125 protein-coding genes, 1 tRNA gene and 4 pseudogenes (1 of these 130 only partly in view) are annotated in these 108,884 nt (G+C 59.9%); 80 read left to right on the top strand and 50 right to left on the bottom strand.

What is annotated here, in order from left to right:
• The 24 genes from fliD to flhB all read left to right on the top strand — a co-directional run.
• Positions 1-1,092, top strand: the 3' portion of a protein-coding gene (gene fliD, locus IF654_RS14780) for a flagellar filament capping protein FliD (RefSeq protein ID WP_047275967.1). It extends 264 nt beyond the left edge of the window; only the last 1,092 of its 1,356 coding nucleotides appear in the window; its start codon lies beyond the left edge, outside the window; the stop codon is at positions 1,090-1,092.
• 99 nt (positions 1,093-1,191) lie between these two features.
• On the top strand, positions 1,192-1,581 hold the full coding sequence (gene fliS, locus IF654_RS14775) for a flagellar export chaperone FliS (protein ID WP_047275965.1): 390 nt from the start codon (positions 1,192-1,194) through the stop codon (positions 1,579-1,581).
• Between the two features lie 25 nt (positions 1,582-1,606).
• Positions 1,607-1,900 (top strand): flagellar protein FliT, encoded by a 294-nt coding sequence (fliT, locus tag IF654_RS14770; protein ID WP_047275964.1) that lies wholly within the window; start codon positions 1,607-1,609, stop codon positions 1,898-1,900.
• Between the two features lie 177 nt (positions 1,901-2,077).
• Complete coding sequence (locus IF654_RS14765; protein ID WP_047275963.1) at positions 2,078-3,553, top strand: sigma-54 dependent transcriptional regulator; 1,476 nt, start codon at positions 2,078-2,080, stop codon at positions 3,551-3,553.
• A gap of 160 nt (positions 3,554-3,713) precedes the next feature.
• Positions 3,714-4,913, top strand: a complete 1,200-nt coding sequence (locus IF654_RS14760) for a sensor histidine kinase (protein ID WP_052892185.1) — start codon at positions 3,714-3,716, stop codon at positions 4,911-4,913.
• A gap of 5 nt (positions 4,914-4,918) precedes the next feature.
• Complete coding sequence (locus tag IF654_RS14755; protein ID WP_095009671.1) at positions 4,919-6,322, top strand: sigma-54-dependent transcriptional regulator; 1,404 nt, start codon at positions 4,919-4,921, stop codon at positions 6,320-6,322.
• A 185-nt stretch (positions 6,323-6,507) separates the two neighbouring features.
• Complete coding sequence (gene fliE / locus IF654_RS14750; RefSeq protein ID WP_047275959.1) at positions 6,508-6,840, top strand: flagellar hook-basal body complex protein FliE; 333 nt, start codon at positions 6,508-6,510, stop codon at positions 6,838-6,840.
• Between the two features lie 14 nt (positions 6,841-6,854).
• On the top strand, positions 6,855-8,648 hold the full coding sequence (gene fliF, locus IF654_RS14745) for a flagellar basal-body MS-ring/collar protein FliF (RefSeq protein ID WP_047275957.1): 1,794 nt from the start codon (positions 6,855-6,857) through the stop codon (positions 8,646-8,648).
• A complete protein-coding gene (gene fliG, locus IF654_RS14740; RefSeq protein WP_047275955.1) occupies positions 8,641-9,663 on the top strand; it encodes a flagellar motor switch protein FliG in 1,023 nt (340 codons plus the stop codon). Before fliF ends, fliG begins: the two co-directional genes overlap by 8 nt.
• Entirely contained in the window at positions 9,664-10,437 is a 774-nt protein-coding gene (fliH, locus tag IF654_RS14735) for a flagellar assembly protein FliH (protein WP_047275953.1), read from the top strand.
• Positions 10,427-11,785 carry a flagellar protein export ATPase FliI gene (gene fliI / locus IF654_RS14730; protein WP_047275952.1) on the top strand — a complete coding sequence of 453 codons (1,359 nt, stop codon included), beginning with the start codon at positions 10,427-10,429 and terminating at the stop codon, positions 11,783-11,785. Before fliH ends, fliI begins: the two co-directional genes overlap by 11 nt.
• 6 nt (positions 11,786-11,791) lie before the next feature.
• A complete protein-coding gene (fliJ, locus tag IF654_RS14725) occupies positions 11,792-12,244 on the top strand; it encodes a flagellar export protein FliJ (RefSeq protein ID WP_047275950.1) in 453 nt (150 codons plus the stop codon).
• Between the two features lie 86 nt (positions 12,245-12,330).
• On the top strand, positions 12,331-12,636 hold the full coding sequence (locus IF654_RS14720) for an STAS domain-containing protein (RefSeq protein ID WP_047275948.1): 306 nt from the start codon (positions 12,331-12,333) through the stop codon (positions 12,634-12,636).
• Entirely contained in the window at positions 12,633-14,348 is a 1,716-nt protein-coding gene (locus tag IF654_RS14715) for an ATP-binding SpoIIE family protein phosphatase (RefSeq protein WP_186348381.1), read from the top strand. The genes IF654_RS14720 and IF654_RS14715 overlap by 4 nt, the downstream gene beginning before the upstream one ends.
• Before the next feature lie 31 nt (positions 14,349-14,379).
• Positions 14,380-14,742 (top strand): Hpt domain-containing protein, encoded by a 363-nt coding sequence (locus IF654_RS14710; RefSeq protein ID WP_094987482.1) that lies wholly within the window; start codon positions 14,380-14,382, stop codon positions 14,740-14,742.
• Positions 14,743-14,819: 77 nt separating this feature from the next.
• On the top strand, positions 14,820-16,160 hold the full coding sequence (locus IF654_RS14705; protein WP_047282784.1) for a flagellar hook-length control protein FliK: 1,341 nt from the start codon (positions 14,820-14,822) through the stop codon (positions 16,158-16,160).
• Positions 16,161-16,356: 196 nt separating this feature from the next.
• A complete protein-coding gene (gene fliL / locus IF654_RS14700) occupies positions 16,357-16,848 on the top strand; it encodes a flagellar basal body-associated protein FliL (RefSeq protein ID WP_047275942.1) in 492 nt (163 codons plus the stop codon).
• 9 nt (positions 16,849-16,857) lie between these two features.
• Entirely contained in the window at positions 16,858-17,826 is a 969-nt protein-coding gene (fliM, locus tag IF654_RS14695) for a flagellar motor switch protein FliM (protein WP_047275940.1), read from the top strand.
• A 56-nt stretch (positions 17,827-17,882) separates the two neighbouring features.
• Positions 17,883-18,350, top strand: coding sequence for a flagellar motor switch protein FliN (gene fliN, locus IF654_RS14690; RefSeq protein ID WP_047275937.1), 468 nt, complete (start codon positions 17,883-17,885; stop codon positions 18,348-18,350).
• Positions 18,351-18,791 (top strand): flagellar biosynthetic protein FliO, encoded by a 441-nt coding sequence (fliO, locus tag IF654_RS14685; RefSeq protein WP_194862279.1) that lies wholly within the window; start codon positions 18,351-18,353, stop codon positions 18,789-18,791.
• Positions 18,791-19,534 carry a flagellar type III secretion system pore protein FliP gene (gene fliP / locus IF654_RS14680; RefSeq protein ID WP_047275934.1) on the top strand — a complete coding sequence of 248 codons (744 nt, stop codon included), beginning with the start codon at positions 18,791-18,793 and terminating at the stop codon, positions 19,532-19,534. Before fliO ends, fliP begins: the two co-directional genes overlap by 1 nt.
• Positions 19,535-19,558: 24 nt before the next feature.
• The gene (gene fliQ, locus IF654_RS14675) at positions 19,559-19,828 is read left to right on the top strand and encodes a flagellar biosynthesis protein FliQ (protein WP_047275932.1); all 270 of its coding nucleotides are present in this window, start codon (positions 19,559-19,561) and stop codon (positions 19,826-19,828) included.
• Positions 19,829-20,611 (top strand): flagellar biosynthetic protein FliR, encoded by a 783-nt coding sequence (gene fliR, locus IF654_RS14670; protein ID WP_047275930.1) that lies wholly within the window; start codon positions 19,829-19,831, stop codon positions 20,609-20,611. It abuts the gene before it with no gap.
• Between the two features lie 2 nt (positions 20,612-20,613).
• Positions 20,614-21,750, top strand: a complete 1,137-nt coding sequence (gene flhB, locus IF654_RS14665) for a flagellar biosynthesis protein FlhB (RefSeq protein ID WP_047280882.1) — start codon at positions 20,614-20,616, stop codon at positions 21,748-21,750.
• A gap of 167 nt (positions 21,751-21,917) precedes the next feature.
• Here flhB and IF654_RS14660 read toward each other — a convergent pair whose 3' ends face one another.
• On the bottom strand, positions 21,918-22,925 hold the full coding sequence (locus IF654_RS14660) for an RHS repeat-associated core domain-containing protein (RefSeq protein ID WP_194862280.1): 1,008 nt from the start codon (positions 22,923-22,925) through the stop codon (positions 21,918-21,920).
• Positions 22,926-23,102: 177 nt separating this feature from the next.
• Between IF654_RS14660 and IF654_RS14655 the strand changes: the two genes are divergently transcribed.
• From IF654_RS14655 to IF654_RS14580, 16 genes are all read left to right on the top strand, one after another.
• Positions 23,103-23,672: a hypothetical protein gene (locus tag IF654_RS14655; protein ID WP_047275926.1), complete on the top strand. Its 570-nt coding sequence runs from the start codon at positions 23,103-23,105 to the stop codon at positions 23,670-23,672.
• 378 nt (positions 23,673-24,050) lie between these two features.
• Positions 24,051-24,320 (top strand): hypothetical protein, encoded by a 270-nt coding sequence (locus tag IF654_RS14650; RefSeq protein WP_047275924.1) that lies wholly within the window; start codon positions 24,051-24,053, stop codon positions 24,318-24,320.
• Between the two features lie 171 nt (positions 24,321-24,491).
• Complete coding sequence (flhA, locus tag IF654_RS14645; RefSeq protein WP_047276200.1) at positions 24,492-26,621, top strand: flagellar biosynthesis protein FlhA; 2,130 nt, start codon at positions 24,492-24,494, stop codon at positions 26,619-26,621.
• A gap of 10 nt (positions 26,622-26,631) precedes the next feature.
• On the top strand, positions 26,632-27,945 hold the full coding sequence (flhF, locus tag IF654_RS14640) for a flagellar biosynthesis protein FlhF (protein ID WP_047275922.1): 1,314 nt from the start codon (positions 26,632-26,634) through the stop codon (positions 27,943-27,945).
• 119 nt (positions 27,946-28,064) lie between these two features.
• The gene (gene fleN / locus IF654_RS14635) at positions 28,065-28,898 is read left to right on the top strand and encodes a flagellar synthesis regulator FleN (protein ID WP_047275920.1); all 834 of its coding nucleotides are present in this window, start codon (positions 28,065-28,067) and stop codon (positions 28,896-28,898) included.
• Complete coding sequence (fliA, locus tag IF654_RS14630; protein ID WP_047275918.1) at positions 28,895-29,635, top strand: RNA polymerase sigma factor FliA; 741 nt, start codon at positions 28,895-28,897, stop codon at positions 29,633-29,635. Before fleN ends, fliA begins: the two co-directional genes overlap by 4 nt.
• Positions 29,636-29,842: 207 nt before the next feature.
• Entirely contained in the window at positions 29,843-30,214 is a 372-nt protein-coding gene (locus tag IF654_RS14625; protein ID WP_162199707.1) for a chemotaxis response regulator CheY, read from the top strand.
• A 21-nt stretch (positions 30,215-30,235) separates the two neighbouring features.
• Positions 30,236-31,024, top strand: a complete 789-nt coding sequence (locus IF654_RS14620) for a protein phosphatase CheZ (protein WP_047275915.1) — start codon at positions 30,236-30,238, stop codon at positions 31,022-31,024.
• Positions 31,025-31,035: 11 nt separating this feature from the next.
• Positions 31,036-33,270, top strand: a complete 2,235-nt coding sequence (locus IF654_RS14615) for a chemotaxis protein CheA (protein ID WP_047280880.1) — start codon at positions 31,036-31,038, stop codon at positions 33,268-33,270.
• Between the two features lie 49 nt (positions 33,271-33,319).
• Positions 33,320-34,465, top strand: a complete 1,146-nt coding sequence (locus IF654_RS14610; protein ID WP_047275911.1) for a protein-glutamate methylesterase/protein-glutamine glutaminase — start codon at positions 33,320-33,322, stop codon at positions 34,463-34,465.
• A complete protein-coding gene (locus tag IF654_RS14605; protein ID WP_047275909.1) occupies positions 34,465-35,205 on the top strand; it encodes a flagellar motor protein in 741 nt (246 codons plus the stop codon). The genes IF654_RS14610 and IF654_RS14605 overlap by 1 nt, the downstream gene beginning before the upstream one ends.
• A gap of 15 nt (positions 35,206-35,220) precedes the next feature.
• Positions 35,221-36,111 (top strand): flagellar motor protein MotD, encoded by an 891-nt coding sequence (motD, locus tag IF654_RS14600; protein ID WP_194862281.1) that lies wholly within the window; start codon positions 35,221-35,223, stop codon positions 36,109-36,111.
• 51 nt (positions 36,112-36,162) lie between these two features.
• Positions 36,163-36,951, top strand: a complete 789-nt coding sequence (locus IF654_RS14595) for a ParA family protein (protein WP_047275905.1) — start codon at positions 36,163-36,165, stop codon at positions 36,949-36,951.
• A gap of 84 nt (positions 36,952-37,035) precedes the next feature.
• A complete protein-coding gene (locus IF654_RS14590; RefSeq protein WP_047275903.1) occupies positions 37,036-37,878 on the top strand; it encodes a CheW domain-containing protein in 843 nt (280 codons plus the stop codon).
• Positions 37,879-37,958: 80 nt separating this feature from the next.
• Entirely contained in the window at positions 37,959-38,441 is a 483-nt protein-coding gene (locus IF654_RS14585) for a chemotaxis protein CheW (RefSeq protein ID WP_047275901.1), read from the top strand.
• Entirely contained in the window at positions 38,442-38,834 is a 393-nt protein-coding gene (locus IF654_RS14580) for a DUF2802 domain-containing protein (RefSeq protein ID WP_047275900.1), read from the top strand.
• Positions 38,835-38,873: 39 nt separating this feature from the next.
• On the opposite strand, the gene idi is transcribed toward IF654_RS14580, so the two are convergent.
• Genes idi through fliK form a run of 3 tightly spaced genes read right to left on the bottom strand, consistent with a single transcriptional unit; the run spans position 38,874 to position 41,353 of the window.
• Entirely contained in the window at positions 38,874-39,449 is a 576-nt protein-coding gene (gene idi / locus IF654_RS14575; protein WP_230683713.1) for an isopentenyl-diphosphate Delta-isomerase, read from the bottom strand.
• A gap of 18 nt (positions 39,450-39,467) precedes the next feature.
• Positions 39,468-39,785 carry an EscU/YscU/HrcU family type III secretion system export apparatus switch protein gene (locus IF654_RS14570; protein WP_047275897.1) on the bottom strand — a complete coding sequence of 106 codons (318 nt, stop codon included), beginning with the start codon at positions 39,783-39,785 and terminating at the stop codon, positions 39,468-39,470.
• On the bottom strand, positions 39,782-41,353 hold the full coding sequence (gene fliK, locus IF654_RS14565) for a flagellar hook-length control protein FliK (protein ID WP_094987484.1): 1,572 nt from the start codon (positions 41,351-41,353) through the stop codon (positions 39,782-39,784). The genes IF654_RS14570 and fliK overlap by 4 nt, the downstream gene beginning before the upstream one ends.
• Before the next feature lie 191 nt (positions 41,354-41,544).
• On the opposite strand from fliK, the gene ccmA reads away from it, so the two are divergent.
• The 10 genes from ccmA to IF654_RS14515 all read left to right on the top strand — a co-directional run bounded on the left by ccmA (position 41,545) and on the right by IF654_RS14515 (position 48,985).
• Entirely contained in the window at positions 41,545-42,180 is a 636-nt protein-coding gene (gene ccmA / locus IF654_RS14560) for a cytochrome c biogenesis heme-transporting ATPase CcmA (RefSeq protein ID WP_047276198.1), read from the top strand.
• Entirely contained in the window at positions 42,177-42,845 is a 669-nt protein-coding gene (gene ccmB / locus IF654_RS14555; protein ID WP_047275893.1) for a heme exporter protein CcmB, read from the top strand. Before ccmA ends, ccmB begins: the two co-directional genes overlap by 4 nt.
• An 85-nt stretch (positions 42,846-42,930) precedes the next feature.
• Positions 42,931-43,689, top strand: a complete 759-nt coding sequence (locus tag IF654_RS14550) for a heme ABC transporter permease (RefSeq protein WP_169835769.1) — start codon at positions 42,931-42,933, stop codon at positions 43,687-43,689.
• On the top strand, positions 43,686-43,862 hold the full coding sequence (ccmD, locus tag IF654_RS14545) for a heme exporter protein CcmD (RefSeq protein ID WP_047275889.1): 177 nt from the start codon (positions 43,686-43,688) through the stop codon (positions 43,860-43,862). The genes IF654_RS14550 and ccmD overlap by 4 nt, the downstream gene beginning before the upstream one ends.
• Entirely contained in the window at positions 43,859-44,317 is a 459-nt protein-coding gene (gene ccmE / locus IF654_RS14540) for a cytochrome c maturation protein CcmE (RefSeq protein ID WP_047275887.1), read from the top strand. The genes ccmD and ccmE overlap by 4 nt, the downstream gene beginning before the upstream one ends.
• Positions 44,317-46,305 (top strand): heme lyase CcmF/NrfE family subunit, encoded by a 1,989-nt coding sequence (locus IF654_RS14535; protein ID WP_194862282.1) that lies wholly within the window; start codon positions 44,317-44,319, stop codon positions 46,303-46,305. The genes ccmE and IF654_RS14535 overlap by 1 nt, the downstream gene beginning before the upstream one ends.
• On the top strand, positions 46,302-46,838 hold the full coding sequence (locus IF654_RS14530; RefSeq protein ID WP_047280876.1) for a DsbE family thiol:disulfide interchange protein: 537 nt from the start codon (positions 46,302-46,304) through the stop codon (positions 46,836-46,838). The genes IF654_RS14535 and IF654_RS14530 overlap by 4 nt, the downstream gene beginning before the upstream one ends.
• Positions 46,835-47,308, top strand: a complete 474-nt coding sequence (locus tag IF654_RS14525; protein WP_047275881.1) for a cytochrome c-type biogenesis protein — start codon at positions 46,835-46,837, stop codon at positions 47,306-47,308. The genes IF654_RS14530 and IF654_RS14525 overlap by 4 nt, the downstream gene beginning before the upstream one ends.
• Positions 47,301-48,503, top strand: coding sequence for a c-type cytochrome biogenesis protein CcmI (ccmI, locus tag IF654_RS14520; protein WP_047275879.1), 1,203 nt, complete (start codon positions 47,301-47,303; stop codon positions 48,501-48,503). The genes IF654_RS14525 and ccmI overlap by 8 nt, the downstream gene beginning before the upstream one ends.
• Positions 48,504-48,586: 83 nt before the next feature.
• Positions 48,587-48,985 carry a hypothetical protein gene (locus IF654_RS14515; RefSeq protein ID WP_047275877.1) on the top strand — a complete coding sequence of 133 codons (399 nt, stop codon included), beginning with the start codon at positions 48,587-48,589 and terminating at the stop codon, positions 48,983-48,985.
• A 41-nt stretch (positions 48,986-49,026) separates the two neighbouring features.
• On the opposite strand, the gene IF654_RS14510 is transcribed toward IF654_RS14515, so the two are convergent.
• The gene (locus tag IF654_RS14510; protein WP_047275876.1) at positions 49,027-49,749 is read right to left on the bottom strand and encodes an SDR family oxidoreductase; all 723 of its coding nucleotides are present in this window, start codon (positions 49,747-49,749) and stop codon (positions 49,027-49,029) included.
• Positions 49,750-49,887: 138 nt separating this feature from the next.
• On the opposite strand from IF654_RS14510, the gene IF654_RS14505 reads away from it, so the two are divergent.
• Complete coding sequence (locus tag IF654_RS14505; protein WP_194862283.1) at positions 49,888-50,730, top strand: PhzF family phenazine biosynthesis protein; 843 nt, start codon at positions 49,888-49,890, stop codon at positions 50,728-50,730.
• Positions 50,731-50,758: 28 nt separating this feature from the next.
• Here IF654_RS14505 and IF654_RS14500 read toward each other — a convergent pair whose 3' ends face one another.
• The 7 genes from IF654_RS14500 to gcl form a co-directional block, all read right to left on the bottom strand.
• Positions 50,759-52,696, bottom strand: coding sequence for a DNA topoisomerase III (locus tag IF654_RS14500; protein ID WP_194862284.1), 1,938 nt, complete (start codon positions 52,694-52,696; stop codon positions 50,759-50,761).
• 130 nt (positions 52,697-52,826) lie between these two features.
• Positions 52,827-53,828, bottom strand: coding sequence for a sulfate ABC transporter substrate-binding protein (locus tag IF654_RS14495; RefSeq protein WP_047280871.1), 1,002 nt, complete (start codon positions 53,826-53,828; stop codon positions 52,827-52,829).
• A gap of 92 nt (positions 53,829-53,920) precedes the next feature.
• Positions 53,921-54,742 carry an ion transporter gene (locus IF654_RS14490; protein ID WP_194862285.1) on the bottom strand — a complete coding sequence of 274 codons (822 nt, stop codon included), beginning with the start codon at positions 54,740-54,742 and terminating at the stop codon, positions 53,921-53,923.
• Positions 54,743-54,781: 39 nt separating this feature from the next.
• Complete coding sequence (locus tag IF654_RS14485; protein WP_194862286.1) at positions 54,782-55,681, bottom strand: urea transporter; 900 nt, start codon at positions 55,679-55,681, stop codon at positions 54,782-54,784.
• A 72-nt stretch (positions 55,682-55,753) separates the two neighbouring features.
• Positions 55,754-56,644 (bottom strand): 2-hydroxy-3-oxopropionate reductase, encoded by an 891-nt coding sequence (locus IF654_RS14480; protein WP_047275864.1) that lies wholly within the window; start codon positions 56,642-56,644, stop codon positions 55,754-55,756.
• 107 nt (positions 56,645-56,751) lie between these two features.
• On the bottom strand, positions 56,752-57,534 hold the full coding sequence (gene hyi, locus IF654_RS14475; RefSeq protein ID WP_047275862.1) for a hydroxypyruvate isomerase: 783 nt from the start codon (positions 57,532-57,534) through the stop codon (positions 56,752-56,754).
• Positions 57,535-57,592: 58 nt separating this feature from the next.
• Positions 57,593-59,368, bottom strand: coding sequence for a glyoxylate carboligase (gcl, locus tag IF654_RS14470; RefSeq protein WP_047275860.1), 1,776 nt, complete (start codon positions 59,366-59,368; stop codon positions 57,593-57,595).
• Positions 59,369-59,635: 267 nt separating this feature from the next.
• On the opposite strand from gcl, the gene IF654_RS14465 reads away from it, so the two are divergent.
• Entirely contained in the window at positions 59,636-60,076 is a 441-nt protein-coding gene (locus IF654_RS14465; RefSeq protein WP_047276203.1) for a GlcG/HbpS family heme-binding protein, read from the top strand.
• 50 nt (positions 60,077-60,126) lie between these two features.
• Here IF654_RS14465 and IF654_RS14460 read toward each other — a convergent pair whose 3' ends face one another.
• Complete coding sequence (locus IF654_RS14460; protein WP_047275856.1) at positions 60,127-60,732, bottom strand: TetR/AcrR family transcriptional regulator; 606 nt, start codon at positions 60,730-60,732, stop codon at positions 60,127-60,129.
• 132 nt (positions 60,733-60,864) lie between these two features.
• On the opposite strand from IF654_RS14460, the gene IF654_RS14455 reads away from it, so the two are divergent.
• Positions 60,865-61,806, top strand: coding sequence for a DUF808 domain-containing protein (locus tag IF654_RS14455; protein WP_047282775.1), 942 nt, complete (start codon positions 60,865-60,867; stop codon positions 61,804-61,806).
• Positions 61,807-61,809: 3 nt separating this feature from the next.
• Here IF654_RS14455 and IF654_RS23305 read toward each other — a convergent pair whose 3' ends face one another.
• The 3 genes and pseudogenes from IF654_RS23305 to IF654_RS14445 all read right to left on the bottom strand — a co-directional run bounded on the left by IF654_RS23305 (position 61,810) and on the right by IF654_RS14445 (position 64,249).
• Positions 61,810-62,172, bottom strand: a complete 363-nt coding sequence (locus IF654_RS23305) for a CZB domain-containing protein (protein ID WP_255163986.1) — start codon at positions 62,170-62,172, stop codon at positions 61,810-61,812.
• Positions 62,173-62,205: 33 nt separating this feature from the next.
• Positions 62,206-62,481, bottom strand: a pseudogene (locus IF654_RS23300) (methyl-accepting chemotaxis protein); the annotation flags it as partial.
• Positions 62,482-63,043: 562 nt separating this feature from the next.
• Positions 63,044-64,249, bottom strand: a complete 1,206-nt coding sequence (locus IF654_RS14445; RefSeq protein WP_047275853.1) for an MFS transporter — start codon at positions 64,247-64,249, stop codon at positions 63,044-63,046.
• A 160-nt stretch (positions 64,250-64,409) separates the two neighbouring features.
• Between IF654_RS14445 and IF654_RS14440 the strand changes: the two genes are divergently transcribed.
• Positions 64,410-65,009, top strand: a complete 600-nt coding sequence (locus tag IF654_RS14440; protein ID WP_047282774.1) for a TetR/AcrR family transcriptional regulator — start codon at positions 64,410-64,412, stop codon at positions 65,007-65,009.
• Positions 65,010-65,030: 21 nt separating this feature from the next.
• Here the strand turns inward: IF654_RS14440 and IF654_RS14435 are convergent, their stop codons facing one another.
• From IF654_RS14435 to puuE, 8 genes are all read right to left on the bottom strand, one after another.
• Positions 65,031-65,816 carry an outer membrane protein OmpK gene (locus IF654_RS14435; protein WP_047275848.1) on the bottom strand — a complete coding sequence of 262 codons (786 nt, stop codon included), beginning with the start codon at positions 65,814-65,816 and terminating at the stop codon, positions 65,031-65,033.
• Positions 65,817-66,162: 346 nt separating this feature from the next.
• Positions 66,163-66,948, bottom strand: coding sequence for an outer membrane protein OmpK (locus IF654_RS14430; RefSeq protein ID WP_047275846.1), 786 nt, complete (start codon positions 66,946-66,948; stop codon positions 66,163-66,165).
• 90 nt (positions 66,949-67,038) lie between these two features.
• Positions 67,039-68,403, bottom strand: coding sequence for a nucleobase:cation symporter-2 family protein (locus tag IF654_RS14425; protein ID WP_047275844.1), 1,365 nt, complete (start codon positions 68,401-68,403; stop codon positions 67,039-67,041).
• 158 nt (positions 68,404-68,561) lie between these two features.
• Positions 68,562-69,860 carry a urate hydroxylase PuuD gene (locus IF654_RS14420; RefSeq protein ID WP_047282772.1) on the bottom strand — a complete coding sequence of 433 codons (1,299 nt, stop codon included), beginning with the start codon at positions 69,858-69,860 and terminating at the stop codon, positions 68,562-68,564.
• 48 nt (positions 69,861-69,908) lie between these two features.
• Entirely contained in the window at positions 69,909-70,412 is a 504-nt protein-coding gene (locus tag IF654_RS14415) for an ureidoglycolate lyase (protein ID WP_047276214.1), read from the bottom strand.
• A gap of 84 nt (positions 70,413-70,496) precedes the next feature.
• Positions 70,497-71,492 (bottom strand): allantoicase, encoded by a 996-nt coding sequence (alc, locus tag IF654_RS14410; RefSeq protein ID WP_047275838.1) that lies wholly within the window; start codon positions 71,490-71,492, stop codon positions 70,497-70,499.
• A 61-nt stretch (positions 71,493-71,553) separates the two neighbouring features.
• The gene (gene uraD / locus IF654_RS14405; protein WP_047275837.1) at positions 71,554-72,069 is read right to left on the bottom strand and encodes a 2-oxo-4-hydroxy-4-carboxy-5-ureidoimidazoline decarboxylase; all 516 of its coding nucleotides are present in this window, start codon (positions 72,067-72,069) and stop codon (positions 71,554-71,556) included.
• Complete coding sequence (gene puuE, locus IF654_RS14400) at positions 72,066-72,995, bottom strand: allantoinase PuuE (protein ID WP_047275835.1); 930 nt, start codon at positions 72,993-72,995, stop codon at positions 72,066-72,068. The genes uraD and puuE overlap by 4 nt, the downstream gene beginning before the upstream one ends.
• 409 nt (positions 72,996-73,404) lie before the next feature.
• On the opposite strand from puuE, the gene uraH reads away from it, so the two are divergent.
• Positions 73,405-73,758 carry a hydroxyisourate hydrolase gene (gene uraH, locus IF654_RS14395; protein WP_047275833.1) on the top strand — a complete coding sequence of 118 codons (354 nt, stop codon included), beginning with the start codon at positions 73,405-73,407 and terminating at the stop codon, positions 73,756-73,758.
• Positions 73,759-73,807: 49 nt separating this feature from the next.
• On the opposite strand, the gene IF654_RS14390 is transcribed toward uraH, so the two are convergent.
• The 4 genes from IF654_RS14390 to IF654_RS14375 all read right to left on the bottom strand — a co-directional run bounded on the left by IF654_RS14390 (position 73,808) and on the right by IF654_RS14375 (position 76,862).
• On the bottom strand, positions 73,808-74,026 hold the full coding sequence (locus IF654_RS14390; RefSeq protein WP_094987492.1) for a hypothetical protein: 219 nt from the start codon (positions 74,024-74,026) through the stop codon (positions 73,808-73,810).
• Positions 74,027-74,190: 164 nt separating this feature from the next.
• Positions 74,191-74,817: a LysE family translocator gene (locus IF654_RS14385; RefSeq protein ID WP_194862287.1), complete on the bottom strand. Its 627-nt coding sequence runs from the start codon at positions 74,815-74,817 to the stop codon at positions 74,191-74,193.
• Positions 74,818-74,876: 59 nt separating this feature from the next.
• Positions 74,877-76,226 (bottom strand): NCS2 family permease, encoded by a 1,350-nt coding sequence (locus IF654_RS14380; protein WP_194862288.1) that lies wholly within the window; start codon positions 76,224-76,226, stop codon positions 74,877-74,879.
• 189 nt (positions 76,227-76,415) lie between these two features.
• Positions 76,416-76,862, bottom strand: a complete 447-nt coding sequence (locus IF654_RS14375; protein WP_194862289.1) for a MarR family winged helix-turn-helix transcriptional regulator — start codon at positions 76,860-76,862, stop codon at positions 76,416-76,418.
• Positions 76,863-76,944: 82 nt separating this feature from the next.
• On the opposite strand from IF654_RS14375, the gene IF654_RS14370 reads away from it, so the two are divergent.
• Both IF654_RS14370 and IF654_RS14365 read left to right on the top strand, forming a co-directional pair.
• Positions 76,945-78,111 carry an aminotransferase-like domain-containing protein gene (locus IF654_RS14370; RefSeq protein WP_047275823.1) on the top strand — a complete coding sequence of 389 codons (1,167 nt, stop codon included), beginning with the start codon at positions 76,945-76,947 and terminating at the stop codon, positions 78,109-78,111.
• A 10-nt stretch (positions 78,112-78,121) separates the two neighbouring features.
• The gene (locus IF654_RS14365) at positions 78,122-78,724 is read left to right on the top strand and encodes a glutathione S-transferase family protein (protein WP_047275822.1); all 603 of its coding nucleotides are present in this window, start codon (positions 78,122-78,124) and stop codon (positions 78,722-78,724) included.
• A 107-nt stretch (positions 78,725-78,831) separates the two neighbouring features.
• On the opposite strand, the gene IF654_RS14360 is transcribed toward IF654_RS14365, so the two are convergent.
• Positions 78,832-79,203, bottom strand: a complete 372-nt coding sequence (locus IF654_RS14360; protein ID WP_047275820.1) for a glutathione S-transferase N-terminal domain-containing protein — start codon at positions 79,201-79,203, stop codon at positions 78,832-78,834.
• A gap of 100 nt (positions 79,204-79,303) precedes the next feature.
• Complete coding sequence (gene folE / locus IF654_RS14355; protein WP_047276193.1) at positions 79,304-79,849, bottom strand: GTP cyclohydrolase I FolE; 546 nt, start codon at positions 79,847-79,849, stop codon at positions 79,304-79,306.
• 216 nt (positions 79,850-80,065) lie between these two features.
• On the opposite strand from folE, the gene IF654_RS14350 reads away from it, so the two are divergent.
• The 8 genes and pseudogenes from IF654_RS14350 to IF654_RS14325 all read left to right on the top strand — a co-directional run bounded on the left by IF654_RS14350 (position 80,066) and on the right by IF654_RS14325 (position 84,689).
• On the top strand, positions 80,066-80,371 hold the full coding sequence (locus IF654_RS14350) for a hypothetical protein (protein WP_194862290.1): 306 nt from the start codon (positions 80,066-80,068) through the stop codon (positions 80,369-80,371).
• Positions 80,368-80,706, top strand: a pseudogene (locus IF654_RS23195) (HNH endonuclease signature motif containing protein). Before IF654_RS14350 ends, IF654_RS23195 begins: the two are co-directional and overlap by 4 nt.
• Before the next feature lie 11 nt (positions 80,707-80,717).
• Entirely contained in the window at positions 80,718-80,999 is a 282-nt protein-coding gene (locus IF654_RS14345; protein ID WP_047280859.1) for a bacteriocin immunity protein, read from the top strand.
• A 259-nt stretch (positions 81,000-81,258) separates the two neighbouring features.
• Positions 81,259-82,572: an S-type pyocin domain-containing protein gene (locus IF654_RS14340; RefSeq protein ID WP_230683712.1), complete on the top strand. Its 1,314-nt coding sequence runs from the start codon at positions 81,259-81,261 to the stop codon at positions 82,570-82,572.
• A gap of 10 nt (positions 82,573-82,582) precedes the next feature.
• Complete coding sequence (locus tag IF654_RS14335) at positions 82,583-82,855, top strand: bacteriocin immunity protein (RefSeq protein ID WP_047282768.1); 273 nt, start codon at positions 82,583-82,585, stop codon at positions 82,853-82,855.
• A 259-nt stretch (positions 82,856-83,114) separates the two neighbouring features.
• Positions 83,115-83,636, top strand: coding sequence for a hypothetical protein (locus IF654_RS23015; RefSeq protein ID WP_230683711.1), 522 nt, complete (start codon positions 83,115-83,117; stop codon positions 83,634-83,636).
• A gap of 27 nt (positions 83,637-83,663) precedes the next feature.
• Positions 83,664-84,428 (top strand): S-type pyocin domain-containing protein, encoded by a 765-nt coding sequence (locus tag IF654_RS23010; protein WP_230683710.1) that lies wholly within the window; start codon positions 83,664-83,666, stop codon positions 84,426-84,428.
• Between the two features lie 3 nt (positions 84,429-84,431).
• Positions 84,432-84,689, top strand: coding sequence for a bacteriocin immunity protein (locus tag IF654_RS14325; RefSeq protein ID WP_047280858.1), 258 nt, complete (start codon positions 84,432-84,434; stop codon positions 84,687-84,689).
• On the opposite strand, the gene IF654_RS14320 is transcribed toward IF654_RS14325, so the two are convergent.
• Genes IF654_RS14320 through IF654_RS23000 form a run of 3 tightly spaced genes read right to left on the bottom strand, consistent with a single transcriptional unit; the run spans position 84,686 to position 85,820 of the window.
• Positions 84,686-85,006, bottom strand: coding sequence for a hypothetical protein (locus IF654_RS14320; protein WP_052892960.1), 321 nt, complete (start codon positions 85,004-85,006; stop codon positions 84,686-84,688). The two genes, IF654_RS14325 and IF654_RS14320, sit on opposite strands and share 4 nt — an antisense overlap.
• A 29-nt stretch (positions 85,007-85,035) precedes the next feature.
• Positions 85,036-85,407: a hypothetical protein gene (locus IF654_RS23005; RefSeq protein WP_052892959.1), complete on the bottom strand. Its 372-nt coding sequence runs from the start codon at positions 85,405-85,407 to the stop codon at positions 85,036-85,038.
• Positions 85,404-85,820: a MobA/MobL family protein gene (locus IF654_RS23000; protein WP_230683709.1), complete on the bottom strand. Its 417-nt coding sequence runs from the start codon at positions 85,818-85,820 to the stop codon at positions 85,404-85,406. Before IF654_RS23000 ends, IF654_RS23005 begins: the two co-directional genes overlap by 4 nt.
• Positions 85,821-86,137: 317 nt before the next feature.
• Here IF654_RS23000 and IF654_RS14310 point away from each other — a divergent pair, with 317 nt between their 5' ends.
• Positions 86,138-86,680 (top strand): hypothetical protein, encoded by a 543-nt coding sequence (locus IF654_RS14310; RefSeq protein ID WP_052892957.1) that lies wholly within the window; start codon positions 86,138-86,140, stop codon positions 86,678-86,680.
• Between the two features lie 15 nt (positions 86,681-86,695).
• On the opposite strand, the gene IF654_RS14305 is transcribed toward IF654_RS14310, so the two are convergent.
• From IF654_RS14305 to IF654_RS14295, 3 genes are all read right to left on the bottom strand, one after another.
• On the bottom strand, positions 86,696-87,253 hold the full coding sequence (locus IF654_RS14305) for a Smr/MutS family protein (protein WP_047275818.1): 558 nt from the start codon (positions 87,251-87,253) through the stop codon (positions 86,696-86,698).
• 63 nt (positions 87,254-87,316) lie between these two features.
• Positions 87,317-87,637: a hypothetical protein gene (locus IF654_RS14300; protein WP_047276221.1), complete on the bottom strand. Its 321-nt coding sequence runs from the start codon at positions 87,635-87,637 to the stop codon at positions 87,317-87,319.
• A gap of 147 nt (positions 87,638-87,784) precedes the next feature.
• Positions 87,785-88,375 carry a cysteine hydrolase family protein gene (locus IF654_RS14295; RefSeq protein WP_047275815.1) on the bottom strand — a complete coding sequence of 197 codons (591 nt, stop codon included), beginning with the start codon at positions 88,373-88,375 and terminating at the stop codon, positions 87,785-87,787.
• Between the two features lie 260 nt (positions 88,376-88,635).
• Between IF654_RS14295 and prmB the strand changes: the two genes are divergently transcribed.
• Positions 88,636-89,544 carry a 50S ribosomal protein L3 N(5)-glutamine methyltransferase gene (prmB, locus tag IF654_RS14290; RefSeq protein ID WP_047280855.1) on the top strand — a complete coding sequence of 303 codons (909 nt, stop codon included), beginning with the start codon at positions 88,636-88,638 and terminating at the stop codon, positions 89,542-89,544.
• Between the two features lie 71 nt (positions 89,545-89,615).
• Here the strand turns inward: prmB and IF654_RS14285 are convergent, their stop codons facing one another.
• On the bottom strand, positions 89,616-90,407 hold the full coding sequence (locus IF654_RS14285) for a hypothetical protein (protein WP_047275812.1): 792 nt from the start codon (positions 90,405-90,407) through the stop codon (positions 89,616-89,618).
• Between the two features lie 97 nt (positions 90,408-90,504).
• Positions 90,505-91,470 (bottom strand): alpha/beta hydrolase, encoded by a 966-nt coding sequence (locus tag IF654_RS14280; RefSeq protein WP_047275810.1) that lies wholly within the window; start codon positions 91,468-91,470, stop codon positions 90,505-90,507.
• Between the two features lie 142 nt (positions 91,471-91,612).
• Between IF654_RS14280 and aroC the strand changes: the two genes are divergently transcribed.
• The 5 genes from aroC to mtnC all read left to right on the top strand — a co-directional run bounded on the left by aroC (position 91,613) and on the right by mtnC (position 95,841).
• Entirely contained in the window at positions 91,613-92,704 is a 1,092-nt protein-coding gene (gene aroC, locus IF654_RS14275; RefSeq protein ID WP_047275808.1) for a chorismate synthase, read from the top strand.
• A gap of 34 nt (positions 92,705-92,738) precedes the next feature.
• Positions 92,739-93,887, top strand: a complete 1,149-nt coding sequence (locus tag IF654_RS14270) for an MFS transporter (RefSeq protein WP_047282766.1) — start codon at positions 92,739-92,741, stop codon at positions 93,885-93,887.
• On the top strand, positions 93,884-94,504 hold the full coding sequence (locus IF654_RS14265) for a methylthioribulose 1-phosphate dehydratase (RefSeq protein ID WP_047275805.1): 621 nt from the start codon (positions 93,884-93,886) through the stop codon (positions 94,502-94,504). Before IF654_RS14270 ends, IF654_RS14265 begins: the two co-directional genes overlap by 4 nt.
• 97 nt (positions 94,505-94,601) lie before the next feature.
• On the top strand, positions 94,602-95,147 hold the full coding sequence (locus tag IF654_RS14260) for a 1,2-dihydroxy-3-keto-5-methylthiopentene dioxygenase (RefSeq protein ID WP_047275802.1): 546 nt from the start codon (positions 94,602-94,604) through the stop codon (positions 95,145-95,147).
• Positions 95,148-95,157: 10 nt separating this feature from the next.
• Positions 95,158-95,841, top strand: coding sequence for an acireductone synthase (gene mtnC / locus IF654_RS14255; protein WP_047282765.1), 684 nt, complete (start codon positions 95,158-95,160; stop codon positions 95,839-95,841).
• A gap of 71 nt (positions 95,842-95,912) precedes the next feature.
• Here the strand turns inward: mtnC and IF654_RS14250 are convergent, their stop codons facing one another.
• Positions 95,913-96,191: a DUF3509 domain-containing protein gene (locus IF654_RS14250; RefSeq protein ID WP_047276189.1), complete on the bottom strand. Its 279-nt coding sequence runs from the start codon at positions 96,189-96,191 to the stop codon at positions 95,913-95,915.
• Between the two features lie 326 nt (positions 96,192-96,517).
• Here IF654_RS14250 and IF654_RS14245 point away from each other — a divergent pair, with 326 nt between their 5' ends.
• The 5 genes from IF654_RS14245 to IF654_RS14225 all read left to right on the top strand — a co-directional run bounded on the left by IF654_RS14245 (position 96,518) and on the right by IF654_RS14225 (position 101,412).
• Positions 96,518-97,051 carry an ankyrin repeat domain-containing protein gene (locus IF654_RS14245; protein WP_047275798.1) on the top strand — a complete coding sequence of 178 codons (534 nt, stop codon included), beginning with the start codon at positions 96,518-96,520 and terminating at the stop codon, positions 97,049-97,051.
• Between the two features lie 70 nt (positions 97,052-97,121).
• On the top strand, positions 97,122-97,652 hold the full coding sequence (locus IF654_RS14240; RefSeq protein ID WP_194862291.1) for a hypothetical protein: 531 nt from the start codon (positions 97,122-97,124) through the stop codon (positions 97,650-97,652).
• A gap of 83 nt (positions 97,653-97,735) precedes the next feature.
• Positions 97,736-97,927 (top strand): PLDc N-terminal domain-containing protein, encoded by a 192-nt coding sequence (locus tag IF654_RS14235; protein ID WP_047275793.1) that lies wholly within the window; start codon positions 97,736-97,738, stop codon positions 97,925-97,927.
• Between the two features lie 204 nt (positions 97,928-98,131).
• On the top strand, positions 98,132-99,004 hold the full coding sequence (speE, locus tag IF654_RS14230) for a polyamine aminopropyltransferase (RefSeq protein ID WP_047275790.1): 873 nt from the start codon (positions 98,132-98,134) through the stop codon (positions 99,002-99,004).
• Positions 99,005-99,333: 329 nt separating this feature from the next.
• A complete protein-coding gene (locus tag IF654_RS14225; RefSeq protein WP_047280850.1) occupies positions 99,334-101,412 on the top strand; it encodes an LTA synthase family protein in 2,079 nt (692 codons plus the stop codon).
• Between the two features lie 66 nt (positions 101,413-101,478).
• Here IF654_RS14225 and IF654_RS14220 read toward each other — a convergent pair whose 3' ends face one another.
• Complete coding sequence (locus tag IF654_RS14220; protein ID WP_047282763.1) at positions 101,479-101,631, bottom strand: DUF3309 family protein; 153 nt, start codon at positions 101,629-101,631, stop codon at positions 101,479-101,481.
• Between the two features lie 207 nt (positions 101,632-101,838).
• Between IF654_RS14220 and IF654_RS14215 the strand changes: the two genes are divergently transcribed.
• Both IF654_RS14215 and csrA read left to right on the top strand, forming a co-directional pair.
• Entirely contained in the window at positions 101,839-102,171 is a 333-nt protein-coding gene (locus tag IF654_RS14215; protein WP_047282762.1) for a YnfA family protein, read from the top strand.
• Between the two features lie 173 nt (positions 102,172-102,344).
• Positions 102,345-102,548, top strand: coding sequence for a carbon storage regulator CsrA (csrA, locus tag IF654_RS14210; protein ID WP_047277029.1), 204 nt, complete (start codon positions 102,345-102,347; stop codon positions 102,546-102,548).
• Here csrA and IF654_RS14205 read toward each other — a convergent pair.
• From IF654_RS14205 to IF654_RS14170, 8 genes are all read right to left on the bottom strand, one after another.
• Positions 102,545-102,772 carry a YheU family protein gene (locus tag IF654_RS14205; RefSeq protein WP_047275783.1) on the bottom strand — a complete coding sequence of 76 codons (228 nt, stop codon included), beginning with the start codon at positions 102,770-102,772 and terminating at the stop codon, positions 102,545-102,547. The two genes, csrA and IF654_RS14205, sit on opposite strands and share 4 nt — an antisense overlap.
• Before the next feature lie 76 nt (positions 102,773-102,848).
• Positions 102,849-103,847, bottom strand: coding sequence for a glutathione S-transferase family protein (locus IF654_RS14200; RefSeq protein ID WP_194862292.1), 999 nt, complete (start codon positions 103,845-103,847; stop codon positions 102,849-102,851).
• 87 nt (positions 103,848-103,934) lie between these two features.
• Complete coding sequence (locus tag IF654_RS14195) at positions 103,935-104,936, bottom strand: glycosyl transferase family protein (protein WP_194862293.1); 1,002 nt, start codon at positions 104,934-104,936, stop codon at positions 103,935-103,937.
• A complete protein-coding gene (locus IF654_RS14190; protein WP_047280847.1) occupies positions 104,933-105,268 on the bottom strand; it encodes a TusE/DsrC/DsvC family sulfur relay protein in 336 nt (111 codons plus the stop codon). The genes IF654_RS14195 and IF654_RS14190 overlap by 4 nt, the downstream gene beginning before the upstream one ends.
• On the bottom strand, positions 105,265-105,564 hold the full coding sequence (gene tusB, locus IF654_RS14185; protein ID WP_047275776.1) for a sulfurtransferase complex subunit TusB: 300 nt from the start codon (positions 105,562-105,564) through the stop codon (positions 105,265-105,267). The genes IF654_RS14190 and tusB overlap by 4 nt, the downstream gene beginning before the upstream one ends.
• Positions 105,564-105,926 (bottom strand): sulfurtransferase complex subunit TusC, encoded by a 363-nt coding sequence (gene tusC / locus IF654_RS14180; RefSeq protein WP_047275774.1) that lies wholly within the window; start codon positions 105,924-105,926, stop codon positions 105,564-105,566. The genes tusB and tusC overlap by 1 nt, the downstream gene beginning before the upstream one ends.
• Before the next feature lies 1 nt (position 105,927).
• Positions 105,928-106,320 carry a sulfurtransferase complex subunit TusD gene (gene tusD, locus IF654_RS14175; RefSeq protein ID WP_047282758.1) on the bottom strand — a complete coding sequence of 131 codons (393 nt, stop codon included), beginning with the start codon at positions 106,318-106,320 and terminating at the stop codon, positions 105,928-105,930.
• A 109-nt stretch (positions 106,321-106,429) separates the two neighbouring features.
• Positions 106,430-107,101: a Bax inhibitor-1/YccA family protein gene (locus IF654_RS14170; RefSeq protein WP_048366141.1), complete on the bottom strand. Its 672-nt coding sequence runs from the start codon at positions 107,099-107,101 to the stop codon at positions 106,430-106,432.
• 123 nt (positions 107,102-107,224) lie between these two features.
• Here IF654_RS14170 and IF654_RS14165 point away from each other — a divergent pair.
• Positions 107,225-107,312 (top strand) — tRNA-Ser (locus IF654_RS14165).
• Positions 107,313-107,419: 107 nt separating this feature from the next.
• Here the strand turns inward: IF654_RS14165 and IF654_RS14160 are convergent.
• A pseudogene (locus IF654_RS14160) lies at positions 107,420-108,118 on the bottom strand (tyrosine-type recombinase/integrase); the annotation flags it as partial.
• A pseudogene (locus IF654_RS14155) lies at positions 108,112-108,618 on the bottom strand (transposase family protein); the annotation flags it as partial. The pseudogenes IF654_RS14160 and IF654_RS14155, both read right to left, overlap by 7 nt.
• Positions 108,619-108,884 lie beyond the last annotated feature (266 nt).

Below are 108,884 nucleotides of genomic sequence, written 5' to 3'. Positions count from 1 at the left end.
GACGCCACCGCGTCGACCGGCAAATACGATCTCGTGGTAGAGCAGTTGGCCACTGCCTCCAAGGTGAGCAGTCCGGTGTACACCGATGGCGCCTCGTCAATCGTCAACACGACCGACGAAGCCACCACGCTGACCATCTCTCAGTCAGGCGTTGACTACAACGTCAACGTGCCCGGCGGCGCAACCCTTAAAGAAATGCGTGAAGCCATCAACACGCAGCTGGGATCTAAAGGGATCAGTGCCAACGTCCTGACAGATGCGTCGGGTTCGCGACTGGTGCTGACGTCCTCGACGATGGGCGAGGGTACTGATATCACCTTGAGCGGCGACTCGGACTTGTCCAAGGGGGCAACCACTCTGATTCATCCGCAGAACGCCAAGTTCACCATCGACGGTTTGGCGATGGAATCAAAGAGCAACAAAGTCGATTCTGCCATCAGCGGTGTGACGCTGGAGCTGTTGGTGGGGGATAAGGCTGCCACAACGATTACCGTGGGTGCCAACACCGACACATTGAAAACCTCGGTTCAAAGCTTTGTCTCGGCGTACAACACGCTGATGACTGCGATCAATACTCAAACGAAAGTCACGGCGACCGGCGATGCGGCAACTACGAAATCGGGCGCCCTGACCGGTGATGCTTCCATGCGTCAGTTGGTCTCCAGCTTGCGCAATGAGCTGCTCAACAGCAGTGGCGGCGGCTTGTCGCAAATGGGTATCAGCACCGACTCTAAAACGGGCCTGTTGACTCTGGATGACAAGGCGTGGACCAAGGCGGTCGCCACGCAGAGTGGCGCAACCAATATTGCCAAAGTGTTCACGGGCGACGCGGGTCTGATTTCACGCATGACCAAATCGACCGCGTCCTATGTCGGTACAACCGGCACACTGGCGCAGCGTTCCACCGACCTGAACAACAAGCTGACCGACCTGACCACCCAGCAAGCCGAGCTGGACCGTCGCATCGATAGCCTGCAAACCTCGTTGTCGGCCAAGTACAACGCCATGGACACCCTGGTAGCGCAGCTCAATGCCAGCAGCTCCAGCATCATGACCACGCTTAACGCGCTGAATAATCCCAAGTCGAATTAAAGCCGGGTGGGCCGGGGCGGTTAAAGTTTTGGCCGGCCCGGTCGACACAGGTTAGTAAGTCCACCTATTTTTGCCGGTCACCTGTTACGAGGTAGAAACATGAACCCGATGCGCGCCCTTCGTCAGTACCAGAAGGTCAATTCCCACGCTCAAATCTCCGAGGCCAGCCCGCACCGGTTGATTCAGATGCTGATGGAAGGTGCTCTGGAACGTATGGCACAAGCCAAAGGTGCCATGGCTCGGGGGGATATTCCTCAGAAGGCTTTGCTGATCACCAAGACCATCGACATCATCACGGGCTTGCGTGCGGGCCTGCGTGAAGAAAATACCGATGACAAAGAAGCGTTGCGTCAGTTGGACAGTCTGTACGAGTACATGACCAAGCAATTGACCTTGGCTAATGCCAAAAACGAGCCAGAACTGATCGACGAAGTCGCCCGCCTGCTGATCACTGTCAAAAGTGGTTGGGATGCAATCGCGCCAGAATAAGCCTGCCGGTCCCGAGGAGTGCGTCATGAGCCAATTGCAACGAATTCAACAAACCCGTGATGCGCTGATCGATGCCCTGGCTGAGCGCAACTGGGAAGCCATCGGCGAGCTGGATACCGCTTGTCGGGATTGTGTCGAGAGCGTGCTTGCCGAAAAGCCGGTGGACGAAGCCGTGCTGCGTGAGAACCTTGAGGGCTTGCTGGTGGTGTATCGCATGCTGCTGGAGGCCGCCACAGGGGAGCGGCAGCTCGTGGTTGACCAGATGGCGCAGATCAATCAAGCAAAAAGTGCTTCAAAGGTTTACCATCTGTTCGGTTAAGACCTAAAAATTTTGTGGTTAAGCGTGTTTGTAGCGCCATAAAATTGACTGCATACAATTTTTTGACTTAACTAGTGCTGTTTTCTGATTTCAGTCGTCTTAAATATCCAAACGGGTCAAGGCGTCTACCTTGCCCCTCAATCAGGGCATTGAGTTGACTAGGGAAGTTGCTATTGCATGTGGCGTGAAACCAAGATTCTGCTAATCGATGACGATAGCGTCCGTCGCCGCGACCTGGCGGTGATTTTAAATTTTCTGGGCGAAGAAAATTTATCCGCCGCGAGTAGCGATTGGCAGCAGGCTGTCGGTTCCTTGGCGTCCAGCCGCGAAGTACTCTGCGTGCTTGTAGGCGACGTGAGCAGTCCGGGCGGGGCTTCGAGCTTGCTTAAGACACTCGCCGTGTGGGATGAGTTCCTTCCCATTTTACTTTTGGGTGATATTTCTTCGGTCGACCTGCCCGAAGACCAGCGCCGCCGCGTGCTGTCCAGCCTTGAAATGCCCCCCAGCTACAGCAAGTTGCTCGATTCGCTGCACCGTGCCCAGGTCTACCGCGAGATGTACGACCAGGCCCGTGAGCGCGGTCGGCACCGTGAACCGAATTTGTTCCGCAGCCTGGTTGGCACCAGCCGAGCGATCCAGCACGTGCGCCAGATGATGCAGCAAGTGGCCGACACCGACGCCAGTGTGTTGATCTTGGGCGAGTCCGGGACCGGTAAGGAAGTGGTCGCGCGCAACCTGCATTACCACTCCAAGCGCCGTGACGCGCCCTTTGTGCCTGTTAACTGCGGGGCGATACCCGCCGAGTTGCTCGAAAGTGAACTGTTCGGCCATGAGAAGGGCGCATTCACCGGCGCCATCACCAGCCGCGCCGGGCGTTTTGAACTGGCCAACGGCGGCACGCTGTTCCTGGATGAAATCGGTGACATGCCGCTGCCTATGCAGGTCAAGCTGCTGCGCGTGTTGCAGGAGCGCACCTTTGAACGTGTGGGCAGCAACAAAACCCAGTGCGCCGACGTGCGCATCATTGCCGCGACCCACAAAAACCTCGAAAGCATGATTGAAGTCGGCGCCTTCCGCGAAGACTTGTACTACCGCCTCAACGTCTTCCCGATTGAAATGGCGCCGTTGCGCGAGCGCGTCGAAGACATCCCGTTGCTGATGAACGAACTGATTTCGCGCATGGAGCACGAAAAACGCGGTTCCATCCGCTTCAATTCAGCCGCCATCATGTCTTTGTGCCGCCACGGCTGGCCGGGCAACGTGCGTGAACTGGCCAACCTCGTGGAGCGCATGGCCATCATGCATCCCTATGGGGTGATCGGCGTGGCCGAGCTGCCGAAGAAATTCCGCTACGTGGACGACGAAGACGAACAATTGGTCGACAGCCTGCGCAGCGACATGGAAGAGCGCGTGGCCATCAACAATGCCACGCCGGATTTCACCGCTACGGCCATGCTGCCGCCCGAAGGGCTGGACCTCAAAGACTACCTCGGTGGTCTGGAGCAGGGCCTGATTCAGCAAGCGCTGGACGACGCCAACGGCATCGTGGCCCGTGCCGCAGAGCGGCTGCGCATCCGTCGAACCACCTTGGTGGAAAAGATGCGCAAGTACGGCATGAGCCGTCGTGAAGGTGAAGAACAGGCGGATGATTGACGCCTGTTTTTTAACTTATTGATTTTCAAGTAATTTTTTTTAGGCACGGGTATTGCTAAGTCTCTGCTAACGAACCGTTTAATGACGGTCAGCCACGCGAGAAAGTCCCATGCCTCAGTCCGCCCCGCAGTCCTCCGTCCCTGATCTCGCAGGGCACGCCATGTCTCTCGCCGTTCAGCCCTTGAACCCGGTTGAACAGGCCAGCCGGGAAGGGCTTGAGCAGGCGTTCTCGCTGTTCAGTCAGATGTCGACTCAATTGACCGATTCCTACAGCCTGCTGGAAGCCCGGGTGACCGAGCTCAAGGGCGAGCTGGCGGTGGTCAGCGCCCAGCGCATGGCCGAACTGGCGGAAAAAGAGCGGCTGGCCAATCGCCTGCAAAACCTGCTGGACCTGCTGCCGGGCGGCGTGATCGTGATCGACGACCGCGGCCGTGTGCGCGAGGCCAACCCGGCCGCCTGCGAGCTGCTGGGGCTGCCGCTCGAAGGCGAACTGTGGCGGCATGTGATCACGCGCTGCTTCGCGCCCCGTGAAGACGACGGCCATGAAATTTCCCTGATTGACGGTCGACGCCTGTCGATTTCCACCCGCTCGCTGGATGCCGAGCCGGGTCAACTGGTGCTGCTCAACGACCTGACAGAAACCCGGCGCTTGCAAGATCAGCTGGCCCGCCATGAGCGCCTGTCTTCCCTGGGTCGCATGGTGGCGTCGCTGGCGCACCAGATCCGCACGCCCTTGTCGGCGGCGTTGATCTACGCCAGTCATTTGACTGAACAACAGTTGCCGGTCGAGACCCAGCAGCGCTTTGCCGGGCGCCTTAAAGAGCGCTTGCATGAGTTGGAGCATCAGGTGCGGGACATGCTGGTGTTTGCCCGCGGAGAACTGCCCCTCACCGACCGCATTGCCCCCAAAGCGCTGATGCAGGCACTGCAGGCCGCCGCGCAACCCCACGTCGAAGGCATTGCGATGCGCTGGCAGTGCGACATCCATGATGGCGAGCTGCTGTGCAATCGCGACACGTTGGTCGGTGCGCTGCTCAATCTGATCGAAAACGCCCTGCAAGCCGGCACGGCGCAGGTGCGCCTTAAAGTGCACGTGTACGCACGGGGCAACACCTTGCGCCTGTGCGTGAGCGACAGCGGCAGCGGCATCGAGCCGCAGGTGCTGGAGCGTTTGGGCGAGCCGTTTTTCACCACCAAAGCCACCGGCACCGGTCTGGGGCTGGCCGTGGTCAAGGCCGTGGTGCGTGCGCATCAGGGCCAATTGCAGCTGCACTCGCGGCGTGGGCGTGGCACCTGCGCGCTGCTCAGCTTGCCGTTGCTCAGCCTGCAGGCGACGGCGTGCGCGGGGGAGGCGAGCTGATGGCAATGCGCATCAATGTGCTGCTGGTGGAAGACGATCGTGCGCTGCGTGAAGCGTTATCCGACACTTTGCTGCTGGCCGGGCATCGGTTTCGCGCCGTGGGGTCTGCTGAAGAAGCGCTGGAGGCGGTCTCGGCCGAAGCGTTCAGTCTGGTGGTCAGCGACGTCAACATGCCGGGCATGGACGGTCACCAATTGCTCGCCCTGTTGCGGGCGCGGCAACCCCAACTGCCGGTGTTGTTGATGACCGCCCACGGCGCGGTGGAGCGCGCGGTGGACGCCATGCGTCAAGGCGCGGCGGATTACCTGGTCAAGCCGTTTGAACCCAAGGCGCTGCTGGAGCTGGTGGCACGCCATGCGCTCGGCAGTGTGAGCGCAGCTGACGCGCAAGGCCCGGTGGCCATCGAACCGGCCAGCGTGCAATTGCTGGAGCTGGCGGCCCGCGTGGCCCGCAGCGATTCCACGGTGCTGATTTCGGGCGAGTCCGGCACCGGTAAAGAAGTCCTGGCGCGTTACATTCATCAGCACTCTCATCGGGCGACTCAGCCCTTTGTCGCGATCAACTGTGCGGCGATTCCGGACAACATGCTGGAAGCGACGCTGTTCGGCCACGAAAAAGGCTCGTTCACCGGGGCGATTGCGGCGCAGGCGGGCAAGTTCGAGCAGGCGGACGGCGGCACGCTGCTGCTGGACGAAATCTCAGAGATGCCGTTGGGCCTTCAGGCCAAACTGTTGCGCGTGTTGCAGGAGCGCGAAGTCGAGCGGGTCGGCGGGCGCAAGCCGATTGCCCTGGATATTCGGGTCGTGGCCACCACCAACCGCGACCTGGCGGGCGAAGTGGCGGCGGGGCGGTTCCGGGAAGATCTGTTCTACCGGCTGTCGGTGTTTCCGCTGGCCTGGCGCCCGTTGCGCGAGCGCACCGCCGATATTCTGCCGCTGGCAGAGCGCCTGCTGGCCAAGCACATCAACAAAATGAAACACACCGCCGTGCGCTTTTCAGCGGATGCGCAAGCGTGCCTGACGGGCTACGGCTGGCCGGGCAATGTGCGTGAGCTGGACAACGCAATTCAGCGTGCCCTGATCCTGCAACACGGCGGGCTGATCGAAGCGGCGGATTTTTGTCTGTCGGGGTCGGTGGCCTGTGCGCCGCTGTCCTCTTCAAGCAGCGCCAGATTGCCGGCGCCTGCTCAAACCTCCAGCGAACTGACCGGGGAGTCGGCGGGGGCCTTGGGCGATGACCTGCGCCGTCGCGAGTTCCAGATGATAATCGACACCTTGCGCGCCGAGCGCGGCCGCCGCAAAGAGGCCGCCGAGCGTTTGGGCATCAGTCCGCGCACCCTGCGCTACAAATTGGCGCAAATGCGCGATGCCGGTATGGATGTCGAGGCGTACCTGTTCGCCACCCCTTGAACGCAGACGCTCATCATCGCGCAGGGTCGTGCTCCTTCGGTGCGACCACGCGCCGCTCATCTGCCTGCGACCTTTTGTAACGCGATTTGTTCCAGATCAATAAATAACTGGCACCCTTGTTGCTAACACCTCAGTAGATGCTGTGTGAGTGTCAAAAAATTGCGGGCCGTCGGAGAGAGTAGTCCATGAGCCAAGGTATTGAATTTAATCGAATGATGTTGGACATGCGGGCCATGCAAATGGACGCCATGGCCCAGCCGAAATCGGCGGTGCAAGCGCCTGCCGAACTGGGCGCCCCCAGCTTCTCCGATATGCTCGGCAACGCGATCAACAAGGTCAGCGAAACCCAGCAGGCGTCGACCCAGTTGTCGAACGCCTTTGAAATCGGCAAGAGCGGTGTTGACCTGACGGACGTGATGATTGCATCGCAGAAAGCCAGTGTTTCTTTTCAGGCATTGACCCAAGTGCGCAACAAGCTGGTTCAGGCGTACCAAGACATCATGCAGATGCCGGTTTAAGGACGTATTAGGTCATGGCAGAAGCAGTCGCTGATAACGTCCCGGCCAAGGCGGGCTCTACAGAAGGCAAACCGCCGCTGTTCGGGCTGTCTTTTCTGGAAAACCTTTCCGAGATGACCATGCTGCGTCAGGTCGGCCTGATGGTCGGCCTGGCCGCGAGCGTGGCGATTGGTTTTGCCGTGGTGCTGTGGTCGCAACAGCCCGATTACCGGCCGCTGTACGGCAGCCTGGCCGGTATGGATGCCAAGCAGGTCATGGAGACCCTGGCCACCGCCGATATTCCCTACACCGTCGAGCCCACATCCGGTGCGTTGCTGGTCAAGGCCGATGACGTCGCCCGTGCCCGCCTCAAGCTGGCCGCCGCCGGTGTCTCACCGACCGACAGCAACATCGGTTTCGAGATTCTGGACAAGGACCAAGGGCTGGGCACCAGCCAGTTCATGGAAGCCACGCGCTATCGCCGCGGCCTCGAAGGCGAGCTGGCACGCACCATTTCCAGCCTGAACAACGTCAAGGGCGCCCGCGTGCACCTGGCGATCCCGAAAAGCTCGGTGTTCGTGCGCGATGAGCGCAAGCCCAGCGCCTCGGTACTGGTAGAGCTGTACTCGGGCCGTTCGCTGGAGCCGGGTCAGGTGCTGGCGATTATCAACCTGGTGGCCACCAGCGTCCCGGAATTGACCAAATCGCAGATCACCGTGGTCGACCAGAAGGGCAACCTGCTGTCGGATCAGGCGGAAAACTCCGAGCTGACCATGGCTGGCAAGCAGTTCGATTACAGCCGCCGCATGGAAAGCATGCTCACCCAGCGCGTGCACAACATCCTGCAGCCGGTCTTGGGCAATGATCGCTACAAGGCCGAAGTGTCCGCGGACGTGGATTTCAGCGCCGTTGAATCGACCTCCGAACAGTTCAACCCGGACCAGCCGGCGTTGCGCAGCGAGCAGTCCACCAACGAACAACGCACCGCCAGCAATGGCCCGCAAGGTGTACCGGGCGCGCTGAGCAATCAGCCACCGGCCCCGGCGTCGGCGCCGCAGCAAACCGGTCAGGCCACCGCCGCCGCTGGCATGGTGCAGCCAGGCCAGCCGCTGCTGGACGCCAACGGTCAGCAGATCATGGACCCGGCCACCGGCCAGCCCATGTTGGCGCCATACCCGGCCGACAAACGTTCGCAATCGACCAAAAACTTTGAGCTGGACCGCTCCATCAGCCACACCAAGCAGCAACAGGGCCGTGTCAATCGCCTGTCGGTTGCCGTGGTGGTGGACGATCAGGTCAAGGTTGACCCGGCCAACGGTGAAGTCACCCGCGAGCCGTGGAGCACCGATCAATTGGCGCGCTTCACGCGTCTGGTGCAAGACGCGGTGGGCTTTGACGCCAGCCGTGGCGACAGCGTGAGCGTGATCAACGTGCCGTTCTCCGCCGAACGTGGCGAAGTGATTGCCGATATCCCGTTCTACTCGCAGCCCTGGTTCTGGGACATCGTCAAACAAGTGCTGGGTGTGTTGTTCATTCTGGTGCTGGTGTTCGGCGTATTGCGCCCGGTGCTCAACAACATCACCGGTCACGGCCGCAACAAACAAATGGCGTTGGGCAGCGATGCCGAGCTGGGCGGTCTGGGCGGCATCGGCGGCCTGGACGGCGAGCTGGCCAACGACCGGGTCAGCCTCGGCGGTCCACAAAGCATTCTGTTGCCGAGCCCGAGCGAAGGCTATGACGCTCAGTTGAACGCAATTAAAAGTCTGGTAGCAGAAGACCCGGGCCGTGTGGCTCAGGTCGTGAAAGAGTGGATCAACGCTGATGAGTGACAACCGAGCCGCCACCAACCTCAAGCTGACCCGGGTCGACAAGGCCGCGATCCTGCTGCTGTCCCTGGGGGAAACCGACGCGGCCCAGGTGCTGCGGCACATGGGGCCTAAAGAAGTGCAGCGCGTGGGTGTGGCGATGGCGCAAATGCGCAACGTACACCGTGAGCAGGTTGAGCAGGTCATGAGTGAGTTCGTCGAGATCGTCGGCGACCAGACCAGCCTCGGCGTTGGCTCTGACAGCTACATCCGCAAAATGCTCACCTCGGCACTGGGCGAAGACAAGGCCAACGGCCTGATCGACCGCATCCTGCTGGGCGGCAACACCAGCGGTCTGGACAGCCTCAAATGGATGGAGCCGCGTGCGGTGGCGGACGTGATCCGTTTCGAGCACCCGCAAATTCAGGCCATCGTGGTGGCGTACCTGGACCCCGACCAGGCCGGTGAGGTGCTGGGCCATTTTGACCACAAGGCGCGCCTGGACATCATCCTGCGCGTCTCGTCGCTCAACACCGTGCAACCGGCCGCGCTCAAAGAGCTGAACCAGATTCTCGAGAAGCAATTCTCCGGCAACTCCAATGCTGCCCGTACAACGTTGGGCGGTATCAAGCGTGCGGCCGACATCATGAACTTCCTCGACAGCTCGACCGAGGGCCAGTTGATGGACTCGATCCGCGAAATCGACGAAGACCTGTCCGGTCAGATCGAAGACCTCATGTTTGTGTTCAACAACCTGGCCGACGTCGACGACCGCGGCATTCAGGCGCTGTTGCGCGAAGTGTCTTCGGACGTGCTGGTACTGGCGCTCAAGGGTTCGGACGACAACGTTCAGGAAAAAATCTTCAAGAACATGTCCAAGCGTGCGTCCGAACTGCTGCGCGACGACCTCGAAGCCAAAGGCCCGGTGCGTGTCAGCGACGTCGAAACCGCACAGAAAGAAATCCTCACCATTGCTCGCCGTATGGCCGAAGCCGGAGAAATCGTTCTCGGCGGGAAGGGCGGCGAAGAGATGATCTAAGTGAGCAATGCCAAGGGCGAGTCGCCCAGTGATGTGATCCGCGCCCGCGATGTCGGCGGTTTTGACGTGTGGTCCTTGCCCAGCTTTGACCCGTTTCGCGAAGCGCCGGAACCCGAACCCGAGCCGGTCGAAGAACTGCCGGTCGAGAGCGAAGAAGTGCCGCTGGAGGAAGTCCAGCCGCTGACCCTCGAAGAGCTCGAAAGCATCCGTCAGGAGGCCTACAACGAAGGCTTCGCCACCGGCGAAAAAGAAGGCTTTCACAGCACCCAGCTCAAGGTGCGCCAAGAGGCGGAAGTGGCCTTGAGCGCCAAGGTCGGCAGCCTTGAACGCCTGATGAGCAGCCTGTTTGCGCCGCTGGCCGAGCAGGACGAGCAGCTCGAAAAAGCCATGGTGGGGCTGGTCGAACACATGACGCGGCTGGTGATCCAGCGCGAACTGAAAACCGACTCCAGCCAGATCGAGCAGGTGCTGCGCGAGAGCCTCAAATTGTTGCCGATGGGCGCTGAAAACATTCGCCTGTTCATCAACCCGCAGGATTTTGCCCAGGTCAAAGCCCTGCGCGAGCGGCATGACGCCACGTGGCGGATCCTCGAAGACGACACCTTGCAGCCGGGCGGTTGCCGGGTCGAAACCGAACACAGCCGGATCGACGCCAGCATCGAAACCCGCATCAAGCAGGCCATGAGCCAGTTGTTTGACCAATTGCACGAACAGGCGCTGCACCCGTCTGCGCCGGACATTGACGTCGACCTGGACGCACCGGATGCACCTTAAACGCACCAGTTTTGCCAAACGCCTGAGCACCTATTCGCCTGCCATCACCTTGCCCGGCCAGCCCATTGTCGAGGGCCGCCTGCTGCGCATGGTCGGCCTGACGCTTGAAGCCGAAGGTTTGCGCGCGGCCATGGGCAGCCGTTGCCTGGTCATCAACGACGACAGCTTTCACCCGGTGGAAGTCGAAGCCGAAGTGATGGGGTTTTCGGGCAGCAAAATCTTCCTCATGCCGGTGGGCAGTGTCGCCGGTATTGCGCCGGGCGCCCGTGTGGTGCCGTTGGCAGACACCGGGCGCTTGCCCATGGGCATGAGCATGCTCGGCCGCGTGCTCGATGGCGCCGGGCGGGCACTGGACGGCAAAGGCGGGATGAAAGCCGAAGACTGGGTGCCGATGGACGGCCCGACCATCAACCCGCTCAAGCGCAACCCGATCAGCGTGCCGCTGGACGTGGGCATCCGCAGCATCAACGGTTTATTGACGGTCGGTCGCGGCCAGCGTCTGGGCCTGTTTGCCGGTACGGGCGTGGGCAAGAGTGTGCTGCTGGGCATGATGACCCGCTTTACCGAGGCCGACATCGTGGTGGTGGGGCTGATCGGTGAGCGGGGCCGTGAGGTGAAGGAGTTCATCGAACACATCCTCGGCGAAGAAGGCCTCAAGCGTTCGGTGGTGGTGGCCTCGCCAGCGGATGACGCGCCCTTGATGCGCATGCGCGCAGCCATGTATTGCACGCGGATTGCCGAATACTTTCGCGACAAAGGCAAAAACGTCCTGTTGCTGATGGACTCGCTGACCCGTTTCGCCCAGGCGCAGCGGGAAATCGCCTTGGCGATCGGCGAGCCGCCTGCGACCAAGGGGTATCCGCCTTCGGTGTTCGCCAAGCTGCCAAAACTGGTGGAGCGGGCGGGTAACGCCGAAGCGGGCGGTGGGTCGATCACCGCGTTCTATACCGTGCTGTCCGAGGGGGACGACCAGCAAGACCCGATTGCCGACTCGGCGCGGGGCGTGCTGGACGGCCACATCGTGCTGTCCCGGCGACTGGCCGAAGAAGGCCATTACCCGGCCATCGACATCGAAGCGTCCATCAGCCGGGTCATGCCCTCGGTGGTCAACGAAGAGCACATGCGCCGCGCGCAGCAATTCAAGCAGTTGTGGTCGCGCTTCCAGCAGGCGCGGGACTTGATCAGCGTCGGCGCCTACGTACCGGGCGGTGACCGCGAAACCGACACCGCAATTGCCCTGCAACCGGCGATGGTGGCGTACCTGCGCCAAGGGCTGAACGACAACATCAGCCTGGGCGAAAGCAGTGGCCATCTGGGGTCGATTTTTGCCCCGGCCCCGGGCGGCTAATCCCTGATGGCCAGCGGGGGAAGAGCGGCGCGTCTAGCGCCAGTGGTGGACATGGCCGAAAGCGCCGAAAAAGCCGCGGCGCAGCGCCTCGGGCATTTTCAGGGGCAAGTGAACCTGGCCAACAGCAAGTTGGGCGACCTGGAAAACTTCCGCGCCGAGTACCAGTCGCAATGGGTCGACCGTGGCAGCCAGGGCGTGTCGGGGCAATGGCTGCGCAGTTACCAGTACTTTCTCAACCAGCTTGAAACCGCCGTCTCACAGCAACGGCAGAGTCTGGTCTGGCATGAAAACAACCTCAATAAAGCCCGCGAAACCTGGCAGCAGGCCTACGCTCGAGTCGAAGGGTTGCGCAAACTGGTGCAACGCTACGCCGACGAAGCGCGGCAGCTGGAAGACAAGCGCGAACAAAAGCTGATGGACGAGCTGTCCCAGCGCCTGCAGCGCCGCGACACGTTATAAGTCCGCCGGATTCCCGCCACGGGAGGTGAAATCGTCATCGCCGTCTATAGTTCTTGGCACCCGACCTCAGATAAGGATGCGTGCCCATGGCTGTCACTTCAACATTGACGGAGGATGATAAAAAACTGACGTTAGCGATCAAGGGGCGTTTTGATTTCGTCCAGCATCAAGATTTCAGGCACGCCTACGAACAGCAGGACTCCAAGCCTGATCAGTTTGTGGTTGACCTCAAGGACACCACTTACGTCGACAGTTCTGCCCTGGGCATGCTGTTGCTGTTGCGTGACTACGCCGGGGGCGATGAGTCGGATGTGCGGATCGTCAATTGCAATGCCGACGTGCGCAAAATCTTCGCCACTTCCAACTTCGACAAGCTGTTTGATATCAGTTGAACGGGTCACACGCAGATATCCAGCCGCTCACCCTGCTGATCGCTGAAGACAGTGCGGTCGACCGCTTGTTGCTCTCGCGCATTGTCAGCAAGCAGGGGCATCGCGTGTTGCTGGCCGCCGATGGCGCCGAAGCGGTGGCGCTGTTTGCCGAGCAGCGCCCGCAACTGGTGCTGATGGACGCGCTGATGCCGGTCATGGACGGCTTTGAAGCCACGCGGCAGATCAAGGCGCTGGCTGGCGAGACGCTGGTGCCAATCATTTTCCTCACCTCGCTCGAACACGCCGACGCCTTGACCCGTGCGATGGAAGCCGGGGGCGATGATGTGCTGATCAAGCCCTATAACCCGCAGGTGCTGGCCGCCAAGATCACCGTCATGGACCGCTTGCGACGCCTGCAGGACACGGTGTTGCAGCAACGCAACCTGATCGCCCGGCACAACACCTACCTGCTCAATGAACAGCGAGTGGCCAAGGCCGTGTTTGACCGGGTGGCGCACTCGGGGTGTTTGAAGGCGTCGAATATTCAGTATTTGCAGTCGCCTTATGCCTTGTTCGACGGCGATTTATTACTGGCGGCCTACACCCCCACCGGCGATACCCACGTGTTGCTGGGCGACTTCACCGGCCATGGGTTGCCCGCCGCCATCGGCGCCATGCCGCTGGCGGAGGTGTTCTACAGCATGACGGCCAAAGGCTATGGCCTGGCGGAAATCCTGCGTGAGATGAACGCCAAGCTCAAACGCATCCTGCCCGTGGACATGTTTTGCTGCGCCACGCTGGCGTGCGTGAGTGCCCAGCGGCGCATCGTCGAACTGTGGAATGGCGGCATGCCGGATGGCTACTTGCATGCCCAGGCCAGCGGCAAGCGCACGCCGTTGCCGTCCCGGCACTTGCCGCTGGGGGTGCTCACCAGCGACGCCTTTGACGACGCCACCGAGGTGCTGCCCATGGCGCCGGGCGATCAGCTGTTTTTGCTCTCGGACGGGGTCATCGATACCGCAGGCCACGATGAACAACTGTTTGGCGTGCAAGGGCTGGAGCGTGTGTTTGCCCGTAATCGGGACCCGGCACACCTGATTGATGAGGTGGTGCAGGCGCTGCGCGATTTCCAGGGGCAAAAGCGCGATGACGTGAGCCTGGTGCAAATCACTTCGCAGTTGCCGCAATCCTGGGACCTGCCGCCGATTCTCTACTCCGACAGCGGGCGTTGCAGCCCGCTGGACTGGTCGGCCAGCTTTGAGTTTCGCGCCCAATCCCTACAACAGTTCAACCCGTTGCCCTACCTGTTGCAGTTGTTGATGGAAGTCCATGGGCTGCGCACGCAGGGGGCGGTGATCCACGCGGTGCTGGCCGAGCTGTATGCCAATGCCCTGGAGCATGGCGTATTGGGGCTCGACTCGCGGATCAAGCGCAACGCTGCCGGGTTCGCGCAGTATTACCAGCGCCGGGAAGAGCGGCTGGCAGCCCTTAAAGAAGGATTTGTCCGGCTGCACCTGCGGGTTGAGCCTATGCTCAACGGTGGACGTTTAGTGATACAAGTTGAAGACAGCGGAAAAGGATTCGATGTCCACAACGTATTGGCGCGTCCCCTGGACAAAGGGCGCCTGTCGGGGCGCGGCGTGAGCCTGGTGCGTCAACTCTGTCCTGCGGCGCGCTGGTCAGACGATGGTCGCAGCGCGTACGTGGAGTTTTCGTGGGAGGCTCTGGCATAATCCGCCCCATTCTTGATCAAGGAGTGAACAAGTGTCTGATCTACACATGGACCCGGCTGTTGTGAGCGCATTGCGTGACGTGATGGAGGGCGGGTTTGCCGACCTGCTGGACACCTTTATCGCGGACTCGGACGAACGTCTGCAGCAATTGCATCTGGCGCGTGGTCCTACCGAGCTGATGGCGGTTGCCCACAGCTTTAAAGGCAGCAGCAGCAACATGGGTGCCATTCGTTTGGCGCGCTTGTGCGCCGAACTCGAAGCCGGGGTGCAAAAAATGTCGGTGGACGGCATCGAAGCGCTGGTGCTGAACATCGACCGTGAATACCAAACCGTGCGCCGACTGTACAGCGCCGAACGCAAGCGCTGCGGGGCGGCACACGTGGTTTCCCACTGATGGGCGCAAAGCTGGCCCGAACCTTGCTCTGAATCTCTGACCTGTACCTACGCCAGCCCGTACAGTGGAGACCTTACATGCCGCTTGCCGCCAACCCGCTTCTTCAGACACCTGCCGCCGCTGCGTCCAAAGCCGCTGCGGCGAATGCGTCCCAGCCTGCTGTTGAGCCCAACAAAACCGGGGGGGCGCCGTTCTCGAAGGTGTACGCCAAAGCGTCGCAAGACACCGCGTCCAATGCCGCCGATAAAGTCGCCAAACCGTCGCGCGACAAGGGGGCGGATGCGCCAGCCAGGCCTGATGTGCGCAACGACAAAAGCGCTGGCAAACCGGCGAACGTTGCCGATAGCGGCAAACCCTTGCCTGGCGGCAAGCGCGCCGACAATGCCCGTGATGACCAGGATGCCAGCACGACGTCGGCGTCCGATGACGTGGCTTCCACCGATCCGTCCACGCTGACGCCCGTGGCCCCGACCACCCCGCTGACACCACCGGTGGCGGACGTACCGGTTGACGCTGTTGCGCCACAACCCGAGGTGCAGGCGCCGCAACTGGCTGCGGCGGCCACGGCGGCTGCGGTTCAACCTCAGCCAGTGGCCGATGACACCTTCGACCCCGAGGCTGATCCCCTCGACGACCTGCCGGCGGTACGCCTGGCCATGGAGCAGGGCGGGCACGTGTCCGCCAGCAGTCAGGCACCGACCAAAAGCACTTCTGCTGATACCGCTGCACCGGCTGCTCAAACCCAGGGGCAGGCCAGCGGCATGGCCCTGCTGATCGAGCCGAAAACCGACTCCCAAACCACCGGCGAAGGCGGCGAAAAGGCCTTCAAGGGGTTGGTGGACGATGGCCTTAAAGACTTGAAAAGCGCCTCCAGCGACACCCGTGTCGACGACTTCGCCAATCGTCTGGCGGCCTTGACCCAAGCAGCTGTGCCTAAAACCGCCAATGCCTTGCCGGTCAACCAGCCCTTGGCCATGCACCAGAACGGCTGGTCTGAAGAAGTGGTCAACCGGGTGATGTACCTGTCCAGCGCCAACCTCAAGTCGGCGGACATTCAGCTGGAACCCGCCGAACTGGGGCGACTGGACATCCGCGTCAACATCGCGGCCGACCAACCGGCGCAAGTGAACTTCATGAGCGGCCACGCCGGTGTGCGTGAAGCGCTGGAAGGGCAGATGCACCGTCTGCGTGAGATGTTCGCCCAGCAGGGCATGGGGCAAGTGGACGTCAACGTGTCGGATCAATCGCGCAATTGGCAGGGCCAGGGGCAGGAGCAACAAGGCCAGCACCGCGCCAATGGCACAGGCAACGGTGGGCGGGCGGACGGCGCTGTGGAGGACGACCTGTCCGTGGCGGCCGTTGACGCCGCAGCGCCGAGTGTGATCCTGGGCTCCAGTGCGGTGGATTACTACGCCTGATAACTGGCTAGCAGCCTTGCGCAGCGGCTCCCCTTAACGGTGCAGTCGCTGCCGCGCACCGCGCGGTTATCGCCGTGCCATCGCGCCCCAACCCCGCTCAAGCCAAACAATGCCCGCCCGACACTCACTTCTGGCATAACACTTGCTCTTGCCTAGCCATGCACCTGTGAAAACCGAATAGTGACGGATTATTGGCATGGCGAAGAGCGACGCAGTGAAAGACCCCGCCCAGAAAGGCAAACTCAAGCTGATTATCCTGATCGTCGTGGCGTTGCTGCTGGCGATTGGCCTGTCCGTGGGCGCCACCTGGTATTTCATGCACAGCGCCCAGAGCAAGCCCGAGGTGGTGGTTGACCCGAACGCTAAAGTCCCGGCGATCTACGAGCCGATGGCGCCTGCGTTTGTGCTCAATTACAACGCCAATGGCCGCCAGCGCTACATGCAAGTGAGCATGACCCTGCAAGCCCGAAACCAGGCCGATCTGGACGCGCTCAAGGTTCACATGCCAGTGATCCGCAACAATCTGGTCATGTTGTTCTCCGGGGAAACCTTCGACAGCATCGCCACGCCGGTCGGCCAGGAAATGTTGCGTCAAAAAGCCACTGCCAGTGTGCAAGCCGTTGCGCAAAAAGAGCTCGGCAAAGTGGTGGTCGATCAGGTGCTCTTTACTAACTTCGTATTGCAGTAGGATCACGACATGGCCGTGCAAGACCTGCTGTCCCAGGATGAGATCGATGCGCTGTTGCATGGCGTCGATGACGGTCTGGTACAGACCGAAATGGCTGCCGAACCCGGCAGTGTCAAAAGTTACGACCTGACCAGTCAGGACCGTATTGTTCGCGGGCGCATGCCGACCCTCGAAATGATCAACGAGCGTTTCGCGCGCTACACCCGCATCAGTATGTTCAACATGCTGCGCCGCTCGGCCGACGTGGCCGTGGGCGGGGTGCAGGTGATGAAGTTCGGTGAGTACGTGCATTCGCTGTACGTGCCCACCAGTTTGAACCTGGTCAAGATCAAGCCGCTGCGTGGCACGGCGCTGTTCATCCTGGACGCCAAGTTGGTGTTCAAGCTGGTGGACAACTTCTTCGGCGGCGACGGGCGTCACGCCAAGATCGAGGGCCGTGAATTCACGCCCACCGAGTTGCGCGTGGTGCGCATGGTGCTGGAGCAGGCTTTCATCGACTTGAAAGAAGCCTGGCAGGCGATCATGGAAGTCAATTTCGAGTACATCAACTCGGAAGTGAACCCGGCCATGGCCAACATCGTCGGCCCGAGCGAGGCGATTGTGGTCTCCACCTTCCACATCGAGCTGGACGGCGGTGGCGGCGACCTGCACGTGACCATGCCGTATTCGATGATCGAGCCGGTGCGCGAGATGCTCGACGCCGGTTTCCAGTCCGACCTCGACGATCAGGACGAACGCTGGAGCAAAGCGCTGCGTGAAGACGTACTCGACGTCAGCGTGCCGCTCAGTGCCACGGTGGCCCGTCGCCAGTTGCGGCTGCGGGACATTCTGCACATGCAGCCCGGCGACGTGATCCCCATCGAGTTGCAGGACGAGCTGGTCATGCGTGCCAATGGCGTGCCGTCGTTCAAGGTCAAACTGGGCTCGCACAAGGGCAATCTCGCCCTGCAAGTGGTTGAGCCCATCGACCGGCGCTAAGCGCCGGTTTCAAGAATTCGCTGTGTAACTGATTGACTGCCCGCCGAGGACAAATGATGGCTGACGAACACGAAATAACTTCCGCCGAAGACCAGGCGCTGGCCGATGAATGGGCGGCTGCACTGGAAGAAACCGGCGATGTGGGCCAACACGACATTGACGCCTTGCTGGCGGCCGATGCGGCCAAGGCCCCGTCGTCCAACCGCGTGCCGATGGAAGAATTCGGCAGCGTGCCGCGCAACAACGAGCCGGTCACGCTGGACGGCCCCAACCTGGACGTGATTCTGGATATTCCGGTGTCCATCTCTATGGAAGTGGGCAGCACCGACATCAACATCCGTAACCTGCTGCAACTCAACCAGGGCTCGGTAATTGAACTGGACCGTCTGGCCGGTGAGCCGCTGGACGTGCTGGTCAACGGCACGCTGATTGCGCACGGCGAAGTGGTGGTGGTGAACGAAAAGTTCGGCATTCGCCTGACGGACGTCATCAGCCCAAGCGAACGCATCAAGAAGCTGCGCTGAATGAAGCGGTTACTCGGCGGTTTACTGGCGTTCCCGTTCAGCGTGCTGGCGGCCGAACCGGTGGTCACGGCCACCACGGCGGCTGCGCCGGTGGTCGGCAGTGGCATCGGCGGTCAATTGAGCCAACTGGTGCTGGGCCTGCTGCTGGTGCTGGGGCTGATTTTCGGCCTGGCCTGGCTGTTGCGCCGGGTTCAGCACGCCGGGCCACGCCAGGGGCAGGTGATTGAACTGATCAGCTCGCGTGCGCTGGGCGCGCGTGATCGTTTGGTGCTGGTGCAAGTGGGCAATGAGCAAATCCTGCTGGGCCTGACGCCCGGCCGGATCACGCCGCTGCATGTGCTCAAGGAGCCGGTGACCTTGCCGACTACCCCCCAGCCTGCCACGCCGGAGTTTGCCAAGCGCCTGCTCGAACTGATGGGCAACCAGAAGGACAAGCCGTAATGCGTTTAGTCGTTGCGCTGTTGTTGGCGCTGGCCGCGCCGTTGGCGTTCGGTGCCGATCCGTTGTCGATTCCGGCCATCACCCTGGGCACGGGCGCCGACGGCCAGCAAGAGTACTCGGTCAGCCTGCAAATCCTGCTGATCATGACGGCGCTGAGTTTTATCCCGGCGTTCGTCATGCTGATGACCAGTTTCACGCGGATCATCATTGTGTTTTCGATCCTGCGTCAGGCGCTGGGGCTGCAACAAACCCCGTCCAACCAGATCCTCACAGGCATGGCGTTGTTTCTGACGATGTTCATCATGGCGCCGGTGTTCGACAAAATTAACCAAAACGCCTTGCAGCCGTACCTTGCCGAAAAGCTCTCGGCGCAGGACGCGATCCTCAAGGCCGAAGGCCCGATCAAGGATTTCATGCTGGCGCAAACCCGCAGCAGCGACCTTGAGCTGTTCGTGCGCCTGTCCAAGCGGACCGACATCGCCACCCCGGATGCTGCGCCGCTGACCATTCTGGTGCCGGCGTTTGTCACCTCGGAACTGAAAACCGCGTTTCAAATCGGCTTCATGATCTTCATTCCGTTTCTGATCATCGACCTGGTAGTGGCCAGTGTGCTGATGGCCATGGGCATGATGATGCTGTCGCCGCTGATTATTTCGTTGCCGTTCAAAATCATGCTGTTCGTGCTGGTCGATGGCTGGGCGCTGATTATCGGCACGCTGGCCAGCAGTTTTGGCGGGGTGTGACGCCATGCCCGGGAGTAATGCGCAATGACCCCAGAAGTCGCGGTTGACCTGTTTCGCAGTGCGTTGTGGCTGACCACCATGATGGTGGCCGTGCTGGTGGTGCCCAGCCTGCTGGTGGGCCTGATGGTCGCCATGTTCCAGGCGGCCACCCAAATCAACGAACAGACCCTGAGCTTCCTCCCGCGTTTGCTGGTGATGCTCGTGACCCTGATCGTGGCCGGGCCGTGGCTGGTGCAGACGTTCATGGAATACATCCTGTCGTTGTACGGCAGCATTCCGCAGTTGATCGGCTAAATGTCGCTGCTGGCCCTGACGGACGCGCAGATCAGTACCTGGGTCGCCAGCTTTATGCTGCCGCTGTTCCGGGTCGGCGCGCTGTTGACCACCATGCCGATCATCGGCACGACCCTGGTGCCCAAGCGCATCAAGCTTTTTTTGTCGATTGCCATTACCCTGGCCATTGTGCCCAGCCTGCCGCCGCTGCCCACCGTCAACCCGCTGGACCTGAGCGGGTTGATGCTGATTGCCGAGCAAATCATCATCGGCGCGTTGCTCGGGTTTTCACTGCAGCTGTTTTTCCAGGCGTTCGTGGTGGCCGGGCAAATCGTCGCGATCCAGATGGGCATGGGCTTCGCCTCCATGGTCGACCCGGCCAACGGGGTTAACGTGGCGGTGATCGGGCAGTTTTTCACCATGCTGGTGACCTTGCTGTTCCTGTCCATGAACGGGCACCTGGTGGTGTTCGAAGTGCTCACCGAAAGCTTTACCACTTTGCCGGTCGGTGGCGGTTTATTGACCCTTCATTTTTGGGAAGTGGTGGGCAAACTGGGCTGGGTGTTGGGCGCGGCCCTGATGCTGGTGCTGCCGGCCATTACCGCGCTGCTGGTGGTCAACATTGCCTTCGGCGTCATGACCCGGGCGGCGCCGCAACTGAACATCTTCGCCATCGGCTTTCCGCTGACCCTGGTGCTGGGCATGGTGATCCTGTGGATCAGCCTGGCGGACATTCTCAATCAGTACCAACCGCTGGCCACTGAGGCCCTGCAGTTCTTACGTGATCTGGCACAGGCGAAATAGCCATGGCCGAAAGCGAGAGTGGCGCCGATAAAACAGAAGACCCCACGGAGAAACGAAAAAAAGACTCCAGGGAAAAGGGCGAGATCGCACGCTCTAAAGAACTGAATACGCTGGCCATCATGCTCGCCGGGTCCATCGGCCTGATCATCTTTGGCGGTGCGCTGGCGCAGGACATGATGGAAATCATGCGCTACAACTTCAGCATCAGCCGTGAAGCGCTGCTCAACCCCGATTCCATGGGCGCCTACTTGCTGCACTCGGGCAAAATCGCGCTGATCGCGCTCCAACCCGTGCTCATCACCTTGCTGATTGCCGCCGTGATCGGGCCGATTGCACTGGGTGGCTGGCTGTTCGCGGCGGGCAGCCTGGCGCCCAAGTTCAGCCGCATGAACCCGGCGGCGGGGCTCAAGCGCATGTTCTCGGCCAAGGCGCTGGTCGAACTGCTCAAGGCGCTGGCCAAATTCTTCATCATCCTGATCGTGGCGTTGATGGTGCTCCAGGCCGACATCGACGACTTACAGCGCATCGCCCACGAACCGCTGGAATCGGCGGTGATTCACAGCCTGCAAGTGGTGGCCTGGAGTGCGTTGTGGATGGCCTGCGGGCTGATCCTGATTGCCGCCGTGGACGTGCCCGTGCAGCTGTGGGAAAGCCACAAAAAACTGCTGATGACCAAGCAGGAAGTGCGCGACGAACACAAGGATCAGGAAGGGCGCCCGGAAGTCAAACAGCGCATCCGCCAGACCCAGCGCGACATGAGCCAGCGGCGCATGATGAGCGCCATCCCGGATGCGGATGTCATCATCACCAACCCGACCCACTTCGCCGTCGCCCTCAAATACGACCCCGAGAAAGGCGCGGCGCCGATGCTGCTGGCCAAAGGCAGCGACTTTCTGGCGCTGAAAATCCGGGAAATCGGCGCCAAGCACGACATCCTGCTGCTCGAATCCCCGGCGTTGGCGCGTTCGATCTACTACTCCACCGAACTGGACCAGGAAATCCCTGCCGGCTTGTACCTGGCCGTGGCCCAAGTGCTGGCGTACGTCTACCAGATCCGCCAGCATCAGGCGGGCAAGGGCAAGCGGCCAGACCCGCTCAGCGACCTGCCCATCCCGCCGGATTTACGGCGCGATGAATAGAGGTTTTTCGCAACAGCTAAATTCTTATTGGTCAGTGAAGAGTTTGAATGTATTGGTGAGTAATCAAGTTGGGTTAATAGGTGTTCGGTATCGATTGAAATGCCTGTTCATGATGGGTTTGTTCCTTGATTTTTAATGGTGCGGTCCAGATGAAATAAGTGTCGGTTTTATGATGTGGGTGCGCCACGTATGTTGTCTCTCAGGCTGTCAATAAATGCTGGATTAATATTCGATATTTCACCTCTACTTGCTGTTTCGCTCAGGCTGCGAAAGGCTTGTACTTGCTCTGATGTGGTCGCATCTCTGAGTTTGTGAAGTGTTGTTGCTTGTAAGTTAAGGAAGTTAATTTTATTTGTGCCTTCTGGTTGTGGTATTTGTCTTATGAAATTTACGTCGGCAGGCTCTAGGTTCTTTGGTAGGGCTGCATAGGCGAGTGTTTTTAATGTCGGATCTTTTCTAATGATTTTATGGGGTTCGCCGATGCTTGAGATGTTATAGATCCCGTTGGATTCGGTGAGGGTGACCAGTTCTATTGGCTCGGCGTTATGCGGATGTGCAACCAGATACTTTACAGTTGTGTTCTCGGCGTAACGTCTTGTTTTGAGGGTGGTGCGTGTGCGTCGCGCTATTGTTCTTGCTAGTATCGGAATTTTAATATGACCACTCGAGTCGTCGTTATTTATTGGGTTGTTGATGCAATAGGCGTACGAGTTGACGCCGCCCTTGCCAAATGGACTCCAACTGTCCGGGCTATTAAAACGCATCAATACCGGGTTAAACGCCCGATACCCGTTGCCCAATAAATAATGGCCGGTCACTGGGTCTGCGCACTCGCCGTTAAACCCCAAGAGATGCTGATTGGCGCCTGCGGTTGGATGGTGACCATAAGGCGAATAAGCCATTGTCCGTTGTTCTGTAGCACCCACCGTATACAGCACGGAGTGCTGCGGGTCGGTGGCGAGCAGGGTGCTGGCGGATGACGTTGCATCACGGCGCTGTAGCGCAAGCAACTGGTCGCTGTGCTGCACGATGGTGTGCTGCACGTCGCCCTGGATGTCCGTGGCGAGCCGGTTTTGCCGATAAAAGCGTTGGCGTGGTGCCTGGGGGGGAGGGAGCAAGCCCGTCAGCCGATCAAGCGGGTCGTAGTCATAGCGGCACAGCAGTGCTTTTTTCATGGACGGTCTCGAGCGCGTGGAGGAGTGCTTGATGATGAGCGCGAACGGGCGTCACGGGTACTGGCAGTTCTATCAGGTAGCCACCCTGTCAATGTTGCCAGTAGAGGGTTTGCCCAAACCTGCTTAACTGTGGAAAGAGCGCGCCGTGGCGTTTGTAACTGGCAATGGAGATGCGCGATGCCCATCGAGTTAACCCTGATCCCTGATGCGTCGGTCAAAACCTATGCCCTGAGTGATGCCCATGGTCTGGCCATGGCTGAGCTGGAGGGGTTGTTTCCGGCGTTCCCTGCGCTGGAGGGTACGTTTGCGATTTTTTGGCTGGATCAGGCGCTCGATCAACATGTGGTGGGGTTCAGTACCGAGGGCGCCAACCTGCTGGCGGTGATTTCGCTGCCGACGGTGCCGCAGGGCTGTGGCCACGAAGCGTATTACGCCGCCGTGCTGGAACGGTGCGAGAAAGAGCGCGAGACGATTTTGCGATTTTTACGCAAGTCATTGAGCTCGGAAGGGATCAACGGAATCTGTGCGCGCAGTTTTATCCTGTGCAACCTGGTGCGCCAGTTGAAGCTCGACAGTGTGCCGGTGTGGAAGGATCGGCCGCACACGCGGGACGGGCGCTGCGGGGATATTTTGATTGGCGGGCGCGGGTCGGAGCGCTATCAGCCCAACCGCAAGATTGATGTGGTGTTCGGGGCCAGCAGCAGTGCGTGCCTGGTCATCGATTTGGGGGAATGGCGCTGGAACTGAACCCGGCGTGTGGGTGATGGGCGCGCGTATCACGTGTGCAAGAGGGGGCGTCGGCCCGCAGCCTTATCAGCCTCTTCAGACAGGGTTGCTGCTTGCCGGGTGTCTGTGCCGGCGCTTATAGTCCGCGCTCGCCCACATGGCGACCGGGTTTGGCGACTCGGAATGAAAAGATAAAGCAGCGCTTTTGCGTCGTTTCGTTTCGTCGCGAGTTCATTTTTTCGCGGCAAGCTTTATGGCGGCTGTGCGTGGGAGATCTTCGGGTCTGCCGGTCTTTGTTTGTCTTTTCACCGGTTCGCCAACCCGCGCACAGCTGCCACCCTAATTTCGTTTGGCGACGAAAAAGGGTGGCTTATTTGAAAAGACAAATGGACCTCGCCCATGCCGAACGCTCCCTACATCCCGCTGACTGCCATCGATTGCACCATCCCCGCCTTGCTGATTGACCGTAACGCCCCGCTGGACGTCTTGCACGCCAACGCCGCAGCCCGTGTGCTGGCGGTCACGCAACTGATGGAAACCTTTGCGAGCCGTGATCTGGAACACGCCGATCAGGTCGACCTCAAGCACCTGGCCACCACCGCCATGCTGTTGCTGCGCGATGGCTGCGATCTGCTCGATGTGCTGGGCTGGCGCCTCAGGCCCGCCTGACAGGGTGCCTCTGACCCCATCCCTCTCCTGACGGGAGAGGGTGTTTGCCCCTGAAACCAAGGTTTTTTCACTGGCAGGTGGCCATTTGCCAAAGTTGGAAGGCTTCTTGCAAAGGCAGGCTCCACGGCGCACATGGCGTCAAAAGTTTGCTAAAGGTTTTCCGCAATGTCATTGGATCGCTCTCAGTTAATCAACACCGCACGCAACGGTCTGACCGGTCTGGGTCAGGGGCAGTTGGGCGTGCCGTTGTTGTTGCTGGTGATGCTGGCCATGATGATGTTGCCCATCCCGGCGTTCCTGCTGGACGTGTTCTTTACCTTCAACATTGCGCTGTCGATTGTGGTGCTGCTGGTGTGTGTGTACGCCTTGCGCCCACTGGATTTCGCCGTGTTCCCGACCATCCTGCTGGTGGCGACACTGATGCGCCTGGCGCTCAACGTGGCGTCGACGCGGGTGGTGATGCTCCACGGCCAAGAAGGTCACGGCGCGGCCGGTAAGGTGATCCAGGCGTTCGGCGAGGTGGTGATCGGCGGCAACTACGTGGTCGGTATCGTGGTGTTCGCGATTTTGATGATCATCAACTTCGTGGTGGTGACCAAGGGCGCCGGGCGTATTTCCGAGGTGAGCGCGCGTTTCACCCTCGACGCCATGCCCGGTAAGCAAATGGCCATCGACGCCGACCTCAATGCCGGGTTGATCGATCAGAACCAGGCCAAATCCCGCCGTCAGGAAGTCGCTCAGGAAGCCGAGTTCTACGGCTCGATGGACGGTGCCAGCAAGTTCGTGCGTGGTGACGCCATCGCCGGTCTGTTGATCCTGTTTATCAACCTGATCGGTGGCATGGCGGTGGGCATGTTCCAGCACGGCATGACCTTCGCTGATGCCGGTAAAGTCTATGCGCTGCTGACCATCGGTGACGGTTTGGTGGCGCAGCTGCCTTCGCTGTTGCTGTCCACGGCCGCCGCGATCATGGTGACCCGTGCGTCGGGCTCCGAAGAGATGGGCAAGCAGATCAGCCGCCAGATGTTCGCCTCGCCCAAAGCGCTGGCGGTGTCCGCCGGGTTGATGGCCGTGATGGGCGCCGTGCCCGGCATGCCGCACTTCGCGTTCCTGAGCCTGGCCGCCGTCTCCGGTGGCGTGGCGTATTTGATGTGGAAAAAACAAAACGCCGTCAAGGTTCAGGCCCTGCAGGAAGTTCAGCGCCAGCAGGAACTGCTGCCGTCGCCTGCCCGTGCGCAAGACACCAAAGAGCTGGGCTGGGATGACGTAACCCCCATCGACATGATCGGCCTGGAAGTGGGCTACCGCTTGATCCCGCTGGTGGACCGCAACCAGGGTGGCCAATTGCTGGCGCGGATCAAGGGCGTGCGCAAGAAGCTGTCCCAGGATCTGGGCTTTCTGATGCCGACTGTGCATATCCGCGACAACCTCGACCTGGCGCCCAGCGCCTACCGCTTGACCCTGATGGGGGTGATTCTGGCCGAGGCCGAGATCTACCCCGACCGCGAACTGGCGATCAACCCCGGTCAGGTGTTCGGCACGTTGAACGGCATTACCGCCAAGGACCCGGCCTTTGGCCTCGAAGCGGTGTGGATCGAAGTCAGCCAGCGCAGTCAGGCGCAATCGCTGGGCTACACCGTGGTGGACGCCAGCACCGTGGTGGCCACGCATTTGAACCAGATCCTCTACAAACACTCTCATGAGCTGATTGGTCATGAAGAAGTGCAGCAGTTGATGCAGTTGCTGGCCAAAGCCTCGCCTAAACTGGCTGAAGAGCTGGTGCCAGGTGTGCTGAGCTTGTCGCAGCTGCTCAAAGTGTTGCAGGCGCTGTTGGCCGAACAGGTGCCGGTGCGCGACATTCGCAGTATTGCCGAAGCCGTCGCGAACAATGCGCACAAGAGTCAAGATACCGCCGCTTTGGTGGCCGCCGTGCGGGTTGGTTTGTCCCGCGCCATCGTCCAAAGCATTGTAGGCGTTGAGTCTGAGCTGCCAGTTATCACGCTGGAGCCAAGGTTGGAACAAATATTGCTCAATAGTCTGCAGAAGGCAGGGCAAGGTCAGGAAGAGGGCGTTCTGCTGGAGCCGAGCATGGCTGAAAAACTGCAGCGTTCGTTGATCGACGCCGCACAACGCCAAGAGATGCAAGGCAATCCGGTGATCCTGCTGGTGGCCGGTCCGGTCCGCGCGATGTTGTCGCGGTTTGGCCGTTTGGCCGTGCCGAACCTGCATGTGCTGGCGTACCAGGAAATCCCTGACAACAAGCAAGTCACCATCGTTGCGACAGTAGGCCCGAACGGCTGAGGTTTGGTTTATGCAAGTGAAGCGTTTTTTCGCCGCCGATATGCGTCAGGCCATGAAACTGGTTCGTGATGAGCTGGGGGCTGATGCCGCCATTATTGGTAACCGCCGCATTGCTGGCGGTGTTGAGTTGACCGCTGCGCTGGACTACAAGTTGTCCGCGCTGGCGCCCCGTGTGCCGAATGTCGAACTCGAAGAAGAGCTGCGCAAGACCCAGTCGCGCATTGTGTCGGCCCAGGCCGAGTTGAGCATGCGCGCTGAGGGCGAGTCGGATGTCAGTCGGCAATTGTTTGCCGGTTTGCCCCTGACCGCCGCCGAGCCACTGATCGAGCCGACGTTCGACGAGCCGCCACGTCCCGCAGCCCCGGCCGCGCCGAGCATGGACCAACGCGCCTTCGACACCATGCGCTTTGAACTCAATGGCTTGCGCGAGTTGCTCGAAGTGCAGTTGGGGTCGTTGGCCTGGAATCAGTTGCAAGGCAGCAAACCGGCACAAGCCAATCTGTGGCGCCGTTTGCAGCGCATCGGCTTGTCCGGCCCGCTGGCCCGCGACTTGCTGGAGCAAGTGACCGAGATTGAAGAGCCGCGTCAGGCCTGGCGCATGCTGTTGGCCCATTTGGCCCGCATGATCGCCACCCCTGAAGTCGAACCGCTTGAAGACGGCGGCGTGATTGCCATGGTCGGCCCGGCAGGCATGGGCAAGACCACCACACTGGCCAAGCTGGCGGCGCGTTATGTGCTCAAGTACGGCGCGCAAAACATTGCGCTGGTGAGCATGGACAGTTACCGGATTGGCGCGCAGGAGCAACTCAAAACCCTGGGCCGCATCCTCAATGTGCCCGTCACGCATGTGGCGCCCGGCCAGTCGCTGGGGCAAACCCTGGAGCCGCTGGTGCGCAAGCGCGTGGTGCTGGTGGACACGGCGGGCCTGCAAGCCAGTGACCCGGCGTTGCGCCTGCAGCTCGAAAGCCTGGCGGGGCGCGGCATCAAGTCCAAAAACTATTTGGTATTGGCCACCACCAGCCAGAAACAAGTGCTGGCGGCGGCGTACCACAGTTATAAACGTTGCGGGCTGGCCGGTTGCATCCTGACCAAACTGGATGAGACGGCGAGCCTTGGTGAAGTGTTGAGTCTGGCCATCAGCCACGAGCTGCCAGTGGCCTATCTCACGGACGGTCCGCGTATCCCGGACGATCTCCATCTGCCGCGTCGTCACCAGTTGGTGAGCCGTGCGGTGAGTGTGCAAATGCAGGAAGAACCCAGCGAAGAGGCCATGGCCGACATGTTCGCTGATATCTACCACAGCCCTTCCAAACGGGTCGGCTGAGGCAGTGATGATTACGTTGGAATGTACCTACATTGATGGTCTGCACATCCTGTTCCCGTTGAGGAACCCGCAGCCAGCCTCTGTAGCCGCGTCTAAGTAAGACAAGGTAAAGAAAGATCATGGGCAGCATGCATCCCGTACAGGTGATCGCAGTGACCGGCGGCAAGGGTGGCGTCGGTAAAACTAACGTTTCAGTCAACTTGTCGCTGGCTCTTGCCGAGCTGGGCAGACGAGTGATGTTACTGGACGCTGACCTGGGGTTGGCGAACGTCGACGTACTGCTGGGGCTGACCCCCAAATACACCCTGGCCGATGTGGTCGAGGGCCGTTGCGAGCTGCGCGATGTGCTGCTGCCTGGCCCCGGCGGGATTCGCATCGTGCCCGCGGCGTCGGGCACCCAAAGCATGGTTCACCTGAGCCCGGCCCAGCATGCGGGGCTGATTCAGGCCTTCAGCGAGATCGGTGACAACCTGGACGTGCTGGTGATCGACACCGCCGCCGGGATTGGCGAATCGGTGGTCAGCTTTGTGCGCGCCGCGCAGGAAGTGCTGCTGGTGGTGTGCGACGAACCGACCTCGATCACCGATGCGTATGCGTTGATCAAGTTGCTGAACCGCGATTACGGCATGAACCGCTTCCGGGTGTTGGCCAACATGGCCCAGAGCCCGCAGGAAGGGCGCAACCTGTTCGCCAAGCTGACCAAAGTCACCGACCGCTTTCTGGACGTCGCCCTGCAATACGTAGGCGCCGTGCCGTACGACGAATGTGTGCGCAAGGCAGTGCAAAAGCAGCGCGCTGTGTACGAAGCGTTCCCGCGCTCCAAATGCTCGCTGGCGTTCAAGGCCATTGCACAGAAAGTTGACACCTGGCCATTGCCTGCCAATCCCCGTGGGCACCTGGAGTTCTTTGTTGAGCGTCTGGTGCAGCAAACCAATGTAGGTACGTCTCCATGACAGCAAGCGGCTATCGCATGTACAGCAAGTCATCGCGCGACAGCCAGTACGAGCTGATCGAACGCTACGCCCCTTTGGTCAAACGCATTGCGTACCACCTGCTGGCGCGTCTGCCGGCCAGTGTGCAGGTTGAAGACTTGATTCAGGCCGGGATGATCGGCCTGCTCGAAGTGTCGACCAAATACGACGCCAGCAAAGGTGCAAGTTTCGAAACCTACGCGGGTATTCGTATCCGTGGCGCGATGCTTGATGAAGTGCGAAAGGGCGACTGGGCTCCACGCTCGGTCCACCGCAATACGCGCATGGTCAGCGACGCAATTCGGGCAATTGAAGCAAAAACCGGCTGTGACGCTAAAGATCACGAAGTTGCGGCCGAACTCAATTTAAGCCTTGATGATTATTACGCCATTTTGAATGACACCCTGGGCAGCCGCCTGTTCAGCTTCGACGACCTGTTGCAGGACGGCGAGCATGAAGGGCTGCACGAGGACGGCGCCAGTGCTCACCTTGAGCCGTCGCGTGACCTGGAAGACGAACGTTTCCAGGGCGCGTTGGCCGAGGCCATCGCCAACTTGCCGGAACGCGAGCGGCTGGTGCTGGCGCTGTACTACGACGAAGAACTCAACCTCAAGGAAATCGGTGAGGTGCTGGGCGTGAGCGAGTCGCGTGTCAGCCAGTTGCACAGCCAGTGTGCCGCGCGTTTGCGCGGGCGCCTGGCGGAATGGCGAGCGCGCTGAGACGCCGCCGTCCACACGATTTACCCCCTGTAGCCGCTGCCGCAGGCTGCGATAAGGCCGCAAGACCTTCTGTCACAGACGGTCGCTGCATCCGCGTCGCAGTCGGCGGTGGCGGCTACAGGGTTAAGGTTTACTGAATTGATTGAATGGCGCGCCCAGGTGCTGGACGCGTTTTAAGACTGCTTGGAGGTCGAATTGGACAAGAATATGAAAATCCTCATCGTTGATGATTTTTCGACGATGCGGCGGATCATTAAAAACCTGCTGCGTGACCTGGGGTTCACCAACACCGTTGAGGCCGATGATGGCACCACGGCGATACCGATCCTCAATCAAGGTCATATCGACTTTCTGGTGACTGACTGGAACATGCCGGGCATGACCGGCATCGATCTGCTGCGCCACGTGCGCGCGGATGAAAAACTCAAGCACATGCCCGTGCTGATGGTGACGGCCGAAGCCAAGCGCGAGCAAATCATCGAAGCGGCGCAAGCCGGTGTTAACGGCTATGTCGTCAAGCCGTTCACTGCGCTGGCACTCAAAGAGAAGATCGAAAAAATCTTCGAACGCATCGGTTGATCGACTCGCCACGGGGGCGTTATGGAGCATAAAGAGGCTAGCCAGGGCGATTTTGAATCGACCTTGAAAAAACATGCTCGCGAGTTGGTCGACAGCCTTGAAAAAGGCCAGTTTGGCGACGCCGTGCAGCTGATTCACGAATTGAACCAGACCCGCGACCGGGGCCTGTACCGCGAAGTCGGCAAGCTGACGCGCGAGCTGCACAGTGCAATCGTCAACTTCCACATTGACCCGCACATGCCGCAAGCCGAAGAAGTGTCGCAGATCACGGATGCCACGGAACGGTTGTCGTATGTTGTGCGCTTAACGGAAGCGGCGGCCAACCGCACCATGGACCTGGTGGAGAACAGCACGCCCGTGGTCAATGGCCTGGGCGCTGAAGCCAAAACCTTGAGCGCAGAGTGGGGACGCTTCATGCGTCGCGAGCTCAGTGCCGAGGAGTTTCGGGATCTGGCGCGTCGGGTTGACGGTTTTCTGACGCGTAGCGAAGAAGAAAGCCACGTGGTCGCCGCCAACCTGAATGACATTTTGCTGGCTCAGGATTACCAGGACCTCACCGGTCAGGTGATCAAGCGGGTCACGCAGCTGGTGACTGAAGTTGAAAGCAATCTGCTCAAACTGGTGTTGATGGCCAGTCAGGTTGACCGTTTCGCAGGGATCGAGCATGACCGCGAAGCACTGCGGGCAGAAAATAATCCGCAAAAAAACCTGGCGCAGGGTGAAGGTCCGCAGATTCATGCCGATAAGCGTGATGACGTCGTGTCCGGTCAGGACGATGTAGACGATTTGCTTTCAAGTCTTGGATTCTAAGGAGCACGTACATGAGCTTCGGCGCCGATGAAGAAATCCTTCAGGATTTCCTGGTTGAAGCCGGCGAAATTCTAGAGCAGTTGTCCGAACAACTGGTCGAGCTGGAAAGCCGACCGGATGATGCCGACCTGCTCAATGCAATTTTTCGCGGTTTTCACACTGTAAAAGGGGGCGCCGGCTTCCTCCAGCTCAACGAGCTGGTGGAGTGCTGTCACATCGCCGAGAACGTGTTCGACATCTTGCGCAAGGGTGAGCGACACGTCGATTCGGAGCTGATGGACGTGATCCTGGAAGCGCTGGACGCGGTCAACGGCATGTTCAGTGAAGTGCGCGAGCGCGCACCGATCACCGCCGCGACGCCGGAGTTGCTGGCTGCGCTGGCGCGCCTGGCCGAGCCCGCAGCGGCACCCGCCGCCCCGGAGCCCGTGGCCGTGGCGCCTGCGTCAGAACCGGTGGCCGCAGACAGCGGTGACATCACCGATAACGAATTCGAGCTGTTGCTGGACTCGCTCAATGCAGTCAAAGCGCAAGCGGCGGCGGGCGGGGCGGCGACGCCTGTGGCCACGCCTGAGCAGGCGGCATCCGCCCCGGGCAGCGACGAAATTTCTGACGCCGAGTTTGAGTCCCTGCTGGACCAATTGCACGGCAAAGGCCAGTTTGCGCCGGACGCCGTGGCTGCGACGCCCGCCGCTCAACCGGTGGAACCGGCCGCGCCCGCCAGCAACGAAATCACCGACGACGAATTCGAAGCCTTGCTCGATCAGTTGCACGGTAAAGGGTCGTTCAGTGCCGATGCACTGGATGCCTCTGCTCCTGCGGCCCCTGCGGCTGTCGCGCCGGCTGATGCGGCACCGGCCAACCCGGACCACATCTCCGACCACGAATTTGAATCGTTGCTCGACGAGTTGCACGGTAAGGGCAAGTTCACGGAAGTCCCTGCCCAGCCGGCTGCGGCCAAGCCCGCGCCAGCGCCTGCAGCGGCGGCGGCCGTGGCAAGCAAGCCTGAACCGGCAGCGCGCCCGGTCGCTCCGGCCCGCGCTGTAGCGGCCCACCCGGACAAACCGGCGGCTTCGGAAGCAGAAACCACGGTGCGGGTCGACACGGCGCGCCTGGACGACATCATGAACATGGTCGGCGAGCTGGTGCTGGTGCGTAACCGTCTGGTGCGCCTGGGCCTCAACAGCAATGACGAAGCCATGTCCAAGGCGGTGTCCAACCTCGACGTGGTGACCGCCGACCTGCAAACCGCGGTGATGAAGACCCGGATGCAGCCGATCAAGAAAGTGTTCGGCCGTTTCCCGCGGCTGGTTCGCGATTTGGCGCGTCAGCTCAAGAAAGAAATCACCCTTGAGCTGGTGGGCGAAGAAACCGATCTGGACAAGAACCTGGTCGAGGCCCTGGCCGACCCGCTGGTCCACTTGGTGCGCAACGCGGTCGACCACGGTTGTGAAACCCCGGAAGAACGCGAAGCGGCAGGCAAGTCCCGTTGCGGCAAGGTGATCCTCTCGGCCGAACAGGAAGGCGACCACATCCTGCTGTCCATCTCCGATGACGGCAAAGGCATGGACGCCAATATTCTGCGCGGCATTGCCGTGAAGAAAGGCCTGATGGACAAGGACGCCGCCGATCGCCTGAGCGAGTCCGACTGTTACAACCTGATTTTTGCGCCGGGCTTCTCGACCAAAACCGAGATTTCCGACGTGTCGGGCCGTGGCGTGGGCATGGACGTGGTGAAAACCAAAATCGCCCAGCTCAACGGCTCGCTGAACATCTATTCGACCCTGGGCCAGGGCTCGAAGATTGTGATCAAGGTGCCGCTGACCCTGGCGATCATGCCGACCCTGATGGTGATGCTGGGCAATCAGGCGTTCGCCTTCCCGCTGGTCAACGTGAACGAGATTTTCCACCTCGACCTGTCGCGCACCAATGTGGTGGACGGCCAGGAAGTGGTGATCGTACGCGACAAGGCGCTGCCGTTGTTCTACCTCAAGCGCTGGCTGGTGGCTTCGGCTGCCCACGAAGAGCAGCGTGAAGGGCATGTGGTGATTCTGTCGGTGGGCACGCAGCGCATCGGTTTCGTGGTCGATCAGTTGGTCGGTCAGGAAGAAGTGGTCATCAAACCGTTGGGCAAAATGCTCCAGGGCACGCCGGGCATGTCGGGCGCCACCATTACCGGTGATGGCCGTATTGCCTTGATTCTGGATGTGCCGAGCATGCTCAAACGCTACGCCGCACGGCGTATTTGATTCTGGTGGAGCGGGGCGGTTGCGTCCCGCGCCGCCTAACGGAGTGTTTATGGTAGTCAAGGTCCTGGTGGTGGATGATTCTGGTTTTTTCCGCCGCCGTGTCTCGGAGATTCTGTCCGCTGACCCGACGATTCAAGTGATCGGCACCGCCACCAATGGCAAAGAGGCGATTGATCAGGCGCTGGCGCTCAAGCCGGACGTGATCACCATGGACTACGAGATGCCGATGATGGACGGCATTACCGCCGTGCGTCACATCATGCAAAAGTGTCCGACCCCGGTGTTGATGTTCTCTTCCCTGACCCACGAAGGTGCCCGCGTCACGCTGGATGCACTGGACGCCGGGGCCGTGGATTTCCTGCCGAAAAACTTCGAAGATATTTCGCGCAACCCCGATAAGGTCAAGCAACTGCTGTGCGAGAAGGTGCACACCATCTCGCGCAGTAACCGCCGTTTTTCCAGTTACAGCGCACCCCAGCCGCACACCCCGACGCCCGCGCCGCGCCCGTCGGTCAGCGGTTTTGCGCCAGCGGGCACGCCTGCCACCCCGGCACCGACCCGCACCACGCCGATTGCCAGCCGCAGTGCGCCCGCCCCGGCGGCCACCGCGAACTCGCCAGCGCCCAAGCGCAAAGCCTACAAACTGGTGGCAATTGGCACCTCCACGGGTGGGCCGGTGGCCTTGCAGCGGGTATTGACCCAGTTGCCAGCCAATTTCCCGGCGCCCATCGTGCTGGTGCAGCACATGCCTGCGGCGTTCACCAAGGCGTTTGCCGAGCGGTTGGACAAGCTGTGCCGCATCAGTGTGAAAGAAGCCGAAGACGGCGACATCCTGCGTCCGGGCCTGGCGCTGCTGGCGCCGGGGGGCAAGCAAATGATGATCGACGGGCGTGGCGCGGTACGTATCCTGCCGGGCGATGAGCGTCTGAACTACAAACCGTGTGTGGACATCACCTTCGGTTCAGCGGCCAAGTCCTACGGCGACAAAGTGCTGGCGGTGGTGTTGACCGGCATGGGCGCCGATGGCCGCGAAGGCGCGCGCCTGCTCAAGCAGGGCGGCAGCAACGTTTGGGCGCAGGACGAGGCCAGTTGTGTGATCTACGGCATGCCCATGGCCATCGTCAAAGCCAACCTGGCGGACGCGGTGTACAGCCTGGATGACATCGGCAAGCACTTGGTCGAGGCGTGTCACTGATGGATGTACTGAGCCTGATCGGCATCATCATGGCCTTCGTGGCCATCATCGGCGGTAATTACCTCGAAGGCGGTCACCTGGGCGCGCTGGCCAATGGCCCGGCGGCCCTGATCGTGCTGGGTGGCACCATCGGCGCCGCGTTGTTGCAGTCGCCATTGAGCGCGTTCAAGCGCGCCATGCACACCGTGGTGTGGATCTTCTTTCCGCCGCGCATTGACCTGGCGGGCGGCGTTGACCGCGTCGTCAACTGGAGCCTCACCGCGCGCAAGGAAGGCCTGCTGGGCCTGGAAGGCGTGGCAGATGCCGAACCCGACGATTATTCGCGCAAAGGCTTGCAGTTGCTGGTGGACGGCGCCGAGCCCGAAGCGATCCGCAGCATTCTGGAAGTCGATTTCATGACCCAGGAAAGCCGCGATATCGAAGCCGCGAAAGTGTTCGAAAGCATGGGCGGCTATGCGCCGACCATCGGCATCATCGGTGCGGTGATGGGCTTGATCCACGTGATGGGCAACCTGGCCGACCCGAGCCAGTTGGGCAGCGGCATCGCGGTGGCCTTTGTCGCCACCATCTATGGCGTGGCCAGTGCCAACCTGATTCTGTTGCCCATTGCCAGCAAGCTGAAGTCGATTGCCATGCGCCAGTCGCGTTACCGCGAAATGTTGCTCGAAGGCATCCTGTCGATCGCCGAAGGTGAGAACCCGCGTTCCATTGAGTTGAAGCTTCAGGGCTTCATGGACTAATGGAGAGTTTGCGCTATGTCCCGTCGCCGTCGGCAGCCTGAAGAACACGTCAATCACGAGCGCTGGCTGGTGTCCTACGCGGACTTCATCACCTTGTTGTTCGCGTTTTTTGTGGTCATGTACTCGATCTCATCGATCAACGAAGGCAAGTACAAAATCATCTCCCAAGCGCTGGTGGGGGTGTTTAACGACGCCGAACGCACGCTCAAGCCCATCCCCATTGGTGAAGAGCGGCCGTTGACCATCCAGCCGGCCAAGCCCCTGGTCAAAGACAGCGACCAGACGGACGCCGGGCTGGGGCAGATCACCCGCGATCCGCTGAAAACCATCGCCGACGACATCACCCAGGCGTTTGGCGACCTGATTGCGTCCAACCAGTTGACCGTGCGCGGCAATGAGCTGTGGGTCGAGATCGAACTCAACTCCAGCCTGCTGTTTGGCAGCGGCGATGCGATGCCCAGCGACGTGGCGTTCAGCATCATCGACAAGGTGGCGGCGATCCTCAAACCGTTCGATAACCCGATTCACGTCGAAGGCTTCACCGACGACTTGCCGATCCGTACGGCGCAGTACCCCACCAACTGGGAACTGTCGTCGGCCCGTTCGTCGAGCATCGTGCGCATGCTGGCCATGCAAGGGGTCAGCCCGGCCCGCATGGCGTCGGTGGGCTATGGCGAGTTTCAGCCGGTGGCCAATAACGCCACCCCCGAAGGCCGTGCGCTGAACCGGCGGGTGGTGCTGGTGGTCTCGCGCAACCTGGATGTGCGCCGTAGCCTGACCGGCACCGGGACCGCGCATGCAACGCCCGATGCGGCCTTGAAGCGGGCTGGCACACAAACTGCACCGCCGGTATCAACGCCGCCGGTTCGCGGGAATGCCGTCAATTCTCCGTCGCCGGCCCTTTAACTGAATGCCAATTCTCGGCCAGGGCGTTTCGCCGCCGGGAGGAACACGCTAATGAGAGTCTGGGCAGTAGCCAATCAAAAAGGTGGCGTCGGTAAGACCACCACATCCATTGCACTGGCCGGTTTGCTGGCCGAGGCGGGCAAGCGCGTGGTGGTGGTCGATCTGGACCCCCACGGCTCGATGACCAGCTACTTCGGTTATGACCCCGATGCCCTTGAGCACAGCAACTACGACCTGTTCCTGCACAAGGGGCAGGTGCCTGAAGGCTTGCCGGGGCAACTGTTGCTGCCCACCAGCAATGACCATATTTCCCTGCTGCCGTCGAGCACGGCGCTGGCCACGCTGGAGCGTCAGTCGCCGGGCCAGAGCGGCCTCGGTCTGGTGATCGCCCGCGCGCTGGCGCAGCTGTGGCAAGACTACGATTACGCGATCATCGACAGCCCGCCGTTGTTGGGCGTGTTGATGGTCAATGCGCTGGCGGCCAGCCAGCAGTTGGTGATCCCGGTGCAGACCGAGCATTTGGCGGTCAAGGGCCTGGAGCGCATGGTCAACACGCTGGCGATGATTAACCGCTCGCGCAAGCAAGAGCTGCCGTTCAGCATCGTCCCGACCTTGTTCGACCGCCGCACCCAGGCGTCCATGAGCACGTTGCGGGTGTTGCGCGATTTGTACCCCGACACCATCTGGCAAGGCTACATCCCTGTGGACACGCGCTTGCGCGATGCCAGCCGGGCGGGCCTTGCGCCGTCGCAATTCGATCCCAAGAGCCGGGGCGTGGTGGCCTATCGCGCCTTGCTCAAGCACGTGCTCAGCCGCCAGCTGTCGCCGCAGGTGGCCTGAGGTGCGCATGCATTCAAGTAACAAAGTAATACGGCCGATAACCTTCAAAGGCCACGCGAGCGAGTACGGGATGTGGGTCACGTTATGAAGCAACCTGTAATGATTCCTACGCGTCCGCAATTGGCGTTGCAGTCGTACCTCGACGGTTTGTTGCAAGAGGCCACGCAAGAGCTGTTGTGGGTCGAGCCCGAGCCAGAGCCGATCGCGCCGTTGCCCGTGGCCGAACCGGTTGAACTCGATGACTTTGCCGCCGCCGTGCTCGAAGAGCAGGTGCGCGATGCGGTGGTGGTGCCTGCGGTGGTGGTGCCGTTGCGTGCGCCGGACGTCGTGCCCGCCGAGGCGGTGAGTGTGGCCGACACGCCCGACGCCGTAGCCCAGCCGTTGGTGCAGGTGCACCTGCCCGCTACGCCGGGCGGTCAGGCGCCGGTGTACAGCGACGGGCGCCCGGCCTGGGCCGCCGAGCCCTTCGAGTGCCTGTTGTTCGATGTGGCCGGGCTGACCCTGGCCGTGCCGCTGGTGTGCCTGGGTTCGATTTATTCGCTGGCCGGGCGTGAGTTGACGCCATTGTTTGGCCAGCCGGACTGGTTTCTCGGCATTCTGCCGAGCCAGAGTGGCAACCTCAAAGTGCTCGATACGGCGCGCTGGGTGATGCCCGACCGCTACCGCGACGATTTCCGCGAAGGCTTGCAGTACGTGATATCGGTTCAGGGCTACGAATGGGGGCTGGCGGTGCATCAGGTCAGCCGTTCGTTGCGCCTGGACCCCAATGAAATCAAATGGCGCACGCAGCGTGGCCAGCGGCCATGGCTGGCGGGCACCGTGATCGAACACATGTGCGCGCTGCTGGATGTGGCCGAACTGGCCGAGCTGATCGCCAGTGGTGCGGTCAAGCACATGAGCAAGGCGGCGTCCGTGCCACAGACGTAACACAACATAACGACCGGGCCCATGGCGCGGTCAGACAGCACACTCGCCGCTTAAGCGGTATTTAGTCAGGGGTTTGGGGTATGAATCAGTCAAGTGCAAAGGCGTCGTCCGAAGATCCGATCCTGCAATGGGTTACCTTCAAGCTGGACAACGAGTCCTACGGCATCAACGTGATGCAGGTGCAGGAAGTGTTGCGCTACACCGAAATCGCACCTGTACCGGGTGCGCCTTCCTACGTGTTGGGCATCATCAACCTGCGCGGCAACGTGGTGACGGTCATCGACACCCGCCAGCGTTTCGGCCTGATGAACGCCGACATCACGGACAACACGCGCATTGTCATCATTGAAGCCGACAAGCAAGTGGTCGGGATTCTGGTCGACAGCGTGGCGGAAGTGGTTTACCTGCGCCAGTCTGAAATCGAAACGGCGCCGAACGTCGGCAACGAAGAGTCCGCCAAGTTTATCCAGGGCGTGTGCAACAAAAACAACGAACTGTTGATTTTGGTTGAGCTGGACAAAATGATGAGCGAAGAAGAATGGTCGGACCTGGAGAACATCTGATTGATGCTTGAGGTGGCGGTAATAGTCCTGGGCCTGTTGTGGGGGCTGACGGTGTGGATGTTCGTGTCCTACGTTCGCAGCCAGCGCCTGATCGCGGCGCAACAGGCTGCGGGGGATGCGCTGCGCGATCAGCGCATCAAGGAGCTGGGGCGGCGGCTGGACACCTACCAGAACGGCAGCGTGCAAATGGGTGAAGACTTGCATGAATTGCGCGCAGTGGTGGCACCGTTGCCCGAGAAGCTGACTCAGTTGGAACAGCGCGACCCGACCAGCCTGTCGTTTTCCCAGGCAGCGCGCCTGGTGGGCATGGGCGCCAGCATCGACGAACTGACCGAGTCCTGCGGCCTGACCCAGGCCGAAGCCGAGTTGATGAGCAAGATGCACAAAGGCTAATAAGCACCCGTGTGGCTTGACCCTGGCCGGGGCAGGCCCTCAGGGGGTGTTGTCAGGCAGCCCCTCCAGTGCGTGCGCCTTCAGCGTGTCCAGGTGTGCACCGGGTTGTTCAAGAATGGCGTGGAACCACGCCGTAAAGGCGTGCGGCTGGCGGGTCAGTTGCGCGGCCAGCACTGAGGTATCGATCCATTTCCAGTCCTGCGCTTCAGCGGGGTCGGGGTGCGGTGGACTGTCAAAGCGACCCACATACAGGTGGTCGAATTCATGCTCGATCAAGTCGTTGGAGACCTGTGCCCGGTAGGTCAACGTACCGGCTGCGTACAACGAACAGGTAAACCCCATCTCTTCCTGCAAGCGACGTCGCGCTGCACTCAGGGTTGACTCGCCGGGCCGCGGATGACCGCAGCAGGTGTTGGTCCATAAACCGCCGGAGTGGTATTTGCCGCTGGCCCGTTGTTGCAGCATCAGTTCGCCCCGGGCGTTGAACACAAAGATAGAAAAAGCACGGTGCAACAGCCCCTCTCGATGCACAGGCATTTTCAGGCCGGTGCCGATCGCGCGGTCCTGTGCATCCACCAGAATCAAGGTTTCCTCAGGGGATGACGGCATGTTCATGGCTGGCGTCCTGTGGGCTTACCTGGGGGTCACATCCCGCTCTTGCGGTTGCGGATTGGGGTCGAAGTCTGCCGGGAATTTGCCTTTGAGTTGCCAGGCAAAAGCGATGATTTCGGCCAGCGTGCGGTACAGCTCTTGCGGGATGCTGTCCCCCAGCTCCATGCGCGCCAGCAGTTTCACCAGTTCGGCATTCTCGTAAATCGGGACGTCATACTCGCGGGCGAGGGTGAGGATGGCTTCGGCCAGTTCGTCGTCGCCCTTGGCGGTGAGGGTCGGTGCCTGTTTGCCGTCGTATTTGAGGGCAATGGCCTGACGCGGCGGGTTGGGTGTGCTCATGCGGTTTCGTCCACCCAGCGTTGTTCCAGCGGCTTGTGGTTGCCCTGGGGCGGTGTGCCCTGATGGCAGTCGAGGTCGGTCACGCTCAGGCCGGCGTCGTTCAGGCGCTGGCGCAAAAGGCCGAGCTGACTGTCGATCAGGTCGGCGGTGAAGGCGTGTTGCGCCCAGAGCTGCCCTGACAGGGTGCCGCGCAACAGTTGCGCCTGCACGTGCAGCGGCCCGAGCGGAGCCAGGTCGAAGGCAAGTTCCACGCGCCACAGCGGGTCTTTGACTTCGCGGGTCTCACGCTTTTCTTCGGGTGCCTGTTCAGGCGGGTCTTCGCGTTGGAATTTCACTTGCAACGGCACGATGTCGTGGGCGTTGCGCAGGGGGATTTCCAGCTGCCAGGTGGTCAGCACGCCGCCGTCGGGCGTGCGACCGCTTTGTTCCAGGCTGGACAGCTGATGGCTTTGCAGGCGGGAAATGGCCGCCGCTGCCAGTTTTAACAGGCTTTCGAGGTTGTCTTCGCCCTCTGCGCTTTGCAGGGTGCGGCCGGGCAGCGGGAAGCCGCCCGGTTGGGGCTTGGCGCTGACCTGACCGAGCATGCCCAGGGCGTTGCGCACGAACGTGGGCATGGCTTGCGCCTGAGCGCTGGCGGCCACGCCGGGGTTGAAAGCGCTACTGGCCGCCACGCCCGGCGTGATCTGGGCAATCAGGCGCAGCAACGTGGCTTTGAGGTCGGGGGCCAGGTGCTGTGCTTGGCCACCCAATAGCTTGGCCTCCAGAAACGCACCGCTGTTGAGCAGGGCATCGCTCACGCCTTTGGGGGTGCTCAACTGCGCGGGGGTGGGCAGGCCCGTCAGCAGTTTGTCGATGGACGCTCGCAGGTCGGCCGGCAACGTGGCGTCCGGCGGCAGCGCTCGCAAGGCGTTCAGCAGCCCTTCGAGCGAGCCCTGCGCGCGTTGTTGTGTGACCAGTTGTTGCGCAATCGCCAGTTGATCCTGTCGCCCGCTCAAGGGGACGAACTGCAGGCTTTGCTCACCTTGTACCTGCGCCGTGAGCAGACTACCGATGCGCAAGGGCTGCGGGCTGTCCAGTGCCAGGGTGGTGCCGCTCAGCGCGGTGTTGAGCAGGGTCACCAGGGAGCGGTAGAGCGCCGGTTGGCCCGTGGGTTGCGGCACGAGCTGGGTGGTCAGCACTTTGCCTTGCAGCAAGGTGCCGACGGGCAGTTGCCCGGTGTCGAGGCGGGTGAGGGTGGCGACACTGCTGCTCAGTGCCTGCTGCACGCTGATGGCCAGGCTGCCGGAGGTCGGTTGGGTGACGGCCAGTTGCGTGCCTTGCGGCAATGGGAACGGGCTGTTGGCTTGCACGTGGGTTTGGCGCCCGCCCGCCAGCGTCAGTTTGAGCAGCAGTTGAAATGCGAGGTCGTCCTGCTTGAGCGACAGCACTTCGGCCTTGGCGCTCTGACCGGGGCCAATCAAGCCATCGAGGGGTTGCAACAATTTCAGCAGCTCGCCGCCGACCACGCCTGCGCGTGCACCGTTTGTGACGGCGGGTGGGAGCGGAGGAATATTTATGTCGCCTTTCATCGTTACAACCTGTCGAAATTGCCCTCTTTAGAGTAGGACATGGCATGTATAATGCCGCCCCGTCGTTCAGAGGGCAGCAAAACTTCAAAATTGTTTGATCCAGCTCTCTGAAACAGGCCGCAAATGCATTTATCCTGCATCACTTTAACGGCCGCGCCTGAGCCGACTTGAACCGTGAAGGCCTCAATTACGTGACCAGCCCTCTTCTAGAAGCCGTAGCGCTCGCCTGTGAGCGTGACTGGCGGATGTTGTTCGAAGACCTCGAATTGCGTCTGGCCAGCGGTGACATGTTGCAAATCAGCGGCCCCAACGGCAGCGGCAAAACCAGCCTGCTGCGTTTGTTGGCCGGATTGATGCAACCGACGGCGGGTGAAATTCGCCTCAATGGCCAGCCCTTGAGCGGCCAGCGCACCGAGCTGGCCAGTAACCTGCTGTGGATCGGGCATGCCGCCGGGATCAAAGACCTGCTGACGGCCGAAGAGAACCTCAGCTGGCTGTGTGCCTTGCATCGCCCGGCCTCGCGCGAGGCCATCTGGGCCGCGCTGGCTGCCGTGGGCCTCAAAGGCTTCGAGGACGTGCCGTGCCACACGTTGTCGGCCGGTCAACAACGCCGCGTCGCCCTGGCGCGCCTGCACCTCGACAGCCCGCCGCTGTGGATCCTCGACGAACCCTTTACCGCGCTCGACAAGCAAGGCGTCGCCCAGCTTGAAGAACACCTGGCCCGGCATTGTGAGCAGGGCGGCATGGTGGTGCTGACCACGCACCACACCTTGACCCGCCTGCCTGCCGGGTATCGCGACATTGATTTGGGGCGTTGGGCCGTATGAGTGTGTTTGCCGTGCTGGTGGCGCGTGAAGCGCGTTTGTTATTCCGTCGTCCGGCCGAGCTGGCCAACCCGCTGGTGTTCTTCGCCATCGTGATTGCGATGTTCCCGTTGGCGGTCGGCCCCGAGACTCAATTGTTGCAAACCTTGTCTCCGGGGCTGCTCTGGGTGGCGGCCCTTTTAGCGGTCCTGCTCTCGCTGGACGGGCTTTTCCGCAGTGATTTCGAAGACGGATCGCTGGAACAGTGGGTCCTTTCGTCGCACCCCCTTGCTCTACTGGTGTTAGCCAAAGTACTGGCACACTGGGCGTTTTCCGGGCTGGCGCTGGTGATCCTGTCACCCGTGCTGGCCTTGATGCTGGGGTTGCCGGTGGCGTGTCTGCCGGTATTGCTGATGTCGTTGTTGCTTGGCACGCCGGTACTGAGTTTGCTCGGTGCCGTCGGCGCTGCACTGACGGTGGGTCTCAAGCGCGGCGGCCTGTTGCTCGCCTTGTTGATCCTGCCCCTCTATATCCCGGTGCTGATTCTGGGCAGTGGCGCCTTGCAGGCGGCACTCCAGGGGATGCCCGCGACCGGTTACTTGCTGTGGCTGGGCAGCCTGACGGCCCTGGCAGTAACCCTGACACCGTTTGCGATAGCGGCCGGCCTGAAAATCAGCGTCGGCGAATAATGAGGTCTGGCCATTAATTGGCCAGTAAAGACCCTGGCTGGCATGGCACTCAACCTGTCGTGACCGGCACCGTGATGGAAACAGCGTGATGAACTGGACTTGGTTTCACAAACTCGGCTCGCCCAAATGGTTTTATGCCATCAGCGGCCGCCTGCTGCCCTGGTTGAGCATCGCCGCCGTGCTGCTGATCGTGGGCGGGGTTGTCTGGGGGCTGGCCTTCGCGCCACCGGACTACCAGCAAGGCAACAGCTTTCGCATCATCTACATCCACGTGCCCGCCGCGATGCTGGCCCAGTCCTGCTACGTGATGCTGGCGGTCTGCGGCGTGGTGGGGCTGGTGTGGAAGATGAAGATTGCCGACGTCGCGTTGCAGGCCGCCGCCCCGGTGGGCGCGTGGATGACCGCGGTGGCGCTGGTGACCGGCGCCGTCTGGGGCAAGCCGACGTGGGGCTCGTGGTGGGTGTGGGATGCACGCCTGACCTCGATGCTGATCCTGCTGTTTCTGTATTTCGGCCTGATTGCCCTGGGCAATGCCATCACCAATCGCGACAGCGCGGCCAAGGCCTGCGCCGTGCTGGCAATTGTCGGTGTGATCAATATCCCGATCATCAAATACTCGGTGGAGTGGTGGAACACCCTGCATCAGGGCGCGACCTTCACCCTGACCGAAAAACCGGCGATGCCCGTGGAAATGTGGCTGCCACTGCTGCTGACAGTGGTGGGGTTTTATTGTTTCTTTGGCGCCGTGGTCCTGCTGCGCATGCGCCTGGAGGTGCTCAAGCGCGAAGCCCGCACCCGTTGGGCCAAGGATGAAGTGTTGAAAGCGCTGGAGGGTTCACGATGAGTTTTGCTTCTGTTGGCGACTTCATCGCCATGGGCCATCACGGTGTGTATGTCTGGACGTCCTATGGCATTTGCCTGGCGGTACTGGTGTTGAACGTGGCGTTGCCGATCCTGGCGCGTCGGCGTTATTTGCAACAAGAGGCGCGTCGTTTGCGCCGGGAGAACGCGAAGTGAATCCGCTGCGTAAAAAACGTTTGATCATCATTCTGGCGATTCTGGTCGGTGTCGGCGCTGCGGTGGCCCTGGCCTTGAGCGCCTTGCAGCAGAACATCAACCTGTTCTACACCCCGACCCAGATTGCCAACGGCGAAGCCCCGCTGGACACGCGCATTCGCGCAGGCGGCATGGTGCAGGACGGCTCGCTGAAACGCTCCGGCGACTCGCTGGACGTCGAATTCGTGGTCACCGATTTCAATAAGTCGGTGACCATTCAATACCGCGGCATCCTGCCGGACCTGTTCCGCGAAGGGCAGGGCATCGTCGCGCTGGGCAAGCTCAATGCCCAGGGTGTGGTGGTGGCCGATGAAGTACTGGCCAAACACGATGAAAAATACATGCCGCCTGAAGTGACCAAGGCGTTGAACGAAAGCGGTCAATCCGCGCCTGCAGCGGCCAACGAGGTTAAGTGATGACGTTCGGACTGTTTATTCCGGAATTGGGCCAGTTGGCCATGATTCTGGCGCTGTGCATTGCCATCGTGCAGGCCATCGTGCCGTTGCTCGGGGCATGGCGGGGCGACAAATTGTGGATGAGCCTGGCGCAGCCGGCGGCCTGGGGCCAGTTCGCCTTTTTGCTGTTTGCCTTTGGCTGCCTGACCTGGTCGTTCATGGCCGATGATTTCTCGGTCGCTTACGTGGCCAGCAACTCCAACAGCGCGCTGCCGTGGTACTACAAGTTCAGCGCGGTGTGGGGTGCCCACGAGGGTTCGTTGCTGTTGTGGGCAATGATTCTCGGTGGCTGGACCTTCGCCGTGTCGATCTTCTCGCGCCAGTTGCCGCAAGTGATGCTGGCGCGGGTGCTGTCGATCATGGGCATGATCAGCGTCGGCTTCTTGCTGTTCCTGATCCTGACTTCCAACCCGTTCACCCGCCTGCTGCCGCAAATGCCGGCCAACGGCAATGACCTCAACCCGCTGTTGCAAGACATCGGCCTGATCGTGCACCCGCCGATGCTGTACATGGGCTACGTGGGCTTTTCGGTGGCCTTCGCCTTCGCCATTGCGGCGTTGCTGGGCGGGCGGCTGGATGCGGCCTGGGCGCGCTGGTCGCGGCCGTGGACCATTGTGGCGTGGGCATTCCTGGGCATCGGCATCACGCTGGGTTCGTGGTGGGCTTATTACGAGCTTGGCTGGGGCGGCTGGTGGTTCTGGGACCCGGTGGAAAACGCGTCCTTCATGCCCTGGCTGGTGGGCACGGCGCTGATTCACTCGTTGGCCGTGACTGAAAAGCGCGGCGTGTTCAAAAGCTGGACCGTGTTGCTGGCCATTGCGGCTTTCTCGTTGAGCCTGCTGGGCACTTTCCTGGTGCGTTCGGGCGTGCTGACCTCGGTTCATGCGTTCGCCTCGGACCCTGAGCGTGGCGTGTTCATCCTGATTTTCCTGCTGTTCGTGGTGGGTGGCTCGCTGACGCTGTTTGCCTTGCGGGCGCCGGTGGTCAAGAGCCAGGTGGGCTTTTTCCTGTGGTCGCGTGAAACGCTGCTGCTGGGCAATAACCTGATTCTGGTGGTGGCTGCGTCGATGATTCTGTTGGGCACCTTGTACCCGATGGTGCTCGATGCCCTGACCGGCGCCAAGATGTCCGTGGGCCCGCCGTATTTTGATGCGCTGTTCATCCCGTTGATGGCTGTGTTGATGGTGGTGATGGCGGTGGGCGTGCTGGTGCGCTGGAAAGACACGCCGGTCAAGTGGCTGCTGGGCATGTTGACCCCGGTGTTGCTGGGCAGCGCCGCGTTGTCGGCGATTGCCGGTGTGGCCTATGGCGATTTCAACTGGGCCGTCATGACCACCTTTATGTTGGCCTCGTGGGTGCTGTTGGCCGGGGTGCGCGACATTGGCGACAAAACCCGTCACAAAGGCCTGTTCAAAGGCCTGCGCAGCCTGACCCGCAGCTACTGGGGCATGCAGATTGCGCACCTGGGCATCGCCGTGTGCGCGCTCGGCGTGGTGTTGTCGAGCCAGAACAGTGCCGAGCGTGACCTGCGCCTGGCGCCGGGCGAGTCCATGGAACTGGGCGGCTATCACTTCATTTTTGAAGGTGCCCAGCATTATCAGGGCCCCAACTTCACGTCGGACAAAGGCACCGTGCGCGTGGTGCGCAACGGTAAGGAAATCAGCGTATTGCACCCGGAAAAACGCCTGTACACCGTGCAGTCGTCGATGATGACCGAGGCCGGTATCGACGCCGGGTTTACGCGCGATCTGTACGTGGCGCTGGGCGAGCCGCTGGGTGATGGCGCCTGGGCCGTGCGGGTGCACGTCAAACCGTTTGTGCGCTGGATCTGGCTGGGCGGCTTGCTCACCGGGTTTGGCGGGTTGCTGGCGGCGCTGGACCGTCGTTATCGGGTCAAGGTGAAAAGCCGCGTGCGTGAAGCGCTGGGCATGACAGGAGCCACCGCATGAGACGCTGGTTGATGCTGATTCCGCTGGCCATCTTTTTGGCCATGGCGGGCTTTCTGTACAAAGGGCTGTACCTGGACCCCACCGAGCTGCCGTCGGCCATGATCGGCAAGCCGTTCCCGGCGTTCAGCCTGCCCTCGGTCGACGGTGGCACCCCCCTGACTGAGGCCGACCTCAAGGGCAAACCGGCGCTGGTCAACGTGTGGGCCACGTGGTGCATTTCGTGCCGCGTCGAGCACCCGGTGCTGACCAAACTGGCCGCGCAGGGCGTGGTGATCCATGGGGTCAACTACAAGGACGTCAACGCCGATGCGCAAAAGTGGCTCAAGGAATTCCACAACCCGTATCAACTGGACATTAACGACGAAGCCGGTTCGCTGGGCCTGAACCTGGGCGTGTACGGCGCGCCGGAAACCTTTCTGATCGACAGCCAGGGCATCATTCGGCACAAGTTCGTCGGCGTGATCGACGAAACCGTGTGGCGCGAACAACTGGCGGGTAAATACCAGGCGCTGGTCGACGAGGCCCAACCATGAAGCGTTGGTTAACCGCCTTGGTGTTTGGCCTGACCCTGACCGGCGTGGCTCAAGCGGCCATCGACACCTACGAGTTCAAGAACGACGCCGAGCGTGACCGTTTTCGTGAACTGACCAAAGAGCTGCGTTGCCCCAAGTGCCAGAATCAGGACATTGCCGATTCCAACGCACCGATTGCCACCGACCTGCGGCGCGAGATTTTCCGCATGCTGGGCGAGGGCAAGGACAACCAGCAAATCATCGACTTCATGGTCGACCGATACGGCGAATTCGTGCGTTACAAACCGGCGCTGACCGGCAAGACCGCGATCCTGTGGTTCGGGCCGCTGGTCTTGCTGGTGGGCGGGTTTGTGGTCATCGGCGTGATCGTGGGCCGCCGTCGCACGCAGCGCGCCACTCGCACGGACACCCTTTCTGCCGAGGAGCGTCAGCGCCTCGACACTTTGCTGGATAAAACCAAAGATGATTGATTTCTGGCTTGCAGCCGGTTTGCTGCTACTGATCGCCCTCAGCTTTATCTTGATCCCTGTGCTGCGCGCCCGGCGCGCTCAGCGTGAAGAAGACCGCACGGCGCTCAACGTCGCGCTGTACCAGGAGCGTGTGGCCGAGTTGCAGGCGCAGCGCGATGAAGGCGTGTTGACCGATGCGCAACTGGAGGCCGGACGCGCCGAAGCGGCGCGTGAACTGCTGGCCGACACTGAAGGCGCGGCGCCAGCGCGGGTTTCGAGCCTGGGCAAAGTGGTGCCTCTGCTGGCTGCGTTCATGGTGCCGGTGCTGGGTGTGGCGCTGTACTTGCACTATGGCGCCAGCGACAAAGTCGAACTGACCCGCGAATTCGCCCAGCCGCCGCAATCCCTCGATGAGATGGTGGCCCGCCTGGAGCGCGCCGCCGTGGCTCAGCCCGAATCCGCCGAAGGCTTGTATTTCCTGGGTCGCGCCTACATGGCGCAAAACCGTCCGGCCGATGCGGCCAAGGTCTTCGAGCGCACGGTCGCGGTGGCCGGTCGTCAGCCCGAGCTGCTGGGGCAGTGGGCTCAGGCGCAGTACTTTGCCGACAACAAGCAGTGGAGTGACAAGACCCAGGCGTTGACCGACGAGGCGCTCAAGGCTGACCCCAAAGAGGTCACCAGCCTCGGCCTGCTGGGTATCGCGGCCTTCGAAGCCAAGCGCTATCAGGAGGCCATTGGCTACTGGCAGCGGCTGATGAACGAACTGCCTGAAGGCGATGCGTCCCGCGCCGCCCTCGAAGGCGGTATTCAGAAGGCCCGCGAGCAACTGCAGGCCAATGGCGAGCGCGTCGAGACAGCGCCGGTGGCCGCGACCGAGGCGTCGATCAAGGTCAGCGTGGACCTGGCCGACGCGGTTAAAGCCCGCGTGTTGCCCACCGACAGCGTGTTCATTTTCGCCCGCGCCGTGACCGGGCCGCCGGCGCCATTGGCCGTCAAGCGGGTGACGGTGGCCGACCTGCCGATCACCGTCGAACTGGGTGACCGCGACGCGATGATGCCGCAATTGAAACTGTCGAACTTTCCTGAAGTCCAACTGGTTGCGCGCGTCTCTCGTGCTGGCCAACCGACAGCAGGCGAATGGGCCGGGCGCAGCCAACCGCTGTCCAGCCGCACCACTGCGCTGCAACAGCTGATCATCGACAGCCCGGACAAGTAGCCGGTCAACACCGCCCCTGCAGGCGCGCTGGCAGTGCCAGACAAGCGCGTCTGCAGGGGCAACTCACGATAAGAGAAACCCGTATGAGTCCGCTTGCACGCATCACCTTGCTCAGTTTCGCCTTAGGCCTGAGCGCCTGTGCGGTCCATCATCCTTCGGATCAGCCGTCACCGACCCCGCCTGAGCACGTGCCGCAACCGTCGTCGCCTGCTGGCAAACCGTTGCCCGACATGCCGATTCCCAAGCCGCCAAAACCGCTGCCGCGGACCTCGGCCACCTTTGCGCCGCCACCGGGCGGGCCCAGCCATTGGGATGCACGTCTGGGGGTGTATGTGTTGGAGGCTCAGCCCGACACTTTCTACCGCCAGCGTACGTATTACCGCTGGAACAACGGTTGGAGCCGTTCGGTCAGCCCGAACGGGCCGTGGGAAGAGACCGACATCAGCGGCGTGCCGCCGGGGTTGAGCCGGCAGTTCAAATAAGTTAAATGGCGACCCGCGGGTCGCCGTTTTTTTGCGCGTCGTTAAAACGCGGCTTTGCCCACCGAGGCGCCGCCATCCACGAACAACGTCTGGCCGGTGATGTAAGCGCTGTGTTCGGACAGCAGGAACGCAATCGCCGAGGCGATCTCGTGCGGCTGGCCCAAACGCGCCATGGGCACCCCGGCCAGATATCGGGCTTCACCTTCAGAGCCCGGCGGGTTGTTGGCGCGGAACAGCTCGGTTTCGGTCGGCCCGGGTGCGACGGCGTTGACCGTGATCCCGGTTTGCGCCAGTTCCAGCGCCCAAGAGCGGGTGAAACTGACCAAGGCCGCTTTGGCCGCCGCATAGGCGGTGCGCTGTGCAATGCCCAGCACGGTCAGGCTGGAAATATTTACGATGCGTCCCCAGCCCCGGTGGCGCATGCCGGGCAGCAGGGCTTGGGTGGCTTGCAACGCCGAATGCAGATTGACCCGCATCACGTCGTCGAACGCATCCAGGTCAATCTCGCCCAGTGCTTGCGGGCGCACCAGCCCGACATTGTTGACCAGCCCGTCAAACGCAAAGCGCTCGCTCAACTCGCCCAGTACGTGTGCGCTGCGCTGGCGATCGGCCAGGTCCAGCGCCACCAGCGTGCCGGGGAAGGTGGGGTCGTCGGCATTTCGCGCAATGCCAACGACGGTGTGGCCTGCTTCTGACAGATAAGTCGCCAGCGCGCGTCCGATTCCTTTACTGGCGCCGGTGATGAGAAAAGTCCGTGCGGTCATGGTGTGCTCCGGTGTGAAAACGGGCAGGGATAATACCTTGTCACGGCGTGCGCGAGATTCTATGTTGCGGGCTACCCGACCCAGCGCCTGTGCCGCGCACCGTCCTGACGGGCAGGGTCTTTGACAGGAGTGACGTGTGTGAGCCAGTTCCAATTCAAACAAGTGGATGTGTTCAGTCGGGTGGCGCTCAAGGGCAATCCGGTGGCGGTGGTGCTCCATGCCGATGGCCTGAGCGATGCGCAGATGGCGGACTTTGCGCGCTGGACCAACCTCAGTGAAACCACGTTCGTGCTCAGGCCGCAGGACCCGCAGGCCGATTATCGTTTGCGCATCTTTACCACCCTGCGCGAACTACCCTTTGCCGGGCACCCGACGTTGGGCAGTTGCCATGCCTGGCTAGAAGCCGGGGGGCAGCCAAAAGGCCGGGAAGTCATTCAGGAATGTGGCGCGGGTCTGATCACGATTCGGCGCGACGCTGAACAACTGGCGTTCAAGGCGCCGCCTTTGTTGCGCAGCGGGCCTGTGGAAGAGGCGCTGATACAGCGCATCTGTGCGGGCTTGCGGATTGAACCACAGTCGGTGGTCCGCGCGAGCTGGGTCGACAACGGGCCGGGGTGGGTGGCGGTGATGCTGCGCGATCGGGCGCAGGTGCTGGCGCTGGAGCCCGACTACCCGCAACTGCTGGGCCTGGCGCTGGGGGTGATTGCGCCGTGGGGCAGTGCGAAGGATGGCGATGAGGCGCACTTTGAAGTGCGCGCATTTATCGCCGGGGATGGCATGCAGGAAGACCCGGTCACCGGCAGCCTGAATGCCGGTCTGGCGCAATGGCTGATGGCGCAGGGCCTGGCACCGGCGCGTTATACGGTGAGTCAGGGCACGGCCATGGGCCGGGCCGGGCGCGTCGCTATCGAACGTGTGGGGGACGATATTTGGGTGGGCGGCGCGGCCGTGACCTGTCTCTCGGGTCATCTGACGCTGTAAGGCCTCGGCTTGCTGCGCTGTCGCCCGCTCAGGCCCCTTTTGCTTTAACCGCGCGTTTGGCCCTGGGTTTGCTGGCGGGCGCCTTGCGTTTTTTCTTCCACGCGGGGGCGACCCCGGCCGGGCTGGCCGGGCCGCGAATGGTCATTTGCAGGCCGCTGCAACGTTCGATGTGCTTGCTCATCCAGGCGGCCTGTTTGGCGACGAAGATGTCGAGGGTCATGTCGCCGCTTTGCACCATGTCCAGCGCTTGTTCCCAGATCGCCGTGGTGCCGGGGTCGGCAATGGCGCGGGGCACGGCGTCGATCAGGCTGAAAGCCGCGGGCGTGGCCGCCAGCGCCTTGCCGTTTTTGTTCAGATAACCGCGGTCCAGCAAGCCCTGAATGATCCCGGCGCGGGTGGCTTCGGTGCCAATGCCGGTGGTGTCCTTGAGTTTTTGTTTGAGCAGCGGGTCCTGGACCCATTTGGCGACGTTTTTCATGGCCTTGATCAGGTCGCCCTCGGTGAACGGCTTGGGCGGCTGGGTCCACAAGTCTTTAAGCAGGACGTTCGACACCGCACACTCGAGGCCTTCGTGCAGGCGCGGCAGCGGCTGCGGTGCCGGGGCTTCACGGCCCTTGGCCGGGGCCAGGGCTTCGGGCAGGGCGCGTTTCCAGCCCGGCTCGATGATCTGCTTGCCCACCGCGCGCAGGGCCTGACCCGCACAGTCGAAATCGGCCTGGGTGCGGTCGTATTCATGGTTGGGCAGGAACTGCGCCAGGTAACGCGCGCGAATCAGGGTATAGACGGCCCGCTGCTTGCCGCTCAGGCGTTCGAGGTTTTTCGCGGCCGCCGTGGGGATGATGCCGTGGTGGGCGCTGACCTTGGCGTCATTCCACGCCCGTGAACGGCGCTGCGGTTCCAGAAAGCCTGCCAGTGGTTGCAAGGCCGGATCCGCCTGCTGCAAGGCACCGAGAATTGAGGCGGCTTCGGCGTGCTGGCTGTGCGGCAGGTAGCCGCAGTCGCTGCGCGGGTAGGTGATGACTTTGTAGGTTTCATACAGTGACTGGGCGATGTCGAGGGTTTCCTGGGCGCCCAGCCCCAATTTCTTGGAACACACTTCCTGCAGCGTGCCGAGGTCGAACGGCAGGGGCGCGACGTCGCGCAGGCGCTCGGTGCGCAGGGTGTTGACCCGTGCGTGGCGGGCGTTTTGCATCGCCGTGGCGGCGTGCTGCGCGTGGGCCTGATTCAGGCAGCGGTCCTGGTCGTCACAGGTGTCCGGGTCGGCGCGCCACTGGGCGGTAAACACTTGCCCGTCATGGCTGAGTTGCACATCGATGGCCCAATAGGCCACAGGGATGAAATCGCTGATGCTGCGGTCGCGATCCACCACCAGGCGCAAGGTCGGGGTTTGCACCCGGCCTACGGGCAGCACGCCTTGATAGCCCGACTTGCGCCCGAGCAGGGTAAACAGACGGCTCATGTTCATGCCGATCAGCCAGTCGGCCCGCGAACGCCCCAAGGCTGCGTGGTACAGGTTGAAAGTGTCGGCGCCGGGCTTGAGCGCGGCCAGTGCCTTGCGAATCGAGGCGTCGTCCAGTGCCGACAACCACAGGCGCTGGATCGGCCCGCGATAACGGCAGTGTTCGACCAGCTCGCGGGCGATCATTTCGCCTTCACGGTCGGCATCGGTGGCGATCACCAGTTCACCGGCTTCGCCCAGCAGGCGTTTGACGGCCTTGTACTGGCTGGCGGTTTTGGGTTTGACGCGCATCTTCCACTGCTGCGGCACGATGGGCAGGTCGGCCAGGACCCAGCGTTTGTAGCGCTCGTCGTAGGCGTCGGGCGGGGCGGTTTCGAGCAAATGACCGATGCACCAGGTGACAGTGGCATTGGGCCCCACCCAGCAGCCATCACCGCGACGGCTGGCACCGAGCACGGCCGCAATATCTTTGGCCTGGGAGGGTTTTTCACACAAAAACAGCCGCATCGTTTCACTCGTTCATGCTGCGCAGAAGGTGCACAGCATGGCAGAGATTGAAATCGGGGCAACTGTTTTTACTGTGTTTATGTACAGGTCAAGGGTGCAGGCAGCGCCTGCACCGGTGTCGCGGGGGTGTTTATTGGCCCGAGTACACCTGGTCAAACACGCCGCCGTCATCGAAGTAGATTTTTTGCACCTGGCGCCAGTCGCCGAAGGTTTTCTCAACCGACAGGAAGTCAACTTTCGGGAAGCGGTCGCTGTACTTGGCCAGAATCTGCGGGTCGCGCGGGCGCAGGTAGTTTTTGGCGGCGATTTCCTGGCCTTCAGGCGACCACAAATACTTCAAGTAGGCTTCAGCCACCTCACGCGTGCCTTTTTTGTCGACCACTTTGTCGACCACGGTCACCGGCGGCTCAGCCTCGGCCGAGACGCTGGGGTAGACCACTTCGAACTGGTCGCGGCCAAATTCGCGGGCGATCATTTCCGCTTCGTTCTCAAAGGTCACCAGCACGTCGCCGATCTGGTTGGTCATGAAGGTCGTGGTGGCTGCGCGGCCGCCGGTGTCCAGAACGGGCACATTTTTGAACATCTTGCCGAGGAAGGCTTTGGCTTTCGTTTCGTCACCACCGTTTTTCAGCACGTAGCCCCAAGCGGACAGGAACGTGTAACGACCATTGCCCGAGGTTTTCGGGTTCGGCACGATCACTTGCACGCCATCCTTGACCAGGTCCGGCCAGTCTTTCAGGGCTTTCGGGTTGCCTTTGCGCACGATGAACACCGTGGCCGAGGTGAAGGGCGCGCTGTTGTTCGGCAGGCGGGTGACCCAATTCTCAGGCACCAGTTTGCCGTTATCGGCCAGGGCATTGATGTCGGTGGCCATGTTCATGGTGATGACGTCCGCGGGCAGCCCGTCGATCACCGAGCGCGCCTGTTTGCTGGAGCCGCCGAACGACATTTGCACCGTTTGCTTTGCGTCGTGCTCTGCTTCCCAATGTTTCTGGAATGCCGGGTTGTAGTCTTTGTAGAAGTCGCGCATGACGTCGTACGACACGTTCAGCAGCGGCTTGGGAGCGGCGTGGGCAACGCCCATAAAGGCCAGGCTGGCGGCGAGGACAGAGGCGCTAAAAAGGTTTTTCACTGCTCATTCCTTGTTGGAGGGGCATATGGGGCAATTTGCCAGCGACTATAGCCGCTGACGCTTAGTGCATAAAAGATTAAAAAAGCCTTTGCTTATGCATTTTTTGTAAAAAGCGCGTTGCCACAGCGAGAACAAAAAGCCGCCGAAGGTTCATGGCGTTCTTTTTTGCACGTGGGGCAGGAGTGTTTGAGCTGTTCGCCGCGCATGGCGTTGGCCAGTTCGGCGGTGAAGATCCCGGTGGGCACGGCGATGATCGAATAACCGGTGATCATCACCATGGCCGAGATGATTTGCCCGAACGGGGTCTTCGGCACGATATCGCCGAAGCCCACCGTGGTCAGGGTGACGATGGCCCAGTAGATGCTCACCGGGATGCTGGTAAAGCCGTTTTCCGGCCCTTCGACCACGTACATCAGGGTGCCGAACACGGTCACCAGCGTGGACACACTGACCAGAAACACGATGATCTTTTGTTTGCTGCCGCGCAGTGCCGAGAGCAGGTAGTTGGCCTGACTCAAGTAGGGCGCCAGCTTGAGCACCCGAAAGATTCGCAGCATGCGGATGATGCGAATAATCAGCAGGTACTGCGCATCGCTGTAATAGATCGCCAGAATCCCCGGCACGATGGCCAGTAAATCCACCAGCCCGTAAAAGCTGAAGGCGTAGCGCAGGGGTTTGGGCGAGCAATACAGGCGCAGGCCGTATTCCACGGCGAACACAAAGGTGAAGCCCCACTCGATGTAGGCCAGCAGGTTGGCGTAATCGCGGTGGATGCTGTCGATACTGTCGAGGATCACCACCACCAGGCTGCAGAGGATGATCAGCAGGAGCGTGGTGTCGAAACGGCGTCCGGCGGGGGTGTCGGCCTGAAAGACCATCACGTAGAGCCGCTGGCGCCAGTCGTTGTTATTCATGTACGAAGCTCGAATCTCAAAGGTAAGAAGATTCGGGGATTAGCGCTCAATGCGCAACCGGGATTGCACACTGGAGGGTGTTAACAGGCGCACGCTGGCCAGTACCAACCAGCTGCTGAGGATGAAGGGCGCCGTCAGGGCGGGCAGCCCGAGCGCGCTAAAGCCGGGTGTGAGCATCAACGCCAGCAGGATGCCCGCCAGTGGCTGCCAGGGGTGGCGTGTGCGTTGGCACAATGCCAACGCGGCCAGTGCCGCGTTATACCCGCCCAGCCCGCTGAGCGCGGTGGCCGGGTCGTGCTGCAACAGGCTGAACCCCACACCCGCCAGCGCACCCGTCAATGCCCACAGCGCAGCGCGTCGGCTGCTCAGCCACAGGCCGGTGACGATCAACAGCCCCGCCAGCGGTGATTGCAACAACATGACTTGGCCGATGCCCGTCAAAAGCCCTTGCGCCAGCGTGAGGCCGTTGAGTTCGGGGGGGGGCCAGGCGGAGGCTGGCGGTGCAGGGTTGAAACTGAGCAACAGCCAGCCCAGCCCGACAAAGGGCGCGGTGTAAGCCATCAGGGTGTTGCCGTTGCTGGCGCGCTTGAGCCATTGGTGGACCAGCATGGTGCTCAGCCCGGCGCTGGCAATGATCAGCAGCGGCAACATGGCTGACCACGGTAACTGATGGCTCAGCAGCAACCCCAGCAACACGCCGTTGTAGCTGTAAAGCCCGGCCTGGCGTTCAGCTTTGGGGTAACCGCGCCGTTGTGCGGTTAACAGGCCGCTGACCCCGCCAAGCAGTGCGCCCCCCAAGAGTGAAGGCGCGCTGACGAGAATGGCCAGCAGGCACAGCACGCCGCACAGCGGATGACGTTGCAGGAAAATCTGGCTGAAACCGTTGCACAGGGCCGTCGCCCAATCCGGGCAAGGCTGGCTGAATGAGGGGGCGTGCATGGTGACGACACACTTGAGAAGGGGATGAGGTGTGCAGCCGCCGCGCGGGACGGGCGGCGGCTACAGGTGCGGTTACTGCTCGCGAATCGAGAAGTTGGCCATGTGTTCCAGGCCTTTGATCAGCGCCGAGTGGTCCCAGTTGCTGCCACCGATGGCGGCGCAGGTGCTGAACACTTGTTGCGCATTGGCGGTGTTGGGCAGGTTGATGCCCAGCTCGCGGGCGCCCGCCAGGGCCAGGTTGAGGTCCTTCTGGTGCAGGCTGATGCGGAAGCCCGGGTCGAAGGTGCCTTTGATCATGCGCTCGCCGTGGACTTCGAGGATTTTGGAGGACGCAAACCCGCCCATCAGTGCCTCACGGACCTTGGCCGGATCTGCGCCGTTCTTGGCAGCAAACACCAGCGCTTCAGCCACCGCCTGAATGTTCAGGGCGACGATGATCTGGTTGGCCACTTTGGCGGTCTGGCCGTCGCCATTGCCGCCTACCAGGGTGATGTTCTTGCCCATGCTTTGCAGCAGCGGCAGGGCGCGCTGGAAAGTGGATTCCTCGCCGCCGACCATGATGCTCAGGGTGCCAGCCTTGGCCCCGACTTCACCGCCAGAGACGGGTGCATCGAGGTAGTACGCGCCTTTGGCGGTGATTTTTTCAGCGAAGGCCTTGGTCGCGGTAGGCGAGATCGAACTCATGTCGATCACCACTTTGTTCGGGCTCAGGCCGGCCGCGATCCCGTCTTCGCGAAACAGCACGTCTTCGACCTGCGGGGTGTCCGGCACCATGACGATGATGAACTCGGCTTCCTGGGCCACTTCTTTCGGGCTGGCCAGGGCGATAGCGCCTGCGGCGACCAGGTCGGCAGGGGCCGCGCCGTGGTGGGTCGACAGGAACAGGCTGTGACCCGCCTTTTGCAGGTTGCTGGCCATGGGAGAACCCATGATGCCGGTGCCGATAAATCCGATTTTAGCCATGACAAATCCTCTTGTTTTTATGGGGTAAACAGCCGTAGACGCGGCTGAAGGCGGCGAAGGGTGGCGCGCCAGCCCGTGATCTCGAAACCCGGACGCTGGTGACGGCCTTAGACCGCGTTATGCGTCTTGAGCCAGCCCAGACCGGCTTCGGTGCTGCTCAGTGGCTTGTACTCACAGCCGACCCAGCCTTGGTAGCCGATGCGATCAAGGTGTTCGAACAGGAAGCGGTAGTTGATTTCGCCGGTGCCCGGTTCGTGACGGCCGGGGTTATCGGCCAACTGGATGTGGTTGATCTGCGGCAGGTGCGTTTGCATCGTGCGCGCCAGGTCACCTTCCATGATTTGCATGTGGTAGATGTCGTATTGCAGGAACAGGTTGGCGCTGCCGACCTTCTCCTGAATGGCCAGCGCCTGACGCGTGTTGTTGAGGTAGAAACCGGGGATGTCGCGGGTGTTGATGGCTTCCATCACCAGCTTGATGCCCACCGCTTGCAGCTTGTCGGCGGCGTATTTGAGGTTGCTGACGAAGGTTTTCTCAACCAGCGCCTCGTCGATGCCTTGGGGGCGAATGCCCGCCAGGCAGTTGATCTGGTCATTGCCCAGCACTTGGGCGTAGGCGATGGCCAGATCCACCCCGGCGCGAAACTCTTCGACACGGTCCGGCAGGCAGGCAATCCCGCGCTCGCCCTTGGCCCAGTCGCCGGCTGGCAGGTTGAACAGCACTTGAGTCAGTTTGTTGGCATCGAGTTGGGCCTTGATTTCGGCAGAGCTGTAGTCGTACGGAAACAGGTATTCAACGCCGTGGAAACCAGCATTGGCAGCCGCTTGAAAACGGACAAGAAAATCCTGTTCGGTGAACAGCATGGACAGGTTGGCGGCAAAACGCGGCATGGTGGACTCCTGCAATGTGTGTGTCCCCTCTCCCGGGGGGAGAGGGGCAGGCTTAACGTTAATCGAGCATCGAGATGGCAGTCGGGGCGTCGTTGCCCACCAGCGCCAGGTCTTCGAACTCGTTCACAGCGTTGATTTCGGTGCCCATGGAAATATTGGTCACGCGTTCGAGAATAATCTCAACCACCACCGGGACACGGAACTCTTTGATCATTTCTTGTGCCTGGCGCAGCGCCGGCTGGATCTGGCTTGGCTCGAACACGCGCAGTGCCTTGCAACCCAGGCCTTCGGCCACGGCCACATGGTCGACGCCGTAACCGTTGAGTTCCGGTGCGTTGAGGTTGTCGAACGACAGCTGCACGCAGTAATCCATTTCAAAGCCGCGCTGAGCCTGACGGATCAAACCCAGGTACGAGTTGTTCACCACCACGTGGATGTACGGCAGGTTGAACTGCGCGCCCACGGCCAGCTCTTCGATCATGAACTGGAAGTCGTAGTCGCCGGAGAGCGCCACCACGTTGCGGTTCGGATCGGCCTTGACCACGCCCAGTGCAGCCGGAATGGTCCAGCCGAGCGGACCGGCCTGGCCGCAGTTGATCCAGTGCCGTGGCTTGTACACGTGCAGGAATTGCGCACCGGCAATCTGCGACAAACCGATCGTGCTGACGTAGCACGTGTCTTTGCCGAACACCTGGTTCATCTCTTCGTACACGCGCTGCGGCTTGACCGGTACGTTGTCGAAGTGGGTCTTGCGGTGCAGGGTGGCTTTGCGTTGCTGGCAGTCTTGCAGCCAGGCGCTGCGGTTTTTCAGTTTGCCAGCGGCTTTCCACTCGCGGGCCACTTCAAGGAACACCTTCAGGGCAGAACCGGCGTCGGACACAATGCCCAGGTCCGGGGTAAAGACGCGCCCGATTTGCGTCGGCTCGATGTCCACGTGAATGAAGCGGCGGCCTTCGGTGTAGACCTCGACCGAACCGGTGTGGCGGTTAGCCCAGCGGTTGCCGATGCCCAGTACCACGTCGGACTTGAGCAGGGTGGCGTTGCCGTAGCGGTGCGAGGTTTGCAGGCCGACCATGCCCACCATCAGCGGGTGATCGTCGGCAATCGTGCCCCAGCCCATCAGGGTCGGAATCACCGGGATGCCGGTCAGTTCAGCGAACTCCACCAGCAGGTCGCTGGCGTCGGCATTGATGACGCCGCCGCCGCTGACCAGCAGCGGGCGCTCGGCCTGGTCGAGCATGGCCAAGGCCTTTTCGGCCTGCACGCGGGTGGCGCTGGGCTTGGCCAGCGGCAGCGGTTCGTAGGCGTCGATGTCGAACTCGATCTCGGCCATTTGCACATCAAACGGCAGGTCGATCAGCACCGGGCCGGGGCGCCCGGAGCGCATTTCGTAAAAGGCTTTCTGGAAGGCATAAGGCACCTGGCCCGGTTCCAGCACGGTGGTTGCCCACTTGGTCACGGGTTTGACGATGCTGGTGATGTCGACAGCCTGGAAGTCTTCTTTGTGCATACGGGCGCGGGGGGCCTGACCGGTGATGCACAAAATCGGGATCGAATCGGCCGAGGCGCTGTACAGGCCGGTGACCATGTCCGTGCCCGCAGGGCCTGAGGTGCCGATGCACACGCCGATGTTGCCGGCCTTGGTGCGGGTGTAACCCTCGGCCATGTGCGAGGCGCCTTCCACGTGACGAGCAAGTACGTGATCGATGCCGCCGACCTTTTGCAGGGCCGAGTACAGCGGATTGATGGCGGCGCCCGGGATACCGAATGCGGTATCGACACCTTCGCGACGCATCACCAGAACGGCAGCTTCGATTGCTCTCATTTTGCTCATTGCTTTGTGCCTCTTACGTTTTGTAATTGTATACAAGTGGCTGTGGGATGAGTGTATTCATCCGCCCCGGTGCAGGTCAATGGCTTTTGTTCAATCAATCGCTGGAAGACCGGAAGCCCTGTATTAGGCAGGTTTACGGTATTTGAAGAAATGCGCGCTCAAATAATTGTATACAAGATAAATATTTATTGTGTTCTATTGAGTCTGTCGAGACGTCTCCCAAGACGCCCTAAAGGCTTTCCAATAACAAGACGAAGGACGGCAACCATGAGTGCGTTAACTTTGAAACTGGCGTTAAACCTGGCCACCCAGGCCCTTGCGGCCGGGCGTCAGATCGCGGCTGCGCCGCTGGCGGTGGCGGTGCTCGATGGCGGCGGGCATCTGGTGGCGTTGCAGCGCGAAGACGGTGCAAGCCTGCTGCGCCCCAGCATTGCCATCGGCAAAGCCTGGGGCGCCATTGCATTGGGCAAAGGTTCGCGCCTGCTGGCGCTGGATGCACAGCAAAGGCCTGCGTTTTTTGCAGCACTCAATGGCATGGGCACCAGTGACGTTGTCCCGGCGCCGGGGGGCGTGTTGATACGCGATGCGAGCGGGCAGGTGATTGGCGCGATGGGGATCAGCGGCGATACCTCGGACATTGATGAACAATGCGCGATCAGCGCCATCGAAGCGCAAGGCTTGCGGGCCGATGCCGGGGTGGTGGTCTGATCGGTAGCGGGTAGTCGCTGCCTGCGCCAGCGACTACGGTGTGTGCGGGGTCAGTCGGGCGTACAGCCTTTGAGCACCAGGCGAATGATGGTCCGGGTCGCCGCCTCGTAGTCGTTGTCGTCGAGTTTGGCTTTGCCGGTGATGGCGGAAATCTGCCAGTCGAAGTCGGCGTAGGTCTGGGTCGCGGCCCAGATGCTGAACATCAGGTGATGCGGGTCGATGGGGGCAATCTGGCCCCGGTCGATCCACACCTGGATGCATTCGATGTTGTGTTTGGCCTGGGCATTGAGCAACTCGACCTGTTTTTCACTCAGGTGCGGCGCGCCGTGCATGATTTCGCTGGCGAACACCTTGGAAGCAAACGGCAGGTCGCGCGAGATCATGATTTTCGAGCGGATGTAATGGCTCAGGACTTCGTTCGGTTCGCCGTCGGCATTGAACGGGGTCGAGGCCCGCAGAATCGGGTCGATGATGCTTTCGAGCACCTCGCGGTAGAGGTTCTCTTTGGATTTGAAGTAGTAATACACATTGGGCTTGGGCACGCCGGCCTTGGCCGCGATGTCGCTGGTTTTGCTGGCGGCGAAACCCTTGTCAGCGAACTCTTCGCTGGCGGCGCGCAAAATCAGCTCTTTATTACGTTCGCGGATGCTGCTCATAAACCCGTATTTCCTTGCCTGCTGGGGCGGTCGGGCATGGTAGCACCGTGCTTGCAAGCGGCTCAAGATTGCCGCCTGGGGGCTGGCACGCGCTATGCTTGACGTCATTCAATCCACAAGGAACCGACACCCATGGCAGGCAGCAGTTTGCTGATGTTGCTCGACGACATCGCCGCCGTACTCGATGACGTTGCGCTGATGACAAAAATGGCCGCCAAAAAGACCGCCGGGGTGCTGGGCGATGACTTGGCATTGAACGCGCAACAGGTCTCCGGTGTGCGGGCCGAACGTGAATTGCCGGTGGTGTGGGCAGTGGCCAAGGGCTCGTTTCGCAACAAGCTGATTCTGGTGCCCGCCGCGCTGGCCATCAGCGCGTTTGCGCCGTGGGCGGTCACGCCGCTGTTGATGGTGGGCGGCGCCTATTTGTGTTTCGAAGGCTTCGAGAAGCTGGCGCACAAATTCCTGCACAGCAAGGACGACGATCACCAGGCGCGCGCGGCCTTGTCTGACGCCGTGGCCAACCCCGAGGTGGACCTGGCGGCGTTCGAGAAAGACAAAATCAAGGGCGCGATACGCACCGACTTCATCCTCTCGGCGGAAATCATCGCAATCACGTTGGGCACCGTGGCGGATGCGCCGCTGATGCAGCAAGTGGTGGTGTTGTCCGGGATTGCCATTGTGATGACGGTCGGGGTGTATGGCGTGGTGGCCGGCATCGTGAAGATGGACGACGGCGGTTTGTACCTGACCCAAAAAACCGGTGAAGGCACCTGGCCGCGCTTTCAGCGCCGTTTCGGCCAAGGGGTGTTGAATGCCGCGCCGTACATGATGAAAGCGCTGACGGTGATTGGTACGGCCGCGATGTTCATGGTCGGTGGCGGGATTTTGGTACACGGGGTGCCGCTGTTGCATCACTGGGTTGAGAGCGCGGCCCTGAGCAGTGCGCCGTTTGTAGGCCCGCTGTCGGTCATCGTGCCGACCTTGCTCAACGCCGTGGCCGGCATTATTGCCGGCGCGGTGGTGTTGGCGGGTGTGACGGCGGCCAGCTCACTGTGGCGCGCCATCAAGGGGTGAGGGTCAGTGGCTGAGGTTGTCGAGCAGGGCGCTGACGTCAAGGCTGGCGCTTTCCATGTCGTTGATCTCCAGCAAGACCTGGCTCCAGTTTTTCTCATGAGCCGCATGCAGGGCCTTGTGCGCGGTTTCATGCACGATCCGGTGCGGCTCGTTGAGCTGCTGGAAGTCGCGGTTGTCGCCATAGCGCGCCTGGGTTTCAGGCGCCAGGTACCATTTGCCGAGGCGGCAGGTGGTGTGGGTCGACAGGTTCAGGTTCTCGTCCTGCTTGAACAGGCGTTGATAGACCATCAACTTGAATAGCAAGTGATCGAGCTTCACCGACTCGCAGAACGAGCGCAGGGCGATGCCTTCAATCAACTGCCCCATGTGTTCGCCGAGGGTCATCATCTCGTCGAGGGTTTGGGCCGAGCGCGACACATCGCCTGACAACCGCGAGGCTTCCTCCGACAGCACGCCAATGGCGGTGCTCGCGGCTTCGGTCTCCTGGTTGATGCTCGCAACCAATTGGCTGATTTCGTGGGTGGCGCCATTGGTGCGTTGGGCCAGTGCGCGCACTTCGTCAGCGACCACGGCAAAGCCGCGACCCTGTTCGCCCGCGCGCGCCGCTTCAATGGCGGCATTGAGCGCCAGCAGGTTGGTCTGGTCGGACACGGCCTTGATCAGCTCGACGATGCGGCTGATTTCTCCGACCCGTTGGCGCAGAACGCCCACGCTGTCGACACTGCTGACCCCCTGACCGGCCATGTGCCCCAGCGAACTGGAAAAGCCGGCCAGCAGGGCCGAGGTTTGCGCAAACACATTGCTGTTATCGCGCAGGTGAACGACTTCTCCTTGCAGGCTTTCGGCCTGGGCAACCACGCCATCGCGGGTCTTTTGCAAGGATTCGTCAAAGCGCTCCAGCTTGCTGTGCAAGTCTTGTTGGTAGCGTTCGTAGTGTGCCAGCACGAGTTGCTGGTCGCGGTCTTGAGTGACCTGTGCACGCAGGGTTTGAACCTCCTGTTCAAGGGCCTGTTTGTCCTGCTCTAACGCATGTAGCTGCGTTTCAAGGTTGGCGCAGCGTTGGCGCCATCGGCGATTGAACATCCGTTTGTACTCCCGAGGCTTGAGACAGAGCGTCTGGTGAAAAAATACAGCACCTTCTGTATCGGCCGTTTACGGGTAAACCTAATAGCCATATAAAAACAGTGGCTTTGCTGGGTGGCCGTGCCGCCTCAGGGGCAGGCACGCAGGTTATGTCTCAGGCGAAGCGGGCACCACGGGGCAGGGTGCTGTGGCTGAGCAAGCGATAGCCCAGCGCGGCGAACAGCAACACGCCGCCTCCCGCACCCAGTGACACCCGGAACCCGGCTTGCGCGCCATAGGCGTCAATCATCCAGCCACCCAGCACGGCGCCCAGCGCCACACCAATGCCGAGCCCGGTGATCATCCACGTCAGGCCCTCAGTGAGTTTGGCGGCCGGGACGATGTTTTCCACCAACCCCATGGCCGTGATCAGCGTCGGCGCGAAGAACAGCCCGGCGACAAACATGGCGGCCGCCAGGGTGGCGATGCTGCTGACCCACATCAGGGGCACCACGGTAATGGCGGTGGCCAGGGCGCCGATCAGGAACTGTTTGGGCAGCGGCATCTTCAGTTTGAGCGTGCCGAAAACCAGTCCTACCACACAGGAGCCCAAGGCATACACCGATAGCACGACACTGGCGGCTGCGGGCTGGCCCTGTTGTTGGGCGAAGGCGACGCTGACCACGTCCACGGTGCCGACAATGGTGCCCATGCCCAGCAGCACCATCAGCAAAATCACCACGGCGCCCTGGCGCAGCACGGTGCCTGCGTGTTCGGTGCTGCGCGGGTGAACCGGCGGCTCGGTGCTGCGCTGCAACACAAAGGTGGTCACGCCGATGGCCAGCAGCAGGGCGGCGGCCAACGGCCCGGCCTGGGGGAATACGGCGACGCAGAGGCCCACGGAAATCGGCGGCCCAATGATGAAACTCACTTCGTCGAGCACCGACTCCAGCGAAAAGGCCGTGTGCAGTTTGGGCGAGCCGCGGTACAGCTCGGTCCAGCGCGCCCGCACCATGGCCGGCATGCTGGGGATGAAGCCCGACAGGGCGGCAAACACGAACAGCGTCCAGTCGGGCGTGCCCAGGTGGCTGCACAGCAACAGGGCCAGCAGCGAACTGACGCCCAGCGCGGTGACGCCGGGCAACACGCGGCGCTGACCATAGCGGTCTACCCAGCGGGAAATTTGCGGGGCGATCAACGCCATGGCCAGGGCGAAAGTTGCGGCCACGGCGCCCGCCAGCCAATACGACCCGCGCAATTGCGCCAGCAACGTGATGATGCCGATCCCGGTCATGGAAATCGGCATGCGTGCGATCAGGCCCGCGGCGCAAAAGGCCAGGCTGCCGGGGGCGCGGAAAATCTCGCGATAAGGGTTTGCCATACACGCTCCGAAACAAAAGTGAGCCGCGTGTTCCTGTGCGAGCTGCCTCACGCAGCGGCACTGTCGGGGATCTGACATACGCGGCGTATGCAGAAATATACGCATACGTGACGTATGTCAATTAACATACGCGGCGTATCTCAACATGCAGGAGGCCGACATGGCGCCCAAAGCGCGTGCACAAATGATAGAAGAAACCCGCAACAAGTTGCTGGAGGCGGGGCGCCAGGCCTTCGGCTCGGTGGGGTACGCGCAAACGTCGATGGATGAACTGACGGCCTCGGCAGGGTTGACCCGGGGTGCGCTCTATCACCACTTTGGGGACAAGAAGGGGCTGTTGCAGGCGGTTGTGCAGCAGGTCGACGCCGAGCTGGACGCGCAACTGGCGCAGGTGTCTGAGCAGGCGGCCAGTGCGTGGGAAGGCTTCAGGGGGCGCTGCCGGGTGTTTCTGGAAATGGCCACGCACATCGAGGTGCAACGCATCATGTTGCGCGATGCGCCCTCGGTGCTGGGTTCCGAATACCTGCAGAGCAGCCAGTCGGCGTGCAGTGCGTCGCTGGCGACCCTGTTGCGCGACCTGATGGACACGCACGTGATTCAAGACACCGACCCCGAAGCGCTGGCGCGTTTGATTCAGGGCGGGTTGATGGATGCATCGTTCTGGATCGCCGCCGATCACCAACCGCCACAGCGCCTGACAGCGGCGCTGGACAGTCTCGACTTGATGTTGCGCGGGGTATTGCGGGCGCCTCAGCCGTAGCGGCAGGCCGAGGCCCGTGCATCAGAAGTGGTACTTGACCAACAGGCTGGCGGTGTCCTGATTGGTTTTGAATGAACCGCTGTCTTCGATGCCGTACTTGTTCTTCCAGTAGTCGTACTCGATACCGACGTACAGCTGCTTGGCGCCCCAGTTCAACGCTTTGCCCAGGTCGTATTTGACCTGCGGGTTGAAGTGCAGGTTGGCGTGGTAGGTGCCGCGCGAATTCTGGTCGTTGTCGACCACCCAGTCCATGTAGCCGTCGATCAGCACATCGGAATTGCCCAGTGGCAGGGTGTAGGACCACACCGGGGTGATCTGCCACACGCCCTTGCCGGGGCGATTGCCTTCGGGGAAGCGCTGGTAGAAGTTCAACTGGAAGTAATCGAAGCCGGGCACGTTCAGGTCGAAGCCCGGGCCGATCAGGTAGGCCTCGGTGTCGCCTTCGCCGAACTCGTAGGTCATGGCCAGCAACACGTCTTTGATGGGGCCGAACTCAAACGTCTGGTCAAAGATTTTGCCGAAGGACAACCGTGGCGTGAACTCGCCGTAATAGGTGTTCGGGCCGACGTTGCCGTCTTCTTTGCCGTTATAAAAGATGCGGTCGAGGAAGAAGAAGTTATCGCCGTACTTCCAGCTGTCTGCGTGTTCGAAGGTCAGGGTCTGTTGAATCGACGGATTGACCTGAAAGTTCTTGCCCCACAAGTAAGTCAGGCTGTTGGTCTGCCATTGCAACAGGTCGCCAGCAACGGCCGGGGCCCCGCCCAGCAAGCTCCCCGCGAGCATCAGGCCGGTCAGTGTGCGCTTCATTCGGTTGCTCCAAAAAATTAGTGTTTCGCAGTGAATGGAACGCAGTGCTCGATGTTGGCACTTTGGTTCCGTGTTTAAAAGTTGGCTCTTCGGTCAACTTTATAAGCCTGAGCAAGTCTTGGGCCACACCTGACAAATGGCCAAGGAAGATCCCTCGGCTGCCATGGGCAGTTGAGTCCTAAGTTACGTAACTACTTGATCTGACTGAATTAAGTTGGCTTTAAAGTCAGCTTCTAAACAGCGCCCGTATCAGAGCGCGGCGCAGAATACTGGCTCTGCCTGCGGTACTCAAGCGTTGCATCACCGCCGTTGGGCGGACGGTGACGCAACGTGCACTGAAAAAGCGCTAGAAGTGGAACTTGACCAATGCACTGGCCGTGTTCTGGTTGGTGTCCAGGCGGCTGCTGTTTTCAATCCCGTATTTGTTCTTCCAGTAGCTGTACTCGAACCCGACATACAGCTGCTTCTCGCCGATGTTCAGCGCCTTGCCCAAGTCGTATTTGACCTGTGGGTTGAAATGCAGGTTGGCGTGGTAGGTGCCGCGCGAATTCCGGTCGTTGTCGACCACCCAGTCCATGTAGCCGTCGATCAGCACGTTGGAACGACCCGCCGGGATGGTGTAGGAAAACGACGGCGTGATCTGCCACACGCCTGTACCCGGCCGTGGGCCTTCGGTGTGGCGACGATAGAAGTTGAGGGTGAAATAGTTGAAGCCGGGCACGGCCAGGTCGAAACCGGGGCCGATCAGGTAGGCCTCGCTGTCGCCTTCGCCATACTCATAGGTCATGGCCAGCAACACGTCCTTGATCGGGCCGAACGCCAGCGTGCGGTCCAGGATCTTGCCGAACGACAGGCGGGGGCTGAATTCGCCGTAGTAGGTGTGCGGGCCTTTGTTGCGGTCGGGTTTGCCGTTGTAAAAGATGCGGTCGACGAACAGGAAGTTATCGCCGTACTTCCATTTGTCTGCGTGTTCAAAGGTCACGGTTTGCTGGATGGACGGGTTGATCGCAAAGTTCTTGCCATACAGGTAGGTGAGGCTGTTGGTCTGCCACAGAAACAGATCCCCGGCCATGGCCTGACCGGCAGCCAATAACCCACCCGCGAGCGTAGCGCCCCAGTGTATGCACTTCATGGGTAACTCCTTTTTTATTATGTTTTCAGAGCTGAAGCCCCTCACCCTGAGCGTCTCCGGCAGGAGGCGTGCAGGGTGAGGGTGAGTCCATCAATGCTGGTGCACGTGGCCACTCAAGGCGGCGCGTTCGGCCCCGCCCAGCACGTTGAACAGCAGATTGAGGCAGACCGCGCTGACGGCGGCCATGGCGATACCGCTGTGGGTGATTGGACCCATCCACAGTGGCAAGTGGGCGAAGAACTCAGGGCGCACGACAGGGATCAGGCCCATGCCGATGCTCACGGCCACCAGCAACTGGTTGCGGCGGTCAGCGATGTCGGCTTCCTGAAGGATCTTGATGCCGGTGGCGGCGACCATGCCGAACATGGCAATTGCCGCGCCACCCAGAACCGCAGGCGGAATCGAGGCCACCAGAAAGGCTGCTTTGGGCAGCAGGCTCAGGGTGATCAGGAACGCCCCGGCCATGATGGTCACTGAGCGGCAGCGCACGCCGGTCATTTGCACCAGACCGATGTTTTGCGCAAAGGAGGAGTGGGTGAAGGTGTTGAAGAAACCGGCAATAAACGAGGCGCCGGCGTCACACAGCAAGCCGCGGCGCAGCATGCGCGGGGTGACTTCCTGACCGGTAATCTTGCCCAGGGCCAAAAACATCCCGGTGGACTCGACGAAAATGATCACCACCACCAGGCACATGGAGAGGATCGGCGCCAGATGGAACTCCGGCATGCCGAAATGCAGCGGCGTTACCACTTGGAACCACGGCGCGTTGCCAATGCCTGTCAGGTCGACCATGCCGATGGCACCCGACAATACATAACCCAGCGCCATGCCGATCAGCACGGAAATATTGACCCAGAACCCGCGCATGAAACGGTTGATCAGCAAGATGGTGCCCAGCACCAGCGCGGCGATGCACAGAAAGACTGGTGAACCGAACTGCGCAGCGGCACTGCCGCCACCGGCCCAGTTCACGGCGACCGGGAACAGCGACAGGCCAATGGACGTAATCACCGTGCCGGTCACCAGTGGCGGGAAGAAACGCACCACTTTGGACATGAACGGCGCAATGACCATGCCGAAGAAACCTGCCGCAATGGTGGCCCCGAAGATGCCGGTCATGCCGATGCCGGGCATGCCGGCCATGGCCACCATGCTGCCCACAGCGGCGAAGCTGGCGCCCATCATCACGGGCATTCGAATGCCCATCGGGCCGATGCCCAGCGATTGCACAATGGTTGCGATCCCCGCCACCAGCAGGTCGGCGTTGATCAGAAAAGCAATTTCCTCACGACTCAGGCCAGCGGCTTGTCCGATGATCAGGGGCACGGCAACGGCGCCACCGTACATCAGCAACACGTGCTGCAAACCCACCAGAATCAATTGCAACAGCGGTAGCCGCTGCATGGGCGGCGGAGCGGTCACGGCGGGTATGCGCGGTTCGGTTAGATCGGACATGCAACACCTCGGTCATTTTTATTGTTGTGAACTAGTGGTGTGGTTTTGTAGCCGCTACCGAAGACTGCGACAGGCCTGACAGACTGCAGGACGTATCGGGCCGAGCTTCCTGTTCAAGGGAGGTCGCAGTCTTCGGTAGCGGCCACAACGTGTGTGGATCAGTTAGTTTGGGCTCCTGTGTTGATCCAGGAACCGATGAGTTCACGCTCTTGTTGGGTCATTTGCGTAATGTTGCCCAACGGCATGATTTGACTGGCGACAGCCTGTGCCTGAATGCGCGGTGCCATCAGCTTGATCTGTTGCGCGGTGTCAAACATCACCCCGCCAGGCGCTGCACTGAACAGTGGGCTGGTGGGTTTGGAGGAGTGACACACGGTGCAGCGCTCTTGAATCACGGCATGCACTTTTTCGAAGTCAACCGTGGCGACCGGGGTTGCCGGTGCAGCCGGTGCAGCCGGTGCGGTGACCGGCGCCGGGTTGGCGTCGGGCTTGGCCCCGCTGACAGCGGTTTGCGGAATCGGCTGGTACTTGATGACTTTGGCGGTTTCAGGTGCGGTCGGTGCCGTGTTCGGGCCCGTCACATAGGCCAGGCAGATCATGCCCAATGCAGCGACCGGTAAGGTCCAGGCATATTTGTGGCTGTCGTGGCGGGTGTTGAAGTAGTGGCGAACCAGCACGGCCAATACGGCGATCCCGGCCAGAATCAACCAGTTGTACTGGCTGCCGTAGGTGCTCGGGAAGTGGTTGCTGATCATGATGAACAGCACCGGCAAGGTGAAGTAGTTGTTGTGACGTGAACGCAGCAAGCCTTTGGCCGGGAGCGCCGGGTCAGGGGTGCGGCCTTCCTGGATTGCCGCCACCAGCGCGCGTTGAGCGGGCATGATGATGCGGAACACGTTACCAACCATGATGGTGCCGATGATGGCGCCCACATGCAGGTACGCGCCACGGCCGCTGAACACTTTGCTCAGGCCGAACGCCGCTGCGACCAGCAGCACGAACAGGATAAAACCGAGCAACGCCGGGCGTTTGCCGAGGGCGGAGTCGCACAGAAAGTCGTAAACGAACCAACCGGCAATCAACGAACCGATACCGATGGCCACCGCTTCAGGCCCGCTCAGGGTGCTGCCGGGGGCAATCAGGTACAACGCCGGGTTGAAGTAAAACACCAGGCAGAGCAGGGCGATCCCTGACATCCAGGTGAAGTAGGCTTCCCATTTAAACCAGTGCAGGTTTTCCGGCATGGAGGGAGGTGCCAGTTTGTATTTTTCGAGGTGGTAGATACCGCCGCCGTGGATGGCCCACAGATCGCCCGACAGGCCGTCCTTGGGGTTGACGCGGTTGAGGTTGTTTTCCAGCCAGACAAAGTAAAACGACGCACCGATCCAGGCCACGCCAGTGATCATATGAATCCAGCGCACGCTCAGATTCAGCCATTCCATCAAATGTGCTTCCACAGTCTTTACCTCTACCCGTCGCTCTTTTTTGAGCGTTTGGGCCTTCTCTTATTGGTGGGGGGCGAGGATCAGCAGCTCATCCTCTTTAAAGAAATGCTCATCGCAGTTATTGCCTGTGCCACTGCGATCAACCACCAGGAAGTCATCCCGCTTTTCGATCGTCAGCACCGGGTGGTGCCAGACGCCGCGATGGTAATTAATGCCCTGCCTGCCGTTGGTGACGAAGGCGCGGACCAAGCCTGATACAGGTTCATCGCCAACTGGCGCGACCACGATCAGAAAGGGGTGGCCGAGCAGCGGAATAAAAGCCTGGCTGCCCAACGGATGCCGCTCCAGCATGCGCACGGTGAACGGCATGTCCTGCGCGTCGGCGCGGAAAATGCTGATGATCGCCTTGTCTTCTGGAGTGGCTGTTTCAACTTCGGCCAGACGATGGAAGCGCATGGTCGAACCGTTATTGATCATGAAGTGATCGCTGCCGTCGGTTTCGATCACGTCACCGAAAGGGGCGAATGCTTCTTTGCTCAAGGGTTCAATCGTTAAAGTGCGCATGGTCTGTCTTCTTGTTCTGGTTTCTGTGGTGTGTTGCAGGTGTCGTCGCTGCCGCAGGCTGCGGCAGCGACGACAGGTCCAGCCTTACTTCGCGACTTTGCCCAGTACACGCAGGCGGCTGACACCGCCGTCCGGGAACAGGTTGAGGCGAATGTGGGTGATCGGGCCCAGGTCCTTCAGTTGTTCGCTGTAGGTGTGCTCGGCGTGCATTTCCATCTTCTGGCTCGGCAGCAGCTCACGCCAGAACAGGCTCTGGGTTTCGATCTGGCTGTCGGTGCCGCCTTTGACGTAGGCGCCCTGGATCGAGCAGCTGTCCGGGTAGTTGCCTTTGAAGTGCAGGGTGTCGACGATGATTTTTTCGATCTCGCCCGGGTGGCCCAGCGCCACGATGACCCAGTCGTTGCCCGGTGTACGACGGCGGGCGGTTTCCCAGCCATCGCCCATGTTGATGCCGCGGCCCGGGTTGAGGATGTTGCTCATGCGGCCGAAGTGTTCGTCGGAGCAGGCCAGGGCACGACCACCGTTGAGGGCAGCTGCCAGGTCAACCTGTTCGTTGTCGCCGATCGAAGACCAGTCGCGGAACGGCACGCCGTATACACGCAGACGGGCTACGCCGCCGTCCGGGTAAATGTTGAAGCGCAGGTGGCTGAAGGCCTGATCGTTGCTGATTTCGTGGTAGTGGTGGCTGTTGCCTTGCAGTTCGACAGCGGACAGCACTTCAACCCACTGGGTGTGCTCGGTCGGTTCGCCTTCGGCCAGGAAGCAGGCTTCCAGCGAGGCCGACGGCGGGAAGTTGCCGGTGAAAAATGAGGTGTCGATGTCAACGCCTTTGATCGAGCCCGGAACGCCCAGGCGGATCACCGCACTGTCGTAGCCTTCAAAGCGCTTGCGGCGTGACTCCCAGCCGTCCATCCACTTGCCGTTGTCATCGAAAACGCCCTCCTTCCATACGGCCGGGGTCGGCTGGAACATGCGGTTGGCGTCGGCAAACCAATCATCGGTCACGGAGATGATTTTGGTACCCAGGCGGGCGTCGGCCAGGTTGACGAACTTCTCGAACGGTACGGCGTAAGCTTTCATTCTTCTTGTCTGCCTTTGAATAAGTGGCTGGAGATGCCTGACCGGCGGGTGCCGGTTCGGCTTAGAGCTGGAGTAATCGGAACAGGGCTATTTTGTTGATTTCTGCCAACGCGCATCTGAACTCGGCGTCTGCCGGGTTATGGATGCGGGTTTCGAACGCGGCGAGGATCTGGTGCCGGTCGCTGCCTTTTACCGCCATGATGAAGGGAAACTTGAACTTGGCCTTGTAGGCCTCGTTCAGCTCGGTGAAGCGTTGGAACTCTTCGGCCGTGCATTGGTGAATACCGGCGCCAGCCTGTTCATGGGTGCTGGCTTCGGTCAGTTGGCCCTGGACGGCTGCTTTGCCGGCCAGGTCCGGGTGAGCGTTGATCAGTGCCAGCTGGCTGGCGTGATCGGCGCTCAACAAAATGTCACTCATGCGCTGGTGCAGGCTTTCGATCTGATCGACGCTGGCGTCCAGGCCCAGGTCGTAGGCTTTTTCAGCGACCCACGGCGAGTGCTCGTAAATATCGGCAAAGGCTTCGACGAATGCTTCGCGGCTCAGGGTTGAAGGCGTGAGGGTCTTGAAGGTGCTCATCGGGCATTCTCTGCAGTAAACGGGTGAGTGGCTTGCCAGTGGCGGGCGATGTCGACACGGCGGGTGATCCACACGTGGTCATGGCCTTTGACGTACTCAATGAAGCGTTTGAGGGCGGCCAGGCGGGCAGGGCGACCGATCAGGCGGCAATGCAGCCCGATGGACAGCATTTTTGGCGACTCGGCACCTTCGGCGTAGAGCACGTCGAAGGCGTCCTTGAGGTATTGAAAGAACTGCTCGCCGTTATTGAAACCCTGGACCTGGGTGAAGCGCATGTCATTGGTGTCCAGCGTGTACGGGATCACCAGATGCGGTTTGCCGGTCGGGTTGTTGGGTTCCCAGTACGGCAGGTCATCGTCATAGGTGTCGCAGTCGTACAGGAATCCGCCTTCTTCCATCACCAGGCGCCGGGTATTGGGGCCGGTGCGACCGGTGTACCAGCCCAGCGGACGTTCGCCGCTGATTTCAGTCAGGATGCGGATGGCTTCGAGCATGTGTTCACGCTCCTGGGCCTCATCCATGTACTGGTAGTCGATCCAGCGGTAGCCGTGGCTGCAAATCTCGTGGCCGGCCGCAACCATGGCTTTGATCACCTGCGGGTGACGTTGGGCTGCCATGGCCACGGCAAATACCGTCAACGGCAGGTCGAATTCCTTGAACAGCTTGAGAATCCGCCACACGCCGACGCGGCTGCCGTATTCGTAAAGCGATTCCATGCTCATGTTGCGCTCGCCTTGCAGCGGTTGCGCCGAGACCATCTCCGAGAGGAAGGCTTCAGATTCTTTGTCACCGTGCAGAATGTTGCGCTCGCCGCCTTCTTCGTAATTGAGGACGAACGACAGGGCGATACGGGCGTTATTGGGCCAGTGCGGGTGAGGAGGGTTGGGACCGTAACCGATCAGGTCGCGTGGGTAATCAGCGCTCACTACAGTCTTCCTTATTATTCGTGTTGACAGTCGATCGGCCAGATCTGGCTTCACTGCGATGGCCTGATTGTATACAACTTAATAAACACTTTGTAAGCCTGATTTTTTGCTTTTTTAACATGAATTGTGCTCGAAGTGTACAAGCAAGAAACCTGCCTGATCGGTCATGGCGTGAATACAAAGTCGTGAAGAGCGGCGTCGTTGACAGGAAATAGCTGTGAGGCCACGTGAATCGGGGCCTGCGTAAATGTGTGATTTTAATTGTGTACAATTTTTTTGATAAATGTCTTAATCATGCCTTCGCTGCCGCCCCATCGTGCTCCACACGGGTGCAGCGGTCCTTTTTATCAACTGACTCCGGGAGGCGCGAGACCTGCACGATCAATGATTCGGCAGGCGCGCAGAATCAATGGGACGTTTGACCACTCACGTTTTGGATGCCGCACACGGTTGCCCTGGCAGCTCGATCAAGGTCGAGTTGTTTCGGGTTGAGGGTTCACAGTTGGAACTGGTTGCCACTGCCCTGACCAACAGCGACGGTCGTTGCGACGCGCCGCTGCTGGAGGGTGACGATTACCGCTCCGGGGTATATCAGGTGCAGTTCAGTGCGGGTGATTACTACCGCGCCCGCGGTGTGCAATTGCCTGAACCGGCCTTTCTGGATGTTGTGGTACTGCGCTTTGGCATCAATGCCGAGCAGGCGCACTACCACGTACCTTTATTGATTTCGCCTTACAGCTATTCCACGTATCGCGGAAGCTAGTTTCACCCTGCGCATGTGGTTTTTTGCCCGCTCACACTGCGGGCTTTTTTTATTTCACGGCCATGGGATCAGGCCCTGGCAACCGTCTGCCGTGAATGCTCACGACGACGCGGATGGGCAGCATCCCGTTTGGGGCCTTGTTATCGCGGGCTTGTAACGGGAATTCGCCGGTGTACTCCCCCATGCGCAGTGAACGGTTGTCACTGTGGTGGTATTGCACGCTGAAAAACAGACTCGTGCCTTCCTCGCAGTGTCGATATTCACTCATGGGCGTTGTGCGACAGGAACCGATTGACCGGTAGGCCCTGAGTTGAATCGTTGCGGGCGATCCTGAGGGGCTGGTGACGCATACGTTCAATGTGGTGTAGGGCGTATGCAATCAGGGAACAAGTCAGAAACGGGCTTCCTGACTTGTCTGGAGCACGTTACAGATTAGCGACTCAACAGCGATGCAGTGCCCGCGACACTGAACAATCCGGCGCTGACCCGGTTGAACCAGCTTTGTCCTTTGCCGCTGCGCAAGTACCCCGCAGCCCCGTGTGCGCCCAGGCCGTAGGCCAGCTTGCAGAGCAAGTCGAGGACGGTCCAGGTCGCAATCATCACCAACAACTGATTAAGAAACGGTGCGTCAGAGTTGAGAAACTGCGGCAGGAAGGCGGCAAAGAACAAGATGTCTTTCGGGTTGCTGGCGCCCAGCACAAACGCGCGCCCAAACAGTGCGCTAAAGCGCGGTTTAGGGGCGGCTTCGGGCACTGTGGTTGCTTGCGCGGGTTGGCGTGATTGCTTCCAGCTTTGCCACGCGAGGTAGAACAGGTACAGCGCACCCACAATCTTGAGTGCGCTGAACAGTTGCTCCGAGGCCAGCAGCAGTGCGCCCAACCCCAGCGCCGATGCGCTCAGCAGGCAAATCGAGGCGAATACACCGCCCAGAAAAGCCGGGTACGAACGGCGCAGGCCGTAGTTCAAACTGTTGCTGATCATTAATAACGACAACGGCCCCGGAATCAGGATTACCACCAATGCCGCGCTGCTGAACAGCAGCCAGGTTTCCAGACTCATCACTTCCTCCATGTCACAAGCACCCCGCACAGTGGCGGGGCAGGTTGATATCGCCGCGCTTACAGGTAAATAAACTTGGCGATGAAAATGGCGCACAGCACCCACAGGCTGATGGAAATGTTACGGTATTTGCCCGTGCCAGCCTTGAGTGCCACGTAGCTGATGAAGCCCAAGGCAATGCCATCGGCTACCGAAAACGTCAGCGGCATCATGATCATCGTCACAATGGCCGGGATGCAGTCAGTCGGCTCGTCCCAGTTGATGTGTTGCATGCCGCCCACCATCAGCATCGCGACGTAAATCAGGGCCCCGGCTGTGGCATAGGCGGGGATCATGCCTGCCAGCGGGGCGAAGAACATGGCCGCGACAAACAACACGCCTACGGTCACGGCGGTTAGCCCAGTGCGCCCGCCTGCCGCCACGCCAGCAGCACTTTCGACGTAGCTGGTCACAGGCGGTACACCGACCACCGCGCCGAATACGCTGGACGCGCTGTCGGCCTTGAGTGCGCGGGACAGGTTTTCGATTTTGCCGTCAGCCTTCACCAGCCCGGCACGTTGTGCCACGCCCATCAAGGTGCCTGCGGTGTCGAACATGTGGACAAACAGAAAGGCCAGTACCACGCTGATCATGCTGATGTTGAACACACCTTTGAGGTCCATGGCCATCCAGGTCGGCGCCAGGCTGGGGGGCGCAGACAGAATGCCGTTGTAATGCACCAGATCCAGGCCCCATCCGGCCAGCGTCACGGCGATGATGCTGATCAGGATGGCGCCAAACACGCGGTGATAGCTGAGCACGGCAATCATCAGGAAGCACACGGCGGCCAGCAGCGGCGCCGGGTCGCGCAAAGAGCCGAGTTTAATCAGGGTCGCCGGGCTGTCGACAATAATGCCCGAGGTTTTCAGGCCGATCAGGCCCAGGAACAGGCCGACGCCTGCACCCATGGCGTAACGCAAGCTGACGGGAATGCTGTTGAGCAACCATTCGCGGACACGCGACAGGGTCAATATCAGAAAAAGCACGCCTGAAACGAAAACGGCACCCAGCGCGGTCTCCCAGCTGTAGCCCATCGTCCCGACCACGGTGTAGGTAAAAAACGCGTTCAAACCCATACCGGGCGCAAGGCCGACAGGCCAGTTGGCATACAGCCCCATCAGCAGGCTGCCCAGGGCGGCGGCAATGCACGTGGCAACAAAGGCGGCGCCATGGTTGATGCCCGCGTCGGCCATGATGTTCGGGTTGACGAAGATGATGTAAGCCATGGTGATGAAGGTGGTCAGCCCAGCGATCAATTCCGTTTTGACGGTGGTGCCATGCAGCGACAACTTGAACAGGCGCTCCAGCCAGCCACGTTGGGCGGGCGGCGAAAGATCCAGAGCAGGGGCGTTTGGTTTAGGGCTGTCCACGGTGATTTCCTCAGGCTTTTATTGTTTTTGAGCGCGCTGGTTGAGGCAAATGACGCAAGAAACGCAGCTTCCTGACCATTGAGTCAAGAAAGTGCGTGAGGTGAATTATGCTTTTGTATACAAATAAAGCAAATAATGTTTTCAGGATTGTGCGGGATTTAAATCGAAAAGGGTTGGGGCAGGGTGGACTCAGGCCCGGGTTTGACGGCTTTGACCCAAGGCATGGTTGATCGCCAGCCAACCGTTGACCGCCTCTTCACCTTCTTGGACGAAGACGCGCTGCAAGAGTTTGACTTGCTCACGGCGCAAGTTTCTTTCAAACCGCACCCCGTCCGGCGTTAGCTCCAGCAGGCGTTTGCGTTTGTCGGTCTCAGGCGCAACGCTGCGCACCAGATTCATGTCGATCAATTGGCGCAAGGGTGTGTTCAGTGCCTGCTTGCTCACGCCCAGCAAGGTCAGCAGCTCTTTGACGCTGACGCCGGGGTGATGGGCAATGAAAAATACGATGCGTTGATGCACCCGGCTGAGCCCGCGGCGGGCCAGCATTTCATCCGCCTTGGCGGTAAATGCTTGATAGCCAAAGAAGAAGGCTTGCATGGCGGCACGCTGAGTGATCGGATTTTTAAGGTCAAGCATATTGACGTATCTAGGCTGCGCGGCGTAATTTCGGTCAAGCAGTTTGACTTATTTCCAATTACTTCCGCTACCGGTGATCTGTATGGCCTTCTCCGAACGTGTTTCCCGCCTGAAAAGTTCTTTGATTCGCGAAATTCTGGCTGCGGCCCAACGTCCGGAAGTCATGTCGTTTGCTGGCGGTCTACCGGCCGAAGCAATGCTACCCAAAGTCGACTGGACCGACATGCCGGCCTCGATGGGCCAATACGGCATGAGCGAAGGCGAGCCGGCCCTGCGTGAAGTGCTGGCGGCCGAAGCGCGTGCTCTGGGCGTTGAGTGCGACGCCAGCCAAGTGATGGTGCTCAGCGGTTCGCAGCAAGCCCTGGACCTGGCGGCCAAGCTGTACATCGACAAGGGCACCGAGATCATGCTCGAAGCGCCGACCTATTTGGCGGCCTTGCAGATCTTTCAACTGTTCGGCGCCCAGTGCCTGACCTTTCCGTTGCAAGCCGACGGCCCTGACCTGGCGGCGCTGCGCAGTGAGCTGGAAAAACATTCGCCTGCGTTCATCTACCTGATCCCGACGTTCCAGAACCCTTCGGCCGTGCGCTACAGCGAAGCCAAGCGGGATGCCGTGGCGGCGCTGCTGGATGAGTTCGGCGTGACACTGATTGAAGACGAACCGTACCGTGAGCTAAATTTCGACGGCGGCAGTGCCACGCCGATTGTCAGCCGTCTGAAAAAGGCCAGCTGGATCTACACCGGTACGGTGTCCAAAACCCTGCTGCCGGGTCTGCGCGTGGGATTCCTGATCGCCAGCCCTGATTTGTTCCCGCACTTGCTGCGCCTCAAGCAATCGGCGGATCTGCACACCAACCGCGTCGGGCAGTGGCAGGCCTTGCAGTGGATCGGCACTGAAAAAATGCGCAATCACCTGGCCGAGTTGCGTGACTTTTACCGCGTGCGTCGCGATGGCTTTCAGGCTGCGCTGCAAGAGCACTTCGCGGACCTGGCCGACTGGCACGTGCCGCAGGGCGGCTTGTTCTTCTGGCTCACCCTCAAGCAGCCGCTCGACACTCGCACCTTGCTCAAGCCGGCGCTGGAGCAAAATGTCGCGTTCATGCCGGGCGAACCGTTTTTTGCCGAGCCGGATCAACACATCGGCAGCTTGCGCCTGAACTTCAGCCACATCGATCCTGAGCGTTTGCATGAAGGCCTCAAGCGCCTGGCCAACGTTATTCGTCACGCACAAGCCGCACAGGCGGCTTAGAGGGTTTGCGATGCTTAAGGTTTATGGCGATTACAACTCGGGCAACTGCTACAAGATCAAGCTGATGCTGCACCTGTTGGGGCTTGAGTACGAATGGCAGTCAGTGGACATTCTCAACGGGGAGACTGAAACCCCGGCGTTCCTGGCGAAAAACCCTAACGGCAAAGTGCCTGTCCTTGAGCTTGAGGACGGTACGTGCCTGTGGGAATCCAACGCGATCCTCAACTACCTGGCGGACGGTAGCGAGTTCCTGCCGACCGAGCCGCGTTTGCGCACCCAAGTGCTGCAATGGCAGTTTTTCGAGCAGTACAGCCATGAACCTTATGTTGCCGTGGCGCGCTTCATTCAGTTCTACCTGGGGCTGCCCCAGGAGCGGCTTGAGGAGTACCGAAAATTGCAAAAGCGCGGGTACAAAGCGCTGGACGTCATGGAGCAGCAACTGGCCCGCACCCCGTATCTGGTGGGTGAGCACTATTCGATTGCTGATGTGACGCTGTATGCCTACACCCACGTGGCTCATCAGGGCGGGTTTGATCTGGCGGGTTACCCGAGCATTCAAGCCTGGTTACAACGGGTGGCCAGTCACCCGCGCCATGTAACGATGCTGGGCTGAACTGCCCGCACTGAAAAACCGGCCATGTGCCGGTTTTTTTGAGCCTGTGGCCGATGCCCCAAAGGCCCGCAGCCTGCGTGCCTTAAGCAACGAGCGGTGGCGGGGTGTCAGACGTTGGCGAAGCGGTTGTTCAGGTAGTCAATGATGACCTTGGATTCGTACATCCAGGTGGTCTTGCCACCTTCCTCAATACGCAGGCAAGGGACTTTGATCTTGCCGCCTTGCTCCAGCAGGGTTTGACGGTCCTGCTCATTGTTTTTCGCATCTCGCAAGGCCACTGGCACGTTCAGGCGGCGCAAGGTGCGGCGCGTCTTGACGCAAAACGGGCACGCGTGGAACTGGTACAGGGTCAAGCCTTGGGCGGCTTGATCAACCTGCGCCTGAGCGGTGGCAGGGCGCTGTTTTTTGCTGGGGCGGGTCAGGAAATCGCCAGCGATAATCAGCTGACCCAGGCCTACGCGGAGCGCTTTGATAAACACAGTAATAGCCTCATGGGCAAGAAAGAAGGCCCGCAGCTTACCTGAAATACGCGGGCGAAAAAAAACCGGCGATGAGCGCCGGTTTTTTGGGACGCGGGTTTTACTTGATCAGACTGAGAAACTCGCTGCGCGTCGCGGCATTGTCGCGAAACTCACCGAGCATCACCGACGTGATCATCGACGAGTTCTGCTTCTCGACACCGCGCATCATCATGCACATGTGCTTGGCTTCAATCACCACTGCCACACCCAGTGCGCCAGTGACTTGCAACACGGCATCGGCAATCTGGCGGCTGAGGTTTTCCTGGATCTGCAAGCGGCGAGCATACATATCAACGATACGTGCCACCTTTGACAGGCCCAGCACCTTGCCGCTCGGAATGTAAGCCACGTGGGCCTTGCCGATGAACGGCAACAGATGGTGTTCGCACAGCGAATACAACTCGATGTCCTTGACCAGCACCATTTCGCTGTTGTCAGAGCTGAACAAGGCACCGTTGGTGACTTCTTCCAGTGTTTGCTCATACCCGCGGCACAGGTACTGCATGGCTTTGGCTGCGCGCTTGGGCGTGTCCAGCAAGCCTTCGCGGGAGACGTCTTCGCCAAGCTGACCGAGGATGGCGGTGTAGTTTTGTTCCAATGTCACAGGGCTGTTTTCCATGTGGGTTTCGGAGGGGTACTCGATGTGCATGTACCCATATGAGGCGTTTCGGGGCGGAGCGGGCGGACGATGTCACCGCGGATGGCACGTTGACAGGCCGTTGCTCCCTGGCGCTGACCCCCGATCGCGATCGGGTCCATGAGGGGGGTACCTTCATTTGGCGCACATAGTAGCTTAGGTCGGGCGATGGGTGCACGGGCAGTGAACATTCGTTCTGCCGTTATGGTTTGCGGTCGCCGTCTGGAGACTTCTGAGTTGATCCGCGCCTATGGCGAGCTGAAACCATTGGCACAACCAGAAGCCGAAAAAACGGCACATGGCGGCACCGCACTTGGCACACAGGATGTAGCCATGATCCTGACCGAGCTGAAGGCATTGCGGGAGGAAGTCGCTGAGCTTCGTCAAGCTATGCGCCTGATTGAGCACAAGCCGGAACCCGCACAGCCTGACACACTTGAAAGTGTGTCAAACAACACCCCGTTGCCTTGGTGGAAGCGGCCCCTATGATGAAGCACTTCACTTGCAGGTGGTCACCCATCCCAACACAGATTGCTGACAGGCTGCGGGGGCGTGAATTCTCACGCTTCGATAATTTCCGAGAAGCATTCTGGACGGAAGTAGCGGCAGACCCTGAGTTAAGCAGCCAGTTTTCTGCTGCCAACAGACGTGTAATGCGCGGTGGCTCCTCCCCATTCGTGTAAGACACTGAGGCCGTGGGCGGGAGAAAAGTTCATGAGCTGCACCACGTAGATAGGATTGCTGACGGGGGTGCCGTTTATGACGTGGACAACCTCCGGGTCAACACGCCTAAAAACCACATTAAAAACCACAGTTCAAAGTAAGGGGGACGACTATGGATTTCCTCAGTAAGGACAGATTTGAGGACTACACGGAAGCAGAATTTATGCTGCTCCTGCGCGAGTTTTTTGAGGATACAAACGGTTTAAAAGGCGCAGCCTTGGAGGCTCATCTAAGTCAGCTGGCTGATCACTTCGTCCGCGTTGTGGGGCACCCACGCGGGTCTGATTTGATCTTTTATCCAGCCACTGGGGTCGATGACAGCCCAGAGGGCGTGCTATCAGAAGTGAAGAAATGGCGGGCAGCCAATGGTCTTCCTGGGTTTAAGGCAAGCTAGTAGCCCTTCAGAATTTGGAACTGCCCGCGCTCACCGTACTCGGGGGCCTAGGTGTCAATCTCGGCGCACAGCCGCTTTTCAGGCCCGCACACGGTCAGCACAGCCTTGCCGCCTCGGGCCTCAAGGTTGGCCACCTCGGCCCGTAGCCTTGCTATTTCATTCGGTGACGGCACTATGGTGAAGCACTTCACTTGCAAGTGGTCAGGTGCGTGGGCATGCTGGCGGGCATTGGCAATTATTGGGTGAAGCAAGCTGATTTATGGCGAACGGAGATTTCGCGGGACACCACTGCAAGGTGTGTTACCAGCAGGCGCTTAATGCCAAACGGCTGGAACCAGCACCACCAGAGGATTTGCAGGGGAACTGGGACCGGGCGGTGGCCGGAAACAAGAAAGCCTATGAGGCGGCTCAGGCGCGCTTAGAAGCGGCGCGGGAAGCGAACCAAAAGGACAAGAACTGCCTCGGGTACATTTTTGCCAAGTCCTGCAACCTGCCGGACGGCGTGGTCGATCACAATAATCCCGGCGGGTTCGTTCCACTTGAGCAGCTGAAGGACTATGGCGACTGGGCCGTCATGGGCACAGGTTCGGCCATCATGGCGGGTGGCACGCCCTTACAACTAATTGGCAGCTCAACGGCTGCCACCACCATAGCCAGCCGCTTGGGCGGCACCCTGTCCCTGGGCTTGATCGAAGGTGGCGCTATGATGGCGGCAGGCGCTGTGCTTGGCACCATCGGCATGCTGCTACCCAATACGACCTCGGCTGACAGCGCGTTCTACACCAAAGAGCAATACCACGCCCTGACCTTGGGCCGTACCCGTGTTCGGGTGCATGTCCAGCAGCTGGCAGCGAACACAATCAATGCCTACGGCTTTTACACGGGCGGTAAACCGGAATGGGAGAACGCCCAAGTCATCGAGGCCACGCCTCGCGGTGAGCAATTCGTGGCCGACCTTGGGCAGGGCATTGAGGTTATTTGGACGCCCGCCGCTGACCCCAACGAGCTGGGTATTCCCGCGCTTGAAGGTGCCCCGAAACTCCCTTCGGTATGGGTGTATCCGCCAACGGAACAGTCCAACAAAGCCCTGGTCAATCCGGTACATCCGCCCGACTACCAGGACGCCATTATCTGGTTTCCGACCAAGCCTGAAATAGCGCCAATCTACCTGTCGATCAGCGTTCGCAATCAACCCGGCGTCGTTACCGGCATCGGGGAGGATGTTCCAGGGGAATGGCTTGATCATGCTCGTGCAGGACTCGGGGCACCGATCCCGACGAGCATCGCGGACTCACTGCGTGGCCGGGAGTTTTCGAGCTTCAACTCATTCAGACGGGCGTTCTGGGTCGCTGTTTCGAGAGATCCATCTCTTGCGGGGCAATTTAGCGAAGATAGCCTATCTCGTATGCAGGAAGGTAAAGCGCCGCGTGCACGTGATGGCGACATGGTGGGGAAACGACAGACCCATGGCATCCATCACGTTGAACAAGTTTCAGAAGGCGGAGAGGTCTACAACGTCGATAATTTACGGGTCAATACGCCGAAAAATCATATCGACGTGCACAAAAATTAAGGACGAAAACATGAGCGATCCGTTTATCAAAGATAGCCTTTCGGATTACACGGAAGAGGAGTTTATTGGTCTTATCGATGAAATTCGCAAAGAGGATAAAGCTCCGACCGATGACCGTGCGGACGAATTGTTATTCCATTTTCGGCAAATTATTGACCATCCCAGTGGGGCCGATTTGATTTATTACCCAGAGCCTGGTGCTGATACCTCTGCGACAGGTATCACCAGAACCATCAAGGAGTGGCGAAAAGCCAATGGCCTTCCTGGGTTTAAGCCAAGCTAGTAGCCCTTCAGGATTCGGAACTGCCCGCGCTCGCCGTACTCGGGGGCCCTGGTGTCTATCTCGGCACACAGCCGCTTCTTGTCGCCGCACACGGTCAACGTCGCCTTGCCGCCTCTGGCCTCAAGGTTGGCCACCTCGGCCCGTAGCCTTGCTATTTCATCCGGTGAAGGCACTATGGTGAAGCACTTCACTTGCAGGTGGTCAGGTGCGTGGGCATGCTGGCGGGCATTGGCGATTATTGGATGAGGCAAGCTGATTTATGGCGAACGGAGATTTCGCGGGACACCACTGCAAGGTGTGTTACCAGCAGGCGCTTAACGCCAAGCGGCTGGAACCAGCACCACCAGAGGATTTGCTGGGGAACTGGGACCGGGCGGTGGCCGGAAACAAGAAAGCCTATGAGGCGGCTGAGGCGCGCTTAGAAGCGGCGCGGGAAGCGAGCCAAAAGGACAAGAACTGCCTCGGGTACATTTTTGCCAAGTCCTGCAACCTGCCGGACGGCGTGGTCGATCACAACAATCCCGGCGGGTTCGTTCCACTTGAGCAGCTGAAGGACTATGGCGACTGGGCCGTCATGGGCACAGGTTCGGCCATCATGGCGGGTGGCACGCCCTTACAACTAATTGGCAGCTCAACGGCTGCCACCACCATAGCCAGTCGCTTGGGCGGCACCCTGTCCCTGGGCTTGATCGAAGGTGGCGCTATGATGGCGGCAGGCGCTGTGCTTGGCACCATCGGCATGCTGCTACCCAATACGACCTCGGCTGACAGCGCGTTCTAGACCAAAGAGCAGTACCACGCCCTGACCTTGGGCCGTACCCGTGTTCGGGTGCATGTCCAGCAGCTGGCAGCGAACACAATCAATGCCTACGGCTTTTACACGGGTCGTAAACCGGAATGGGAGAACGCACAAGTCATCGAGGCCACGCCTCGCGGTGAGCAATTCGTAGCCGACCTGGGGCAGGGCATTGAGGTTATTTGGACGCCAGCCGCTGACCCTAACGAGCTGGGTATTCCCGCGCTTGAAGGTGCCCCGAAACTCCCTTCTGTATGGGTGTATCCGCCAACAGAGCAGTCCAACAAAGCCTTGGTCAATCCGGTACATCCGCCCGACTACCAGGACGCCATTATCTGGTTTCCGACCAAGCCTGAAATAGCGCCAATCTACCTGTCGATCAGCGTTCGCAATCAACCCGGCGTTGTCACCGGCATCGGCCAGGATGTAACGGGAATATGGCTGGCAGGTGCGAGCGTAGGGCTAGGTGCACCCATCCCAACACAGATTGTTGACAGGTTGCGGGGGCGCGAATTTTCTAGCTTTGATGCGTTCCGGAAAGCGTTCTGGATCGAGGTTGGGAATGACCCTGAGCTGAGCAGCCAATTCAATCAAGACAACTTAGAACGCATGCAAGCAGGTTATGCGCCTGCTGCCCGCGATAGAGATACTGTAGGGAAACGAAGCACCATAGAGCTACACCACGTGGAGCGCATAACTGACGGTGGAGCGGTGTATGACGTAGATAACTTGCGTGCCAACACCCCCCGGAACCACATAGATATTCACCGGAAATAACACATGAAAAAAAGCATTTCTGATTACACCGAGGCTCAGTTCATTCAGTTCATGCAAGCAATACGTTCGGCAAATAAAAGTGCATCGGACGAAGCTCTCGGCGAACTATTGGAGCAGTTCAGGTTGCTCACCGAGCACCCTGCTGGCACAGACCTTATCTACTACCCAGAAAACGGAGCGGATAACTCAAACGAAGGCATAACCGAAACCGTGAAGAAATGGCGCGAAGCCAATGGCCTTCCTGGGTTTAAGCCAAGCTAGTAGCCCTTCAGGATTCGGAACTGCCCGCGCTCGCCGTACTCGGGGGCCCTGGTGTCTATCTCGGCACACAGCCGCTTCTTGTCGCCGCACACGGTCAACGTCGCCTTGCCGCCTCTGGCCTCAAGGTTGACCACCTCGGCCCGTAGCGCGGCGATTTGATCCGGCGACGGCACCACCAGCAGCACGATGCCCAGGACAACCGCCAGCAGCAGCGCGGCTGTACCGGCCCACAGCGGCCCCCATTGCCAGCTGAACGCCGCCGCCGTTTGGCTCAAACGCTGCTCGGCCAGTTCGGCACGCCCTGCAACGCCATCCAACGCGTTTACAGCGGGCTTTACCGAGCCACCTAGGGTTTCACGACCTCATAACGAACAGCCGCCAGAGCACCGCTGACGGCTTCTGATACTGCAATGCGCGTTGCCTTTTCGATGATGAGTGCAGACGTCTTGCCCGCCATTTCCACCTCTCTCACGGCGGCGCGGGCCTGCTCGATGTCGATGATTTGCGCCGATACCGCGCCCAGCTCGTCACGATCGGCGGTCAACTGGCGGCGGTCGTTGTTGGCCTGGAGCCGGGTGACAGTGCCCAGCGGGGCGCGCTGCTCGAACAGTGAGCGCCGGTCTACCCGCTCGGCGCTGCCTGCGCGCTCCAGTGCGTGGTTGGGGCGCGCCTCGATCATCGCCCGCACCCACTCGATTTCCTCCGGGCCGCGCTTCACGTCGTCCAGCTCGCGGATCTTCTCGCCCAGCGCGCGGACGGCTCAAGGCGGCGGGTGGTCATGAGGATGTGCGCGTGGTGGTTGCGCTGGTCGCCCTCCCGGTCGGGCGTGTGGGCGGCCAGCGTTCCGGCTGTGCCGTAGCGGTCGGCCAGTGCCTGTGCGATGCCCTGGGTAAGCTCCCGACGCTGGGCCGGTGACAGCTCGGCGCGCAGGGCCACCAGCACCTCGCGGGCCACGCGGGCATTCTTGCGAACCTCGGCGTCCTCGACCCGGTTCCACAGCTCGGCGGGCGGCTGCGGGGCCATGCCCTCGGACGAAAAACTGGCGACGTGCTGCCCATCCTGCCAGAGATGATGCGGCCCAACATTTCGGCCTACTACACGCCTGAGATGCTCCAGGAGCGAATTGCCCAATGCCCCCTCGATGCTGAGCTGGGCATCATGATTTGGGATATGGGCTGAAACTAGGGCACGTGCCTCAAACCTGGTTGCCCGCAAGCGAAGCAGCCCTTGCACGGCCCTGAGGCTTTAAACGGCGTTAGAAGGGCGCACAGCGACTGGAGGGCCGCTCGATCTCCACTAGATCGCGGTACTTGCCTCCCCAGGCTAACGCGCTGCGCTTGTTGGGCGTCTGCCAGCACAGCGCCCGTCGGGCACTGCACTGACGATGGCTTCCAATCAGGCACAAATTTCGGCTTTAAGAAGCTCGAGAATGGAATACCCAGCGCAATTTGGCCAATGATCCTAATCAGGACTCGACCTACCGTTTGCGCGTTGAGGCCCTGCAAAAGGTGATTGACGGTATCCCGCACTTTAAATACTGGATCGCCCAGGCCACTAACGAACAGCATGCCCTGCAACAAGCCCGGCAACAGCAGGCGTTGGCGCAACAGCAAGCCGACTTGGCGCAGGAGCAGGCACGCGCCCTCGCTCTGCAAGAGCAACAGCAGCAGGCGGTAGCGCATCAGGAGCGCCAGGCCAGAGGGCAATGGCTGTTTTGGATAGGTTTGGTGTTTGCCGCAATCGTGGCCGGGTGGGTCTGGCATCGGTTTATCCGTCACCGCTGCCCGTCATGCAAAAGCTTGAATGTTCACTGCACAGGGCAGGCAGAGCTGGATAGGTTCAAAGGCCGAATCAAAGTGCGAGAGAAAAATTCGCGCGGCACCAATACCCGTTTTATGAACACGACCTTTGTCATCAATCGCTATGACTACGCGTGTGACGAGTGCGACCACACGTGGTCCGAAAAGAAGAAAGAAGAGTTGGGGGCCTGAGCCAAACCGCGGAGGTTACTCGTCGCGGCCTTCCATCATGGTGCGTTTGAGCATCACATAGACGGCGCCTGCGCCGCCATGTTTGGCCTGGCACGAGCAAAAGCCCAGCACCTTGGAGTGCTGGCGCAACCAGGTGTTGACGTGGCTCTTGATCATCGGGCGTTTGCCGTCAAGGCGTACGGCCTTGCCGTGGGTGACGCGCACGCAGCGCACTTCCAACTGGGTCGCTTCGGCCAAAAAGGCCCACAGTGTTTCGCGGGCCTTTTCAACGGTCATGCCGTGCAGGTCAAGGCTGCCTTCAAAGCTGATCTGCCCCAGTTTGAGCTTGCGCATCTGGCTTTCTTGCACGCCGTCCCGGGCCCAGTGCAGGTGATCTTCGGGGCCGACATCAATCACAAACTGATCGGACAAGCCGTCAATGATGGTCTCATTGCTGCGCACAATTGCGTTTTGCCGCAACTTGGCCAGTTGCGCACGGTCGGCTTTGGGTTTGCCTGTGTCAGCGCGATCATGTTTGATCGGCTTTACACCGCGGATTTCGTTTTTGAACAGGGAAAAGTCGTCGTCTTGCATGTCAGCCTCCGCGAAGGGGCGCCAGTTTACCGAAGTCGACGCCCCGCGTGCGGCAGATCTGCCTTAATCGTGTTTTTTCATCAAGTGCGCAGACATGCTCAGCCCAAGCGGTTGGCGCATGTAACGACGGCGCCGGCGCCACATCCATCCTCCAAGCCAGGTCACCAGCAAGCCCAGACCCGCGATCAAGGCCGCCCCGGCGGGGCTGGCGTTGAGTTCACCCAGGGCCGGTGAATGCCCGATCAGGCTCGCCAGACCGGTCAGTGTCATCAGCAGGCCACACAGCGTGATCAGCGCTGCAATCGTCAGTACAAAACGCGAACGCCAGTTGCTGGGGCCTTTGGGGCGTAAACGTCGCGCATCAAAACCATCGGAGATCTTCATTCCGATCTTTCCTTAAAGAGTATCGGGCCTTCGACCGGGAGAGTCGCATCTTGTTCCTGAATGGAATGGGAAATAGATGTGAGGTATGTAGGAAAGGGGTGATACGGATAGGCGGTCAACATCAGCCGCCTATCAGTTGGCGTCAGATCAAATCAGATCACGGGTGCGGGCGAGGGTGGCGAAGTTGTCGTTCATGATGGCCATCTCCGTACGCTGCACATCAACGGCCGGGATGATGCCGTCGCGGGTCGGCAGGTCGCGGGTGGCGCAGGCGTCTTCTACCAGGGTGCAGCGAAAGCCGTAGTCCTTGGCGGCACGCACCGTGGTGCTGACGCTGGAATGGCTCATAAACCCGCAGACGATCACATCCAGGGGGCCCAGGTTTTCCAGGGCTTTTTGCAATCCGGTGTCGTTGAAGGCATTGGGCATGCGCTTTTCGATAATCACCTCGTCGCCTTGTGGCTCCAGGCCTTTGATGAACGCACCGCGCTCGCCTTGCGGGTCAAACAGGCCGCCGACGGTGCCCAGATGGCGGATATGAACCACGGGGCGTTTGGCTTTACGGGCGGCTTCGAGCAGCAAGGCGATGTTGGCGGTGGCTGCTGGCATGCCGGACAAGGCCAGAGGGCCTTCCAGGTACTCGTTTTGCGCATCGATGATCAACAGGCTGGCATTGTTCAGAGTGGCAGCGGCATAACCACGTCCGGTCAGTTGAAACATCGTTTTTAAAGCAGGCATTCGGGGCTCCTTTGTGTGGGGCTTTTGCGACATTCTCCACTGACGGGACGGTTATGTGAATGGTCATTCTTGAAAACGGCGTGGATGCTGGGCTGTAGCCGTGTCAAGCGCTGTATTTGAGTCGTTGGAATGTGCCAAACCGTCCAGGTGCAGCGTTTGCGATGCGCGAATTGGCTCGCGGGGTCGACCGCCGGGCACAACTTTGGCCGCGCCGGGGTTTGGCTGATAGAATCGTCGGTCGATTTTGAGGAGTAAGTCCGTTGATCACTTCCCGTCTGCGCACACTGCGCGACCATATTCGTTGGGCCGTCAGCCACTTTCATGGGGAAGAGCTGTTCTTCGGTCATGGCACCGACAATGCGTGGGACGAAGCCCGCCAACTGGTGCTGGGTGCGTTGAACCTGCCGTGGGAAATCGCTGACAGCTATCTGGACTGCCGTCTTGAAGATGATGAGCTGGTTAACCTGCAACATTTGTTGAAACGTCGCATCGAAGAACGCATTCCGACCGCTTATTTGCTGGGCGAGGCCTGGTTCTGCGGGATGTCTTTCATCGTGGATGAGCGTGTGCTGATCCCGCGCTCGCCGATTGGCGAGTTGATTGAAAAACGGTTTGAGCCGTGGCTGGGTGCCGAACCCGCCCGTATTCTGGATTTGTGCACGGGGTCGGGTTGTATCGGTATTGCCTGCGCCTATGAATTCCAGAACGCTGAAGTGGTGCTCGCGGACCTGTCGTTTGAAGCGCTGGAAGTGGCCAACCAGAACATTGAGCGTCACGGCGTCGATGAGCGTGTCTACACCGTGCAGGGCGACGGTTTTGAGGGGCTGCCGGGGCAGCGCTTCGACCTGATCGTGTCCAATCCGCCGTATGTGGATGCAGAAGATTTCGCCGATATGCCTGCTGAATACCAGCACGAACCCGAGCTTGGGTTGGCCTGTGGGGACGATGGTTTGAACCTGGTGCGGCGCATGCTGGCCGAGGCGGCCGATCACTTGACCGACAAAGGCCTGTTGATCGTGGAAGTGGGCAACAGCCAGGTGCACGTTGAATCGCTGTACCCGGAAGTTGATTTTGCCTGGCTCGACTTTGAGCGCGGCGGTCACGGCGTGTTCATGCTCACTGCCGAGCAATGCCGCGACCATCAGGCGCTGTTCGCCTCGCGGGTGTAGACCCCGAGCTGTTACTGGCGGCATCCGGCGGGCACGTGAGGCCGCCGGTGCAGCCTGTGATCTGGGGCAGGTCAGCGGTGTGTTGCAATCCAGATCAACAGCCCGGCCTGAAACACGGCGAACGCCACCAGGCACGTGATGGTGAAACGCAGCCCGGTGTCTTCACGCTGGAACTTGCTGACCTTTTCTTCTTTCTCGCGCAGTTTGACTTCCTGTTCCTGCAAGGTTTGCTCGGCCTGTTGCAGCATTTGCGCGGCTTCAAGAATTTCCACGAACTGTACTTTTTCGGTGTTCCAGTTGTTCAGCAGCTCGCCCACCTGGACGCCTTCGATGCTGGCTTTCAAGTGTTGGGCATCGGCGTACACCACATCAAACCCATGCATGCGTAAAAAGTGGTCGCGGCGCAGGCGCGTGTCTTCGTTCAATGCGTCCTTGCTGGCCAGCGGCATGCCGTCAACGCTGTATTTCGACCATTTTTTCTGGGCCCACAGAATGCCTTGAGCCATCAGGAAGCGGCCGATGCCACGGTTCCACGGTTCGACTTGCAGGCCGCTTTGCGGGCTGATGCTGACGCGTTGGGTGTCATGGTCGACCCAGATGTCGAGCTGGTTTTGTTCTTTGCGCACGCGCTGACCCGGCAACAGGATGCTCATGCGTAACAGGCTATGTTCTTTGTTATGGCGTTCGGCATAACCGAACTGCACGAAGCGCAGGGGGCGGCCGCCGGTATTGCGGTCAGTTTGCAGGGGTGCAAGCCGCAGCATTTTGAAATGCTCGGGTTGCACCTCCGCCCACGGGAGCGGGGGCGCTTCGGGAGTCGCCGGCTCTTGAGCTTCGGCGGGTTTTTGTGGGGTGTCGGTCATAACGGCAAAATCCTGTGCAAGCCCGGTATGCCGGCAAAGCAAAGGCTGCCGACATAGGCTTATCGGCCGTTATGCGCAGGACTGGAGGGTTACCCGATCAGCGATCGATGACTTTAGTGATAAAGCGCACAATTCTGTCACCCAGTTCACTGGATAATCGCTGGTTCGGATCGTTGTAGGACTGCACCTGACGTTTCATGTCCATGGGGACGATGCGCATGACATGGTTCATGCCCTCGATCAGTGCCAGGTCAGCGTCCGGCTTGGCGGCCTTGAGCAGTCGCGCGTCGTTGACGTCGACCTGAATGTCGTGGGTGCCCTGAATAATCAAGGCGGGCATTTTCAGAGCGGCGAACGCCTTGGCCGGGTCGTAGCGCAACAGGCTGATCAGGTAGGGCTGCACGCTGGGGCGGAAGATCACTTGCAACGCTTCGGGCACGTTGTCGTCAGTGCGGCCGCTTTCAAGGGTGTGGATCAGCTCAACGCTGCGTTGCAGCAGGCCGGGTGGCATGTTGTTGCGTTGCAGTTGTTCGCGCAACACTTGGCCCACGGGCCGCGCGGTCCCTGCGATGGAGATCACGCCTGCCGCGTCCATGGCTGGGGCTGCCAGGCTGGCAATCAGCGCGCCCTCGCTGTGGCCCAGCACGAACACATCCGCAAAGCGTGGATCGGCCTTGAGCAGGTTGCCCCACGCCACGGCGTCGGTAACGTATTGGTCAAGGTTGAGGGTGCGCTCGTCCGGGGCAGCGGGCTGGCTTTGGGCGATACCGCGCTTGTCGAAGCGCACGCTGGCAATGTTGTTTTGCGCAAGACGCCAGGCGAGTTTCTTCAGGCTGTCATTGCGTCCGCCCTGCGTATTGTTGCCGTTGCGGTCAGTCGGGCCCGAACCTGCAATGATCAGCACCACGGGCACCGGCTTGTCGCTTTTGGGCAATACCAGCGAGCCATACAGCGTGCCCGTAGGCGTGTTCAGCTCGATGGGGCGCAACAGCACGGAAGGGGACGCAGCATTCGCCACGCCACTGAAGAGGGTGAGTACCACAAGCAGAATCCTGAACATCATTTCGCCATCTATGACTGAGTGCCGGTTGGACAGACCCGGATGAATAAGGTTCGAGGATGAACTACTGGGGCAGCCTGCGTATACTGGCGCGCTTAGTTATCCCGGCTGAGCCCGATCGGCTGATTTTCACGGAGCGCCCTGCATGTCCGGCAATACCTACGGCAAGCTGTTCACTGTCACCACCGCTGGCGAAAGCCATGGCCCGGCGTTGGTCGCCATTGTTGATGGCTGCCCGCCAGGGCTTGAGCTGTCCCTTGAAGATCTGCAGCGTGACCTGGACCGCCGCAAGCCGGGCACCAGCCGTCACACCACGCAGCGTCAGGAAGCGGACGAAGTCGAAATCCTGTCCGGCGTGTTCGAAGGTCGCACCACCGGATGCGCCATTGGCCTGCTGATCCGCAACACCGACCAGAAGTCCAAGGACTACTCGGCGATCAAAGACCTGTTTCGCCCGGCCCATGCCGACTACACCTATCACCACAAATATGGTGAGCGTGATTACCGTGGCGGCGGCCGCAGTTCGGCCCGCGAAACGGCCATGCGCGTGGCGGCCGGTGCTATCGCCAAGAAGTACCTGGCCACCCAGGGCATCGTGATTCGTGGCTACATGAGCCAGTTGGGTCCGATTGAAATTCCGTTCAAAACCTGGGATAGCGTCGAAGAAAACGCGTTCTTCAGCCCTGATCCGGACAAAGTGCCTGAGCTGGAAGCCTACATGGACCAGTTGCGCCGCGATCAGGACTCGGTCGGCGCCAAGATCACCGTGGTGGCCGAAGGCGTAATACCGGGCCTGGGCGAACCGATTTTCGACCGACTGGATGCAGAACTGGCCCATGCCCTGATGAGCATCAACGCGGTGAAGGGCATTGAAATCGGCGCCGGTTTTGCCAGCGTTGCCCAGCGCGGTACCGAGCATCGCGACGAGCTGACACCCCAAGGGTTCCTCAGCAACAATGCCGGTGGCATCCTGGGTGGCATTTCCTCCGGCCAGCCTATCGTGGCGCACCTTGCCCTCAAGCCCACGTCGAGCATCACCACGCCCGGCCGTTCGATTGATGTGCACGGCAACCCGGTGGATGTCATCACCAAAGGCCGTCACGACCCGTGTGTCGGCATCCGTGCCACGCCCATCGCAGAAGCAATGATGGCCATTGTGCTGATGGACCATTTGTTGCGCCATCGCGGCCAGAACGCCGACGTGCGTGTCAGCACGCCTGTGCTGGGCCAGTTGTAATGCAGGGGCTGTTGAGCGCCACGGTCTGACGACGGTGGCGACACTTCCGTACTGGCGTTTGTCCGGTTTCTATCTTTTTTACTTCGCTTTGCTGGGAGCCACAGCGCCATTTCTGGCGCTGTACTTCCATCACCTCGGGTTTTCCAGTGCGCGCATCGGCGAACTGGTGGCCATTCCCATGCTGATGCGCTGCGTAGCCCCCAACCTGTGGGGCTGGCTGGCGGATTACACCGGTCAGCGTCTGCTGATCGTGCGCGTGGGTGCGCTCTGCACCTTGTTCAGTTTTGCCCTGATTTTTGTCAGTAAAAGTTACGCGTGGCTGGCGCTGGTCATGGCTTTGCATGCGTTCTTCTGGCACGCGGTGCTGCCGCAATTTGAAGTCATCACCTTTGCCCACCTGCGTGAGCAACCCGAGCGCTACAGCCAGATCCGCCTGTGGGGGTCGGTGGGCTTCATCCTGACGGTGGTGATTCTGGGCCGGGTGTTTGAAGGGTTGAGCCTGGACGTGTACCCGGTGACGCTGGTCGTGGTTATGGCCGCGATTGTGCTGTGCAGCCTGTGGGTGCCCAATGCGCAACCTTCCAGCGGCAATCGCAAGGCGCTGGCGGACGGTTTTTTCAAGCAGCTGCGCAGCCCCGGTGTGCTGGCTTTTTATGCGTGTGTGGCCCTGATGCAAATGAGCCATGGCCCGTATTACACCTTCCTGACCCTGCACCTTGAATCCCTGGGGTACAGCCGTGGAATGATCGGGTTGTTGTGGGCGTTGGGGGTGGTGGCCGAAGTGCTGATGTTCATGGCCATGCGCCGCATTCTCCTGCGCTTTTCGGTGCGCCGCGTGTTGCTGTTCAGTTTTCTCACGGCAGGGGTGCGTTGGCTGTTGCTGGGTTCGTTTGCCGAGCACTTTTGGCTGCTGTTGCTGGCTCAGCTCATGCACGCGGCGACCTTCGGCAGTTTTCATGCGGCCGCCATGACCTTTGTTCAACGCAGTTTCGGGCCGGGCCAGCAAGGTCAGGGACAAGCCCTGTACGCGACACTGGCCGGGGTCGGCGGCGCAGCAGGGGCGCTCTACGCCGGATATGCCTGGAACACCCTCGGCCCGACTATCACCTTTAGTATGGCCAGCGTCGCAGCGCTGGCCGCAGCCGTTATCATTGCCACTCGACTGCAAGAGGACAGGCCATGAGCCTTACCCGTGAACACCTGAGCCTGGAAATCATTGACGCCGGGCGCTTTTTATATGGCCGCGGCTGGTCGCCAGCCACCAGCAGCAACTATTCCACCCGGCTCTCGGCCAGCGAAGCGCTGCTGACGGTATCGGGTAAACACAAAGGCCAATTGGGCCTTGATGACGTGTTGGCCACCGATATGGCGGGCAACAGCCTCGAGCCCGGCAAAAAACCGTCCGCTGAAACCCTGCTGCACACCCAGTTGTATAACTGGCGCCCAGACATTGGAGCGGTGCTGCATACCCACTCGGTGAATGCGACCGTGCTCTCGCGCTTGACGCCTGGCGACAGCATCACGTTTGAAGATTACGAACTGCAAAAAGCGTTCAGCGGGGTGTCGACTCACGCCTCGCGTGTGCACGTGCCGATCTTCGATAACGATCAGGACATCACTCGCCTGGCGCGCAACGTTCAGCCCTGGCTGGATACGCACCCCGACTGCGTGGGCTATCTGATTCGCGGGCATGGTCTCTACACGTGGGGGCCGCGCATGAGCGACGCCCTGCGCCAGATCGAAGCCTTTGAGTTTTTGTTTGAATGTGAACTGAAAACCCGCGCCGTGCTCCACCGTTGAGGCAACGTGGCCCGCAAGCGCTGTCCCCCTGATTTGAACGGCACGCTGAGCCGTGTGTAAACGCTCAAAGCGTGCCGCAGCCGAGGAATAACCCTTTATGAGCAGTTTGTCTGTTTATCACGTTTCAAGCCCTGAGCTGCCGAACAAGGTATTGACCCACGTTGATGACATCGCCGCCACGCTCGCCGAGCAGGGCGTGCGTTTTGACCGCTGGCAAGCGGCAACGCCTATCCAGCCGGGGGCCAGTCAGGAAGAGGTGATCAACGCCTACCGTTCGCAGATCGATCAGCTGATGAGCGAGCGGGGCTACGTCACGGTCGATGTGATCAGCCTCAACAGCGATCATCCGCAAAAAGCAGAATTGCGCGCCAAATTCCTCGACGAGCATCGCCACGCAGAAGATGAAGTCCGTTTTTTCGTGGCTGGCCGTGGTCTGTTTACCTTGCACATCGATGACTACGTGTACGCGGTGCTGTGTGAAAAGAATGATCTGATTTCTGTCCCGGCAGGCACGCCACACTGGTTTGACATGGGTGAGCACCCGCATTTTGTCGCCATCCGCCTGTTCAATAACCCTGAAGGCTGGGTCGCCAATTTTACCGGTGAAGACATCGCCAGCCGTTTCCCGCGCCTCGAAGATTAAGGAATCTCGCATGCCCATCAAGGCCATCCTGACCGATATTGAAGGCACCACCAGCGCAGTGAGTTTTGTCTTCGACGTGTTGTTTCCCTACGCAGCCCAACACCTGCCCGCCTTTATTCGCGAGCATGCAGAAGACCCCGAAGTCGCGATGCAACTGGGGGCTGTGCGCCTGGACAGCGGTGAACCCGAGGCCGACGTGGAGCGGGTGATAGAAATTCTGCAGCAATGGATCGCCGAGGATCGCAAGGCCACGCCGCTAAAGGCGTTACAAGGCATGATCTGGAAGCAGGGCTATGAAGCGGGCGAGTTAAAAGGACACGTCTACCCCGATGCCGTGGCGGCGCTCAAGGCCTGGCACGAGCAAGGGTATGCGCTGTACGTGTATTCGTCGGGTTCGATTCAGGCGCAGCAACTGATTTTCGGTTGCTCGGAGGCGGGCGACCTGACGCCGTTGTTCAGTGGCTACTTCGACACGACCTCCGGGCCCAAGCGCGAAGCGCAATCGTATCGCCACATCACTGAAGCCATTGGCTGTCCGGCGGGGAAAATTCTGTTTCTCTCCGACATCGTCGAAGAACTTGATGCCGCGCAACAAGCGGGCATGCAAACGTGCGGCCTGGCGCGTGACGGAGGCGAGCTGACGGGGCACAAAACCGTGCGCAGTTTTGCCGAGATCGATCCGCCATTGGTGTGAAGACGGCGGCGCAATAAAAAGCCAGCAGGCGCTGTATTAGCGTGTGCTGGCTTTTGCGTTCAGGGCGTTACTCAAGCGTTGTGATAGGTCGGCAGTGCAAAGCGGTTCTGACTTTGCAGCAGCGAAATCGTAGGCAGTTCACTGGCCTGACCCGCGAGGTCGCGACGAATCGCGCTAATCACCCACGTCAGTTGCTCGGCGGTGTGCAGTTGAGCGTAAGAAATAGAGCGCTGGGTCTGCTTGCCATCACTGTCACACAGCGTCAGCAACACACCGCCATCCGGGCGGGCTTTGGTGGTGACGGTGTAGTTCGAGAACAGCGATGCGAATTTTTCTTGAATCATGCTCATGTCTTTCAGCTCCATTAGCTCATGAAGGGCTTGCATGGAGTAGGTATTGCAGTGATTGTGCCACTATTGGTTTTTTAAAAAATCCTTATAAATCAATAGGTTGAAGTTGTATCAAAATACCCCTGTCGTGCATTCTGCATGAATGGCCATCGTGCATCCTGCATTTTGCCCAATTTGCGCAGGGGTTAAAGCGGGCCTGGTTTCTACTAAAGAGAAAAACCGCGGGTGATGATTTTTGTCTATCGCCTCTTTGCGTAAAAAAGGGATGACATGCCCGGCACGTCTCAGGAAACTACGTTCTTTTTGTAGCGCATCTGGAGCCTCAAATGTCAGACACCCCCGCAGCCGATCAACCACGGCAGATGACCCCGGAAGAAGCAGCCGATTTTGCCGAACAGGTATTCAACAAAGCCCGCGAAGGGGATGCCGCCATGCTGGCCGCGCTGCTGAGCAAAGGCTTGCCGGCGAACCTGCGCAATCACAAGGGCGACACCCTGCTGATGCTCGCCAGTTACCACGGGCATGTGGATGCAGTGAAAGTGCTGCTCGAACACAAGGCCGACCCTGAAGTGCGCAATGACAATGGCCAGAGCCCGATTGCCGGTGCTGCGTTCAAAGGCAATCTGGAGATGGTCAAAACATTGGTCGAGAACGGTGCTGACATTGAAGGTGCGTCGTTTGACGGACGCACGGCGTTGATGATGGCGGCGATGTTCAACCGTACTGAGATCATTGACTACTTGATCAGCAAAGGGGCGGATCCAAAAGCCAAGGATGCCAATGGCATTACCGCACTGGATGCGGCCAAAACCATGGGTGCGACCGACTCGGCGGCTCAACTTGAAAAGCTGTTGGGCTGATGCCCTGCCTTGAGGGCCGCAATTGATATATCCTGCGCGCCCTCAAATTTCCCTGCGACAGGCCGTGCCCATGAAAACCACACTCGTTGAACTCATCAGCAAAATCAGCTCGGGGTGCATGGGCGAGGACGAAATCGTCAAGATCGCTGATGAAGCGGCCCAGGCTTACGCCGACCCTGAGGGGTTTCTGGCTAACAATCCGGATATCAACTACGACGAGACCTTCCCGATTCCGCTGGGGGAGTGGGTGGTGATTGGCAGCCTGCCTGAGACCGTGTTGTTTCAGGCAGACACCTACATGGATGTTTTCGCTCAGATCGTGGCGTCTTTCGGCCCCGGTGTGGCGTTCAATATCAAGCCCAAGCAGTTGGCCAAGACCGAGCCCTTGACTGCTTTGAACCGTATTCAAATCCAGATGGGCAGCATGAACCCGGAGAACGGTGGTTATGTGCTGATGAACCTCAGCCAGCCGCTGGATGACGAGATTCAGGTTGTGCTGGTCTATGGCAATGACGTACAGCGCGTACTTCAATTGTGTGCCGAGGTCGGCATCAAGGCCGAGTCGTCGCTCGAAGCCCTGAAAGTGGCGGTTCACGTTTAACCACCCGCGATTGAATAAATAACGGAACCCTTGAAAGCACTGACTATCCTAAGGGAACAAGCCCTTCACTCAGGAGCGTCATCATGGGTTCCACGTTCAACGGCCTGATTGGCCTGATCATTCTGGCTCTGGATATCTGGGCCATCATCAACGTGCTGAAAAGTGGCGCTGAAACCGGGATGAAAATCCTCTGGGTGTTGCTGATTATCTTCCTGCCGGTATTGGGGCTGGTGATCTGGGCCATTGCGGGCCCGCGCGGCAATGTCAGGGTTTAACCTGCATTGAGTGACCTGCCGCACAAAAAATGCGGCAGTTCAGGGTGTTTGTCCGCCTCAAGGTTCGACCTGTCATCTTCCCCGAAGTAGAATGCGCGCCTTTCTTGGGCAATTGAACGTGTGTGCCGCGCTGCGGCGTGCAGTTTGACTGTCGATCATGGGCGGGTGACCGTCCGTTGCCACCAGCATTCAAGGGGACTTCCCATGACCGAAGTTAAAACCGACTATCTCGAAACGCTGTACCAGGGCTACGGCCAGCGCTTTCGCATGGACAAGTTGCTGCACGAAGTGCGCACCGACCACCAGCACCTGGTGATCTTCGAAAATCCGGTGATGGGGCGCGTCATGGCTCTGGACGGCGTCATCCAGACCACCGAAGCCGATGAATTCATCTACCACGAAATGCTCACCCATGTGCCGATCCTGGCCCACGGTTCGGTCAAGCGCGTACTGATCATCGGCGGCGGCGACGGCGGCATGCTGCGGGAAGTGACCAAGCACCGCGGCATCGAGCACATCACCATGGTCGAGATCGACGGCACCGTAGTGGACATGTGCAAAACGTTTTTGCCCAACCACTCCAACGGCGCCTACGACGATCCACGTCTCAACCTGGTGATCGACGACGGCATGCGTTTTGTGGCCACCACCGAAGAAAAATTTGACGTCATCATCTCGGACTCCACCGACCCGATCGGTCCGGGCGAAGTGCTGTTTTCGGAGAACTTCTACCAAGCTTGCCATCGTTGCCTGAATGAAGGCGGTGTGCTGGTCACGCAAAACGGGACGCCGTTCATGCAAATCGTAGAAGTGAAAACCACGGCCGGGCGCCTGCGCAGTCTCTTTGCTGACTGGCATTTTTATCAGGCTGCCGTGCCGACCTACATTGGTGGCGCGATGACCTTCGCCTGGGGCTCCACCGACAGTGCCTACCGCAAGCTCCCGCTTGAAACTTTGCGTCAGCGGTTCGCAGGCAGCGGGATCGTGACGCGTTACTACAATCCCGAGGTTCACATCGGAGCATTTGCCATGCCGCAGTACGTGTTGCAGGCCATCAATAAAGCAAGTAACGATTAAAAAGCTGAAACACAAGAAAGGGCCGAAAGGCCCTTTCTTGTGTTTCAAAATATGCTTTAAACAAAATTTTCACGTTTCATTTAAGAGAATCCGCGCCAGTATTAACGCGCATCGTCTTGCTTGAAGGGCTCTGGAATGATGCTTTCGCAACGCCCCGGAGTCTGATTCTGCGCTGCACCCGCACCTCGCCAGTGTTCAACCACAGGCGATTGTGCAACATTTGCCCACCGCGCATGTACACCCCACGGCACTGCCTCGCGGCAGCGTTGCCAGGGCGCAAGATGCGCACTCGATGTCACACCAACCGAATCAATGGGTCCTAAAACGACATGGCAAACCCGGACGCCCTAAGACAACCCAACGCTGGAATGCGTGGGTTGCAACCGACCGTCAAATCGCATCTGGCTTTTACGCTGTTATGCGCGTTGGTCATGATGGTGATGTTTACCCTGCTGCGGGTTGCATTGCTGGTTTATAACCGGGAAATGATCCTCGACACCCCCGCGTCGACTTTTCTGGAAGCGTTCGCCAATGGCTTGCGCTTTGACCTGCGGATCGTGGTGTACCTCAGCATCCCGTTGCTGTTGGCCTTGCTCAGCGTAAAAGCGATGGCCCAGCGCGGCGTGATGCGCTTCTGGTTGACCGCTGCATCGAGTCTGGCACTGTTTTTGGGCCTGATGGAGATGGACTTCTACCGAGAGTTCCATCAACGGCTTAACGGCTTGGTCTTCCAGTACGTGAAGGAAGACCCGAAAACCGTGATGAGCATGCTGTGGTATGGCTTCCCGGTAGTGCGTTACTTGCTGGCGTGGGCGGTGGGCACCGGGGTGCTGTACTTCGCTTTCCGCGGGGTTGACCGCGCCACGCGTCCGGCACTGCCGGCTGCCGGTACTGGTGCTGTTCGTGCAGCCGCTCCGTGGTATGCGCGGATTGCCGTGTTTGTGGTGGTGTTGTTGGTGTGTGTGGTTGCCGCACGTGGCACCTTGCGTCAAGGCCCTCCGCTGCGTTGGGGCGATGCTTACACCACCGATTCCAATTTCGCTAACCAGTTGGGCCTCAATGGTTCGCTTTCTTTGATCGCCGCAGCGAAGAGCCGGTTCTCTGACGAGCGCACCAACATCTGGAAGGCCACGCTTGAAGATCCCGTCGCAGTGGGCACTGTGCGTGACATGCTGCTAACCGAACACGACAAGCTGGTCGATCCGGATACGGCCCCCGTGCGTCGCGACACCACGCCACCTGCGGAGCGAACGCTGCCGATCAAGAACGTGGTGGTTATCCTCATGGAAAGCTTTGCTGGCCACTCGGTTGGTGCGCTGGGCCGCCCGGGCAATATCACGCCTTACTTCGACAAACTGTCGAAAGAGGGGCTGTTGTTTGAGCGCTTTTTCTCCAACGGCACGCACACCCACCAAGGCATGTTTGCCACGATGGCGTGCTTCCCGAACCTGCCGGGTTTTGAATACCTGATGCAGACGCCGGAAGGCAGCCACAAGCTCTCGGGCTTGCCGGAACTGCTGGGCGCCCGCAATTTTGATGATGTGTATGTCTATAACGGCGACTTTGCCTGGGACAACCAGTCCGGTTTCTTCAGCAACCAGGGCATGACTACCTTCGTAGGGCGCAACGATTTCGTTGATCCTGTGTTCTCTGATCCTACATGGGGTGTGTCCGATCAGGACATGTTCAACCGGGGTCTTGAAGAGCTGAAAAAGCGTGAGGGCAAGGCGCCTTTCTACGCACTGCTGCAAACCTTGTCCAACCACACGCCGTATGCGTTGCCGACCCCCTTGCCGGTTGAGCCTGTGACGGATCGCGGCTCGTTGAATGAGCATTTGACGGCCATGCGCTACTCCGACTGGGCGTTGGGCCAGTTCTTTGAAAAGGCCCGTAAGGAGCCGTACTTCAAGGAAACCCTGTTTGTCGTCGTCGGTGACCATGGCTTTGGTAACGAGCAGCAAATCTCTGAAATGGACTTGGGCCGCTTCAACGTCCCATTGCTGTTCATCGGGCCGGGGATTCAGGAAAAATTCGGTCCACGCAGCGACATCGTGGGGACTCAAGTGGATATTGTGCCCACCATCATGGGTCGCCTGGGCGGCGAATTTCGCCAGCAATGCTGGGGTCGCGACCTGTTGACGTTGCCTGCGGGCGACAAGGGCAGTGGTGTGATCAAGCCGTCGGGCAGCGATCAGACTGTCGCTATCATCAGCGATGATCACTTGTTGGTTCAGCCAAAGGACATGCCGGCCAAAGTGTGGCAATACACGTTGGGTGCCAACCCTGAAGCCAAGGTGGTGAACGATTCTGCACACGAAGCCGAACTCAAGCAAAAGCTGGAGTCATTCCTGCAGACGGCCACCAAAAGTCTGCTGGATAACACCGCCGGTGTGGCTGATCCCAAATAAGCCATCACCCAATAAAAAAGAGGCCTGAGGGCCTCTTTTTTATTGTGCGTAGAACAGGTTAAAGCGCTAGATCTTGCCGAGTAACAAGAGAATCAGCAGGACGACCAGTACGGCACCAATAATCCCTGAAGGTCCATAACCCCAGTTTTTAGAGTGAGGAAACACGGGGAGCCCGCCAACAAGCAGCAGAATCAGGATGATGAGAAGAATCGTGGTCATGGTGAATTCCTTATTAATGGGATCAAGCAACAAGCAAGGTGTCAGGGGGCGCTGCTTGAGAAACAAGGGTGGGCAGTGCTTATAACGTCCGACTGCGACGAGACGGGATTAATTCAAACTTATTTAAGTTGATTCAAAAATTCAGGCATTGCCGGGGTTCGGGCGTGCAGGTAGGGTGGCCCGCTTGCTGATTGCTCGAGGTTAAACATGCTCAACTATGTCTGGTTTTTTTTAGCGGCCCTGTTTGAGATTGCTGGTTGTTATGGCTTCTGGATGTGGTTGCGTCAGGGCAAGAGTGCGTGGTGGATGGTGCCTGCCGTGTTGAGCCTGGCCCTATTTGCCTTGCTGCTGACCAAAGTCGAAGCTGCGTACGCAGGGCGTGCTTATGCTGCGTATGGCGGTATCTACATCATCACGTCCATTGCATGGCTGGCCGCGGTGGAAAAAGTCAGGCCGCTGGCTACCGATTGGGTCGGGGTGGGGTTATGCGTGATCGGCGCGACCATCATTTTGCTGGGACCGCGTTTCACCAGTGCTTGAAAGGCGGTGCAGAAGGGGGGGGCTTTACGGGTAGGAGTGTAGGGTTTTGGATTTTAGGATGTAGGAATTGTTCTTTGTAGAAGTAGGTGTGGGATGTTTTTCGTTGTAGGGATTGAAGCGTGTTTTTGCGCGATGCAGTCTTGATGCCCACCCATCAAGCAGAGATGAGCGCCATGCTGATTCTGAGCCGTTCAGTCGGCGAATACATTTCAATCAACCAGGACATCACGGTCCGGATTGTGGCCGTCAATGGCAATCATGTGCGCTTGGGGATAGAGGCGCCCAAAGACGTGAGCGTGCATCGGGCTGAAGTCTATGAACGTATACGTCAACAGCAAGGCGCAGCGGTATCCATTCACACTGCGCGCAAACGTTAATCGAAGAATTCTTTTGGCACGGCATGTTTGGGCATTAACTGGCATTGCTGGCTTTCAAGGTCAAAGAAAATCACCGCCTGACCTTTGCTCAGGGCTTGGCGAACGCGCAGTACGCGGGTTTCCTGAGGTGTGTCGTCGCCATTATCCGTGCCATCACGGCTGACGAAATCTTCAATGAGGTGAGTCAGTGTGTCGGGTTCAAGTTGGTCGTAGGGGATAAGCATGAGGGGTTCTCTTGATCAATGCGCAGATGCTACTGGCACCCGTCGCCCGGTGCCAGTACTCAAACGTGCTCAAGCGCTAGCGAGTGAAGATCCCGCGCCCCTTCAGGCGGTCACGGTCGTGGGCCGAGGTAAGGCTCAGATCAGGCCCCTTGGGGATGATCCCCGTGGGATTAATCGTACGGTGGCTGGCGTAGTAATGACCTTTGATGTGAGTAAAGTTCACGGTCTCACTGATACCGGGCCATTGATACAGCTCACGTAGCCAATTGGACAGATTGTCGTAATCGTCGATTCTGCGCGCATTGCATTTGAAGTGGCTGTAGTAGACAGCGTCGAACCGGATGAGGGTGGTGAACAGGCGTATGTCGGCTTCCGTCAGGTAAACGCCCGCTAGATAGCGATGTTCTGCCAGGTGCTGTTCAAGGTGGTTGAGTTCGTTGAACACATCGTCGAAGGCGCTTTCATACGCCGTTTGGGACGTGGCGAAACCGGCGCGATAGACACCGTTATTGAGGGCGGGGTAGATACGTTCATTCCAGCCATCTACGTCGTTCGTCAATGCGGTCGGGTACATGTCGAGTCGATTGCCCGTCAGGGGGTCAAAGGCGTTATTGAACATGCGAATGATATCCGCCGATTCATTGCTGACGATGCGCTTTAGATGGGTATCCCAAAGTACCGGTACGGTGACGCGGCCGGTGTAATCGGGCGTGTCGCGTGTATACAGCTGATGCAGGAAGTCAGCGTTATTCAGGTGGTCGCCACTGGAGCCGTAAGCGCGATCAAACGTCCAGCCATTTTCCAGCATCAGCCAGCTCACCACGGACACGCCGATCAAGGGTTCGAGGCCCTTGAGGGTGCGGGTTATCAGCGTGCGATGGGCCCATGGGCAGGCCAGAGAAACGTATAAATGATAGCGACCGGTCTCGGGTGCGAAACCGCCAATTCCGGTTGGACCGGGCGCGCCATCGGGCGTGATCCAGTTTCTGCGCTGTGCCTGCTCTCGCTGGAACGCACCGTCTTTGCTGCTTTCATACCATTGGTCATGCCAATGCCCATCAATTAATAAGCCCATGTGAAGCTCCTGGCGGTTTCGCTTTGGAGTTCAGTCTAATGGTCTGAGTTCGAACGAATAGCGCAAAACGTGGGCGTAACCCATCGGTTAAATCGATTTGTTGCGGTTTTCCCAATACGTTTTGGCAATGACGAAGGCCTGTTCCCGGGGCGTGCCCAGCCCGCGCAAAGCCAGGGCCATGGTCGATAACAGAGCCTTTTGCGCATAGCTGTCTTCGAAGTCCCCGCGCCAAAAGGCCTTGAGTTGCAGTGTGTCCAGAAAGGCGGGTTTCACGTGCCGCTGTGCCGATAACGCCGGCCACTCTTCGTCCCAACTAAGGCCATTAGCCGTGCCATACAGGTGGCTGATCGAGTCGGGGTTGATCTCGATCTCACCGCCATCCCCTTTCACCACGATGCAGGTGTCACCCAGCAGCGTGCTGGCTTCGCGGTGCACGCTTTGATAACCCGGATGGAAAATGCTTTGCAGTCCACAGCGGGCGTGGAGCGGATTAAGCAGGCGCGCTAATGAGTGAATCGGTGAGCGAAGGCCGAGCGTGTTGCGCAAATCGATCATGTGTTGCAGCTGTGGTGCCCAGTCCTGTAAAGGGAAAAAGGCCAGATTGTACTGCTGCAAGGCGCTTTCGACCTGTGCCCAGTCGCGGCACAGCGCAATGTTCAATTCGTCGAGCAGTTGCTCGCTGTAAAGGCGCCCGGCCGTATGAGCTCCTGCGCCATGCATCAAGATGCGCACGCCGTTCTGGGCCAGGCATTTTGCCGCAAGCAAGTACCACGGCAGATGGCGTTTTTTGCCCGCGTAGGTGGGCCAGTCGAGATCAACAGGAATGGTCGGCGCAGACAGTCGTTCCCGGACCGCATCCACAAAACCGGCCAGCTCTTGCGGGCTTTCCTCTTTGTGCCTGAGCAGCATCAGGAAGGCGCCTAGCTGGGCCTCTTCAGTTTTCTCGTCGAGCAACATGCCCATCGCTTCATGCGCTTCTTCACGGGTCAGGTTGCGCGCGCCGCGTTTACCTTTGCCCAAAATGCGTACGAATTGAGCGAAAGGATGTTCGGCGGGAGTGGTTAGCGTCAGCGCAGCAGGGGTGTTCATAGGCAGTTGGTCGGTTTGGGCAGGCCCGCCAGTTTTGCGGCGAGTTTGGCAGGGGTGCCGTTGAACAGGCGATTGAGGTGCAGGCTGTTGCCTTTTTCTGCCCCCAGTTTGAGCGCGGTGTATTTGATCAAGGGCCGCGTGGCGGGCGAGAGCTGAAACTCGTCGTAGAAGTTGCGCAGCAGCTGCAGAATCTCCCAGTGGTCCGGGGTCAGCTCGATGTCATTTTGCACCGCCAGTGCCGTGGCCACCTCGGGCGACCAGTCATTCAGGTCGGCCAGATAACCGTCCTTATCCAGCTCAATGGATCTGCCGTCGAGAGTGAGGACCGTCATAGCCAGGTGTTGACCTTGTCATAGTGAAGGGACAGTTCGACAAATGCAGGGTAGTCGACGCGTGTAGCCCACTCCGGGGGCAGGAGGTTGCGGGCTTGCAGGTCTTCATCGAGCACGTAAAGGTTGAGTGCCGGGCTCATGTTATCGAGCGTCTCGCGAGGGAGGGTGCCCGGTTGGAGGGCATAAACAGCATCGCCACAGAGCAGAATGCCGTCGATAGCCGAGAGTAGACGCAAGCAACTTCCGAGGCGCGTATCAGAAAAAGGAGAGTGGCTCAAAACATGTAAGGTCGACATCAGAGGGTTATCACCTGGTCATGACGGGCGATGAGAGCGCTGATTTGTTGTGTGGACAAAGTCTGCACGCCCTCTACGGCCAACGCTGTGGGTGCGAGTCCGCGCTCGTGGAGGCTGGCGTCGCACGCGAACAAATCGTCTACGCCGAACATCGACAACGCCTGCAAATTGGCCGTCAGGTTCTTTTGTTCAAGGGCGGTGGGGTGTTGCTCAGGCAACAGCTGAAACACGCCGTCGTCGAGGAATAGAAGCCCAATCGGGAGGTCGAATGCGCCGCCCGCGAGCGCGATGTCCAAGGCTTCACGCGCGCCCAGGCCAGACCACGGTGCTTGTCGGCTGATAATCAGTAACGATTTGGGCATCTTAATCCCCTCCAAAACAGATCAGCCGATCCGCAGCCTGAATGGCATCGTGCAATTGGCCGAGGCCGGACAAATCCCAAGGCGCTGTCAAATTCACTGCTGAGCGCTGATAGCGCGTGGCCTCTGCCTCATTCAGCACACCTCGACGCAAGGCGGCGGCAATGCAGACCACGCCATCCAGTTGGTGTTCAGACACAAAAGCTGCCCATTGCTGTGCGAGATCAGGCTCATCTTGAGGCGTTACGATGTTGCTCGATGCGCTATACACGCCGTCCTGATAGAAGAACAGGCGCACAATTTCATGTCCGCCAGCCAAAACGGCTTCGGCAAAGCGCAGGGCTCGCCGGGAAGAGGGCGCATGGGCCGCAGAATATAGGGCGATAGCAAATTTCATGGGGTGCTCTCTGCAAAACTCGCGCAATGATAAAGCCACTAGGCTCAAGATGCTTGCACCAGGCAGCAAAAAGCCCGCCGAGGCGGGCTCTTGCCAAACAACTGCTGGATCAGTCGTCGCGGCTCATGATGCCGAAAATTTGCAGCAAGCTGATGAACAGGTTGTAGATCGACACGTACAGGCTAATGGTCGCCATGATGTAGTTACGTTCGCCGCCATTAATGATGGCGCTGGTCTGGAACAGAATGCAGACCGAAGAGAACAGCACAAAACCGGCGCTGATAGCCAACTGCAATCCGCTGATCTGGAAGAAGAAGCTCGCCAGCGTTGCACCCAGCAGTACAAAGAAACCCGCAGTGATAAAACCGCCCAGGAAACTCATGTCTTTGCGGGTGATTAACACATAAGCAGACAGGCCGCCGAAAACCAGAGCCGTCATCGCAAAGGCAGAACCCACGACCTCAGCGCCGCCTTGCATACCCAGGTAACGGTTAAGGATCGGGCCGAGCAGGAAACCCATAAAGCCCGTCAGTGCAAACGTCGACACCAGGCCCCACACCGAGTCACGCAGCTTGTTGGTGAGAAAGAACAGACCATAAAAGCCGATCAATACAACGAAAATGTTTGGGTAACCGACACGCATCTGCTGCGCGACGAAAGCCATCACACCGCTAAAAGCGAGGGTTAAAGCCAGTAAACCGTAAGTGTTGCGCAGGACGCGGCTAACCTCTAGCTGCTCGGCCTGCACGCTGTTATTAACTGCGTAATCCTGTTCGCGCATGGCGATACTCCTGTGTATTGAAATGTTAAGTAGCAAAGATCATAGCAGAGGCTCTGCAACAAGCGATCAAGAGAGTTTGACAACGTGTTTCGTTCAGGTATTATGGCGCCCGCAACAACGTTAGGAGGTGTGGCCGAGTGGTTTAAGGCAACGGTCTTGAAAACCGTCGACTGTAACAGGTCCATGAGTTCGAATCCCATCGCCTCCGCCATATTGCTACACCGACAGAGCCCGTCCTAGACGGGCTTTGTCGTTTTCGGGGTTTGAGAAAGGGTGCTGCTGAAAGGGGATTTTGGGTGATGTGTTCCATAACTCAGCTCATTTAGAGGGGTTAGCCGTAGCTCCAATACGCCTGTAAACCCTTTGCGTAATATCTCCCTTCGTGTGCCCGAGCAGCAGACTGGCCTCGCCAATATCTTCGATTTCAGAGGCTGCTTTGGGACGGATATCCCTGAACTGAAATGCGGCAATCTTGCTTGCCAATAACGAATCGTTTTCCATCATCGCGGATGTTCTGGCTGATTCTCTCGCCTCATCCCAACGCTTGCGCAACATCGTCGCGGTCATGCGTATTCCTGTTTTGCTTACAATCAAATAGCTGGTTACTAGCCTGGCATTACGTTCGGCAATCTGGCTGAGTAACTTTCCCAAGCTGTTAACTTGCCCGTCAGAGTTCACGCGAATTCTGAGTCGCTTCCCGGTCTTATTCTGCTGGACCATCAAGAAACCACCCTCTACATCGTCTTTGCGCATCATCAACACGTCAGCAGGGCGCTGGCCTGTCAGGTACGCCAGATCCATAGCGTCTTTGAGTTCCTGGGGCGCTTTGCTGTACACAGCAGCCCACACCACATCGTTGGCATAATAGTCGCGCGGTTTCTCGCGGTTCTTTCGCACGCCTTGGCACGGATTCTCTTTGGTGGTGATGCCCCACTCTCTGGCCATGTTGAACACGTGGGACAAAGTGGCGATCTCGCGGTTGGCCCGAACCTTGGCAGTCCGGGCGTCCCTGTAATGTCGCCGCACCACACCTGGTTGGATGCTGGAACATCGAACTCCCGATTCAATATGTTCGGGATATCCAACCGTTCAACCGTCGCTCCTTTATAGGCATGTGATCCGGGCTGTTTACTGACGAGGTCAAGCTCGCGCATCAGGCTACGCACTTTGAACCGACCGAGCTGCTTTCACAGGCAATCAATCGGCTCATGGACGCTCAACTGATTGATCAGCGCGTACGCTCGTGATCTTCCGACATTAAGAGCTCGGTAGCCTTGTTTAAAATCGATTTTTCCCGTTCAAGGCGGGCGACCCGAGCTTCCAGCTCCTGGATTTTCTGCTGTTCCTGTGTAAGCGATTGCTCTGCGAGGTGACGCCTTGGCGCTCCTTTTGAACCTGATCAACTCAACGGCGCAGAGTAAACGGCTGGCTTCGATGTAGCTGTAGTTTTGCTTGAGCACGAGGTCGCTAGCCTCGCGTTTGAATTCAGCAGAAAAGGAACGGCGTTGTTTGGTCATCTGAGGCCTCGATCTGGCGAGCAGTCTCGCCTAAATGGGTGTCCGGTTTCATTCCGCAGCTTGAAAACGGAGTGGATACTGACCACGGGTTACCGAACGGCTCAAGAAGCCCAGCGCGATATCCGCCACTTCTTGATGCATTGGTACAACTGCTCGCCCCCGCGAACGTCTATTAAGGCGCCACCCATAACCTGAAAAGCTTGTGCGCTAGCGCTTTTATAACGAGCCAAATGGCCGAGTACCGCGAATACAGGATTTCCTCATCA

It is taken from the genome of Pseudomonas lundensis (genome assembly GCF_015377145.2).
Lineage (GTDB): Bacteria > Pseudomonadota > Gammaproteobacteria > Pseudomonadales > Pseudomonadaceae > Aquipseudomonas > Aquipseudomonas lundensis.
Note: the sequence above shows the minus strand (reverse complement) of the source record. Positions and strands in the feature narration are given on the sequence as shown.

What these genes read in the sequence shown, in the direction of transcription:
- fliS (WP_047275965.1), top strand. Translation starts at nt 1,192, where the DNA reads ATGAACCCGATGCGCGCCCTTCGTCAGTACCAGAAGGTCAATTCCCAC.
- fliT (WP_047275964.1), top strand. Translation starts at nt 1,607, where the DNA reads ATGAGCCAATTGCAACGAATTCAACAAACCCGTGATGCGCTGATCGAT.
- IF654_RS14765 (WP_047275963.1), top strand. Translation starts at nt 2,078, where the DNA reads ATGTGGCGTGAAACCAAGATTCTGCTAATCGATGACGATAGCGTCCGT.
- IF654_RS14760 (WP_052892185.1), top strand. Translation starts at nt 3,714, where the DNA reads ATGTCTCTCGCCGTTCAGCCCTTGAACCCGGTTGAACAGGCCAGCCGG.
- IF654_RS14755 (WP_095009671.1), top strand. Translation starts at nt 4,919, where the DNA reads ATGCGCATCAATGTGCTGCTGGTGGAAGACGATCGTGCGCTGCGTGAA.
- fliE (WP_047275959.1), top strand. Translation starts at nt 6,508, where the DNA reads ATGAGCCAAGGTATTGAATTTAATCGAATGATGTTGGACATGCGGGCC.
- fliF (WP_047275957.1), top strand. Translation starts at nt 6,855, where the DNA reads ATGGCAGAAGCAGTCGCTGATAACGTCCCGGCCAAGGCGGGCTCTACA.
- fliG (WP_047275955.1), top strand. Translation starts at nt 8,641, where the DNA reads ATGAGTGACAACCGAGCCGCCACCAACCTCAAGCTGACCCGGGTCGAC.
- fliI (WP_047275952.1), top strand. Translation starts at nt 10,427, where the DNA reads ATGCACCTTAAACGCACCAGTTTTGCCAAACGCCTGAGCACCTATTCG.
- fliJ (WP_047275950.1), top strand. Translation starts at nt 11,792, where the DNA reads ATGGCCAGCGGGGGAAGAGCGGCGCGTCTAGCGCCAGTGGTGGACATG.
- IF654_RS14720 (WP_047275948.1), top strand. Translation starts at nt 12,331, where the DNA reads ATGGCTGTCACTTCAACATTGACGGAGGATGATAAAAAACTGACGTTA.
- IF654_RS14705 (WP_047282784.1), top strand. Translation starts at nt 14,820, where the DNA reads ATGCCGCTTGCCGCCAACCCGCTTCTTCAGACACCTGCCGCCGCTGCG.
- fliL (WP_047275942.1), top strand. Translation starts at nt 16,357, where the DNA reads ATGGCGAAGAGCGACGCAGTGAAAGACCCCGCCCAGAAAGGCAAACTC.
- fliM (WP_047275940.1), top strand. Translation starts at nt 16,858, where the DNA reads ATGGCCGTGCAAGACCTGCTGTCCCAGGATGAGATCGATGCGCTGTTG.
- fliN (WP_047275937.1), top strand. Translation starts at nt 17,883, where the DNA reads ATGGCTGACGAACACGAAATAACTTCCGCCGAAGACCAGGCGCTGGCC.
- fliO (WP_194862279.1), top strand. Translation starts at nt 18,351, where the DNA reads ATGAAGCGGTTACTCGGCGGTTTACTGGCGTTCCCGTTCAGCGTGCTG.
- fliP (WP_047275934.1), top strand. Translation starts at nt 18,791, where the DNA reads ATGCGTTTAGTCGTTGCGCTGTTGTTGGCGCTGGCCGCGCCGTTGGCG.
- fliQ (WP_047275932.1), top strand. Translation starts at nt 19,559, where the DNA reads ATGACCCCAGAAGTCGCGGTTGACCTGTTTCGCAGTGCGTTGTGGCTG.
- fliR (WP_047275930.1), top strand. Translation starts at nt 19,829, where the DNA reads ATGTCGCTGCTGGCCCTGACGGACGCGCAGATCAGTACCTGGGTCGCC.
- flhB (WP_047280882.1), top strand. Translation starts at nt 20,614, where the DNA reads ATGGCCGAAAGCGAGAGTGGCGCCGATAAAACAGAAGACCCCACGGAG.
- IF654_RS14660 (WP_194862280.1), bottom strand. Translation starts at nt 22,925, where the DNA reads ATGAAAAAAGCACTGCTGTGCCGCTATGACTACGACCCGCTTGATCGG.
- IF654_RS14655 (WP_047275926.1), top strand. Translation starts at nt 23,103, where the DNA reads ATGCCCATCGAGTTAACCCTGATCCCTGATGCGTCGGTCAAAACCTAT.
- IF654_RS14650 (WP_047275924.1), top strand. Translation starts at nt 24,051, where the DNA reads ATGCCGAACGCTCCCTACATCCCGCTGACTGCCATCGATTGCACCATC.
- flhF (WP_047275922.1), top strand. Translation starts at nt 26,632, where the DNA reads ATGCAAGTGAAGCGTTTTTTCGCCGCCGATATGCGTCAGGCCATGAAA.
- fleN (WP_047275920.1), top strand. Translation starts at nt 28,065, where the DNA reads ATGGGCAGCATGCATCCCGTACAGGTGATCGCAGTGACCGGCGGCAAG.
- fliA (WP_047275918.1), top strand. Translation starts at nt 28,895, where the DNA reads ATGACAGCAAGCGGCTATCGCATGTACAGCAAGTCATCGCGCGACAGC.
- IF654_RS14625 (WP_162199707.1), top strand. Translation starts at nt 29,843, where the DNA reads ATGAAAATCCTCATCGTTGATGATTTTTCGACGATGCGGCGGATCATT.
- IF654_RS14620 (WP_047275915.1), top strand. Translation starts at nt 30,236, where the DNA reads ATGGAGCATAAAGAGGCTAGCCAGGGCGATTTTGAATCGACCTTGAAA.
- IF654_RS14615 (WP_047280880.1), top strand. Translation starts at nt 31,036, where the DNA reads ATGAGCTTCGGCGCCGATGAAGAAATCCTTCAGGATTTCCTGGTTGAA.
- IF654_RS14610 (WP_047275911.1), top strand. Translation starts at nt 33,320, where the DNA reads ATGGTAGTCAAGGTCCTGGTGGTGGATGATTCTGGTTTTTTCCGCCGC.
- IF654_RS14605 (WP_047275909.1), top strand. Translation starts at nt 34,465, where the DNA reads ATGGATGTACTGAGCCTGATCGGCATCATCATGGCCTTCGTGGCCATC.
- motD (WP_194862281.1), top strand. Translation starts at nt 35,221, where the DNA reads ATGTCCCGTCGCCGTCGGCAGCCTGAAGAACACGTCAATCACGAGCGC.
- IF654_RS14595 (WP_047275905.1), top strand. Translation starts at nt 36,163, where the DNA reads ATGAGAGTCTGGGCAGTAGCCAATCAAAAAGGTGGCGTCGGTAAGACC.
- IF654_RS14590 (WP_047275903.1), top strand. Translation starts at nt 37,036, where the DNA reads ATGAAGCAACCTGTAATGATTCCTACGCGTCCGCAATTGGCGTTGCAG.
- IF654_RS14585 (WP_047275901.1), top strand. Translation starts at nt 37,959, where the DNA reads ATGAATCAGTCAAGTGCAAAGGCGTCGTCCGAAGATCCGATCCTGCAA.
- idi (WP_230683713.1), bottom strand. Translation starts at nt 39,449, where the DNA reads ATGAACATGCCGTCATCCCCTGAGGAAACCTTGATTCTGGTGGATGCA.
- IF654_RS14570 (WP_047275897.1), bottom strand. Translation starts at nt 39,785, where the DNA reads ATGAGCACACCCAACCCGCCGCGTCAGGCCATTGCCCTCAAATACGAC.
- fliK (WP_094987484.1), bottom strand. Translation starts at nt 41,353, where the DNA reads ATGAAAGGCGACATAAATATTCCTCCGCTCCCACCCGCCGTCACAAAC.
- ccmB (WP_047275893.1), top strand. Translation starts at nt 42,177, where the DNA reads ATGAGTGTGTTTGCCGTGCTGGTGGCGCGTGAAGCGCGTTTGTTATTC.
- ccmD (WP_047275889.1), top strand. Translation starts at nt 43,686, where the DNA reads ATGAGTTTTGCTTCTGTTGGCGACTTCATCGCCATGGGCCATCACGGT.
- IF654_RS14535 (WP_194862282.1), top strand. Translation starts at nt 44,317, where the DNA reads ATGACGTTCGGACTGTTTATTCCGGAATTGGGCCAGTTGGCCATGATT.
- IF654_RS14530 (WP_047280876.1), top strand. Translation starts at nt 46,302, where the DNA reads ATGAGACGCTGGTTGATGCTGATTCCGCTGGCCATCTTTTTGGCCATG.
- IF654_RS14525 (WP_047275881.1), top strand. Translation starts at nt 46,835, where the DNA reads ATGAAGCGTTGGTTAACCGCCTTGGTGTTTGGCCTGACCCTGACCGGC.
- ccmI (WP_047275879.1), top strand. Translation starts at nt 47,301, where the DNA reads ATGATTGATTTCTGGCTTGCAGCCGGTTTGCTGCTACTGATCGCCCTC.
- IF654_RS14515 (WP_047275877.1), top strand. Translation starts at nt 48,587, where the DNA reads ATGAGTCCGCTTGCACGCATCACCTTGCTCAGTTTCGCCTTAGGCCTG.
- IF654_RS14510 (WP_047275876.1), bottom strand. Translation starts at nt 49,749, where the DNA reads ATGACCGCACGGACTTTTCTCATCACCGGCGCCAGTAAAGGAATCGGA.
- IF654_RS14500 (WP_194862284.1), bottom strand. Translation starts at nt 52,696, where the DNA reads ATGCGGCTGTTTTTGTGTGAAAAACCCTCCCAGGCCAAAGATATTGCG.
- IF654_RS14490 (WP_194862285.1), bottom strand. Translation starts at nt 54,742, where the DNA reads ATGAATAACAACGACTGGCGCCAGCGGCTCTACGTGATGGTCTTTCAG.
- IF654_RS14485 (WP_194862286.1), bottom strand. Translation starts at nt 55,681, where the DNA reads ATGCACGCCCCCTCATTCAGCCAGCCTTGCCCGGATTGGGCGACGGCC.
- IF654_RS14480 (WP_047275864.1), bottom strand. Translation starts at nt 56,644, where the DNA reads ATGGCTAAAATCGGATTTATCGGCACCGGCATCATGGGTTCTCCCATG.
- hyi (WP_047275862.1), bottom strand. Translation starts at nt 57,534, where the DNA reads ATGCCGCGTTTTGCCGCCAACCTGTCCATGCTGTTCACCGAACAGGAT.
- gcl (WP_047275860.1), bottom strand. Translation starts at nt 59,368, where the DNA reads ATGAGCAAAATGAGAGCAATCGAAGCTGCCGTTCTGGTGATGCGTCGC.
- IF654_RS14465 (WP_047276203.1), top strand. Translation starts at nt 59,636, where the DNA reads ATGAGTGCGTTAACTTTGAAACTGGCGTTAAACCTGGCCACCCAGGCC.
- IF654_RS14460 (WP_047275856.1), bottom strand. Translation starts at nt 60,732, where the DNA reads ATGAGCAGCATCCGCGAACGTAATAAAGAGCTGATTTTGCGCGCCGCC.
- IF654_RS14455 (WP_047282775.1), top strand. Translation starts at nt 60,865, where the DNA reads ATGGCAGGCAGCAGTTTGCTGATGTTGCTCGACGACATCGCCGCCGTA.
- IF654_RS23305 (WP_255163986.1), bottom strand. Translation starts at nt 62,172, where the DNA reads ATGGGGCAGTTGATTGAAGGCATCGCCCTGCGCTCGTTCTGCGAGTCG.
- IF654_RS14445 (WP_047275853.1), bottom strand. Translation starts at nt 64,249, where the DNA reads ATGGCAAACCCTTATCGCGAGATTTTCCGCGCCCCCGGCAGCCTGGCC.
- IF654_RS14440 (WP_047282774.1), top strand. Translation starts at nt 64,410, where the DNA reads ATGGCGCCCAAAGCGCGTGCACAAATGATAGAAGAAACCCGCAACAAG.
- IF654_RS14435 (WP_047275848.1), bottom strand. Translation starts at nt 65,816, where the DNA reads ATGAAGCGCACACTGACCGGCCTGATGCTCGCGGGGAGCTTGCTGGGC.
- IF654_RS14430 (WP_047275846.1), bottom strand. Translation starts at nt 66,948, where the DNA reads ATGAAGTGCATACACTGGGGCGCTACGCTCGCGGGTGGGTTATTGGCT.
- IF654_RS14425 (WP_047275844.1), bottom strand. Translation starts at nt 68,403, where the DNA reads ATGTCCGATCTAACCGAACCGCGCATACCCGCCGTGACCGCTCCGCCG.
- IF654_RS14415 (WP_047276214.1), bottom strand. Translation starts at nt 70,412, where the DNA reads ATGCGCACTTTAACGATTGAACCCTTGAGCAAAGAAGCATTCGCCCCT.
- alc (WP_047275838.1), bottom strand. Translation starts at nt 71,492, where the DNA reads ATGAAAGCTTACGCCGTACCGTTCGAGAAGTTCGTCAACCTGGCCGAC.
- uraD (WP_047275837.1), bottom strand. Translation starts at nt 72,069, where the DNA reads ATGAGCACCTTCAAGACCCTCACGCCTTCAACCCTGAGCCGCGAAGCA.
- uraH (WP_047275833.1), top strand. Translation starts at nt 73,405, where the DNA reads ATGGGACGTTTGACCACTCACGTTTTGGATGCCGCACACGGTTGCCCT.
- IF654_RS14390 (WP_094987492.1), bottom strand. Translation starts at nt 74,026, where the DNA reads ATGAGTGAATATCGACACTGCGAGGAAGGCACGAGTCTGTTTTTCAGC.
- IF654_RS14385 (WP_194862287.1), bottom strand. Translation starts at nt 74,817, where the DNA reads ATGAGTCTGGAAACCTGGCTGCTGTTCAGCAGCGCGGCATTGGTGGTA.
- IF654_RS14375 (WP_194862289.1), bottom strand. Translation starts at nt 76,862, where the DNA reads ATGCTTGACCTTAAAAATCCGATCACTCAGCGTGCCGCCATGCAAGCC.
- IF654_RS14370 (WP_047275823.1), top strand. Translation starts at nt 76,945, where the DNA reads ATGGCCTTCTCCGAACGTGTTTCCCGCCTGAAAAGTTCTTTGATTCGC.
- IF654_RS14365 (WP_047275822.1), top strand. Translation starts at nt 78,122, where the DNA reads ATGCTTAAGGTTTATGGCGATTACAACTCGGGCAACTGCTACAAGATC.
- IF654_RS14345 (WP_047280859.1), top strand. Translation starts at nt 80,718, where the DNA reads ATGGATTTCCTCAGTAAGGACAGATTTGAGGACTACACGGAAGCAGAA.
- IF654_RS14340 (WP_230683712.1), top strand. Translation starts at nt 81,259, where the DNA reads ATGGCGAACGGAGATTTCGCGGGACACCACTGCAAGGTGTGTTACCAG.
- IF654_RS14335 (WP_047282768.1), top strand. Translation starts at nt 82,583, where the DNA reads ATGAGCGATCCGTTTATCAAAGATAGCCTTTCGGATTACACGGAAGAG.
- IF654_RS23015 (WP_230683711.1), top strand. Translation starts at nt 83,115, where the DNA reads ATGGCGAACGGAGATTTCGCGGGACACCACTGCAAGGTGTGTTACCAG.
- IF654_RS14325 (WP_047280858.1), top strand. Translation starts at nt 84,432, where the DNA reads ATGAAAAAAAGCATTTCTGATTACACCGAGGCTCAGTTCATTCAGTTC.
- IF654_RS14305 (WP_047275818.1), bottom strand. Translation starts at nt 87,253, where the DNA reads ATGCAAGACGACGACTTTTCCCTGTTCAAAAACGAAATCCGCGGTGTA.
- IF654_RS14300 (WP_047276221.1), bottom strand. Translation starts at nt 87,637, where the DNA reads ATGAAGATCTCCGATGGTTTTGATGCGCGACGTTTACGCCCCAAAGGC.
- IF654_RS14295 (WP_047275815.1), bottom strand. Translation starts at nt 88,375, where the DNA reads ATGCCTGCTTTAAAAACGATGTTTCAACTGACCGGACGTGGTTATGCC.
- IF654_RS14285 (WP_047275812.1), bottom strand. Translation starts at nt 90,407, where the DNA reads ATGACCGACACCCCACAAAAACCCGCCGAAGCTCAAGAGCCGGCGACT.
- IF654_RS14280 (WP_047275810.1), bottom strand. Translation starts at nt 91,470, where the DNA reads ATGATGTTCAGGATTCTGCTTGTGGTACTCACCCTCTTCAGTGGCGTG.
- aroC (WP_047275808.1), top strand. Translation starts at nt 91,613, where the DNA reads ATGTCCGGCAATACCTACGGCAAGCTGTTCACTGTCACCACCGCTGGC.
- IF654_RS14265 (WP_047275805.1), top strand. Translation starts at nt 93,884, where the DNA reads ATGAGCCTTACCCGTGAACACCTGAGCCTGGAAATCATTGACGCCGGG.
- IF654_RS14260 (WP_047275802.1), top strand. Translation starts at nt 94,602, where the DNA reads ATGAGCAGTTTGTCTGTTTATCACGTTTCAAGCCCTGAGCTGCCGAAC.
- mtnC (WP_047282765.1), top strand. Translation starts at nt 95,158, where the DNA reads ATGCCCATCAAGGCCATCCTGACCGATATTGAAGGCACCACCAGCGCA.
- IF654_RS14250 (WP_047276189.1), bottom strand. Translation starts at nt 96,191, where the DNA reads ATGAGCATGATTCAAGAAAAATTCGCATCGCTGTTCTCGAACTACACC.
- IF654_RS14245 (WP_047275798.1), top strand. Translation starts at nt 96,518, where the DNA reads ATGTCAGACACCCCCGCAGCCGATCAACCACGGCAGATGACCCCGGAA.
- IF654_RS14240 (WP_194862291.1), top strand. Translation starts at nt 97,122, where the DNA reads ATGAAAACCACACTCGTTGAACTCATCAGCAAAATCAGCTCGGGGTGC.
- IF654_RS14235 (WP_047275793.1), top strand. Translation starts at nt 97,736, where the DNA reads ATGGGTTCCACGTTCAACGGCCTGATTGGCCTGATCATTCTGGCTCTG.
- speE (WP_047275790.1), top strand. Translation starts at nt 98,132, where the DNA reads ATGACCGAAGTTAAAACCGACTATCTCGAAACGCTGTACCAGGGCTAC.
- IF654_RS14225 (WP_047280850.1), top strand. Translation starts at nt 99,334, where the DNA reads ATGGCAAACCCGGACGCCCTAAGACAACCCAACGCTGGAATGCGTGGG.
- IF654_RS14220 (WP_047282763.1), bottom strand. Translation starts at nt 101,631, where the DNA reads ATGACCACGATTCTTCTCATCATCCTGATTCTGCTGCTTGTTGGCGGG.
- IF654_RS14215 (WP_047282762.1), top strand. Translation starts at nt 101,839, where the DNA reads ATGCTCAACTATGTCTGGTTTTTTTTAGCGGCCCTGTTTGAGATTGCT.
- csrA (WP_047277029.1), top strand. Translation starts at nt 102,345, where the DNA reads ATGCTGATTCTGAGCCGTTCAGTCGGCGAATACATTTCAATCAACCAG.
- IF654_RS14205 (WP_047275783.1), bottom strand. Translation starts at nt 102,772, where the DNA reads ATGCTTATCCCCTACGACCAACTTGAACCCGACACACTGACTCACCTC.
- IF654_RS14200 (WP_194862292.1), bottom strand. Translation starts at nt 103,847, where the DNA reads ATGGGCTTATTAATTGATGGGCATTGGCATGACCAATGGTATGAAAGC.
- IF654_RS14195 (WP_194862293.1), bottom strand. Translation starts at nt 104,936, where the DNA reads ATGAACACCCCTGCTGCGCTGACGCTAACCACTCCCGCCGAACATCCT.
- IF654_RS14190 (WP_047280847.1), bottom strand. Translation starts at nt 105,268, where the DNA reads ATGACGGTCCTCACTCTCGACGGCAGATCCATTGAGCTGGATAAGGAC.
- tusB (WP_047275776.1), bottom strand. Translation starts at nt 105,564, where the DNA reads ATGTCGACCTTACATGTTTTGAGCCACTCTCCTTTTTCTGATACGCGC.
- tusC (WP_047275774.1), bottom strand. Translation starts at nt 105,926, where the DNA reads ATGCCCAAATCGTTACTGATTATCAGCCGACAAGCACCGTGGTCTGGC.
- tusD (WP_047282758.1), bottom strand. Translation starts at nt 106,320, where the DNA reads ATGAAATTTGCTATCGCCCTATATTCTGCGGCCCATGCGCCCTCTTCC.
- IF654_RS14170 (WP_048366141.1), bottom strand. Translation starts at nt 107,101, where the DNA reads ATGCGCGAACAGGATTACGCAGTTAATAACAGCGTGCAGGCCGAGCAG.